Raw genomic sequence first — 115,343 nt, 5'->3', positions numbered from 1 at the left:
AGAACCACTCATCATCGCCTTCAATAAAGAAGTTAATACCTTCTTCTTGAGTTTGAACAGCAGGATGTGCAGGATCATCTTTACGAATACCTAAAGAAAGTCCTTTTTGTACAGTACTACAACCGCCATATTGTACGAAAAGGCGCAGTGTTTCACCCGATTGTAAGTTTAATTCGTTTTTATACCATTGTGCTGCTTCTTTTGTTACGGAAAGATTCATGTATAGTTCCTCCAAATTATGTTGCTTTTTCTTTAGTATAAAAAATAACGCAAAAAGACGCTATTAATATGCTTCACGTTTTCTTTTTGCGTTATGTGGGTTACGATCTTATTTTTGCTTTTTTGAAAAGTTTGCTTTCGGCTCAGTTTTATTTATAATTCGTCCAATATTTGCACGGTGTTTATAAATAACCATACCTGCTAATAAACACATCGCAATAATGAAGATTTTATCCCCGCTAACAATTGATGCGATAACAGCAACGACAGCTGTTACCATAGAAGAAAGTGATACGTATCTTGTTGTAAATAAAAGGCTGAAAAAGACAACAGCTAAAATTGCAAAAACAACTGGTGAGTAGCATAATAGCACGCCAGCAGATGTTGCAACTGCTTTACCACCACGGAATTTCGCGAAAATCGGATACACATGTCCAAGAACAGCTGCTAATCCGAACCATAGTGGATGAACGTCTAACCCGAAAATAATCGGTAGACTCGTTGCTAATGTACCTTTTAAAATGTCAGCAATTGTAACGATAAAACCTGCTTTTTTCCCTAGTGTGCGGAATGTATTTGTTCCGCCTAAATTACCGCTTCCGTGCTCACGAATGTCAATTCCATAACCAATCTTTCCAACGACTAGTGCAAATGGAATCGAGCCAAGTAAGTAGGCAACGATAAATAAAAGATATGTAGTAACCATAAGTTCAGTCTCCTTTATTCAAATGTGTTGATAAAGGGTAAAAAGAGTTTTTCCCGTATATTGTACCATACATTTGTAAAGAGCACATTTCTTTTTTGTAAATGAAAAAGTCATTATTTCGTGAAAAAAATTTCACAGGAATGTTACATTTCTCACAGAAACCATCAGACTATATGTAGTAACATTTTAATCAAAAGACAACAACATATTGGTGGAGGGTTATAAATGTTACAAAAAAATACAAGTGGAGAAGAATTAATGAGAGTGTTTGAGACAATTGTCCACGGCAATGAACAAGATTTAATGCAAGAAAATGCAAATGTAGATGGCCGCTCTCCGATGGGAGTAATGGGAACGTTCGCATCTGAGAGTGCGAAATATTACGCTGTTGAAAATTTATTGTCAGATCAAGTGAAAAAAGCGATAAATCAAAATATATTATATCCACATGACTTAGACTTTTATGCGACGGGAACGACGACTTGTTCGCAAATTCCGTTAGCGCAAATGCTTGCTAATGGTTTTCATACCGGACATGGGCATATGAGACAACCGCAAGACATTAAAAGTGCATTGGCCCTTTCATCTATTATTTTTCAAGCGAATCAAAATATGCAGCACGGTGGTCAATCGTTTGCACTCTTTGATATTGATTTAGCCCCGTATGTGAGAAAAACAGTAGAGAGACATAAGAAACGATTGCAGTCATATCCGCTTACGAAAGAACAAATAGAAGAATTTGCATGGAAAGAAACAGAAAATGATACGTATCAGGCGTGTGAAGCTTTCATTCATAATTCAAATAGTATGCACAGTAGGGGCGGGGGACAAGTCCCGTTTATTTCTATTAATTATGGAACAGACACAACAAAAGAGGGACGGTTATTAATTAGACAACTTTTAAAAGCGACACAAGCTGGCCTTGGTAAAGGGGAAACACCAATTTTTCCAATTCAAATTTTTAAAATGAAAAAAGGTGTGAACTTTGCAGAATGTGATCCGAACTACGATTTATTTGAATTAGCGTTAGAGACAACGGCGGAACGATTATTTCCTAACTTTTCATTTTTAGATGCCCCATTTAATGCAGTACATTATGATGGACGACCGGAAAGTGAAGTATGTTACATGGGATGTCGTACCCGTGTGATGTCTAACATACATGGAGAAGAAACAGCGATTGGAAGAGGGAACTTATCATTTACGTCTATTAACTTAGTGAAATTAGCGCTCATTAGTGGTTCAAAAGAAGCGTTTTTTGAAGCGTTAAATTATTACTTAGATTTAGGAATTCAGCAATTATTAGAGAGGTTTGAGTATCAATGTACGAAGCGGGCAAGAGATTTTCGATTTTTATATTCACAGGGCGTATGGCGCGGTGGAGAAAAGTTACAGCCTGAAGATTCTGTAGCATCTATTTTAAAGCAAGGGACATTAAGTCTTGGTTTTATCGGTCTTGCGGAGTGTTTAGTAGCTTTAACAGGAAAGCATCACGGAGAAGATGAAGAATCATGGGAACTCGGGTATGAAATCATTTCCTTTATGAGAGATAGAATGGATAAAGCGACAGAAGAATATGAACTTAATTTCTCAGTCATTGCAACTCCTGCAGAAGGGTTATCAGGGAAGTTTGTGAAAAAGGATAGGGAAGAATTTGGCGTGATTAGCGGTATAACGAACCATAATTATTATACGAATTCATTCCATATCCCAGTTTACTATAACATGCAAGCGATAAATAAAATTCGTTTAGAAGGCCCTTTCCATGCCTTATGTAACGGGGGACATATTACGTATATTGAACTAGACGGAGCAGCTATGCATAACAAACAAGCGTTAAAACAAATTGTACAAGCGATGGCAGATCATGGCGTTGGGTACGGTTCAATTAATCATCCTGTTGACCGTTGTAAGTGTTGCAGTTATCACGGAGTCATTGGAAATGAATGTCCAAGTTGCGGAAATGGAGACGAGGCTAATATAGAAAGAATTCGCCGTATAACAGGATATCTTGTAGGAGATATGTCAAAATGGAATAGTGCAAAACGTAGTGAAGAGATGGATCGGGTGAAGCATAAATGAAAGTAATGAACATCATTCATGATAGTGTAGTAGATGGAGAAGGGTTGCGGACAGTCGTGTTTTTTGCGGGCTGTCCGCATCGTTGTTTCGGTTGCCATAATCCGAAGTCGTGGAATATTTGTAATGGAACTGAAATGGCAGTAGAAGAAATTGTGAAAGAGATTGCAAGTAATCCATTAACTGATGTAACATTTTCAGGTGGAGATCCATTTTTCCAAGCTGCTGAAGTGAAAAAAGTAGCAAAAGCAGTGAAACATTTGAAAAAAAATCTATGGATGTATACAGGTTATACATTAGAAGAGATACAGAGTTCTCAAAATAATGATATGATAGAGTTGTTACATTATGGGGATGTTTTAGTCGATGGAAGATTTGAAATCGAGAAAAAAGATTTAACACTTCCATTTCGCGGAAGCTCCAATCAACGTATTATTCGATTGAAAGAGTAAAAAGGCGGGATAGATGATATGAATAAAACAGTATTACTTGTTGAAGATGAAAGAAGATTACGTGAAATCGTTAGTGATTATTTTCGCAATGAAGGCTTTGAAGTAATTGAAGCAGAAGACGGAAAAAAAGCGTTAGAATTATTTGCAGAGCATGAAATTGATTTAATTATGTTAGATATTATGTTACCAGAAATAGATGGATGGTCTGTTTGTAGACGAATTAGAAAAGAATCAGCGGTACCTATCATTATGTTAACAGCGCGTTCAGATGAGGATGATACATTACTAGGGTTCGAGTTAGGTGCAGATGAGTACGTAACGAAACCTTTCAGCCCGAAAGTGTTAGTAGCTCGAGCGAAGACGTTATTAAAACGTGCGGATGGCGTCGTAGGAGTAGCAGAAGAAAATGCTATGTCTCTAGCTGGAATAGAAGTGAATCGTCTATCTAGAACTGTTTTAGTCGATGGAGAAGAGATTATATTGACACATAAAGAGTTTGAACTTCTTGTTTATTTAATGGAGAACAAAGGAATTGTGTTGTCACGTCAGCATTTATTAGATCAGTTATGGGGATATGACTATTACGGTGATGACCGAACGGTTGATACTCATATTAAAAAACTACGAAATAAGCTAGGGGATAAAGCGAAGCATATCGGTACTGTTATTCGAGTTGGTTATAAATTTGAAGAATAATTGTAACGGATTGTGTACTTTAGCATAGGGAAATGTCGATTTTATATCCTCTTTGGCAGGTAGAATGTACAAAAAATACATTTTTTGTCTACAATGTTAGATAAGAGTATTTTTTTAATTGGATTTCACGATGAGTTCACAAGAAGGACACAAAACGTGACTATACTGAAAATACGAATTCACCAGAGAGGGGAAGTAAACATGGGATATTACGACGGACCAAATTTAAATGAAGAGCATAGTGAAACGAGAGAAGTGAGAAAATCAGGTAGTAAAAAAGGTTATTTTTTCACAGGTTTAGTCGGAGCTGTAGTTGGGGCTGTCACAATTAGTTTTGCGGCACCATATATGCCATGGGCTCAAAATAATGGAGCGGCTGTATCATCATTCAGTTCGGATTCAAAAGTTGAAGGTACTGTAGTTCCTGTTGTCAATAAAGCAAAAAATGAAACTGATTTACCTGGTATGATTGAAGGCGCGAAAGATGTTGTTGTAGGTGTTATTAATATGCAACAAAGTATTGATCCATTTGCAATGCAACCGACAGGCCAAGAACAGCAAGCTGGTTCAGGATCAGGTGTTATTTATAAAAAAGCAGGAAATAAAGCGTATATTGTAACAAACAACCATGTAGTAGATGGAGCGAATAAACTTGCTGTAAAATTAAGTGATGGCAAAAAAGTGGATGCAAAGCTTGTAGGGAAAGACCCTTGGTTAGATTTAGCTGTTGTAGAAATTGATGGATCTAACGTAAATAAAGTTGCCACTTTAGGTGATTCAAGTAAACTCCGTGCGGGTGAAAAAGCAATTGCAATCGGTAACCCATTAGGGTTTGATGGAAGTGTAACGGAAGGTATTATTAGTAGTAAAGAACGTGAAATTCCAGTAGATATTGATGGCGATAAGCGTGCAGATTGGAATGCTCAAGTTATTCAAACAGATGCAGCGATTAACCCAGGTAATAGTGGTGGTGCGTTATTTAACCAAAACGGTGAAATAATTGGAATTAATTCAAGTAAAATTGCACAACAAGAAGTTGAAGGAATTGGATTTGCTATTCCAATTAATATCGCAAAGCCAGTTATTGAATCACTTGAAAAAGACGGCGTAGTGAAACGTCCAGCTCTTGGAGTAGGTGTCGTTTCATTAGAAGATGTGCAAGCTTATGCAGTAAATCAATTAAAAGTGCCAAAAGAAGTAATAAATGGCGTTGTATTAGGTAAAATTTACCCAATATCACCTGCAGAAAAAGCTGGTTTAGAGCAATATGATATTGTAGTAGCATTAGATAATCAAAAAGTAGAAAACTCACTTCAATTCCGTAAATATTTATATGAAAAGAAAAAAGTAGGCGAGAAAGTAGAAGTTACATTCTATCGTAACGGTCAAAAAATGACGAAAACAGCTACTTTAGCAGATAACTCAGCTACAAAGAATCAATAATCGGAATAAAAGAAAGTCTCTTTCATGTTGAAAGAGACTTTCTTTATCGGCTATACTAAAGGAATAGGAGGGATTGATTATGATGATTGAAAACCCAACTCGTACGGAAATTGGTGAAGTATTAAAGAAAAGCAAAACGATTGCAGTTGTTGGATTATCGGATAAGCCAGAACGTACATCGTATATGGTGTCAAAAGCAATGCAAGATGCTGGGTATCGTATTATTCCAGTAAACCCAACAGTAGATGAAGTGCTTGGAGAAAAAGCAGTTGCTTCACTAAAGGATATTAAGGAACATGTTGACATTGTAAATGTATTTCGTCGCTCAGAGTTTTTAATGGATGTTGCAAAAGAGTTTGTTGAGATTGATGCAGATGTTTTTTGGGCACAATTAGGAGTACAAGATGAAGATACATATAAACTTTTAAAAGAAAAAGACTATACTGTTATTATGGATCGTTGTATAAAAGTAGAACATGCAATGACAAAATAGTATGGATTGTAAAGGTAGAAAGATTGCTTCAGCCCTCGTTATAGATAAGTAGGGCCGATGAACGAGGTGTTCATCATGAGATTTTTTAAAGGCTGTTTTTGGGGATTGTTACTTGTAATCCCGTTTTGGATCTTGATCATTTGGATCATAATAAAGGTTTGGAATGTGTAATCTTGGAATACATATCCATTTCTCGTTGACAAACGATTATTTTTCTGAAATAGTAGCCTAGAGGAATCCTTGTGAAAAAACAAGGATTTTTCTATTGAAAATGGTATATAAAAGAGATAAGATAACTTGCCAAAACTATAGTCGAGGCGTTATTCTATAATAGAAACATATGTTCTGATTTTTGATTAGGAAAGGGGCAAGGAGTTTGGCGAAGCATCAGTTCCAATATAATGAAGATGCGATTCAAGTGTTGGAAGGACTTGAAGCCGTTCGAAAACGCCCGGGTATGTATATCGGGAGCACGGACAGCCGTGGATTGCATCATTTAGTATACGAAATAGTAGATAACTCCGTTGACGAAGCGTTAGCGGGATTTGGCGACGAAATTTCTGTCGTAATACATAAAGATAATAGTATTAGCGTTATAGATAAAGGGCGAGGAATGCCTACGGGAATGCATAAACTTGGGAAACCTACACCTGAAGTTATTTTAACTGTACTTCATGCCGGTGGTAAGTTTGGCCAAGGTGGTTATAAAACAAGTGGTGGTTTACACGGTGTTGGGGCATCAGTTGTAAACGCGTTATCAGAATGGTTAGTCGTAACGATTAAGCGTGATGGAAATATTTATGAACAACGCTTTGAAAACGGCGGTGTTCCTGTAACGACGCTTGAGAAAATCGGAAAGACGAAAGAATCTGGTACGACAATGCATTTCAAACCAGATACAACGATTTTCAGCACGACAAATTATAACTATGAAACATTATGTGAAAGATTACGTGAATCTGCATTTTTATTAAAAGGGATGAAAATCTCAATAAAAGATGAGAGAAATGATTTAGAAGATGTGTTTCATTATGAAACAGGAATTGAAGCTTTCGTTTCATATTTAAACGAAGAAAAAGATTCAATCCACCCGGTTGTATATTTCACTGGTGAACAAAATGGAATTGAAGCAGAGCTAGCATTCCAATTTAACGATGGCTACTCAGAAAATATTTTGTCATTCGTAAATAATGTACGTACAAAAGACGGTGGAACACATGAAGCTGGATTTAAAACAGCAATGACTCGTGTGTTTAATGAGTATGCTCGTAAAGTTTCATTATTAAAAGAAAAAGATAAAAACTTAGAAGGTACAGACATTCGTGAAGGTGTAGCAGCTATCGTTTCTGTACGTGTACCAGAAGAAGTACTTCAGTTTGAAGGACAAACGAAGGGGAAACTAGGTACAAGTGAAGCTCGTTCTTCAATTGATGCTATTGTATCGGAGCATTTAGCTTACTTTTTAGAAGAAAATCCGGACGTAGCTACACTTCTTGTGAGAAAAGCAATTAAAGCAGCGCAAGCGCGTGAAGCCGCTCGTAAAGCGAGAGAGGAAGCACGTACTGGTAAAAAGAAAAAGAAATCAGAAGGTACATTAAGTGGGAAGTTAACACCTGCGCAATCACGTAACCCGCAGAAAAATGAACTATACCTAGTAGAGGGTGACTCTGCCGGTGGTTCTGCGAAACAAGGTCGAGACCGACGTTTCCAAGCGGTATTGCCATTACGTGGTAAAGTAATTAATACAGAAAAAGCAAAGCTTGCTGATATATTTAAAAATGAAGAGATTAATACAATCATTTATGCTATCGGTGGCGGCGTAGGAAATGAATTTGATGTGGAAGATATTAATTACGATAAAATTGTAATTATGACCGATGCCGATACAGACGGAGCGCATATCCAAGTATTGTTATTAACGTTCTTCTACAGATATATGAAACCTCTTATCGAAGCTGGTAAAGTGTTTATCGCACTTCCTCCTTTATACAAAGTAAGTAAAGGAAAAGGTAAGAGTGAAGTAATTGAATACGCTTGGTCAGATGAAGAATTAGACGGTGTAACGAAGAAGGTCGGAAAAGGCTATATGTTACAGCGTTATAAAGGACTTGGTGAAATGAATGCAGATCAATTATGGGAGACAACGATGAATCCTGAAACGCGTACATTAATTCGCGTGAAAATTGATGATGCAGCAAGAGCAGAGCGCCGCGTAACAACATTAATGGGCGATAAAGTAGAACCGCGCCGTAAATGGATTGAGCGTAATGTACAGTTTGGTATGCAAGAAGAAGGAAATATTTTAGAAAATGAAATGATTATGGAGACGGAGGTGGAATAACATGCAAGCAGAGAAGTTTCATGACCTCCCGCTTGAAGACGTGTTAGGTGACCGCTTTGCACGTTATAGTAAATATATTATTCAAGATCGCGCGCTTCCAGATGCGCGTGACGGCTTAAAACCAGTACAAAGACGTATTTTATATTCTATGTATGTAGAAGGAAACGTACATGATAAAGCGTTCCGTAAGTCAGCTAAAACAGTCGGTAACGTTATTGGTAACTATCATCCGCACGGTGATTCCTCTGTATATGAAGCAATGGTACGTTTAAGTCAAACTTGGAAAGTGCGTAATGTTTTAGTTGAGATGCACGGTAATAACGGTAGCGTTGATGGTGATCCAGCTGCGGCAATGCGTTACACAGAAGCCCGTTTATCACCAATTGCATCTGAGTTATTACGTGATCTTGATAAAGAAACAGTGGAATTTGTATCAAACTTCGATGATACGAGTGAAGAGCCTGTTGTATTACCAGCAATGTTCCCGAACTTATTAGTGAACGGATCTACAGGGATTTCAGCTGGTTATGCGACGGAAATTCCACCTCATCATCTAGGTGAAGTAATCGATGCAACGATGATGCGTATTGATAAACCAAATAGTACGGTAGATGATTTATTAACAGTTATTAAAGGACCGGATTTCCCGACTGGTGGTATTATTCAAGGGATTGATGGTATTAAAAAGGCGTATGAAACAGGTAAAGGTAAAATTATTATTCGCGGAAAAGCAGAAGTTGAAACGATTCGTGGTGGAAAACAACAAATTGTAATTACTGAAATTCCTTACGAAGTGAATAAAGCGAACCTTGTTAAGAAAATGGATGAACTACGTCTAGATAAAAAATTAGACGGTATTGCTGAAGTACGTGATGAGACTGACCGTACAGGGCTGCGTATCGTCGTCGAACTAAAAAAGGAAGCAAATTCTGAAGGTATTTTAAATTATTTATATAAAAATACAGATTTGCAAATTCCATATAACTTCAATATGGTAGCGATAAATAATCGTCGTCCTACACTTATGACATTACCAAAAATTTTGGATGCATATATTGGCCACCAAAAAGAAGTTGTAACAAAGCGTTCTCAGTATGAGTTGAGAAAAGCAGAAAATCGTCAACATATCGTTGAAGGTTTAATGAAAGCATTATCAATTTTAGATCAAGTAATTGAAACAATTAGAGCTTCTAAAGATAAGCGTAATGCGAAAGATAATTTGAGTGCAAAATTTGGCTTTACAGAAGCACAATCAGAAGCGATCGTTTCGTTGCAATTATATCGTTTAACAAATACAGATATTACGGCATTAGAAAAAGAAGCTGATGAATTGAATAAAAAAATTGCGGAGTTACAGGCAATTTTACAGAGTGAAAAAAGATTACTTCAAGTAATTAAAACGGATTTAAAGAGAGTTAAGAAAACATATAGTGATGATCGACGTGCGATTATTGAAGACCAAATCGAAGAAATTAAAATAGATGTGGAAGTAATGATCCCGCAAGAAGATGTCATCGTTACTGTAACGAAAGAAGGATATGTGAAACGTACTGGATGGCGCTCACATAATGCCTCAAATGGCAAAGACTTCGGTATGAAAGAGGGTGACATCTTACTTGAACGATTCGATACGAATACGACAGAGACAGTCCTCTTATTTACGAATAAAGGAAACTATATATATCTGCCAGTATACGAAATGCCAGATATTCGTTGGAAAGATTTAGGTCAGCACGTTGCTAATATCGTTTCACTCGATCGGGATGAAACCATTATTTGGGCAACTGTCGTACCGAATTTTGAGGAAGAAAAGCGATTTATCGTATTTGTAACAAAGAATGGTATGATTAAGAAGACGGAATTAAATCTATATAAAGTACAGCGCTATTCGAGGGCGTTTGTTGCTGTAAACTTGAAAAAAGATGATGAAGTAGTAGATATATTTGCGACAGATGGAACGAGTGATATCGTTCTTGCAACGCATGGTGCATATGCACTTATTTTCCATGAAGATGAAGTAAGTCCAGTCGGTGTAAGAGCTGCTGGTGTAAAAGCAATTAATTTAAAAGAAGATGACTATGTCGCTTCTGGTAAACCGTTAAATGGTGACAAAGATCAACTTATTCTCGTAACGCAGCGCGGTGCTGTGAAACGTCTAAAAGCATCAGAAATTGAGAAATCAACGAGGGCGAAGCGAGGACTTGTTATTTTCAAAGAGTTAAAACGTAATCCATATCGTATTGTCGGTATTGAAATCATTCGAGATGATGAACTAGTTTATATGAAGACAGAGAAACATATCGTAGAAGAAATTGATCCGAAAGCGTATCGAAATAAAGACCGGTATAGTAACGGTAGTTTAGTACTAGATGTTAATGATACTGGTGAAGTTATTGAAACGTGGACGAAAAAACGGCCGGAGTAAAGAAAAGCATCTTGTTATGAATAATAGCAAGGTGCTTTTTTCTAGGCAAATTATTATGTACATAATAATAATCTTGTTATAATAATTGAATGAAATCGTTCTCATAAAATGAAACTTTAATCAGTGGGAATTTTCTTTATCCACACTGATTATGAGTTGAACCAATCGGACTTTAATGGGCAGTTGATTTCTTACTTAATTTCTTTGCTTTCGCAGAATTTTGAGGTAGGAATCTTACTGCCCGTTAAAGCGGGACAGATGGAGGGGCAACATGAAAAAAATAGGTGTAGGGATTGTAGGATTTGGATTTTCTAGTACAATATTTCACATCCCATTATTACAAACGATAGAGGAATACGATATTCGTGCTGTATTATCTTCAAAAGAAGAGGTAGTAAAAGAAGCATTACCAAATGCTAACGTCGTTAGTACAATTGATGAATTGGTGAAGCGAGCTGATATTGACTTAGTGGTCATTACTTCACCGAATACAACTCATTTTCCATATGTAAAAGAAGCAATATTAAACGGTAAGCATGTTGTTGTAGAAAAACCATTTGTTGTTTCAATTGAAGAAGGAAAAGAGCTTATTTCATTAGCAGAGCAACATAATGTGGTATTAAGTGTATATCATAATCGTCGTTTTGATAATGATTTCTTAACGGTAAAGAAATTGTTAGAAGAAAATAGAATAGGAAATCTATACACATATGAAGCGCATTTTGATCGTTTCCGTCCACATGTACGCGACCGCTGGAGAGAAAAGAATTTACCAGGATCAGGAATATTATATGATTTAGGCTCGCATTTAATTGACCAAGCATTATCATTATTTGGGAAACCAGATGCGATAAGTGCAGATGTAATCAAACAACGACCAGGTGCAGAAATTGATGATTACTTCCATGTTATACTTCATTACGGTGTGAAACGTATCACTTTACATAGTAGTAGTTACGTAAAGCAAGCAGGTCCACACTTTACACTGCATGGAGATAAAGGTTCTATCGTGAAATACGGTATGGATTCACAGGAAGAACAATTAAAAAATGGAATGAAGCCAGGCGATAACGGTTATGGAGTAGACGTTGAAGAGAATTTTGCTATTCTAGAAACAGAAGAAGAGTTAGTACGTATTCCGACAGAAGTTGGCTGTTATGACATGTATTATAAAGGTGTAAGAGATAGCATTGTAAATGGCGAGAAACCACCTGTGACAGCAGAAGAAGGATTAGAAGTTATCAGGCTTATTCAATTAGCAATTGAAAGTAGTGAGACGGGTAGAGTTATCACTATAAAGTAAAAAAGACACGAATTTCGTGTCTTTTTTACTTTTCTGGGACGGACAGTCCATAAAAGAACATCGTAACGATATCTTGTATATGTTTTTCGCGATCTCCTTCAAGAAGCTGTGCTCCGAACTCATCACCTAATTTAGTAAACATTTGAATGTATAGCAACATCATTTCTTTAGTAAGATGAGGGTTGATTTCATTTTTTTGCTGTGCTTGTTCTAATATTTCTAAATACCAAGGCAGGATTTTTTCGTTTTGATAATTATAAATAAACTCTCGGAGCTCCTCATCTCTTTGCATCATTTGCAGTAACATATCGGGCTGAAATAAACCACCAGTGTTCATTTTTCGTACAATCATTTTTTGCATCATATCATGAAAAGGTAATTTTTCCTCTGCAAGTTTTTTATAATATTGAAATTCAGATGTTATAAATTCTTGTATAAGTTCTCTAAATAACGCGTCTTTACTTCCGAAATGATTATAAATGGTAACTTGAGAAACATTTGCTTCTTTTGCAATATGTTCTATTTTTACTTCATTAAATCCACGTTCTGAAAATAATAAGAAGGCTGCCTCTTTTATGGCACGTTTTTTCTTTTCTTTCACTTTTTCAAAGCCGTTCAATGCAATCACCTCAATTAAAATATACAAGAAAAAATAATGGAAAACAATATTTTTGAAATATGGACATATAAATATTTCAAAAAGTTGTTGCGAATATGAAAGATGAGGAGTACAATAATTTTGAAATATCACATATTAAATATTTCAAAAAATGAGGTGGAATTATGATTTCAGTTCAAAATGTCACAAAACAGTTTTCAACTGGAAAAGGTTTGTTTCATATTACATTTGATGTAAAAGAAGGGGAAGTATTTGGTTACTTAGGACCAAATGGTGCTGGGAAATCCACAACAATTCGTAATTTAATGGGATTTATAAAACCGACAGCTGGTAAAGCGACAATTTTTGGATTAGATTGCTGGGATGAAGCAGCGAAAATTCAAAGGGAAGTCGGTTATTTACCAGGCGAAATTTCTTTTATTGAAGGAATGAATGGATTAGAATTTTTAAAGTTAATGCAAGGAATGCGTGGCTTAAAGGATACGAAAAAACGAGATAAATTAATAGAACGTCTACAATTTGATGTGAAAACACCGATTCGAAAAATGTCTAAAGGAATGAAGCAAAAGGTAGGCATTGTTGCTGCTTTTATGCATGATCCAGAAGTGTTAATTTTAGATGAACCGACTTCAGGACTCGATCCACTTATGCAGCAAGTATTTATAGATTTAATATTGGAGGAAAAGCAAAGAGGGAAAACAATCCTTATGTCATCGCACATTTTTACTGAGATTGAGAGAACTTGCGACAGAGTGGCTATAATTAAAGATGGACGCCTTGTAACAGTTGAAAATATTCATGATTTACAAAGCATGAGACGACAGGTAATAGATGTAACCGTATCGTCGCAAGAAGAGATTGAATCTCTTACACAATGTAATTTACAATTTGAAGCGGTGAAAGGTAGAGAAGCATCGATTATCGTACAAGGAAACTATCAAACTGTTTTACAAATACTTTCAAACTATAATGTAACGGCACTTCAAACGAGAGCAATGGATTTAGAACATTTATTTATGCATTATTACGATAAGAAAGAAGGGGTAAAGCATGAATAAGCAATTGTTTTTAGCTAGTTTGAAAGAAACACAAAAAAGTATTTGGAGTTATGCTACGGGTGCAGCTCTTTATTTATGGTTGTTAATTTGGATATTCCCTTCCATGGTATCAGCGAAAGGGTTAAATGAATTAATAAGTGCTATGCCTGATAGCGTGAAAAAAATTGTTGGTATGGAAAGTCCGATTCAAAACGTAATGGATTTTTTAGCTGGCGAATATTATAGTCTATTGTTTATTATCATATTAACAATTTTTTGTGTAACAGTTGCAACGCATTTAATTGCTCGTCATGTAGATAAGGGAGCGATGGCATACTTGCTGGCAACGCCTGTATCTAGAGTACGAATTGCAATTACGCAAGCGGCTATTCTTATATTAGGACTACTGATTATTGTAGCGGTTACGTATGTAGCAGGTATAGTAGGTGCAGAATGGTTTTTAGAAGTTAATAACTTAAATAAAGAATTATTCCTGAAGATAAACGTAGTCGGAGGGCTCATATTTTTAGTCGTTAGTGCTTATTCATTTTTATTTTCTTGTATATGTAACGATGAAAGAAAGGCACTTAGTTATTCAGCAAGTTTAACAATTTTATTTTTCGTAGCGGATATGGTAGGTAAATTAAGTGATAAGTTAGAGTGGATGAGAAATATATCATTATTTATGCTATTTCGTCCGAAAGAGATTGCTGAGGGAGCGTATAATATATGGCCAGTGAGTATAGGTTTAACTGCTGGAGCACTTTGTATTTTCATCGTAGCGATTGTATTGTTTAAGAAGAGGGATTTACCGTTGTAAAGTAGAAAGTCCACTGATAGAGTGGGCTTTTTTTGATGAGGATGAAACGAATGGGGTGCAGCTATATATATGATGTAGAAACGTCATTATTGTTTTATGAGAAAATAATTGTTTTAAAGTTGTCGATCCAAATGGATATGTCCTCAGAGTTACGTATAAAAAAGGTAAACATAAAAAATGTTTACCTTTTTTATGGAAATATTCAAAAAAATGAACCTTTTTCTAGGCTCATCCGTCTAATACATGTAAAGTTAAATTTGAAGTGAGGATGAAACAGGAGGAGCAATTGTGAAAGTAATCCCTTTGTATAAAATGATTGTAAAAGAAGAAACCGATGTTTCTTTAGCGAAAAAAGGTGATCATGAAGCGTTTATGGCGCTTATACATACAGAAAAAGTGAAGATGTATCGTATTGCAAAGGCTATGTTACGTGATGAGACAAATATAGAGGATGCGATACAGGCAACAATTTTAAAAGCCTATGAAAATATAAAAAAATTAAAGAAAGAAGAGTTTTTTCAAACTTGGTTAATTCGAATTTTGATAAATGAGTGTAACAATATTATTAGATCATACAAAAAAATAATGATAATAGAAGAAAGTGATTACAATATGAGTGCTTATGATCAGTATGAAGATATAGATTTGTGTAATGCGATTCAATCGTTACATGAAGAGTTAAGAGCTGTTACGGTGCTTTATTATTATGAAGATATGAATCAAGAGAGTATAGCGAAGCTTTTAGAAATACCAAAAGGAACAGTAAAATCGAGATTGTCACGTGCGAGGGAACAACTGCAAAAACGATTAAAGATGGAATAGGGGGTGTATAGGATGGATAACGAAAAATTATTTGATGAGAAATTAAAAAAGAGAATAAACGAAGAGAATGTTATAGTACCGCCAGAGTTAAATGAAAAGATTAATCGTACACTACATAATCTCCCGGTAAAAAAGAAAGGTTACAGAGTTCATATGATGGCTATAAGTGCTGCGGTTCTAACACTTTCCATTGTGTCTATGTCGGAGTTTTCTGATCAAATTTTTGCTCAAAACGGCGGAGTATTTGAATATGTAAAGAAAAAGGCGTTTTCTGATTATGAAAATGAAGAAGAAATAAAATCGAACGTAAATTATCCAGATAAAGAAGAGATTCATGAAAAGATGCTGGATTCTATTGATCATTTTAAAAATATTTCAGGACAATTTGAGGAATATTCTAGCTCTTCAAGAATTGCTACAACATACAAATATGCGATTGATACGGAGCAACAAAGAGGTATCTCTTCGAAAGAAGATAAGCTAACGAAAAAACGAACAATTATATATAACGAGGGCAAGAAAAAAGAATTTGATGATGAGAAGTATACATACAAAGAGATGAAATGGAGCCCGAAAGAAAGAAACTATGAACTATTAAAATTAAATCCTACGGAAAGGTTATTGAGAAAATTAGGCGAGAAAAAAAGGTATGATGATGAATATGTTGGATTCGCGAAGTATAGTATTCAATCAGAATTTGCTGATTTGTTAATCCGATATAAAGATTGGAATTATAAAGAGACGAAGTATCTTGGACTTGATTGCTACAAAATAGAAGGGACAATAAATATAGAAATGCCTGTAAGTACATCTGAAGATTTAAGAGGGAAATTTGAAATGGTTGTAGAGAAAAATACAGGGATTATGCTAAAGTTCCTTAGTTTCCACGAAGGTATGATTCAATATTCGATTACGACTGAATGGATACAAATAAACAAAGGGTTGAAAGAGAATGTATTTCAAAAGGATAGCGCTAAGTATGAAAAATTGAAAAGTATATTAGATGAATAGAAAACGGAGGGAACGATATGGAGAATACCTCTTCTTCAAGAGAAAAGAAAAATAAAAGAAAATATAAGAAGACAATGATAATCAGTGTACTGTTAGTAGTATTACTATTTGGCGGAGTTGGATATGGTACTTATATATATATGAAAACTTCTAATCTCGTACAAAAATCTAGTTTGAATTTAGCACGTGGTGAAAAATCAAATTTGCGTGAAAACGCTGTAAAGCCGATTACAAATAATGTTTCACTTTTAATTATGGGCATTGATGAAAATCAAGAGCGACAAAAGGAGTATAATGGTGCATTTCATACAGATGCGCTACTGTTAGCTACTTTTAATAAAGATGATAAGACAGTGAAATTAACGAGTATACCACGTGATACATACACATATGTTCCAGTTGAAAAGAAAAAAGATAAAATAACGCATGCGTATGGAAGTGGTTTCGTTAAAAATGGTAAAGATGGAGGGCCACAAGCTTCAGTGGAAGCGGTAGAAAAATTGTTACAAGTGCCTGTTGATTATTTTGTGAAGTTTAATTTTAATGCATTTACTAAAATTGTTGATGGATTAGATGGGATTGAAGTAGATGTCCCAGTTGAAGTTAAGGAGCAAAATAGTAAAGATGAACCTGACGCGATTCATTTGAAAAAAGGACTACAAAAATTAACAGGGGAAGAAGCGCTTGCACTGGCAAGAACGCGTCATATTGATAGTGATGCAATGAGAGCACAGCGTCAACAGCTTGTTATTGAGGCGATTTTAAGTAAATTAAAAAGTGTAGGCTCAATTACGAAGCTAGAAAAAATAGTTGAGGCGGTTGACGGCGATTTTAAGACAAACTTAGTAATGGATGATATTTTATCTTTTTATAAATACGGCTTAAACGGTTCAGTTGAAAAAATACAATTAGCTGGTGATGATTTATATTTACCTAACGGTCCAAATGGGCAACGTGTATATTATTATAATCCTAATAAAAAAGATTTGCAGAGTTTGAGTAATACGCTTAGAACACATTTAGGATTAAGTGAAAAACAGATTGAGGAGAATTAAAGCAGACGTAATGTCTGCTTTTTATTGTGTATAATAGTATGTCATTTATTTTTAAATGTTATATACTATTTTCAAATTAAAGATAATAGTGTAACATAAAATTGTGGTTTAAGTTAAATAACAAGGGGGCTATCAAATAGTTTGGAAGAAATGAAAAACAGGGGAGTATTAAAAATGAGAATTGTAAAAAATTTAACATTCCAAGTTATTGTGGCAATTATTTGCGGTATTGCAGTAGGGGCAATTTGGCCTAGTGTTGGACAGCAGATGAAGCCAATTGGTGAAACGTTTATCAATATGATTAAAATGGTTATTGCACCGATAATCTTTTTAACGATTGTGCTTGGTATTGCAAGTATGGGAAGTATGAAAAAGGTAGGTCGTGTTGGCGGGAAGGCACTATTATATTTTGAAATTGTTACAACTGCGGCTTTAATTATTGGTATCATCGTAGCGAATGTTGTACGTCCCGGAGATGGATTAGATCCCTCAAAACTAAAGGGTGGAGATGTTTCGCAATATGTACAAAGCGGGCAAGAAATGAAGTGGATGGATTTCTTTTTACATATTGTACCGTCTAACATGTTTGAAGCATTTGCAAAAGGTGATATTTTACAAGTTCTGTTCTTCTCCATTTTATTCGGTGCAGGGTTAACGATGCTCGGGAAAAATGGACAACCGGTTATCGACTTTTTTGAAAGATTATCAAAAGTATTTTTTAATATTTTATCTATTGTTATGAAGTTAGCGCCGGTTGGAGCATTCGGCGGGATGGCGTTTACAATTGGGAAGTATGGTTTAAGCACGCTCATACCACTTGGTAAATTAATGATTTGTGTATATGCGACAATGGCATTATTTGTTTTTATTGTTTTAAATTTTATTTGTGAACTGTACAAATTTAGTTTGTGGAAATATTTAGCTCACATTAAAGAAGAATTACTCATTGTTCTTGGGACATCATCATCAGAATCAGTATTGCCGCGAATGATGACAAAGATGGAAGACTTCGGATGTTCGAAGCCAGTAGTAGGTTTAGTCATTCCAACAGGATACTCTTTTAATTTAGATGGAACGACGATTTATTTATCGATGGCTACTATATTTTTAGCTCAAGTCTTTCACGTCGACCTTTCACTAGGTCAACAATTAACGATAATAGCTATTTTATTAGTTACATCTAAAGGAGCAGCCGCAGTAACAGGTGGAGGCTTTATTGTACTAGCATCTACTTTATCTGCGATGAATGTTATTCCATTAGAAGGGTTAGCACTATTACTTGGTGTAGATCGTTTCATGTCAGAGGCACGTGCTATCGTCAATTTAATTGGTAACGGTATTGCGACTGTAGTTGTTGCAAAAAGTGAAAATGAATTTGATGAAGAGAAGTATACGAGAGTAATAGAGGAAATGAAAAAAGAGAAAATGGTCGGATAAAAAAGTCAGCAAAGCTGACTTTTTTATTTTTGTAGAAAAGAGGTTTGTTACGATATACATTATTTATTAACAATAATTTACAAGTGTTTTATGGTGGAGGGATATAAAGACTATTAAATCAATACATAGAATTCAATGAGATATAGTGTTTCGAAAGATTATGGAATTTTTATGAATATTACTGTAAGAAAATAATTTTTTTAAAATTTTCAATAATAACACTTTACAAAACTCGAAAAATTAGTAGAATAATAGTTAATAAGAATCTTCTGATAAATATATAAAGAAAAACGGAATTATCAGAAAATTCTTAAATGAGAGCGTTTAGAATTAGGGAGGGTACAGAAAGTGAAAAAGAAAAAAATGAAAAAACTAACAGCAGTTGTAGCACCAGTTTTAGCAATGAGTATGGCATTGACAGCATGTTCTACATCAGGCGGAGATAAGAAGACAAGCACAAATTCTAGCTCTGGCGGAGATAGCAAATCAGAAGAAAAATTAGCAGCGAAACAAGTGTTCAATAAAACAGAAAATCAGGAAATTCCAACAATGGATACGTCGAAGAGTACAGATACTTTGGGCTCTCAAATTTTAGGGAACACAATGGAAGGCTTATACCGTTTAGATAAAGAGAATAAACCAATCCCAGCTGCGGCAGAATCAAGCACGAAGAGTGAGGATGGTAAAAAATATACATTTAAATTACGTAAAGATGCAAAATGGTCAAATGGTGATCCTGTAACAGCGAAAGATTTCGTATTTGCATGGCAACGTTTGTTAGATCCAAAAACAGCTGCTGAGTATGCATTCATTGCATTCCCAATTAAAAATGCAGAAGCGGTTAATAAAGGGGAAAAACCTGTAACAGAACTAGGAGTTAAAGCAGTAGATGACCTTACTTTAGAAGTTGAATTAGAACAAGCAGTACCATACTTCTTAAACTTAGTAGCATTCCCATCATACTATCCATTAAATGAGAAATTCGTAAAAGAAAAAGGGGATAAATACGGTTTAGAATCTGATACAACTGTATATAACGGACCGTTCGTTCTTACTGATTGGAAGCATGAGCAAGGTTGGAAACTGAAGAAGAATGATCAATATTGGGATAAAAAGACTGTAAAATTAGATGAAATTAACTATAGTGTTGTAAAAGAGCCAGCAACTAATGTGAATTTATATGATAGTGGTCAAATTGATTTCTCCTTATTAACAGGTGAATTTGTTGACAAATATAGAAATAATAAAGAGGAATATGGGGTGTATAACGAACCAAGTACGTTCTTTATACGTTTAAACCAGAAACGTGGTGGACAAGATACACCATTAAAGAGCAAGAAATTACGTGAAGCAATTGCGCTATCAATTGATAAAAAGAATTTAACAAATGTTATTTTAAATGATGGGTCAAAACCTGCAGATTATTTAGTGCCGAAAGGCTTAGCAGCTGGACCTGATGGGAAAGACTTCCAAGAAACGTTTAAAAACGGTATTAAACCAGATGCGAAAAAAGCAGCTGCTGCATGGGAAGAAGCGAAAAAAGAACTTGGAAAAGATCAAGTTACAATTGAGTTTTTAAACTATGATACTGGTAATGCGAAAAAAGTTGGGGAATATGTAAAAGATCAAATTGAGAAAAACTTAAAAGGTGTAACAGTAAATATTAAACTGCAGCCGTTTAAACAAAAACTTAAATTAGAATCAGATCAAGATTATGATATTTCATATGGTGGATGGAGCCCAGATTATGCGGATCCAATGACATATTTAGATATGTTTGAAAGTAAGCACTCTCATAACCAAATGAGTTTCTCTGATCAGAAATATGATGAAATAATTAAAAAAGCTGGTGGGGAATTAATGAGTGATGCGAAGAAGCGCTGGGAGGAACTAGGAAAAGCAGAGAAATTACTTCTTGAAGAAGATGTAGCTCTTGTACCTTTATATCAAAGTGCTAGATCTTATGTTATGAAACCGCATGTAAAAGGTGTTGTTAAGCATAATATTAGCCCAGAATACAGCTATAAGTGGGCGTATGTTACTGAAAAATAATAGAGTTGAAAAAGTACTTCAAAGCAGTCTACATGCCTTGAAGTACTTTTTTTATTGTACAATTGAACGTGAAAATGAAAGAGTAGAGAAGAAATGAAATGTAGTAGATGGAGGATACGTGTAGTATGGTCATAGAAAATAGAATGTTACTATCGTGAAGTAAAATAAATTTTCTAAATATTTTAAAAAATAACTTTACAAAAATAGAAAAGTCAGTAGAATATTAATTAATAAGAATTTTCTGATAACTGGTTATTAGAAAATCTCTCAAAATTAGTTTCGTACATATAATTGGGGAGGGTACAAAAATGAAGAAAAAGATGAAAAAGTTCACGGCGGTTGTAGCGCCAGTTTTAGCGATGAGTATGGCGTTGGCAGCTTGTTCTGGATCTGGTGGGGAGAAGAAATCAACTACGACGTCTAGCGGTGGTGGGGAAGAGAAAAAATCTGAAATTAAATACGCAGCGAAACAAGTGTTAAATCGTACAGAGAATCAAGAGATTCCGACGATGGATGTTTCAAAATCTACTGATACATTAGGTTCTCAAATTTTAGGGAACACAATGGAAGGTTTATATCGATTAGATAAAGATAATAAACCAATCCCAGCTGCAGCAGAATCTAGTACGAAAAGCGAGGATGGCAAAAAATATACATTTAAACTACGTAAAGATGCAAAATGGTCAAACGGTGATCCTGTAACAGCGAAAGATTTCGTATATGCATGGCAACGCTTACTTGATAAAAATACAGCGGCAGAATATGCGTTTATCGCTTACTATATTAAAAACGCAGAGGCAATTAATAAGGGTGAAAAGCCACTAACAGATTTAGGGGCAAAAGCGGTAGATGATTATACGCTAGAAGTAGAATTAGAAAAACCAGTGCCATATTTCTTGAATTTAATGGCATTCCCATCGTACTATCCTTTAAATGAGAAGTTCGTAAAAGAAAAAGGGGATAAGTTCGGTTTAGAAGCAGATACAACGTTGTATAACGGACCGTTCGTTATGGCTTCATGGAAACATGAACAAGGATGGCAACTAAAGAAAAATGATAAGTACTGGGATAATAAAACTGTGAAATTAGAAGAAATTAACTATAGTGTAGTAAAAGAAGTTGCGACGAAAGTAAACTTATATGATACAGGATCAATTGATTTCACATTATTATCAGGAGAATTCGTTGATAAATATAAATCAAACAAAGAAGAGTACGGTGAGTATTCAGAAGCAAGTACATTCTTTTTACGTTTAAATCAAAAGCGTAACGGACAAGATACACCGTTAAAGAGCAAAAAACTACGTGAAGCAATCGCATTATCAATTGATAAAAAAGGTTTAGCAAACGTAATTTTAAATAACGGTTCAAAAGCAACAGATCAATTAGTACCAAAAGGACTTGCGACAGGACCAGACGGTAAAGATTACCAAGATACATTTAAAAATGGTCTGAAATATGATCCGAAAAAAGGTGCAGCAGCTTGGGAGGCAGCGAAAAAAGAACTTGGAAAAGATCAAGTGACAATTGAATTACTAAGCTATGATGATGGAACTGCGAAGAAAATTGCTGACTACTTTAAAGACCAAATTGAGAAAAACTTAAAAGGTGTAACGGTTAACACGAAAATTCAGCCGTTCAAACAAAAATTAAAATTAGAGTCAGCACAAGATTATGAAGTTTCGTTTGCAGGTTGGAGCCCAGATTATTCGGATCCAATGACATTTATTGATATGTTTGAATCGAAGAGCCCGTATAACCAAATGAGTTATTCGAATCCAAAATACGATGAAATGGTAGCAAAAGCAGGTAATGAATTACTGTCTGATCCGAAAAAACGTTGGGAAGCGTTAGGAAAAGCAGAGAAATTGTTCCTTGAAGAAGATGCAGGATTAGTACCTTTATACCAAACAGGTAGAGCATATGTGATGAAGCCGAATGTAAAAGGAATCGTGAAACATAACATTAGTCCAGAATATAGCTTTAAGTGGGCGTATGTAACGGAAGAGAAATAAGAAAAAAGAGCGTTTGAAAAATATATTATTTATTTTTTCAAACGCTCTTTTACTATTCAATTAAATTTAAGTAGATAGAGAAGAATAAGAAAAGTGGTACTTACATATAGTAGATGGGGGAGAATTCATATAGTAGTAATAGATTGTTATTGAAGTAAATAAATTAATTATTATGAATATTTTTAAAAATACTTTACAATTCAAGAAAAATTAGTAGAATAATGATTAGTAATAATTTTCTGATAATTTAAGTTGATAAAGAAATCTCTCAAAGTTAGTTTCGTACATATAAATTGGGGAGGGTACAAGAATGAAGAAAAAGATGAAAAAGTTTACGGCGGTTGTAGCACCAGTTTTAGCGATGAGTATGGCGTTAACAGCGTGTTCTGGATCTTCAGGTGGGGAGAAGAAAACGACAACGACATCTAATAATGGTGGAGAAGAGAAGAAAACTGATATTAAATATGCGGCAAAGCAAGTGCTAAATCGTACAGAAACGAATGAAATTCCGACGATGGATACTTCAAAAAATACAGATACACTTGGCTCGCAAATTTTAGGGAATACAATGGAAGGTTTATATCGCCTTGATAAAGATAATAAACCAATCCCAGCTGTAGCGGAATCTAGCACAAAAAGCGAGGATGGCAAAAAATATACATTTAAATTACGGAAAGATGCAAAATGGTCAAACGGTGATTCTGTAACAGCGAAAGATTTTGTATTTGCATGGCAACGTCTAGTAGACCCAAAAACAGCTGCTGAGTATGCATTTATTGCTTACTATCTTAAAAATGCAGAAGCGATTAATCAAGGAAAAGGAGAAGTTTCGACATTAGGTGTAAAAGCGGTAGATGATTATACGCTTGAAGTAGAACTAGAAAGACCTGTACCATATTTCTTGAACTTAATGGCATTTGCGTCATACTATCCATTAAATGAAAAGTTCGTAAAAGAAAAAGGAAATAAATTCGGTTTAGAGTCTGATACAACACTGTATAATGGTCCATTTGTACTTACTGATTGGAAACATGAGCAAGGCTGGAAATTAAAGAAAAATGATCAATATTGGGATAAAAAGACTGTAAAACTAGAGGAAATAAACTATAGTGTAGTAAAAGAACCAGCTACTAGAGTAAATTTATATGATACAGGTGCAATTGATTTCGCACTTTTATCAGGAGAATTCGTGGATAAGTATAGAAATAATAAAGAGGAATTTGGAGCATATTCGGAAACAAGTACGTTTTACTTACGCTTAAACCAAAAACGTGGTGGGCAAGATACACCGTTAAAGAGCAAAAAGCTACGTGAAGCAATCGCATTATCAATTGATAAGAAAGCTTTAGCAAATGTCATTTTAAATGATGGTTCAAAACCAGTGGATTACTTAGTACCAAAAGGTTTAGCAAGTGGACCAGACGGTAAAGATTTTGCAGAAACGTTCAAGAATGGTTTAAAACAAGACTCGAAAAAGGCAGCAGCAGCATGGGAAGAAGCGAAAAAAGAACTTGGAAAAGATCAAGTGACAATAGAGTTATTAAATTATGATACTGGTAATGCGAAAAAAGTTGGGGAGTATGTAAAAGATCAAGTTGAAAAGAATTTAAAAGGTGTGACAGTAAATATTAAACTGCAACCATTTAAGCAAAAACTAAAATTAGAATCAGACCAAGATTATGATTTTTCATATGGTGGCTGGAATCCAGATTATGCGGACCCAATGACATATCTTGATATGTTTGAAACAAAAAATTCGCAAAACCAGATGAGCTACTCAAATTCAAAATATGATGACGTTATTAATAAAAGTAAGACAGAATGGATGGCTGATGCAAAAAAACGTTGGACAGAGCTAGGGAAGGCAGAGAAATTGTTACTTGAGGAAGATGTAGCACTTGTACCTTTATATCAAAGTGCTAAATCATATGTTATGAAACCGAATGTAAAGGGAATTGTAAAACATAATATTAGTCCGGAATATAGCTTTAAATGGGCGTATATTGAAGAGAAATAAAAAAGAGAAGAGCATTTTCAAGTTGCGGTATAGCACTTGGAAATGCTTTTTTATGTGCACTAATTATAGATGGGTGAATATATGTATTATAGAAAAATTAAAGGAGAATTCTATGAAACGAAATACTTACATCGATTTCCTGGCTTATTATGGAATAGGGAGTGCTCATCCTGGTGGTTTTACGTTAACAAAACAATTGTTAGCGCAATTGCCTTTTAGATATGGAGCAAATGTCCTTGAACTTGGCTGCGGTACGGGGAAAACAGCGGCGTATATGACAAAAGAGTGTGGTTATAAAGTAACGGCGGTTGAAAAGAATGAAATTATGATTCAAAAGGCAAAAGATAGATGGTCGTTTGAAGGACTAGACATTCAATTAATTGAAGGAAATGTAGAGCAATTACCTTGTTTGCATGAATCATTTGAGTTCGTACTCGGAGAATCGATACTCGCTTTTACAGAAAAAGAAAAGGTTATTTCAGAGTGCTATCGTGTATTACAGAAAGACGGTAAGCTTGTTGTCATTGAAATGATTATTGATAGGCACATTGATAAGGGAGAGGAAGAAAAAATCTCTCAATTATACGGGATGAAAGAACTATTAACTGAGAGCGAGTGGGTACAATTATTTCAGAAAGCAAATTTTAAGCGGGTTACTATTGCTGGCGGTGGTACAATTGCGGAAACGATCTCTAGCTATATAGAAGAGCCGGAATGGAATGTATCACAATTTATTCCGAATGAGTTATATGAGGCATGGGTGCAGCATGAAAATGTAAGGCTTATGTACCAACATATTTTAGGTCATCGTATTTTTATATGTGAAAAATAAAGGAAAAGAGTTGGCTAAAGGTAGTCAACTCTTTACTATGTTAAATGAAAAATAATGCAGCTAATGTAATTCCGAAGATGAAACCAAATCCGAGTTCAACGCCCCAGCCACAACCGCCGCCTCCCCAGCCGCCGCAACTACCGCAACCACGACCGCCACATCCACAGCCGCTAAATCCACCACTACAACCAAATCCGCAACTATCACATCTGCTAAGGCCGCCGCAAAGATCACAACCACCGTTTGCATATGCGTCATAGTATCCAAAACCTGTATCAAAAGATGAGCGCTGTTGCACTGGTTCAATCCATACAGAGCTTTTTGTCACATCAATTATTTTGCCTAAATAAATGCGGCCATCACGATCTTCAATGCGAACGACTTTACCGAAATAACGTCGGCACGTATCGTAACATTTTTGTCTATGCATATTCATTCCTCCTTCCCCATTACAGTAATACGATATGTAAGGGGGACAAGTGCGGCTTGTACGAATGCCCTAACTATCATAATTGTTATAGGAAAGGGGAAATATAGGAAGAGGATATATAAGGAGGAAAAAGCATGAAATCGACAGATCAGTTTCAGACATACGAAGTACCATGGGAAGAATTTATAGAAGCGTTGCGAGAGGAAATGAAGAGGCAAGTAGGAGCAGACATTATCGATACAGTAGTTTGTAATTTAGAAGACGGTTTTGAAGTGTATACATATGTGCAAGGGGATTTAGATTTTGAATATAAGGAAGCGCTCGAAAGGAAATACGGGAGCGATGCAAAAACTCCTAACGTGTTAACAATTATGTTATTAGCTAGCATTTATAGTACAAGTGAAGAGAATATACGCTTACATGCGGATCATAAAGATAATCCAATTGTTGAAGTGTATGTGAAGCAATAAAACACGCTGTGAAGGCGTGTTTTTTAATTGTATGGTAAAATGTTAGAAAATTAAGAAAGATGGTGATGATTTGAAAATTAAACATCTTAATTTAACAGTTTCAGATGTAGCAGCTACTAGAGAGTTTTTAGAAAAATATTTTGGTTTAACTTGTAGCGGGGCAAGGGGAAATGGCTTTGCGGTTATGCGTGATAACGATGGGTTTATATTAACGTTAATGAAAGGGAAAGACGTACATTATCCAAAAACATTTCATGTAGGATTTCCACAAGAAAATAATGAACAAGTAGATAAGATAAATCAAAGATTGAAGGAAGATGGATTTTTGGTTGAGGCTCCTAAACGTGCACATGCGTATACGTTTTATGTGGAAGCACCTGGTGGATTTACAATTGAAGTGATGTGTTAATTCAAAATCAAACTTTTTGTTATTTGTTTTCAATATGAAAAGTAGGAAAAGTCTGTTTTAAGTGCAGAGCTTAAACAGGCTTTTTTACTTATAGTAGCAGATAGAAAATACTAGATGGGGTCATTTTCAGTTTGTATAACTATTTACATAATAAAGTTATGGTGTATCAGTTGTCCTAAAATACAAGTCATATATCTTGTATCCTCTCATAAATTTAAACATAGGAATTTGTCTACAAAGGTGGCGAAGCCTCATCATGAAAATTCGAATTTGTGCCACATTCATGTTGTTTCTATTTATATGGTTACATCCTTTTTGGACTTTTGCAAAAGGAGAGGAGGCAAAGGAAAGGGTCGTTTCACTTGTATATGATGATTCGGGCAGCATGAGAAATAACGATCGCTGGAAATATGCCAATTACGCTTTGCAAAGTTTAGTTGCGCTATTAGACGAAAAAGATAAATTTTCTTACGTTCCAATGAGCAAGCCGAATGATCCATTAAACATTTCGTTAACAAAGGATAAGAGACAAACAGAAATTGAGGGAATTGGAGCATGGAAAACGTATTTAAATACTCCGTTTAGCGCAGTAGAAACGGCGATGCAATCTATAAAAAAGGAAGCAGATATAGATGGAAAACGTGAATTTTGGCTTATTGTCTTAACTGACGGGGCATTTAATGATTTAGAGAAAGATAAGGCTGGCGGAAAAGAACAAATTTTGCAGAAGCTAGCGCAGTTTAAGAAGGATATGGATGCAAAAAAGATATCGTTACATCCAATTTTAATTACGATGGAAGAGGATTTAGGACAGCAAGAAAAGGCACAACTAAATACGTTTAAAGAAATATGGAAGAAAGAGATAAATGGAGTTACGATGCCGTCTAGTGGAGAGGATGGTATTGTAAAGAGCGTCAATCAAGTGGCAGCATTAGTTGCAAATCGTGATCCGTTCTCTTCAGTTGAATCGATTGTAAAAACGAAAGTAGTAGGAAAGAAAGTAGAGATTACAACACCATTTCCGTTAAAACGTATGACGCTTGTACGACAATCGCCTTCTTTGTCTAATTATCAGGTCACACAAATTTCTAAACCGTTACAATTACAATCTTCTTACTCCATACATGCACCAGGAGAAGCGAAATTATTCGGAAATATAGTTCATATCAGTACGGAAAATGAGGAAGTTATTAAACCAGGAACGTATACGATAGAAGTGGATCGAGATATTGAGAAAGAAGGATTACAGGTACTAGTTGAACCGGCGCTTAACTATACCGTTTCTACTTATGACAAAGATGATAGTAGTCAAAAAAATGTAGAAGAAATGTACGAAGGTGTTACTGCTGTTATTGAAGCTAAGCCTACGGAATTACCAATTCAATCTTCCTATTTTCAGGCAGAAGCAGAAATAGACGGAAAACAGTACCCGATGAAGTGGGACGATAAAAAACATGTATTTTACTACGAAATGAAGGTTGATAAAGGGCTAGTGCGTGGGAAAGTTCATATGAACATAAAGGGTTTTTACAGACAGACGAAAGAATTTAAAATCAAAGTAACGGAAAAACCAAAATTATCACTACAAACGATTACGAAAGATTATGAAGAAAAAGTAACAAATTTAGAGAATAGTAAACCGTTTATTATACAACCACAGTTAGATGGTAAGCCGATGACAGAAGAGGCTGTAAAGAAACTATTAAAATCTACTGGTGTCACATCTAAACAATCAATCAACTATGAAATAAAACAACATGGTAATCAAATTTATATTTATCCTCGCCCTCATTACTCCAACACATTCAATTTCACAGATACCGGCACCGTAGAAGCTACCATCGTAGTGCAAGATTCAAAATTACAAGAAGTAAAGAAAAAAATATCACTTCATATTCAAAATGCACCGTTTTATGAAAAATATGCGCTTATTTTTAAGTTTGTTATTCCTATCACTTTATTACTTTTAATAGTAGGGATAATCGTTTTAGGATGGATTGTCCGTCCAAGATTTCACCGGAAAGCATTATTGTATTACGAATGGGATCAAGAAGTAGCGAAAGATTGGTTATATCAATCTGAGCCAGAATTACTTAAAAATAAATGGTGGAAACATTATTTTGGTATTCCGTTTAGAGCGGAAAGGAAGACAGTACAATCCGTTACGTTTATAGCAAAGAAAGGATCGAAATCGATATTTGTAGCGAAAGAGTCACAAGTAGTAGGAATGATTATTGATGGAATGTTTATAACAGAGGATGAGGTTGGAGTGGAACATAAGACGCTGTATCCAAATGAACTTTTAGTAATTGATAGAGGATACGGTAAAGAAATTTATAGGTACGAGTGTGAATAGTAGATAGGGTGAAGAGGGAGGATTTTTACTTTCTCTCTCCTTTTTCAAACAAGCAAGAATAGGAAGGTGGTTCACATGACGTTACAAGTTCCAACGATATTAATTGGCTTAGGTGGAATCGGTAGTACTGTGACACATCAAATATATGAAAGACTGCCTGAGGAACGCCGAAAAAAGGTAGCAATGCACGTATTTGATACAGATGTGAATACATTGAGTAAATTTGATCATATTCGAAAGTTTAAAACACAAACGAGTTCGAGTAAAACACCAAGAGAGTATATTGCGGGAGATCCAACGATTCCAGAGTGGTTTCCAATGGACCCGACTATACTTGATAAACCGCTGACAGAAGGGGCAGGACAGTTACGTGTTATTTCCCGTTTAGCGTTACGTGCTGCGATGAAAGAAGATAAATTGACGTCCTTTTGGCAAGAAATTGAGAAGATTTTTCCGGTTACAAGCGATCAAACGGAATATGGAGTGCGTGTCATTATCGTAACATCACTAGCGGGCGGAACAGGTTCAGGGATGTTTCTACAAATTGCACTATATTTACGTGAAATGCTTCGGAAAAAACTGCAACATCACAACATTTTAATACGTGGTGCGTTTCTAATGCCGGACGTGTTAGTTAAGACGAGAACGGTTAGTGCGAAAGAGTTTGAAACGGTGCAAGCAAACGGCTATGCCTCGTTAAAAGAATTACATGCCATTACACTCGGCTCTACTGGAGAATTATCAAAGCGCGGTGGCGTCACGATTGAATTAGAGTATCGACCTGATCAAGTAGATGAAGATGGAAGAACGAATCATACGATTAAACAGCATCATTTACCGTACAATTATTGTTTTTTATACGATTACGAAAATTTACATGGACACCATCTGCATAATTTATCAGATTATATGGAGCAAATGGCAAATACGATTTATTTACAGTTATTTAGTCCGATGTCTGCCAATCATTTTGCACAGGAAGATAATCAAATTCAGCAATTAGCAGAATCAAGCGGGAAAGGGCGATATTGCGGGGCAGGAACGGCAAAGATTATTTATCCGTATGAGCATGTGTTAAAATATTGTGCTTTAAAATGGGCTGTGCAAGGTTTAGATGAATCTTGGCTTCATTTAGATCAACTGTTTCAAGAGAAGAAACAAAGATACGATCAAGATGTAAAACGTGGTATGCAACGTGAAAAGCCAGAGCGTGGGAAAAGTTATTTAGAAGACTTAGAACATCTTGCTACTCGCCCAGAACAGGCTCATATTTTCTATAGACAAATGTATAATGAAACGCGTGAAGGAGCAGAAGGCGGTAAGGTTGGAGTTGCGAAATCTAAACTGTTTTTAGAGGCTGTAGAAAGCTATGTACAGCGTACGGTGCAAAAAGATGAGGAATTAAATCGTCTACAGCATGAGTGTAAAATTTCAGCTGCGAAACTGAAAATGATGGAACAAATGAAAGGTGAAGTAGCAAGGGTGGATCATGCGGTTCGTTTATATGCGTATGCGATTCCGAGCCGTGTACATGAACATGTAACAACACTTTTATATGACATGATTGAATCAGACCGTTTTTCACCAAGTGGTTCTGAGGGACAGTCATATCAATTAAATACATGGTTTTTAAAGAAAACAGATCCTGTTCATCCAGTATCAGCTCGTTTTATGTTGTATGAAATTCGAAAGCAGTTAGTCGAGAAAATGAATCGACTACATGAAAATAATGAGCAAAAGCGCAATTTAATTCAAAACTACGATAAGAAATTTAATGTGAGTAATATTGATGGAACGGTAACAGCTGTGCGCCGAGTAGAAATTGCGCAGCAACAAGGCTGGTTTAGAAAAATGATTAATAATCAGCAGCGTTTATTTAAAAAAGAATTTGAAGATATTGTAACGCAGTACGTACACAAATTAAACGAGTATCGTAAAGAAATGCTATTAGAACTCGTTTATCAATCGCTATATCAAGCGGTTAATAAAATGATTCAATATTGGGAAAGATTTTTTGATAATTTACACGAAACACGTGAAAATTTATTGTTCGAAATTCAAAAACGAAGCAAGGAATTTGAAGGGAAAACAAACCCAACGAATGTATACGTATTAGCGGAAGAGAAGTTGCAAGAAAAGATATGGCAAGATATGCAGCAACATTTAAATTTAGGAGTATTACCGAAAGATATATCAGCAGAAATTTATATGAGTTTATACGGGGAATATTGCCGGGATGCAAAAACGGAAGAGATTCAATCGAAAAAGGTAGAAGACTTTTATCGTGAGCACATACTAAGTTACTGCTACGATGAATTACAAATACGCTATCGCGATAAATTAGAGCTGAACATCGTTGAAGCACTAAGAAAAGAAGCGGATTATAAGAAGCGTGATCGTGATGAATATGTCCGTGAAAAAATTGAAGACTTGTTCCATTTAGCAAGTCCATTCGTGCCGAAAGTTTCACATCATAGGGAATTACAATATTGGGGTATACATCCATCTTTAAAGAAAGAACTGCAAGAGGAATTAATTCAAGAAATGTTTAAAGAAAAGGATACAGTACATGAAGCTTTCTCGCCATTTGAAGTCATTTGCTATCGTGCACATTACGGTTTATCACTACAAGACTTTCCAAAGCTTTCGTCTGGACATATTGCAAATGGATTTATGAATGATAAAGGTGATTATTTTCAGTCGTACTATCGCCGTGTAAACAAGTTGAATAGTAAAAAATCTAGTTTAACGCCGCATTTAGATAAGTATTGGCACTTACCAGCATTTATGCCTGACTTGAATGCAACGCAAACGAAGTTAGATTACGATAAATGTAATCGCGCTCTTCTATACGCGTATATGTATCGCTGGATTAGTTTAGTTGCTGTTGATGGCCAGTTTGTATATCAATATAACGGCGTTGGACGTAGCTTCTTAATTCAATCGATGGGGAAAAATATTTCAAGCGAAAGTTATAAATTACACAGAGCATTGCTTCATAACCCATTTATTTATGAAAACATCTTGTCCAGATTTGAAGAAGAACAAGAAAAGGCGATGATACAAGGTGGACATTTATATACACATCCATTTGTATTAGGCGCTCAAGATATTAGATGGCTTCGTAAAGAGCATGTCCATAATATTTTAGATATGATTTTAATGTATGACCGTGAAGCGAAATATGACCCAACGTTAGAAGAAACTTCTGATGAATTATTAAGGCTATTCCTTGATGAAATTGAGTTATATTTCCAAAACTATTACGGTACAGGTGCCGATATGGTTGCAAAGAAAGAGAAAGAGGTGTTTATTAAACTATTGTGGGATCGGTCGTATGCGAAAGGATATGTAGATCCAAATAGTGCTCCTTATAAAAAGTGGCAAAATTTATTAAGCGTTCATGATGAAGAGGAAACACCAAAAACGAATGTATAATGAATGAATAGGGAATCCTTAAAAGTGGCAATACAACTTTAGAAAAGAGGGATTTCGATGCCATTTTTAGGAAGTGTATATCAAATATTTGGATTGTATCCAGAAATTTATTATGGAATGATTTCAGCTGAGCTACAAGAAGAGGCTCAGAAGGAACATCTTGAAAATAATAGTGCAGAAGCTGAAGTGGAAGAATAAAAAAAGTGCAGATGAAAATCTGCACTTTTTATTTGCTTTAAAATGATTCCATACCCTTAACTGAATTATTATTTGGAGATAACAATTCAGTTAAGGGTATGATGATGTTTCTTAAATTTCATATAATGAAAAATGTATAAAAATCAATATAAAAAAATGAATATAAATATAAAGATGAGAAGAAACAATGTTTTTAAGAAAATAATTATGTTTAAAAATAACATTTGATACATAATTAACCGTTATCATACAATTAATTATATTGTTGACAATATAATTAATTGTATGATAAATTCAATCAGCATTCTTAGTGGTGTGTTGCTGGATTACTTGTTTTAAAATTTACTACAGTTTAAAAAGATTGATTTTTCAATCTTTTATCTAATTATTAAGTGTATGGGGAGTGAATCATGTATATTTTTATTTTCTAAACGGAACAGTAATAAAGATTGTAAAAAGTAAGAGATAAACTTGAAAAAGAGGTTTCAATGAATGAGTCTTTTAATAAAGAAAACAATGGATGAAGAAAAGAAAAAAGTATTGAATCAAACTTTAGGTGCAATTGACTTAACTCTTTTAGGGATTGGAGCAATTATTGGTACAGGGATCTTCGTATTAACAGGTATTGTAGCAGCGAAACATGCTGGCCCAGCGATTGTATTATCGTTTATATTAGCGGCGATTGTATGCGCGTGTGTAGCTTTCTGTTATGCTGAATTTGCTTCTACAGTTCCAGTTTCGGGAAGTGTATATTCATATACATATATGACACTAGGTGAGATTTTTGCATTTATAGTCGGTTGGTGCGTTATGTTGGAGTACTTATTAGCGACTTCTGCGGTAGCTGCAGGATGGTCAGCGTATTTTCAGTCATTGTTAATAGGGTTTAATATTCACATTCCTACAATCTTTGCTTCGGCACCTGGTATGGGAAAGGGTGGAATTATTGATTTACCAGCAGTTTTTATTATTTTAGTTGTTACACTTTTATTAAGTCGTGGTGCAAAAGAAAGTGCACGAATAAATAATATAATGGTTGTTATTAAACTGGCTGTTATTGTAGGTTTTATTGCTGTAGGGACACAATACGTAAAACCAGAGAATTGGCAACCATTTCTACCTTTTGGTTTTCATGGTGTGGTAGGAGGCGCTGCTACTGTATTTTTTGCTTTTTTAGGATTTGATGCAGTTGCAACAGCTGCAGAGGAAGTGAAGCGTCCACAACGTAATGTGCCAATTGGGCTACTTGTTTCATTGTTCATTTGTACCATTCTATACGTAGGTGTTTCATTCGTATTAACTGGAATGGTTCCTTTTACGGAGTTGAATGTCGCTGATCCAGTTGCATATGCATTGCGTATTGTGGGAGAAGATAGAATTGCTGGATTGTTATCGGTGGGAGCGATAGCAGGGTTAACAACAGTTCTGTTAGTAGCTATGTTTGCATTTGTTCGTGTATCTTACTCGATGAGTCGAGATGGGTTATTACCAAAAAGACTTTCAAGTGTACATAAACGTTTACAAACTCCATTTTTTAATACGTGGGTTACAGGTATTATTGCAGCTTTATTAGCAGGATTAGTGGATTTGAATTTATTAGCTAATTTAGTGAACATGGGAACGATAACAGCATTTGTTTTTGTATCTATAGCTGTTATTGTATTAAGAAAGACACATCCTAATATGAAAAGGCCATTTCGTGCGCCGCTAGTACCTTTTTTACCAATCGTTTCAATAGTGAGTTGTATATATTTAGCTTTGAACCTCTCTCAGCTTACTATAATTAGTTTTGTAGCATGGGTAATAATAGGTGTAGTTATATATTTTGTATATGCTAAAAAACACAGTAATATTAGAAATGGAAATAGAGTATAGTCCATTGAAATAATAATTGTAATGTAAATAAAAACACGCTACTTATAAGAACAGGTAGCGTGTTTTTGCTATTTAATAATCCCGTTTTCTAAAATTTTAATAGTAGGAGTTACTTTTACATTAGCTTTTGAAAAGGCACTCGGCCAATCATCTTCAACTGTTTTCCATCTCTTATATTGAAAGGCTCTTGCATAATCACCAAATCCGAATGGATCGAGTTGTTGTTTTTGAATTTTTTGGATTAAATCGTTTAAGTCTTTGTTTAGTTGTTTTGTAATAAGTGAAGTTAATTTCTTTCTATCTTTATCTATATCCATGTTGAATCTAAGTTCAGATACGGAAACTTTAAAGTCCATTGCAATATTAAATTTGAAGTGGTTATCTTTATAGTCTGTATGGATATCACGATTGATGCTAAGAACATTTATTGTTACGAAATCGTCGCCATCGGTATCTTTTAGATGACTATTACTTTCAACTGAATGAGAAGGGATTTTCAGTGTAAGTGAAACGGGTATATTCGCTTTCTTTTGCAACATAAGAAGAAGGGCACTTTCATATCGATTTAAAGACATCTTGTAGATTCCGCGAGAAGTTAATAGTGCAGAGCCAGTAACAACCACATCTTTTTTGCCTTTTTTTATTTCTGAGATAGCAGGTGTTATACCTTTATTAAACGTTTGCCTATGAAATTCATGAAATGGTGTGAAAACTGTCCGATTGTATAATTTATTTGTATTAATTAAATCTGTTAAATACTCAGGAAGAGCAGGCTTATCTTTAAAGTTGTTATATATAACTGAAGAAATTGGACCATCAACTGCAACCATACGCATATTTCCTGTGTTTTTAGGGTCGCGATACCAAACATCAAGGTAAGGCATAGCTCCTTCTTGTTTTAAAAACTTCGTGCTAAATAAAATGAGTTGTAACTTTTCTGTAGATACTAAACCGCTACTTGAGCTATTAAACGTCGCTTTTGCTTCTCGAGGTGTATGTACTATTGCTTCATGAGTTTCGAACTTTTTTTCTACATCTTCATTAAAAATAGGGTTTACGTGGTACACCATTAATTTTCCTTTTGCTTTTGCATCAAAACCGTAAATTAATGAAATCGATTGTTTTTCTAAGTCGAGTCGATCTCCACATCCTGTTAAAAATGTTATGAGAAAGCAAAATATAATGAAAGGAATAAAGCGTCTCATTTAAATTTTTCTCCTTTTCCAATGCTGATAAAGTGTCATGTATAAGAGAAATACGACTGGGAATAGAAAAACGATAAAATAACTTGCAGTTCCCCAAAATTCTCGCAACGCACTTATTTGATAAGAGGAAGGGATATAAAAGAACAGAATGAAAGTACAACCGAATAATAAAAACCAAATAGGTAATGAACTCCCTTTTTTGTTAAGTAATTGATTGATTCCATCTGAAGCAGTAAAAATATAAGGAATGCAAGAATCAAAAATGATAAAGAGATAAAATGACAAAAAGATAATTTCAAATCGTTCCAGAAAAGAAAAGTGAAATGGTGTAACGAGAGAAAGGGTAGGCCATAAAAACTTAGTTATACCATCTGGGCTAAAATAAAGAAACGAACGTCACTTGCAGGTAAACGAATAAAGTAATCATATTTGCAATAACGATTCCTTTTTTTGCAGATGATTTATTACTGAGATAAGGATAAAGGACGAATGCAAACTCAAATCCGAGAAAGGCAATAATAGTTGATTTTACTGTGTTGAAAACAGGTATCCATCCCTCTTTAAGGAGAGGAAGAAGATAAATCCAATGCCCATCTTTAAGTGGGATAAATAATAGTAATGGCATCCAGAGTGTAAATAAGACAGTAAAAACAGCATAGCGGCTAATAATAAGAACACCTTTACATGCGAGCATAACCATTGGAATAGATAGTAACATCATAATTAAAAACAGTGGAGACCTAGGCAAAATCCAAATGTGAATAACGTATAAGAGGGAAAAAATTAAGGAAACAGCTGCAAGAACAGCATATAAAATCCAAAAAATCATTCCTACTCTTCCTAACCATTTCCCAAGATAACGAGTTAGCACATCAAGTAAATGATAACCGGGATGTTTTTCCATGATTTTTACAATACATAGACTGACTAAAGTAGTGATAGCGCATCCTATAATAATAGACATCCAGCCATCTGTATTCGCCCCTTGTGCTACTTCACGTGGCAGTGTAAGTACACCGAATCCTACTTGAACACCACTAATCGTTAAAATGTATTGAAATAAACTAATCTCCCTCTTTGCACGCTTTGTCACTCATCTTCCTCCTTTTCTTCTATATCCGGTTGTCGATTTTCTTGTTTTAAGTTAAGGGATAGTGGTCGTTTCTTCATCAGTTTCCATGGTAAACGTACAAGAATGTCTTTTAAATCCGACGCAAATGACGGAAAAAAAGGACTACCGTAAGGAACACCAAGTGATTCCATAGAAAGAATATGGATGATGATGACTGCCATCCCAACCATAATTCCAATGACTCCAAATAAAGAAGCGATTATCATCATTGGAAAGCGAAGAATCCGAACTCCTGCTGACATTTCCAGGTTGGGGATGATAAAAGAAGCGACTGCGGTAATAGATACGACGATAACCATAACATTACTTACGATTCCTGCTTGAACTGCAGCTTGTCCAATGACAATCCCTCCTACGACGCCAATTGTTTGTCCGACGGGACCAGGAAGTCGAACTGCAGCTTCGCGTAGCATTTCAAGTACTAATTCCATCAAAAGTGCTTCTAATATAGGTGGGAAAGGAATTTTTGCTCGAGATTCACCAATTGTTAACAATAATTTAAGTGGAATCACTTCATAATGGAAGGAAATCATAGCAATATAAAGAGCTGGAGCAAATATTGCAATAAATAATCCGGTGAAACGAAGTAATCGTATGAAAGATGGAATGATTGGTCTAAAGCTGTAATCATCTATTGTTTGAAAAAAGGATGAAAAGGTCATAGGTCCAATTAATACGCCTGGTGAGCGATCCACAACAATAGCGATTCGCCCGTTCAAAATGTGATGGGCCGTTGTGTCAGGGCGTTCGGTGATAGATAATTGCGGAAAGAGAGTATAGGAATTATCTTCAACAAACCCTTCTAATTCTCCGGTAGTAAGAATGGCATCCACTTTGATTGATTCGATGCGGCATGCCATCTCCTGTACGACATCTTCGTTTGCAACGTCTGCTAAGTATAGCAAAAAAACTTTTGAAGTAGCTCGTTTACCAACAGTGAATTCTTTCACTTTCAATTCGCGATTTGGAATATATCTACGAATAAGTGCAAGACTGTCACTCGCGACCTCATTAAATCCTTCGTGAGAGCTTTTTATGGAAGTTTCTGTTGTAGGTTCTTCAATACTTCTTTTTGGCGCCGCTTGTGTATCAAGTTCTAACGCTGTAAGCTGTTCGTTTATAAATAAAATGCTTTTACCATGTAAAAGGGACTGTTCAATGTCTGACCATTGCTGAACTTTTTTTACATTTCCGATTGTAACGGAAGATTCCCAAAAATTATCTTCATTCCACTCTTTAAATAGGAGTGGGCGAAGAATATCGATGTTAATAACGGTTTTGTCTACAAGTCCTTCCATATATATAAGGGCAGCTTCTTTTCCGTTTTTTAACGGAAAGGTTCGTGTAATTAATTCTGGAATACCACTAAACAGCTTGGACAAGTGCTTTAGATTAAGGGAAAGAGAAGAAGAGATAGATTTATTTAATAGGTGATCAGCTTGCTCTTGTGCAGAAAAAGATTTTTCACCACGTATCCATTTATTAAAAGACCCCATTTGTTCGCTTACTCCTTGCTATGTATTATATGGGTTATTATGGATGGTTCCATGCGGACATATGCGTAGTTTAAATTTTATATTGTATATTTTTAACTTTAACGCTATAATTATAGTGTTAAAGATGGAATCGTGATATGACCTGTTATGAATCTATCGTTTTATTTATGAATAAATGGATTGGTATTTTAGCAAGATGTGCTAATAAACTACTCCACCATGATAATAACGTGCCGAAATGTGGTGCGTATATTTTCGTGGTGGAGTTTTTTTATTCTCAAAAAGGGGGAAAGACCATGAATAACAACATGGTTCATATTACAATTGACGGAAAAAAGTATACAGCGGAGCCCGGTTCAACGATATTGGGTGTGATTAATGAGAACGGGATTGAACATCCGCAAATTTGTTACGTGCCAGAAGTAGATCCTATTCAAACATGTGACACTTGTATTGTAGAAGTTGACGGAAAGTTAATGCGCTCTTGTTCGGCAGTAGTGACAGAAGGTATGAATATTGAACGTAATTCTGCCCGTGCAAAAGAAGCACAAACAGAGGCGATGGATCGGTTATTAGAAAATCATTTACTATACTGTACAGTATGTGACAACAACAATGGGAACTGTAAACTGCATAATACAGCAGAATTAATGGAAATCGAACATCAAAAATATCCTTATGAACCGAAAGTAGATGTAAGTGAAGTTGATATGACGCATCCGTTTTATCGCTATGACCCTAATCAATGTATTGCATGTGGTCAATGCGTCGAGGTATGTCAAAACTTACAAGTAAATGAAACGTTATCAATAGACTGGGAAGCAGAACGCCCACGAGTTATTTGGGATGAAGGAGTAAATATTAATGATTCTTCATGTGTGAGCTGTGGTCAATGTGTAACCATTTGTCCTTGTAACGCTTTAATGGAAAAAACGATGCTCGGTGAAGCTGGATTTATGACGGGATTAAAACCAGATATTCTTGAACCGATGGTAGATTTAATTAAAGAAGTTGAGCCTGGATATAGCGGCATTTTTGCGGTATCAGAAGTGGAAGCCGCTATGCGTGATACTCGTACGAAGAAAACGAAAACAGTATGTACATTTTGCGGTGTAGGTTGTTCATTTGAAGTGTGGACGAAAGGGCGTAAAATCCTTAAAGTACAACCTTCTTCTGATGCGCCGGTTAACGCAATTTCTACTTGTGTAAAAGGAAAATTCGGTTGGGATTTCGTAAATTCTAAAGAACGAATTACGAAACCTTTAATTCGTAAAAATGGAACGTTTGTTGAATCTACATGGGAAGAAGCACTACATGTAGTTGCAAGTAAATTAGGATCGATTAAAGAAGAATACGGTAACGATGCTATCGGTTTTATTTCTTCATCAAAAATTACAAATGAAGACAATTATGTGATTCAAAAATTAGCTCGACAAGTATTTGAAACGAATAATATTGATAACTGCTCACGTTATTGTCAATCACCAGCGACAGACGGATTATTCCGTACAATTGGTATGGGCGGAGATGCTGGAACGATTAAAGATATCGCACAATCCGGTCTTGTTATTATTGTAGGCTGTAATCCGACAGAAGGTCATCCTGTTTTAGCTACACGTATTAAACGTGCGCATAAATTACACGGACAAAAATTAATTGTGGCTGATCTTCGTAAAACAGAAATGGCAGAGCGTTCAGACGTCTTTATTAGTCCAAAACAAGGAACAGATCAAGTATGGTTAATGGCTGTTACGAAATATATGATTGATCAAGGCTGGCACGATCAACGATTTATTGATGAGAATGTAAACTTCTTTGAAGATTTCAAAGAGAGTCTAATAGAATATACACTTGAATATGCAGAAGAAATGACTGGTATTTCAAAAGAAACACTTATTCAAATGGCTGAAATGATTCGTGATGCAGATGGTACATGTATCCTTTGGGGTATGGGAGTAACGCAAAATACAGGTGGATCTGATACTTCCGCTGCAATTTCAAACTTACTTCTTGCAACTGGTAATTATCGTCGTCCAGGTGCTGGTGCATATCCGCTTCGAGGTCATAATAACGTACAAGGTGCTTGTGATATGGGTACTTTACCAGGATGGCTTCCTGGATATCAGCACGTTACGAACGATATGGAACGTGCAAAATTTGAAATGGCTTACGGAGTGAACATTAATAGTGAACCAGGTCTTAATAATATTGAAATGTTGCACGCAATTGACGAAGGGAAAATGAAAGCTATGTATCTTGTCGGAGAGGATATGGCTCTTGTAGACTCTAACGCGAACCACGTACACGAAGTGTTATCAAGCCTTGATTTCTTCGTTGTGCAAGATGTTTTCCTTTCTAAAACTGCTCAATATGCAGATGTTGTATTACCAGCAGCGCCGTCTCTTGAGAAAGAAGGTACGTTCACAAATACAGAGCGTCGTGTTCAAAGACTGTATCAAGTGCTTCCTACTCTTGGAGATGCGAAGCCAGACTGGTGGATCGTGCAGGAAGTTGCGAATAAATTAGGTGCAAACTGGAATTATAGCGATCCAAGTGAAATCTTTGCTGAAATGGCAAGCTTATCACCACTATTCTCACAAGCTAACTATGAAGTACTGGAAGGATGGAATAGTTTCCATTGGGGAAGCTTTGATGGTACGAATACACCATTACTTTTCCAAGATGGATTTAACTTCCCGGATAAAAAAGCTCGTTTCGCGATCGCTGATTGGGTACGTCCAGCTGAATTCCCAGCGGAGTTCGATCTTCACATTAATAACGGTCGTATGCTTGAGCATTTCCATGAAGGGAATATGACAAATAAATCAACAGGTATTCAAACGAAAGTACCTGGCGTTTTCGTTGAAATTTCTCCAGCGCTTGCAAAAGAACGTGGAGTGAAAACCGGTTCATTAGTTCGTCTTATCTCTCCTTTTGGAGCGTTAAAATTACGTGCACTTGTAACAGACCGTGTAAAAGCGAATGAGTTATATTTACCGATGAACTCTACAGATAATGAAACAGCGATTAATTTCTTAACAGGTCCTGCAGTTGATACGCGTACGAACACACCTGCTTATAAACAGACGAAAGTGCGTATGGAAGTGCTAGAAGTTGATGGTGAAAATCCGATGCCGAAAGCGAACCCGCGTAATAAAAAACGTCACCCTCAAGCTGGCATTGAGGTACAGCGTAAGTGGGCACGTCCAGGGTATGTGCATTTAACGGATAAGTAGGAGGAGAAAAATATGGCTGCACCTATAAAAATGATTCAAAAACAAGAATTAACTGAGGAAGAAATAAAACAGCAAAAATTAGATGATTTAAAAGAGCTTCTAGCTAATAATGAAGAAGCTTTAAATCAAATGTTTAATATTGTCGGTGAATTAAATGACATCGGAATGCTAGAAGCTGCAAATTCTATGCTAAAGGCGAAAGAGCCAATCGCAAAGATTGTTCTTGGCCAAGTGACTCGTGAACCTGTTACAAATTTAATTAATAATATGATGGGTGCTGCGGGTGCTTTAATAGAACTTAATCCAGAACTTACAAAAAAGCTTATAGGTAGCTTATTAGTAGGGCTAGAAGAAGGTAATGAACATCTAGAGAGTAATAAAAAAGTAGGGGTATTCGATCTTATGAAAGTATTAAAAGACCCAGACATTAACCGTGCTATCGGGTTTGGGCTTCATTTCTTAAAAGGCATGGGTAAAGGGTTAAAAGACGAATAACCTTCATGAAGTGAATCTTTTCGCCCGAATATTTGTGCGAAATAGTTTGGGCGAAAAGATCATTTTGGTAAAATATATAATAAAGTAAAATGAGGCTTTTGGGAGGTATAATTGTATGTCAAAAAAAGTACATGAATTTAATGATATGATACGAAAACTTCGAAAGGAACTTTTCGGAAAAGGACCGGAACGAATTCATACTGTTTTTGCTGAAAATATGGCGATTGCGACCCTTTATGGAAACTTAACACCCACTGAAAAATTCATTTCAAGTACGATGGACGGTTCGGAAATGGTTCATATGGCTAGAACGAAAATGATTCAAGAAGTGTATGCTGCAAATTCTCGTGAACATTTGGAGGAACTTGTTGGAGCGAAATTAGTGAATTTGTTTTCAGATATGAAAGTAGAAGAAGATATTGCAGTTTCGGTATTTGTTTTCGATAAAAATATAACGTGAGAGAAGGATACTGATCGTGAAGCCGATACAGGTACAAAGAAAAATCTTTCGCTATGAACAAGGGATGTTTAAGCATATAGAGGACAGCATTGTAACAGAGTTTCCAGTCACGATTAAGATGAACGGACAGGAGTTTGTTACAATGGTTAGTACTCCAGAATATATAGAAGATATGGTAATAGGCTTCTTAGCATCTGAAGGAATCATTCGGAAATATGAAGATATTGATGACATATGGGTACAAGAGAAAGAAGGGTTTGTACATGTCACGGCGGCAAAATTGAATCCATATTACGAACAAATGCAAAATAAACGTTATATTACTTCATGTTGTGGCATGAGTAGACAAGGGTTTGTTTTTGCAAATGATGCATTAAGTGCGAAAAAAATGAATGGCGTACATGTACAGGTTGCTGCAGAAGACTGTTTTCGATTAATGAAAGAAATGCAGCAATCTGCAGAGACATTTCATCATACAGGTGGCGTTCATAATGCATCTTTGTGTGATGTGAATGGCGTTATTTTAAGCCGAATGGATATCGGTAGACATAATGCGTTAGATAAAATTTACGGTTATTGCTTAAAAAATAATATTTCTATAAGCGATAAGATCATTGTTTTTAGTGGTCGTATTTCTTCGGAAATATTATTGAAAGTTGCAAAGATTGGTTGTGAAATTATACTTTCAAAATCAGCTCCAACTGAGTTGGCTTTGCAGCTAGCAGAAGAATTAGGTATTACTACGATAGGATTTATTCGGAATCAATCCTTAAACGTATATACGCATCCAGAGCGTGTTTTAAATATAAAATAAGTAAAAGCGAGGCAATAAATATGAAATCTGCCACATTAGACAAACTACAACGTCCTTTAAAGGATATACGTATTTCTGTTACTGATCGCTGTAATTTTCGCTGCCGTTATTGTATGCCGGAAGAAATATTTGGTCCTGATTATTCGTTTTTGTCTAATGATAAAATTTTATCTTTTGATGAGATTGAAAGGATAACACGTATTTTTGTTTCTTTAGGTGTAAGAAAGTTACGAATTACGGGCGGAGAACCGTTACTGCGAAGAGGTCTTCCGCAGCTTATTGAGCGCCTTAATAAAGTGGATGGTGTGGAGGATATCGGTTTAACAACCAATGGATCGTTACTGAAAAAGTTTGCTCCTGATTTATATAAGGCGGGTTTATCACGTGTGACAGTTAGTTTAGATTCCTTAGAAGAAGAGCGGTTTTTCTATTTGAATGGTAAGAGAAGCAAAGTACAAAGGGTTCTGGAAGGAATACAGGCTGCAGCTGAAGTCGGTATGAAAATTAAAATAAACATGGTTGTTCAAAAGGGGAAAAATGAACAGGACATCTTGCAGATGGCGCAATACTTTAAGGGAAATAAACATATTCTTCGATTTATTGAGTATATGGACGTTGGAAATTATAACGGTTGGGAGTTAAAAGAGGTCGTATCTAAACAAGAAATAGTAGATGCCATTCATGAAGTTATGCCATTAGAACGGATAGAAGCGAATTATGCAGGTGAGGTTGCAACTCGCTATCGTTATATTGGAAGTGAAGAGGAAATAGGTATCATTTCATCAGTAACCGATTCCTTCTGTTCCTCATGTACGAGAGCACGTATTTCTGCAGAAGGGAAATTATATACTTGTTTGTTCGCTTCTAAAGGAAATGACTTGAGAGAATTACTTCGATCTAGTTACACAGACGAGGAAATAACAGATATCGTACGTGATATATGGAACAACCGAGAAGATCGTTATTCAGATGAACGTTTAAGTCATACAAGTAAGAAAAGAGCACCTAAAATTGAAATGTCACATATCGGTGGCTGATATATAAAAGTGACACTATGATGAAGTATATACAAAATGGAAAATGTGCAATGTTTGTAGATTTTCTATTTTATAGTAAAAGTGATGATTGATATCTCTGTAAAAGATGTGCAGAGAAATTAAGCAGCATTCAAAAACCTTTATTTTGAGGAGGTTTTTTGAAGCTGCTTTTTTATTTGGAGAAAATGGAGGAATTAGTAATGGCATTTCATAAACCGGAACAAATTGCTGAACTCGTAATTGAGGCCGGTGTTCAAAAAGTAAGTCAGACGTTGCCAGCAATGCTTATTCTCGGTTTTTTAGGAGGAGCGTTTATTTCGCTTGGTTTTTTACTTAACATTCGCGTTTTAGGTAATTTACCTGAACGCTGGGGGAGCTTAGTGAATGTTTTAGGAGGAGCGGTTTTTCCTGTTGGATTAATGCTCGTCGTATTAGCAGGAGGAGAATTAATTACTGGAAATATGATGTCACTGTCTATGGCGCTATATGCAAAGAAAATTACATTGGTAAGTGTATTAAATAATTGGGTTTGGATTACTTTCATGAATTTTGTGGGAGCTATTTTCGTAGCGTATTGTTTCGGTCATCTCGGCGGATTAACAGAGGGAGATTATTTAAATAAAACGGTAGCGATAGCAGAAGGGAAATTACATGAATCGTTTGGAAGAACTTTAATTTTAGCAATTGGTTGTAATTGGCTCGTTTGTTTGGCGCTTTGGCTCGCTTATGGGACGAGTGATTTTATCGGAAAAATAATCGGAATTTGGATCCCGATCATGGCATTTGTAGTCATTGGATTTCAGCAAGTGGTAGCAAATATGTTTGTCATCTCAGCAGTTATTTTTGCAGGTCATCTGACGTGGATGGACCTTGCTAGAAATTTTGTTCCTGTCTTTATAGGAAATGTAATTGGAGGAGCTGGATTTGTTGGATTTGCTTACTTTGCTTGTTTTCAAAAACAACATTCCAATATGAAATAGAGTTCGTGAGAGGAAGGATATGTAATGGGTGAGCGGTATTCACGACAACAGTTGTTCAAACCAATTGGGAGTAAAGGACAAGAAAAAATTCGTAATAAACATGTGTTAATTGTAGGAGCAGGCGCATTAGGAAGTGCGAGTGCCGAAAGTTTCGTACGTGCAGGTATTGGTAAGTTGACGATTATTGATCGTGATTACGTTGAATGGAGTAATTTACAAAGGCAACAATTGTACTCTGAACAAGATGCGAGAGAGAAAATACCGAAAGCAATTGCTGCTAAAAACCGGCTAGGACAAATTAATTCGGAAGTACAAATACATGCTTTCGTAATGGATGCAGCTGCAGAAAATATGGAAGAGCTATTAAAAAATGTAGATGTAATAATTGATGCAACAGATAATTTTGATATTCGATTTGTAATCAATGATTTATCACAAAAACATAATATTCCGTGGGTATATGGTTCTTGCGTTGGATCGTACGGTATGAGTTATACAATTATTCCGCAAGAGACATCGTGTTTACATTGTGTGCTGAAGAACGTTCCAGTTACAGGTGTGACGTGTGATACTGCTGGAATTATTAGTCCGACTGTTCAAATCGTTGCAGCCTATCAAGTGGCGGAAGCAATCAAAATTTTAGTAGATGATTTTTCAGCAATTAGAAAAACATTTTTCATGTTTGATATATGGAGTAATCAAAACCATTTTATAAAACTAGGAAAAATTAAAACAGACGATTGCCCTTCGTGCGGTTTGAATCGCACTTATCCTTATTTATCATACGAAAACCAAACGAAGGTAGCTGCTTTATGCGGAAGAAATACAGTTCAAATTAGGCCGGTAGAAAATAGGAAGTACGATTTTGACGATATAGAAAAAGTACTAAAAAAACTAGGGAGAGTAGAGCGGAATCCGTATTTACTATCTTGCCAACTAGATGATTACCGCGTCGTTATTTTTCGAGATGGTCGTGTTTTCATTCATGGTACAAATGATATGTCGAAAGCGAAACAATTATATTATCGCGTATTCGGTTAATAGAAAGGGTTGTCAACAATGGAAAGAAGAGTGCCAATTACGGTTGAAGAAGCTGTTCGTAAAGTAATGGAATTTGCTAATGAGGGATTAAAGGAGCTATTGCCAATTGAATTAGCCTACGGGCGTATATTAGCAGAGGATTTAGTAGCTGACCATGATGTACCTTCATTCAATCGTTCACCGTATGACGGATTTGCTATTAGGGCAGAAGATACGAATGTAGCAAGTTATGAAATGCCAATTGTATTTGAAGTAGTTGGTGAAATTGGTGCGGGGGCGCTATTCCATGAGAAAGTAGGTCCGTTTCAAGCAGTTCGAATTATGACGGGAGCGCAAATTCCGAATGGGTGTGATGCGGTTGTTATGTTAGAGCTGACTCGTCAATATGAGAAGGATGGCAACAATTATATGGAAGTGAAGCGATCGTTCAAAAAAGGCGACAATATTTCTTTTCAAGGTGAAGATGCTCGTAAAGGAACGGTTCTAGCAAAGAAAGGATCATACATTAATCCAGGTATTTCAGCTCTTCTTGCTACATTCGGTTATAGTGAAGTGCCAGTGGCGAGAAAGCCTGTAATCGGATTATTAGCGACCGGTAGTGAATTACTGGATGTAAATGACTCATTACAGCCAGGGAAAATCCGAAATAGTAATACGTATATGATATCGTCTCAAACTCGAAGAGCGGGCGGGAGAGTGAAATATTTTGGGAAGTTTAGCGATGATTTTCCTACATGTTTTACAGCTGTTAAAGAAGCGTTAAGCCAAGTAGATATGCTCATTACAACAGGTGGTGTATCAGTAGGAGATTACGATTATTTGCCAGCTATATATGAAAAATTAGGTGTATCTGTTCTTTTCAATAAAGTTGCAATGCGACCAGGGAGTGTTACGACTGTAGCGCAATTAAATGGCAAGTTATTATTTGGTTTATCAGGAAATCCATCTGCTTGTTACGTAGGATTTGAATTGTTTGTAAGACCTTGTATTCGGACGTATATGTTTAGTGAAAAAGTACATGCAAAAAGAGAAAAAGCGTTATTAGGAGAAGATTTTCTGAAACCAAATCCATTTACGAGATTTGTACGAGCAAAACTGACATATAAGGAAGGACAGTTAATCGCTTATCCGTCAGGGTTCGATAAATCTAGCTCGGTTTCTTCATTAGCAGAGACAAATATATTTATTGTACTTCCCGGTGGTACGAGAGGTTATAAAAAAGATATGTTCGTAGATGTTCTCTTGCTGGAAGATAATGAAGGTAGTGAATGGCCTGGAACATTTTATAAAGTGAGGGGTGTTTCTAATGGGACAAGTACTATTTGAAATTATAGATATACCGATTGTAGTTGAAGAAGTAACGAATAAAGTTGCAAGAAGAGAAGCAGGTGCAATTACAACATTTATTGGTACGGTAAGAGAATTAACAAAAGGAAAACGAACGCTACATTTAGAGTATGAAGCATATAAACCGATGGCAGTAAAACAACTTATGAGAATTGGTGAAGAAATAAATGAAAAGTGGCCGGACGCAAAAGTAGCAATCACGCACCGTGTAGGACGGCTAGAAATTATGGATATCGCGGTCGTTATTGCAGTTTCATCACCGCATCGGAAAGTAGCTTATGAAGCGAATGAATACGCGATTGAACGTATAAAGAGAATTGTCCCAATTTGGAAAAAAGAATTTTGGGAAGATGGGACGATGTGGATTGGAGATCAACTTGAAAATACGGCATATCCAGAAGGAAAACCGGAGAAGGAAGAATGAGAAAATGATTACAATTTTATTGTTCGCAAATTTGTGTGAGGAAGTCGGATCGGATCAATTAGTCATTTTAGAAAAACAAGAAATGACAGTAGTGCAATTAAAGGATTGGCTCAAAGTAAGCTATTGTTTACAATCGCTTGATAGAGTGATGGTGGCTGTTAATGAAGAGTTTGTAACAAATGAAGAGATGATAAAAGCTGGAGATATAGTCGCATTCATTCCGCCTGTTAGCGGAGGGTAATAAGCTTTTTCACGAGATGAAGCGCTAAGAAGATGTTGTATATAAATTCGAACACGAGAAGGGATGAGTTCTATGATTACTCAAGAACAAATAATGAACGCATTAAAACATGTAGAGGATCCAGAGTTACACAAAAGTATTGTAGAATTAAATATGGTTAGAGATATACAAATAAATGGAACAAAGGTTAAACTGGAAGTAGTGTTAACGATTCAAGGTTGTCCGTTAAAAGCAAAAATCCAACAAGACGTGGAAGAGTCTCTGCAGGCAATTGGTGCCTCTAAAGTAGATTTGACATTCGGTTCTATGACACAAGAAGAACGAGCTGCGCTAACAGAAAAGTTAAAGAAAAATAGTAGAACAGAAACTGGTATGCCGAGCATGCTTCGCCTTGATTCAGGGGTACGATTTATTACTGTAACGAGCGGAAAAGGTGGAGTTGGAAAATCAACAGTGACAATTAATCTTGCAACTGCTTTAGCTCGTATGGGCAAAAAAGTGGGGATATTAGATGCAGATATATATGGTTTTAGCATTCCAGCTATGATGGAAACAAATCAAAAGCCAACGATGATTGATCAAACGGCAATTCCAGTCGTTAGTCACGGTGTTAAAATTATGTCGATGGGATTTTTTACGGAAGGAAATAACCCGGTTATGTGGCGCGGGCCGATGTTAAATAAATGGATTCAAAATTTCCTAGCGAATACGCACTGGGGAGAATTAGATTATTTACTTCTTGATTTACCACCTGGTACAGGGGATGTTGCTATTGATGTTGCTGCAATGATCCCGCAGGCGCAAGAAATTATCGTTACAACACCACACAATGTAGCTTCATTCGTAGCATCTAGAGTAGGTGTTATGGCAAAACATACGAAACACGAAATTTTAGGTATTGTGGAAAATATGGCTTATTATGAAGAACAAGATGGATCGAAAAATTATCTCTTCGGAAAAGGTGGAGGCGAAATGCTTGCAGAACAATTGCAAACAGAAGTGATCGCGCAAATACCTTTTGCAAAACGAGAAGAAAACAACGGTTCATCTGTATATGATGAAGACTCTCTTGTAGGAGAAGTGTTTACATCGTTAGCGGAGGATATTATTTATAAAGGATAAAGGAGGGATTTTTTATGGCTTGTAATATCGATCATACTATGGAAGATGTAATGAATAAGCTGGAAAGTCAGAAGAGTTTTTTACCGGAAGGGATTTTTACAGGATTGAAGGGATTTTTGCAACGTAATCATTCGCAGCAAATATTAAACGATATCTTTCATCTTTTAAAAAAGTATGACTTAGTTAGTGAAGAAGAAAGAGAGACGAGAAATACTCAATTATTGCTGATTATAAAATAAATATTTTTTGCTTTGTTTTTTCAGGAGGGGTAAATGTAATGGATATGAGAAAGATGGTTGAAACAATAGAAGCAACACAAGTGACTGAAAAAGAATTATCGATTTCTCATTTACATCAAAAACTTGTGACGTTATATAGCAAAAAAAATGTTGTTTATTATACAAAGCTATTAAAATATATTTTATCATTATCCGTGCAACTGAAGCTGAATCTCGTATTGAAATACTTTGGCGTGCGACCGGTTGTTGCTACAGATGAGCGTATGCAATTTCAAGAGATATTTAAATGTTTAGCTAACAAAGGTGATAATGGCGAATGGTTTCTAAATTTCGTTTCTTTATATGTAGGGCTAATCGTAGTTCTTCATTTTGATGAAAAAGAGATTGAGAGAAGATTTTTCGATGATTTGGTAGTGGGTGAAGGGAATGAAATATAAGGTTCTGCTCATAACATCTTTCTGTTTAATTGGCTATATAAATATGAAGGTAACTAATTAATAAAAAGCGTTCTTCAGTTGTTTCCGTCGTTTTTTCATGTTACCATTAAGCGAATTTTTCATAGGGAGAGAAAGCGATGAAATGGATTTATTTTATTATTATTAATGTTATAGCTTTTAGCCTTATGGGGCTTGATAAACGAAAAGCGAAGAAAAAGCAGTGGAGAACGCCAGAAAGTACGTTGTTTTTATCAGCGGCAGCTGGAGGAGCAGTTGGTGCTTGGATCGGTATGTATATGTTTCACCATAAAACTCATAAAAAGAAATTTGTTTTCGGTATACCATTACTTGTCGTTATAACAGTATGTTTACTTTTTGCTGTATGAGAAATGTCGAAAGAATTGCAGATTGATTATTGGTAAAGTGAGCATGCGGGACCGTATAATGGAGAAAAACGAGAAGAGGAGAAAAAGGAAGATGGGGAGTCAATCAGCACAGCAAAAAAAAGGGATTATATATGCGGCTGGTGCTTATACGATGTGGGGAATCCTACCAATCTATTGGAAATGGGTTGAGGAAGTTCCTGCAGATGAAATATTAGCACACCGCATCGTTTGGGCGTTCGTTTTTATGTTACTAGTATTAGGTGTTACGAAAAGGTTTCGCCAGTTTATTGGGGAGTTCGTGAATCTTTTTAAACGACCTAAATTATTAATGTCATTAACAATAGCTTCGGTTTTGATTAGCGGAAACTGGTTTGTTTACATATGGGCCGTGAATCATAATCATGTCATTGAAGCAAGTCTTGGGTATTATATTAATCCGCTTATTAGTATTTTACTTGGTACAGTCGTTTTAAAGGAAAAGTTAAACTTTTGGCAATATGTTGCAGTTGGTTTAGCTGGAGTAGGAGTTATTATTTTAACGGTACGTTTCGGATCTATACCGTGGGTTTCTTTATCGCTCGCCTTTTCATTTGGATTATACGGATTAACGAAAAAATTGTTAAACTATGATGCGACAATTGGGCTTACGATGGAAACGATGTTAGTGACGCCGTTTGCAATTATTTATCTTATTATGACTGGAGCACATGGCTTCGGTTCATTTGGATCTATTTCCATGTTATCGACGTTACTATTAATAGGAGCGGGCATTGTTACTGCTTTACCACTTTTTTATTTTGCGAAAGGAGCGCAACTTATTCCACTTTATATGGTCGGATTTTTACAATATATTGCGCCAACGATTAGTTTAATTTTAGGTGTATTCGTATTTGGTGAACATTTCACCTCTACTCATATGATTGCATTTTTCTGTATATGGGTTGCATTATTTGTATTCTCGGTAGCGAAAACAAAGTTCTTAGTGCAGAAACAACCGAAATTTATAAAAAATAAATCAGCAAAAGTATCATAATGCGTAGTATTTTCTACGCATTTTTCTTTATACTGATACTATATAGGATTTCCATTATAGCTAGTAGGGAGCTGAGAACGTGGAAACAATTTTACATAATGATCCGCTTATGGCCGCTGTAATTTCATGGTTTTTAGCACAATTAACGAAAGTAGTCTTTAAATTGGTTAAAACGGGTGAATTTGATTTTGCAAAGTTTTTCGCTTCAGGTGGGATGCCAAGTTCTCATGCTTCAACTGTTACAGCACTCGCGACAGGTGTTGGCGTTGTGGAAGGCGTGGAAAGTTCCATGTTTGCGATTGCTGCTATTTTTGCCATTATTGTTATGTATGACGCCTCAGGAGTAAGGCTTGCGGTAAGTAAACAAGCAAAAATTTTGAATGAGTTTTTTCACGGTAGACAAACAGAGTATAAGAAATTAAATGAACTTGTTGGGCATACACCGTATGAAGTAGTAGTTGGTGCTTTAGTAGGGATAATTGTCGGAGTGGGATATTGTTTATGAGCAGAACATTTTATATGTTCTGCTTTTCTTTGTTTTCATACATATTCAGCTCCCTTTTTGAATATCGTTATACGGATTTCGAAAGGGTGGGTGAGTAAGTTGTTATTATATGAAAAAGTGCATGAAGAAATAGCGGGGCGAACAACGGCCCTTCAAACGATGCAACAGCGAGATGGAACGTGGCGGTTTTGTTTTGAAGGGGCACCATTAACAGATTGCCATATGATTTTTTTATTAAAATTATTAGGTAGAGATAAAGAGATAGAACCGTTTGTAAAAAGGTTAGCATCACTCCAAACAAATGAAGGAACATGGAAATTGTATGAAGATGAAGTTGGAGGGAATTTATCTGCTACAATTCAATCTTATGCGGCCCTGCTAGCATCGAAAAAATATACAAAAGAAGATGCGAATATGAGGCGGGCCGAAATGTTTATTAAGGAACGTGGAGGCGTAGCGCGTGCTCATTTTATGACGAAGTTTTTGTTAGCAATTCATGGAGAGTATGAATATCCTTCACTCTTTCATTTGCCAACACCAATCATGTTTCTCCAAAATGATTCCCCTCTCAGTATATTTGAATTGAGTAGCTCAGCACGTATCCATTTAATTCCGATGATGCTTTGTTTAAATAAAAGATTTCAAGTAGGGAAAAAGTTATTGCCAAATTTAAATCACATTGCCGGCGGGGGCGGAGAATGGTTTCGGGAGGATCGGTCTCCGTTGTTTCAAACATTATTAAGTGATGTAAAGCAAATTATATCGTATCCTCTTTCGTTACATCATAAAGGATATGAGGAAGTTGAACGTTTTATGAAAGAGCGTATTGATGAAAATGGAACGTTATATAGTTACGCAACTGCCTCGTTTTATATGATTTATGCTTTACTCGCATTAGGACATTCTCTTCAATCATCAATGATTCAAAAGGCCATAACGGGGATAACATCTTATATATGGAAGATGGAAAGAGGGAATCATTTGCAAAACTCGCCTTCAACTGTATGGGATACGGCTTTACTCAGCTATACGTTACAAGAGGCACACGTTCCGAAAGATAACAAGATGATTCAACAGACAATAACATATTTATTAAAAAAACAGCATACAAAAAAAGCTGATTGGAGCGTACATGCTCCCGCGCTGACTCCTGGTGGTTGGGGTTTTTCGGATGTGAGTACGACAATTCCAGATGTCGATGATACAACAGCTGTGCTAAGAGCGTTGGCAAGAAGTAGAGGAAACGAAAATATAGACAATGCATGGAAGAAAGGGGTCAATTGGATTAAAGGATTACAAAATAATGATGGTGGCTGGGGAGCGTTTGAAAAAGGCGTAACGAGCAAATTATTAGCAAATTTACCAATCGAAAACGCAAGCGACATGATTACAGATCCTTCTACACCAGATATTACAGGGAGAGTGTTAGAACTTTTCGGGACATATACGCAAAATGAATTACCTGAGAAACAAAAACAAAGTGCGATAAATTGGTTAATGAATGTACAAGAGAAAAATGGATCCTGGTATGGGAAATGGGGGATTTGTTATATATATGGTACGTGGGCTGTTATGACTGGTTTACGGTCACTCGGAATTTCATCTAGCAATCCATCATTGAAACGAGCAGCTTTATGGCTTGAACATATACAGCATGAAGATGGTGGGTGGGGAGAATCATGCCAAAGTAGTGTGGAGAAAAGATTCGTTACTTTACCATTTAGTACACCATCTCAAACAGCATGGGCGTTAGATGCTCTCATTTCTTACTATGATAAAGAAACACCAACTATTCGAAAAGGTATTTCATATTTGCTTGCCAATCCTTATGTGAATGGAAAATATCCTACTGGAACAGGTTTACCAGGTGGGTTTTATATTCATTATCATAGCTATGCTCAAATTTATCCGCTACTTACTTTGGCACATTATATAAAAAAATATCGAAAATAAACCGAGAGATGTCTCTCGGTTTATTTTGTTGGGTAGTAGGTCCCTGTTGAAAAGAATAAGGTTGTGCTTTCCTTATTTTTCTGTAGACTGGCGTTTTTGACGTGCATCAGCGGCATTTGCACGTGCGTTCGCTTCTAAGTCATTGTGGTCAGCGAGTTCACGAGAGAACTCAACATCAATGCCATCAGTAGCTTTGTTTTGTTTGAAATTTTTTTTATTCATTCGACACAATCTCCTTGCATTTTATCCCGCTTTAATGGGCAGTAAGACCCCCACCTCAAAATTCAGCGAAAGCAAAGAAGTTAGGTGGGGGATCAACTGCCCATAAAAGTCCGATTGGTTCAACTAATAATCAGTGGGGGATGGAGAAAACCCCCACTGATTAAAGTTTCACTTTATGCGACGTTGCAAAGTTAGTTTGACACAAATAGACTTTTTTATACAAAGAGGAATTGGAAAGTAAAAAGCCGAAATATACAGTATAAGTAATAGAAATGGGGGATAGGGATGGAGTTTTTAAATGGGAAAACAGCTGTTGTAACAGGAGCTGCACAGGGAATTGGAAAAGAGATTGCAAGGGTTTATGCAAAACTAGGGGCGAAAGTATTGATTAGTGATGTAAATGAAGAGAAGTTACAAAAAACGACACGTGAGTTTTCGGATGAAGGATATGAAGTGAGCTTATATCGATGTGATGTGGGTAATCAAAATGAAGCGAAGTCGTTAATTGAATATGCGGTTCAAAAATTCGGAACATTACATATTTTAGTGAATAACGCTGGGATTACAAGAGATGCAATGTTACATAAAATGGAGAAATCTGCTTGGGAACAAGTAATGCAAGTAAACTTAACTGGTGTTTTTTATTGTATGCAACCAGCTCTCCTTTACATGAGACAACAAGGGTATGGACGCATTATTAATATATCTTCAATTAGTAGAGAAGGAAACATAGGTCAAGCAAACTATGCAGCTACGAAGGCAGGCGTTGTAGGTTTAACGAAAACGGCAGCGAAAGAAGTTGGAAGTTTCGGTATTACGTGTAATGCGATTTGTCCAGGATTTATGGATACAGATATGACAAAAACGATACCAGATAAAGTGAAAGAAAAGATGGTCGGCGCAATTCCAGTTGGTAGAATCGGAACGCCAGAAGATATTGCGAACGCAGCTGCCTTTTTAGCATCAGAATACGCATCCTATATTACAGGAGAAGTATTGAATGTGAGCGGGGGACTGCAAGTTTAAAGGCATACATAATGAAAAGAACCTGACCGGATTGAACTGTACCCCGAATCATGGACACTTAAAAAAAGCCCCATGATTCGGGGTTTTTGTGTATTTTTATCAAAAAACCTCGTTATAATGGAACCAACGATAGAAATGAGGTACGGAGAATGAGTAAAATTATTTTTAATGAGATTCAAATGAAGCAGCTGGAAAAAAATAAAAATGTAGTAAAAGCGTCGGAACGTTCGATTAGCTATTGTCCAGATTTCAAAGTAAGAGCGGTAAAAGAAAATCAACAAGGAAAAGGTCCTAGCCAAATCTTTTTAGAGAATGGGTTTGACTTAGCTGTGATTGGTGAGGAGAAACCAAAACAATGCTTGAAACGTTGGCGAAGAACCTTTGAACAATTTGGTGAAGAAGGATTTTATACAGAACGCCGCGGGAAAGGAAGCACGGGACGTCCTTCGGAAAAATCTCTCTCTTCCGATGAAAAATTAAAGAAAGCGGAAGCGCGTATTGCGTTCTTAGAAGCGGAATTGACATTCCTAAAAAAGTTAGAAGAACTCGAAAGGCAGGCGTTACAGAAGAAGCGTTAACACCACGAGAAACATACACACTGATTGAACAAACCATACGTCGATTCCAATTGCCACGTATGGTGCGTTATCTTTGCACACTGGCTGGGGTAAGTCGGAGTGGATACTATGCGTGGCTTCATCAGACAGAGAAACATCTAGAAAAAGAACGCAATGATGAAACAGATTATGAATGGATCCAAGAAATTTTCAATCGAAAAAGGAAAACATGTGGTGGTCGTTCTATCAAAATGGTGTTGGAAAAGACAAAAGGAATTTGTATGAACCTCAAACCTATTTACCGTATTATGCGTAAATATAATCTTGTGACAAAGATTCGCCGAGCGAATCCTTATAAACACATCGCAAAGGCGACACAAGAACATAAAACATGTCCGAACCTTTTAAAACGCCAATTCAATCAAGAAGAGCCTGAAAAAAGTATGTTAACGGATATTACCTATTTATTTTATGGAAAAGGAAAGAAGGCTTATTTATCATGTGTAAAAGACAGCACAACACGAGAAATTTTAGCCTATCATGTCTCCTCTTCTTTACAAATGGATATCGTCTATCAAACATTAAATAACTTGAAAGAGAGATTAGGAGAAAGCATCCATTCTGAAGCGCTTCTACATTCAGACCAAGGTATTCATTACACACACCCTGAATTTCAGAAACGCGTAAGGGAAATGGGAATCAGACAATCTATGTCCCGTAGGGGCAATTGTTTAGACAATGCACCAATGGAATCCTTTTTTGGTCATATGAAAGATGAATTAGATTATAAAGATTGTCAAACCTTTGAATCCCTCGAGCTCAACATAAGGGAATATATGAAGGAGTATAATTATAATCGTTATCAGTGGACATTAAAAAAGATGGCTCCGATTGAATATCGGAACCACCTTTTAAGTGCTTGATTTTTCAGGGCTTTTTTATTAAACTGTCCATTTTATAGGGTACAGTTCAGATAGGTCAGGTTCTTTTTCCGTTAGTTTAAGTTGAGCCAAACGCTCTTCACTTCTGTATAGTTATTTAATGCGTAAGATCCCATTTCACGGCCAAGACCGGATTGTTTAAATCCTCCAAATGGAGATGCTGCATCAAAGACGTTATAACAGTTTACCCATACAGTACCAGCACGTACTTTACTTGCAACGTAGTGTGCTGTTTTAACATTTTCTGTCCACACACCAGCTGCTAAGCCGAATTGTGATTTATTTGCACGTTCGATTACCTCATCAATATCGTTAAAAGGTATTGCAGAAATAACTGGGCCGAAAATTTCTTCTTTTGCGATCGTCATTTCATCATTAACGTCAGCGAATACAGTAGGGGAAACGAAGTAGCCTTTATCGAATGGATTACTTCCTCCGCAAAGTACTTCAGCACCTTCTTCAATTCCTTTTTCAATGTAGCCCATTACACGTTTTTGTTGTTCTTCAGAAACGAGAGGACCAATTGTAGTTTCTGGACTTAAGCCAGCACCTTGATTTAATTTTTTAGAGTAAAGAACAAGGTCAGCCATGACATTATCATACATTTTCTTCGGAACAAATAAGCGTGATCCAGCAGAGCATACTTGTCCTTGGTTAAACATAACACCAGAAAGTGCACCAGGAATCGCGCGAGATAAATCAGCATCTGGCAAGATGATATTTGGTGATTTACCGCCTAACTCAAGTGTAACGCGTTTTAATGTTTCAGATGCTTGGCGCATAATTTGCTTACCGACTGGAGTAGAACCAGTAAATGCAATTTTATCAACGAGTGGATGATTAACAAGTGCTTGTCCAGCTGATTCACCGAATCCAGGAACAATATTAATAACACCTTTCGGGAATCCAGCTTCTTCAATTAATTCAGCTAAGTATAGAGCGGATAGTGGAGTTTGTTCTGCAGGTTTTAAAACGATTGTACATCCTGTAGCAAGCGCTGCTCCCATTTTCCACATTGCCATAAGAAGTGGGAAGTTCCAAGGGATGATTTGACCAACGACACCAACAGCTTCATGGCGTGTATAGTTAAAGAAATCACCAGAAACAGGGATTGTTTGACCAACGATTTTCGTTGCCCAGCCAGCATAATAGCGCATATGCTCAATTGCAAGTGGTATGTCTGCTGCCATTGTTTCACGGATTGGCTTTCCGTTATCTAACGTTTCGAGCTGTGCAAGCTCTTCTTTATGTTCTTCCATTAAATCAGCTAGTTTGTACATAAGACGGCTGCGCTCAGCAGTGCTCATACGTGACCAAGGACCTTCGTCAAAAGCCATGCGAGCTGCGACGACAGCTTTATGAATATCTTCGCGACCAGCTTCAGAAACGACGGCAAGTGTTTCGCCAGTTGCTGGGTTAGGTGTTTTAAACGTCTTTCCGGAAGCGCTTTCAATGAAGGATCCATTCACATATAATTTTTTTGTACCTTGAAGAAACTTTTCTACCTTTTCATGAAGATTTACAGCTAGTTGACTCATTGTATAACCCCCTTGAAAATATAATGTAAACGCAGTACGAGACGGCGTTTATTCCGAAATCAAGGATGTAGGAACTAGATGGAAAGTCTCTAATTTAAATCATAATTAACAAATACTGAAAATTCAAATTTCATTTGTGTTACAATTGTAAAAAATATGTAATGTAAGAGAATCTTCTATATGAATATAAAAAATCCTGCTTGTTTTTGCTTTCTAGTAGGAAAAACTAGAGGAACAATGGTACAATAATACATCGTGAGAGGAGGGAGAAAATGAAGAATTATCATGATGATCCACGCTTTCGAATTGCCCATAGAGAAGCGTTAATTGGTCTTGGACTTGCTATTATCAATTTTATAATATGGTACGGATTTGCTTATGGGCTTGGTAGTAAAAATCCAAGTGAATATACATATGTATTCGGTTTTCCAGCATGGTTTTTTTATAGCTGTATCGTTGGATTTATCGTTATGGTTATTTTACTTAGTTTAGTTGTTCGTTTTGTATTTCAAGATATTTCACTCGATGAGGAAGAAAAAAGTGAGGAATAATAGATGAATTGGTATGTAATCATTCCAATGATAATTTCGTTTATCGTTGTATTTTTGATTGGTGTATATGCTTCAAGACGCGTACAAGCGACAGCTCATAATAAATTTTTACAAGAATATTTTCTTGGTGGGCGTGAACTTGGAGGTTTATTATTAGCGATGACAATGATCGCTACGTATGGTAGTGCAAGTAGCTTTATTGGTGGTCCTGGTATTGCATACAATATGGGTCTTGGATGGGTACTACTATCTGCGATTCAAGTTGTAACAGGGTATATCGTATTAACGGTTATCGGTAAAAAGTTTGCAATTATCGCTAGGAAGATGGAAGCCATTACTCTTATCGATTATTTAAAGGGAAGATATAATAATAAAGCAGTTGTTATACTTTCTGCGTTATGTATTATTATCTTCTTATTTTCAGCAACAGTAGCTCAGTGGGTCGGCGGTGGCCGATTAATTGAGTCGTTAACGGGTCTTTCTTATACAACAGCACTATTTTTATTTACTTTTTCTGTACTTGTTTACGTATTAATTGGTGGATTCCGTGCAGTTGCTTTATCAGATACGTTATTAGGTATCATTATGTTAGTTGGGACGACAATTATTTTAATTGCTACTGTCATTGCCGGTGGTGGAATTGAAAAAATTATGCAGGAACTTGTTCAAATCAACCCGAATTTAATTACACCATTCGGAGCAGATGGCAGTTTAACGAAATCATATGTAACATCGTTTTGGATTTTAATTGGAATTGGTGTTGTCGGTTTACCACAAATTAGCGTGCGTGCTATGTCTTATAAAAATTCAAAAGCGATGCATCAAGCGCTTATAATTGGAACGATTGTTGTAGGTACAATTATGATTGGTATGCATTTAACGGGTGTGTTCGCAAGAGTTGTACTTCCAGGCATTACGGTACCAGATAAAGTAATGCCGCTACTCGCGATGGAAGTATTACCACCTTGGTTAGCTGGAGTTTTCTTAGCTGCACCAATGGCAGCAATTATGTCTACAGTAAACTCGCTACTATTACTTGTAAGTTCATCAATTATTAAAGACATATACGTAAATTACATAAATAAAGATGCCGCAGACAGTACGATTAGAAAAGGAAGTTTATGGATTACTGCTATCGTAGGACTGCTCGTTTATGCAGCAGCGATTAAACCGCCAGATTTTTTAATATGGTTAAATTTATTTTCTTTCGGTGGATTAGAAGCAGCATTCATTTGGCCAATTGTATTAGGGTTGTATTGGAGGAAAGGAAATGCAGCAGGGGCACTCGCTTCTATTTTAGTTGGAGTAGGCTCATATATGTGTATTCATCTTCTCTACCCAAATCCGTTCGGTATACATACAGTTGTCTTCCCGATTTGCTTAGCTTTTATCGCTTATATCATTGGAAGTATGAGTGCTATGAAAAAAACAGTATAGGTCATATGAAGAACGTAGTCCTTATAGGACTGCGTTTTTTCGTATGAATTTGTTCTTTTTTATTCTGTATATCAATGACTATTCATAAATTAATAACAATTGAGGGGGATGGAGTTGAGGTCGATGAAAAAAGTATTATTTTTAGGAGACCCGGGAATTGATGACTCTTTAGCAATTATGTATGGATTGTTGCATCCTGATATTGATATTGTCGGCGTAGTAACGGGATATGGAAATGTAACGCAAGAAAAGGCGACGAGTAATGCAGCATATTTATTACAGTTAGCAGGAAGGGAAGATATACCGATTATTAATGGTGCTAAGATTCCTTTATCTGGAGATATTACAACATACTATCCGGAAATTCACGGGGCAGAAGGTTTAGGACCAATTCGTCCTCCGAAAAATCTTTCTCCGAATATAAAGCCTTTTTGTGTGTTTTTTGATATTCTTGAAAAATATAAAGGAGAATTAATCATTGTTGACGCTGGCAGGTCAACGACACTCGCAACAGCGTTTATTTTGCAAAAGCCGATGATGAAGTATGTGAAAGAATATTATATAATGGGCGGTTCTTTCTTAATGCCTGGAAATGTTACACCAGTTGCAGAGGCGAATTTTCATGGTGATCCCATTGCTTCACAATTAGTGATGCAAAACGCCAAGAATGTGACATTAGTGCCACTTAACGTTACATCTGAAGCAATTATTACGCCAGAGATGGTGAATTACATTACGAAACATTCTAAAACGAATTTTAATAAATTAATTGAACCTATTTTTACGTATTATTATAAAGCTTATAGAAAGCTAAATCCGAAAATAAAAGGAAGTCCAGTGCATGACGTTGTCACAATGATGGTTGCGGCAAATCCGTCTATTTTAGACTATGTATACCGCCGTGTCGATATAGATACAGTAGGGATTGCAAAAGGTGAAAGTATTGCTGATTTTCGTCCTCAACCTGATGCAAAAGCTTTAAAGAATTGGGTTCGAATTGGTTGGTCATTGCATTATAAAAAATTTCTCGAAGACTTCGTCAAAATTATGACGTAGACATAATAAGAGGATACAAGTTAAAATAGTGGAGATGATTACTAAAATAATCATCTCCACTATTTTGTTTGTAAGAGATAAATAGAGAAGAGTTACACAATAGGAGAGGAATTTCACTTGAAAAAAACTATAGTATGCGCAGTAATTGTGGGTATTTTCGTTTTGCTAATATCGGGTAATTTTTTAGTGAAAAAAGTATGGAGTTCAAATAATGATGATGCGCAGTATATCGCATCCTTTATTGAAGAACATAAAGATGAAAAAAATAGCGCGCTTCTAGTAAAGAGAAATGATAAAGTCGTTTATTCTGTAAATCCCAACGTTGTATTGCCAGTTGCTAGTACGATGAAGTTAATCGTGGCGCTTGAATATACGAAACAAGTTACGGAAGGGAAAATTGATCCGTCTAGTTTCGTTTCCATAAATGATGTGAATCGTTATTACGTACCGAATACAGATGGCGGTGCACAAGATAGATGGCAAAGGTATTTGCAAAAGACAAACAAGATAACAGAAGGAGCAGTTTCTTTAGAAGAAGTAGCAAAAGGAATGGTTAAGTTTAGTTCGAATGCGAATGCTGAATATTTAATGGAAGTGTTAGGGTTAGATAATATTAATCGGAATTTACAAAGTTTATCCCTTCCAGCACATCAGCCGCTATTTCCGATTGTTTCATCTTTGTACATCCCTGGGTACTTGCATAAAGAATTACATGTTCCGAAATATAAAATAGAGAAAAAGTTAAAAGAAATGTCTCAAGAGCAATATCGTGAATATGCGATGATTATTCATGAACGCTTAAAAAAGAAGGGACCATTATTACAGAAGGAAATTCCTCTTTATTCAGAGGAACGTTACGATAAAATTTGGTCAGATCGATTACCAGCAGCTTCTGCAAATGATTATATGGTACTGCTTCAAAAGGCAAATCATAAAGGTGGCCTAACAGAAGCCGAAGAAAAAGTGTGGGCGAATATCGTTGAAACAGATATGAGCGCTAAGAAATATCGTAAAACATTTAGACATGCAGGGCAAAAAAATGGTTATACGCCATGGACAGTTACAAAAGCAGTTTATGCAATGGACAAACGCGGGAACTGTACAGAAATAGTGTTTTTAGCAAATAATTTAAATGAGGACGACAGTGCAGAAATACGTAAACATTTAGCAAACTTACATTTCCAAGTGTTGCAAAGTGATAAGTATGATGCGACTTTTATTAAATAAACTCGGTGCAGAGAGCACCGAGTTTTTTATATACAAGCACTTTTTTCCTATCTCTGGGTATGATGGTTAGTAATACTTAGGTGAGAGGGGAAAAGGTGATGAAACAAAGTAAAGAAGAGTTTATAAAGAGTGAAGGCGCTGATTTCCCTGGGAAAACATATGTGGATTGTGTATTACAACATGTATTTCATTTTCAGCGAAATTACTTATTAAAAGATATGTTTCAAGTGCATAAAGCACATATTACAATGCTGACTGAAGAAAATTTAATGAAAAAGGAAGAAGCTAAAGTTATATTATACGCACTAAAAAAGATAGAGGGAATTCCGAAAGATCAATTGCTATATACAAAACAGCATGAAGATCTCTTTTTTTTAGTCGAACATTTAATTTCTCAAGAAGCAAAATGCGATTATGTAAGTAATATGCATATTGGTAGAAGTAGAAATGATATGGGTGTAACGATGTATCGTATGAGTTTAAGGCGATATGTATTACGATTAATGGAGCATCATTTGTTACTGCAAGAAAGTATGTTACAACTTGCCGATGAGCATAAGGAAACGATTATGCCAGCTTATACACATACACAACCAGCACAGCCAACTACATTTGGTCATTATACGTTAGCGATTTATGATACGATGCAAAGAGATTTAGAAAGGATGAAAAAAACGTACAAACTTTTAAATCAATCTCCAATGGGGGCTGCGGCTCTTTCCACAACAAGTTTTCCAATTAAACGGGAGCGAGTTGCCTATTTACTTGGATTTACAAATGTAATTGAGAATTCATATGATGCTGTTGCGGGAGCGGATTATTTATTAGAAGTTAGCTCGTTACTTATGGTAATGATGACGAATACGAGTAGATGGATTCATGACTTCTTACTATTAGCGACGAAAGAATATGATGGTATTACTGTTGCAAAGCCATATGTACAAATTAGTAGCATTATGCCGCAAAAGCGAAATCCAGTTTCCATTGAACATGCCCGTGCGATTACGAGTAGTGCTTTAGGAGAAGCATTTACAGTATTTCAAATGATTCATAATACACCATTTGGTGATATTGTCGATACAGAAGATGATTTGCAGCCGTATTTATATAAAGGAATTGAAAAGACCATTCGTGTTTTTTGTATTATGAATGCAGTCATTCGAACGATGAAAGTAGAAAAAGAAACGTTAAAAAGCCGTTCTTATAAACATGCAATTACGATAACTGATTTCGCAGATGTTTTAACGAAAAACTATGACATTCCATTTCGACATGCGCATCAGGCAGCGAGTGTTATTGCGAATATGTCATTGGAGCAGAAAAAAGAGCTACATGAATTACATGTAAAAGATGTAAATATATACTTAAAAGAAAAATTAAAAATAAAATTATTAGAAAAAGAATGGGAAGAAATTGTATCACCAGAAGCTTTTATACAAAAAAGAAATGTATACGGTGGACCGAGTAAAAAAGAAATGGAGCGTATGATTAAAAATCGAAAAGAATCATTTCAAAAAGAAGAAGAGGTATTTGAAAAGGAAAAACAGAGAATTTTACAAGCGGAAAATGATTTGAATACGTTAGCCTCGAATATTATTGAATCGTAAAAGAGGGATTTAATGAATTAATCGCCAATACTTAATGAAACTATAAATAGAGAGAAGAGATTGTCGATGATTCAATTACATGTATATGAAGAGATTCTTACTTTTAAAGAAGAGGTTACACCATTTTTAGAAAAGAATGAGCAGGAAAATAATCTCATATTAGGTGTATTACAAATGATCCAACAACCGATATTTATGGGGATAGCAAAACAAGAGGAAGAAATTGCAGTTGTATTTCTTCAAACAGAAGAAAAGAAACAAATCATTGTTGCTACGTCTGAAATGTCGGAAGAGGACATCGTGGAACTTGCAAAAAAATTAACGGAAATATATCCAAATGTTCCTGGATTGATTGGTAATAAGAAAATGGTACAGAGATTAGCGGAAGAGATTGCAGTGTTAGAAAATAAGAAAACTACTGTTGCAATGGAGCAAGGTATATATGAATTAAAACAAGTGAAGAAAAAGTGGAACGGAGATGGAGTCTTTCGAGAAGTAAGTAGTGATGAGCTAACATTAATAGAACAGTGGATATATCAATTTTGCGAATATGTGAATTTGCCTACTACGAAAGAAGAAGCGATCCAAACCGCTCATACATTAATTACTAGCCGTCGTCTATTTGGTTTAGAAGTAGACGGGAAGCTTGTATCTGTAGCTGCAAAAACGAGACCGACTACAAACAATATAACAGTTAATTTCGTATATACGCCGAAAGAAGAACGGAAAAAAGGATACGCATCTAGTTGTGTCGGTGCACTTAGTCAACGTATGTTAGATGAAGGGTATAAGACGACTACGTTATATACTGATCTAGCGAATCCTACGTCTAATAAAATTTATCAAGAAATTGGTTATGAACAAATTGCGGAGTCTGTACTTATATTTTTAGAGAAATAAAATGAAAAGGCACGCTATTAGAGCGTGCCTTTTTGTTATTCATCAATTCGAATGACTTCACCTTGCGGGAAATTCTCAGTTTCTAGTAAGTTACGAATTGCTTTCGCAACGTATTCAGGTGACAATAGTTTTCCTTCTTCTTTTAGTGCGATGAAGCGGTCTAAATTTATGAAATCTTCTTTATTTGTTTCGCGAATTTGTGCTTGCATACTTGTGTCAACAACACCAGGTGCAAAAGAGACGATTTTTACTGGATATTCTTTTTCTGCTTCTTCGGTTGCTACACACTGTGTAAACATATTTACACCAGCTTTCGTTGTGCAATAAGCGCCCCATCCGAAATAAGGATTTTTCCCTGCACCAGATGAAATGTTTATAACACGTTTATCTACTTTCCAGTCTTTCGTATGTTTCATGAAAGTGGAGGTAAGAATCATCGGTGCAAGTAAATTAATTTGAACATTCGTAATGAGCAGTTCGCTTTCAGCTTTTTCTATTGGTTTCATCGGTGCGAGCGTACCAGCATTATTAATTAAATGAATAGATGATACAGTGTCTTCTTGAATAGATGAAATGATTTCGTTAAAGTTCGTTTCTAAATTATGTACATCTTGAAGATCTAAGGAGTGGAAAACACAATTGCTGTTATATTGCTGTGCAAGTTTCGTAAGCTCTTTATTTTCTCTTCTAGAAATAGAGATGATACTTGTGTTTTCTTCTAACAATTGCGCGGCGATTGCCTCACCTAAACCTTGTGAAGTTCCTGTTACGATAACATAGCGCATAGTGTAGTAAGCTCCTCTCGTATGTGCGGAATTTTGTTGGACAAAGTACATTGCATAGTTTGTCTACATTTTATAGTATAGAGCACTTTTTACTATAATTGAAATGAGATGATTGTGTGCCTTTTATAAATCGTTTTACAACAACAGTACCTGGTGCCGTCACTTTTACGGGGAATACGTTAGGGCTTAGCCCTACATCGCCTGCGCCAGGCAATATTTTTGGTACACTTGCTGTGTTTACGACAGTAAATACAGCGCTGCAAGTACCAGGATTCCCAGCAGGGACAACAGATGAATGGCAATTGAATTCTTCAAGTGCAATTTTAAACCTTCCAGCGGGAAGCAGTGTGTTATATGCAGAATTAGTTTGGGCTGGTACTTTCCGGACTGATACGGAAGATGTTTTACCATTTTTAAATGATAACATTACATTTACAACGCCAGCAGGGACGTTTTCTGTTACGCCAGATCCTGCAACCGCGCAGCAAGGCTCAGTAGGAAATCAATTTTATTATGCTCGCTCTGCTAATGTAACGAATCTGGTTAGTGCAGGTGGGGCAGGAACTTATACAACGGGGGCTGTGCCAGCTGCAAGAACTTCATCTGATCCAACTATTAGTCGTTCGGCTGGATGGACGCTTGAGGTTGTGTATCAAAATGCAAGTTTGCCACTTCGGAATTTGTCAGTTTATGCAGGTCAAGAAATTATCGATGCTTCATCACCACCAGTTGATGCTATTATTTCAGGATTTGCTACCCCAGCGACAGGAGCTGTAACAGGGCGAGTGCTCGTAACTACTCAAGAAGGTGATTCTAACATTGTTGGAGACCAACTTCGCTTTGGACCGAATGCGAATGCTACAGTTGCATTATCTGGCCCGAGAAACCCCGCAAATAATTTCTTTCAATCACAAATTTGTAACGACATTGGAGAGTTAGATACAACTGGAACGTTTGGAGATTTGAATCAACCTTTAGGGATAGCTTTAGCCGTCCGAAGACAAGGGTGGGATATTACAAATGTAAATGCCTCTGCATCATTAGTAAATAATCAAACGTCAGCAACAGTTCGATTCGTTACTAATGGAGATGGATATGCTGCAGCTGGTTTTGGGGTTCAAATTGATGCAACGGGGCCAATTATTAATCCTGTTAAATCGGTCAATAGAACAGTTGCAGGAGTTGGAGATATTCTTACCTACACAATTACAGTTCCTAATACAGGTACGGGAAGTGCAGAAAATGTTATATTACAAGACAGTATTCCGAACGGAACGACGTTTGTTACAGGTAGTGTAACGGTAGGTGGAGTAACACAGCCGAATGCGAACCCTGCTAATGGAATTAATTTAGGCACAATCCCAAATAACACGCAAAGAGTTGTTACATTTCAAGTGCGAATAACATCGTTCCCGAATCCAAATCCTATTCCGAATCGCGCAATGGTGTCATATCAATTCCGTCCTTTCGTCGGTAGTCCACTAATTACAAGTATGTCTTCTTCAAACACAGTACAAACGACAGTGAATCAAGCAACTATAAGTATGCAAAAATCTGTAGATTTACAGACAGCAACCCTTAATGATGTATTAACATACACGGTTAATGTGACGAATAATGGGAATGTCACTGCAAATAATGTTGTTTTTGTTGATAGTATACCTGCTGGAACAACATTTGTTCCAAATAGTGTTACGGTAAATGGGATAGCACGTCCAGGAGCAAATCCAGCAAGTAGTATTAATCTAGGGAGTATTAATGCTTCGCAAACGACTGTAGTGCGCTTTCAAGTTCGAGTAACATCTAATCCGCTTGTCAATCCAATTCCGAATCGTGCGAGTGCAACATTTAACTTTACTCCAGTACCTGGTCAACAACCAGTTGCAGGGCAAGCGACAAGTAATACTGTAGTTACTACTATTAATATAGGTGATATAAGAACGAGAAAAACAGTAGATAGAGCTTTTGCAACAGTGAATGACGTTCTGACGTACACTGTTACAATTGAAAATACAGGAAATGTACTTGCGACGAATGTTATTTTTCAAGATCCAATCCCAATTGGAACGACTTTTATAGCGAATAGTGTAACTGTAGATGGGGTTTCACAACCTGGAGCAAATCCTTCGAATGGGTTTGCGGTAGCAAATATTTCTCCAGGTGGAAGTAGGACAGTGCGTTTTCAAGTCCGAGTGACATCTACGCCATCAGGAGGTACGATTGCGAATCGCGGAAATGTATCTGCTAATTTCGTCGTTATTCCGAATCAACCACCAGTGACGATTAATAGACAAACGAATACAGTTGTGACACAAGTTAATACAGGTGGTTTAAATGTAATAAAAGAAGTGAATACGACACAAGCGGCATTAGAGGACACTTTAACATATACGATTGCCGTCCAAAATACAGGAAACGTTCCGTTAACAAACGTGTTTTTCCAAGATGCTATTTCTCCCGCTGTCTCATTTGTTGCAAATTCTGTAACAATTAATGGAGTACCACAAAGTGGATTGAATCCGAATACAGGATTTTCTCTTCCTAATATTCCTGCGGCTCAAACAGTTGTAGTCACATTTGACGTATTAATTGTACAGGATCCAGAAAACGAAGATATTTTAAATCAAGCAAATGTAACAGCAAGTTTTCAAGTGAATCCGAGTGAACCCCCCGTAACAATCAATGTTCCGAGTAACATTGTGAATACAACAGTACAATCAGGGAACTTTGAAGTTGTGAAATCAGTGAATACCGATGTTGCAACGGTAGGGGATGTTTTAGTATATACAATTGAAATTATAAATGCAGGTAGTGTACCAGCTACAAATGTATTTTTCCAAGATTCAATTCCACAAGGGACATTATTTATCGAAAATAGTGTAGTTGTTAATGGAGTTTTACAAGAAGGGGCATATCCAGAACTTGGATTCTCATTAAATAATTTGCCTACTGGCGCGAGTACAATTGTTACGTTTGAAGTATTAATTGATGAAATCCCTCAAGGAAATAATGTTGTAAATAATGCGAATGTAACTGGAGATTTTCTTGTAAATCCAACAGAGCCACCAATTACTGTAACGGTGCCAAGTAATACTGTTATGACTGTTGTAAATTCTTCAGGGTTAAATGTAAGGAAGAGTGTAAGCGCTACTGAAGCAGGTGTAGGAGATACGTTAACGTATACAGTTCGTATTCAAAATAGTGGAACAGTAGCAGCGACAAATGTATCATTTCTTGATCCAATTCCATTTGGAACAACGTTTGTAGCAAATAGTGTAACAATAAACGGAACACCTCAACCAGGTTTAAACCCTCCAACTGGATTTCCACTTGCCAATATTCCAGTTGGAGGGGTGGTAACAGTTACTTTTCAAGTGACAATCACGAGTGTACCACCAAATAGAGTTCTTCCGAATAATGCAAATGTAACTGCGGATTTCCAAGTAAGTCCTCTCCAGCCACCAATTACAATTGTAACGATTAGTAATATTGTTGTGACGCGAGTGAATGTAGGATCACTTAATGTAATGAAGAGTGTAAATACAACGCAAGCAGGTGTAGGAGATACGTTAACGTATACGATTCTTATTCAAAATACAGGAACTGTTCCTGCAACGAATATTATTTTTCAAGATCCAATTCCGTCTGGTACTGCGTTTGTAGCAAATAGTGTGACGATAAACGGAGTCGTACAGCCAGGCGCGGATCCTATGGCAGGATTCCCAGTACCGAATATTCCGGTCGGGCAAACGGCTACGATTACGTTTCAAGTTACAGTGACGAGTGTTCCGAGCGGTGGAAATATAAGAAACCAATCGAACGTTACTGCAAGTTTTCTTATAAATCCAGCAAACCCTCCAATAACGACTGTAACAAATAGTAATTTTGTAGTGACACAAGTAAACACAGCACAGCTAAGTATACAAAAATCTTCATCTGTACAACAAGCAGCACTTGGAGAAACTTACACGTATTCTGTTGTCATTCGAAATAACGGCACAGTAACAGCAACGAATGTTTCTTTCATTGATCCAATTGCGCCAGAAACAACATTTGTAGCAAATAGTGTAACGATAAATGGAACGCCTCAACCTGGATTTGATCCAAATGTTGGTTTCCTACTTCCAAATATTGCAGCTGGAACATCATTGACAGTAACGTTCCAAGTTACGGTAGTTGCACCGTCTACACGTGGAGCAGTATTAAATACAGCATCTGCTACGGCCACTTTCTTATTAAATCCTTTACAACCACCTGTAACAACAACGAACTCAAGTAATACAACGGTAGTTACAATACCGTTACCTCCTCCTGGTGAAGTAACAGCAACAAAAACAGTTGACGTTGCAACTGGAGCGGTTGGGGATGTATTAACGTATACTGTGCTCATTTCAAACGTAGGAATTATACCAGTTACAGATGTGTTCTTCCAAGATGTCATACCAGAAGGAACGACATTTGAAGAAGGTAGTGTAACGATAGGTGGGGTGCAGCAACTCGGTTTAAATCCAGAAATAGGATTTACAGTTACGCCATTATTAATTGCTGGTGGAAGTATTGAGGTAACGTTCCGAGTGATGATTACAGAAATTCCAGATAATGAAGTCATATTAAATGATGCAGATGTTACATTTACTTCACAACCAAATCCGCAGGAACCACCAATTACGGAAACGATATTAACGAATTTAGTCGTTACGACAATTAATATAGCTTCGATTTTCCCATTAAAACTAGTAGATAAAAAAGTAGCGACTGTAGGAGAAGTATTAACGTATGATGTATTAATCTTTAATTTCGGTACAGTGGCAGCGACGAATGTTGAATTTATAGATACAACTTCCGCCGGCGTAGCATTTGTACCGGGAAGTGTGAGCATAAATGGGGTACCGGCACCAGGATTAGATCCTTTCATCGGTTTTACAGTTCCAGATATACCTGTAGATGATTTTGTACTTGTCACATATCAGGAAGTGGTTACGAGCATACCTGAAGGTGGAACAGTTGTTAACTTTGTAGACGTTACAGCTACATTTGCTGTAAGTGAAACAGAACCACCGATTACGGAGACGACAACAAGTAATACGACATTAACAGAAATTAATGAACCTGGTTTAAATGTTTTAAAATCAGTAAGTCAGCCGGTTGTTGCATTAGGTGATACAATCACATATACAACAGTAGTTCAAAATACAGGTACAGTGGTAGCGACGAATGTTCAATATAGTGATGTATTACCGTCCTCGATCACATTTATACCAGATAGTGTAACGATAGATGGCGTGCTACAAACTGGATTCAATCCTAATAATGGATTCACGCTTCCAGATATAAGCCCAGGTGAAAGTGTAGAAGTTACATTCCAAGTAACAGTTATCAGTGTTCCAGCAAACGGAACAATTGCCAATACGGCAAATGTAACTGGAAGCTTTGTATTAGTACCAGGAGAACCACCAGTTATAGTAACAGGGCCGAGCAATACAACACTTACAACTGTAAATAGAGGACAATTTAATGTTATAAAACAAGTAAATAGGGCTGCTACTCTCATTGGAGATGTATTAACGTATACGATTCAAATAACGAATACAGGAACAGTAACAGCTAATGATGTTCAGTTTATTGATACCATTTCAGCAGGAGCGTCATTTGTACCAAATAGTGTAACGATAAATGGAGCCCTGCAACCAAACTTAAATCCGATTACTGGCTTTGGAGTTGGAGATATACCAGTTGGTGAAACGGTTATCGTGACGTTTCAAGCGACAGTTACAAACATCCCGTCATCAGGAACAATTACTAACGTTGCAAATATAACAGGAAGCTTTACTTTAGTACCAGGAGAGTCACCGGTTGTCGTAACAGAGCCGAGTAATACGACGATAACAAGAATAAATAGAGGGCGTTTCAGCGTTATAAAATCTGTAAATAAAGAAGCAACACGTTTAGGAGATACTTTAACGTATAGTGTACAAGTTACAAATACGGGAACAGTAACAGCGACAAATGTTCAGTTTATTGATGTTCCATCACCTAGTTTAGAATTCGTTCCTGGAAGTGTACAAATAAATGGGATTCCGCAAGTAGGTTTAAATCCATTTATAGGCTTTTCATTACCAGATCTTGCAGTAGGGGATAGCGTATTAATTACATTTGCAGTAAATGTAATCGCAGTTCCGCCTTCTAGTAGCATTATGAATACAGCGAGAGTAACGGGTGATTTCGAATTGATTCCAGGAGAACCTCCGTTTACAATTACGAATTCAAGTAATACGACAGTCACACCAGTAAATAGAGGCAGTTTAGATATGCAGAAAGAAGTAGACAATTCAATCGTTGGAGTAGGAGAAACGGTAACGTATACGGTTCGTATATTAAATACTGGTACTGCTGATGCTATGAATATTCAATTTATCGATGTGCTATCTCCAGAAGCTGATTTTGTACCAAATAGTGTAACTGTAAATGGAGTAGCTCGTCCGGGAGTAAATCCTCAGGTTGGATTTACGATTGTAGACATTCCAGTCGGTGAGACGGCGATTGTAACATATGAAGCTACGATTACAAGTTTTCCAGATGGTGGTACAGTAGTAAACGTTGCTGGGGCGTTAGCAGAGTATATTTTAGTACCAGGGGAGCCTCCAGTTACAGTGATGGATACAAGCAATACAGTTATAGTGACGGTAAATACTGCAATCTTATTTGTTGCAAAAGGAGCAAACTTTGAAGTAGCAATGGTAGGGGATGTTGTCACTTACGGAATTGCCGTTATAAATGATAGTACAGTTCCTGTGACCAACATTGTGTTAACAGATATCATTGATCCAAATACGTTATTTATAAATGGCACGGTAACGGTAAACGATGTACCTCTTCCATTTGCTACTCCGAATACCGGTATTCCATTAGGTGATTTTCAGCCAAATGATGCGGCAATTATTAATTTCCAAGTTGTAATAATAGGAGGGCAAATAAATAATTTAGTTACAAATACTGCTATAGCAAATGGGCTCGCAATTGTAAATCCGAATGAGCTGCCAGTAGTAGTGGAAGGTGATAGCAATACAGTTGTTATCCCGTTTATTCCTCAAAATGTCTCAACGACAGTCGTAAAAACGGCAGATTTACAGGCAGCAACGATTGGAGATATTATTACGTTTACGACAGTTATTACAAATACGGGTGATACTGTCATACAAAATATTCGTTTTCAAGATATGTTAGATAGTAGTGTTCGATTTGTCCTTGGAAGTGTAACGGTTGATAATACACCAGTACCAAATGTAAGCCCGGTATCAGGGTTTCTTATAGGGAATTTAAATCCAGGTGAAGCACGAACAGTTTCGTTCCAAGTAGTAGTTCAGAGTGCCCCAAGTGGTTCGGGGAATTATATTAATCAAGCGAGTATTCGTTTCGAACATCAAGTAGGCACAGTGTTACCACCTGTTACACAAATAGTAGAAAGTAATATAGTTGTCATTCCATTTGTTCCAATGATAGAACAAATTTGCGAAACGAATCTTAATTGTTTAGGGAAAATTCCTTTTCAATGTTCTCCGTGTGATCACTTGCAAATAAAGAAAAAATAAATGCAGAAAGAGCATCCTGTAAGAGAAGGATGCTCTTTCTGCATTAATCATGTAGATTCTTTTTCGGGCGAGGTGAAAAATTCGTCGATTTTGTTGGAGAGTAGTAATGGAATGGCTCCTTTTATAACAGAAATGTCCCAGTCCCACCATGCAAGACTCTCTAGTTTGTCAATCGTTTCTTGTGGGAAACGATATCGAACAAATTTTGCAGGATTACCAGCTACAATTGCATACGGGGGTACGTCCTTTGTAATAACGCTCCTGGCGCCGATAATGGCCCCATTACCAATTGTAACACCAGATAAAATGCAGGATTGATAACCAATCCATACATCATTGCCGACTACGATATCACCTTTAGAAGAAGGGTGACCAGTAATATGTGCTCCTTCACTGAAGAGGGCATTAAATGGATAAGTTGTTATCCAATCGGCACGATGTTCACCACCAAGTAGGAAAACAACTTCTTCTCCTAATGAACAAAACTTACCTATTTTTAATTTCGTTTCATCATTCCAAGAAAAAATAGTTGGACCTACTTTACTATAAGTATAATCACCGATATCATACTTACTATATTCTGGTTTTTGATTTAAATATAACATGATTCTTCAGCCTCCTTTCTCAATTAAGCGATACGTATGGAATATTATATGCAAGATGTAGCAAGGTGAGCTGTGTTAATAGGTGAATTGAACAAAAAGGAGTGGGCTGTATGAGATACGAAATGGGTTTATATAATAAACCGTTTCAGTCAATTCAATCAGGAAAAAAAGTATATGAAGTACGCTTATATGATAAAAAACGTCAACTAATAAACAAAGGCGATGAAATTGTATTTACGAACCTTACGACAGAGGAAACGATGACCGTAAAAGTAACGGAAATAAAACGATACGAAAGCTTTAAAGAAATGTACGAACAAATTGATAAAAAATTATTGGATTGTGAAAATGATAGTTTAGAGGAAATGTTAGAAAGTACATACAAAATATATACAAAAGAACAAGAAGAAAAGTGGGGAACAGTTGCGATTCGTATTGAGGTAATAAAATGATAAGAAATCGCGGCGCGGCTATCATTGTGCAGGAAGGGAAAATCGCACTTATAAAACGTATCCGAGAAGGGGAAACATATTATGTTTTTCCAGGAGGAGGAATTGAAGAAGGAGAAACACCCGAAGAAGCAACGAAGCGAGAGGCTTATGAAGAGTTAGGGGTACATATAGAAGTGGAGCATCTAATTGCAAAGGTGGAGTATAAGGGGACGGAGTATTATTTTAATGCCCATATTGTAGGTGGAGTTTTCGGAAGTGGTAAAGCTGAAGAATTTGAAATAAAAGATAGAGGGATGTATATTCCGTTATGGTTGCCGATACACGAGTTGGAAAAAGTGAATATAAAACCGTATGAAGTGGTCGGAAGCATATATAATCATTATAAAAAGTAAGGTCTGACAACATACAAAAAAAACCATTGACATAGCCTTCTGATTTAAGTATTGTATTCGAGTATGTTTTATAATCAGGAGGTTTATATGAGCAATCAAACAACTACACATCATGTGAAAATGACAACAGCAGATCCATCTGGAATTGGTCTATTTGGATTAGCGATGGTAACACTTGTAGCATCATCTCAAAAGTTAGGCTTAACGGATGGCGTTTCTCTTGTATTACCTTGGGCAATCTTTTTAGGAGGATTTGCACAAATCTTTGCGTGCATTCACGATGCAAAGCATAACAATACGTTCGGTACAACAGCATTCGGTGCGTATGGCCTATTTTGGTTAGGTGTGGGAATGACTTGGTTAATTCAACTTGGAGTATTTGGCGAAAAATTAGCACAAGCTGCAGATTCAAAACAGCTTGGGGTAGCCTTTATCGGATATTTGATTTTCACAATCTTTATGACAATTGGTGCAATGGAAACACATAAAGTATTATTTATGATTTTCGTTCTTATTGATTTCTTATTTATTGGTCTTTCATTAAGTACTTTAGGTGTTATGCCGCATGCAATGCATAATTTAGCAGCATATTCTGAACTTCTTATTTCATTATTATCTTTCTATGGTTCAGCAGCAGCAGTGTTAAATACACACTTCGGAAAAGTTGTTTTACCAGTCGGAAAGCCGTTCGGTATTTTTAAAAAGTAATAAAAAAGCACAGATGATTGTATAGTCATCTGTGCTTTTTTTTGGGATAAAAAGAAATAATAAAAAATATAATTGAAATTGATTCTCATTATTAATATAATGAGAATGAGAATCATTTATCGTGAGAGGGGGATGCCGAAGTGGCGAAAATTTTAATAGCTTATGCAAGTATGTCAGGAAATACAGAGAGTATTGCTGATTTAATTAAAGTTAGTTTAGATGCTTTTGATCATGAAGTAGTATTGCAAGAAATGGAAGGCATGGATGCTGAAGAATTATTAGCTTATGATGGAATCATTTTAGGGTCTTATACGTGGGGCGATGGTGAACTACCATTTGAAGCGGAAGATTTTCATGATGACTTAGAAAATATAGATTTATCAGGGAAAAAAGTAGCGGTATTCGGATCAGGAGATACGGCGTATGAACTGTTTTGTGAAGCGGTAACGATATTTGAAGAGAAACTTGTAGAACGCGGTGCAGAGCTTGTACAAGATGGATTGAAAATCGAATTAGCTCCAGAAGATGAAGAGGATGTTGAAAAATGCAGTAATTTTGCAATTGCATTTGCTGAGAAGTTCTAAGAATGGGAGTGTCAACGTGGAGACAATGTTAAGTGCGACCGCTATTACAAAGTTAAGAGATGGAAAGCTGATGTTAGCTACTACATATAATGGCTTATTTATTGAACAAGACGGAGAATGGAAACAAATTTTAAATGGTTTTCAAAAACGAATTAGGGATTTACATAGCGAAGGTAATGTAGTGTATGGTGTAGGTGACGAAGGAATTTTTATTCGTAGTATGAATGGTGGAGAGAACTGGACAGTTCAGCGTTTTCCAACAAAAGCAACGAGTTGGAATGTGTGTAGTAATGAAAAAGGAACTGTCATTGCTCATGGAGATAAAACGTTGTATCATTCTAATGATTTTGGTTCGACATGGGAAACCATTCATCCATTTCTTGAGTATGGTGGCGGGGCACCATCTATTCGATCGTTATTTTTATATAAACATTACCTATTTATCGGCACGAAAATACATGCTAAATATGGTGGCGTTTGGCTTTTTAATTTGGAGACACGTAAATTAAAGAGGATTAAAATCGTGATGAATCAGATGATTTCAGCGTTGACTTTACACAATTCTTATTTAGTAGCAGCAAGTGGATCGTGCAAGGGAATTAGCGGGAATATTTCTTTTTGTAAAATAGATGAAAGTATTGAGTGTGAAAAAACATATTGGCACACATGTCAAAGCGAGCAAAAAGCAAGTAGCTATTTAGACTTAAGTGTAGATCAACATGTGCTATATACAACGTCAACGCAAAATAAGGCGGGGGTTAGTAATGTCTGTCGTGTACTCCTAGAAGAAGGAATTGTTACAGTATGTGACTCAGTTAAAGGGCATGGCTGGCGCATCGTGAACGAAAAAGAAGGCTATGTTGTAGCTGGATCAGGTGAATCAAAAGCAATGCAATGGAAGAAAAAAGTTGTATAGCAAAAAAAACTTTGCTTTTATTATATTGATATGATATATTATATTTAAACCATTTTACTTTTAATAATATAGAGATTTAAATGAGCTGTAACTTCCGAGGAGGATAGCAATGTTAAATCTCCTCAGAGTTGCAGTTTTTTTAATGTCTGACTTATTTTTGTAAAGTGGTTGAAAATGAATATGTACATATAGGTACATTGTAGGAGGATTTTTTACATGCAAAACGGTAAAGTAAAATGGTTTAACTCAGAAAAAGGTTTCGGATTCATCGAAGTTGAAGGCGGAGAAGACGTATTCGTACATTTCTCAGCTATCCAAGGCGAAGGCTTCAAAACTTTAGAAGAAGGTCAAGAAGTTACTTTCGAAGTAGAACAAGGTAACCGTGGACCTCAAGCTACTAACGTTAACAAGAAGTAATTATGGAAAAAAGAAGGGCTTGCCCTTCTTTTTTTTTTGTATTTTTATTGAATAACCTCCTATGTACATAGCATAATGAGATTGAATTTTCGTTTTTAGATGAAGTATTATATGCATAAAGTGTATGAATAAATAAATACTGAAAATAAAGTGAAACTTTAATCAGTGGGGGGGCTTCATCCCCCACTGATTATTAGCCCTCACCAATCGGACTTTAATGGGCAGCCCGACCCCCACCTAAATTCTTTGCTTTCGCTGAATTTTGAGGTGGGGGTCTTACTGCCCATTAAAGCGGGATAAAGTATGTGTGTGAAAAGGAATGTAGAAAGAGGTAAATAAATTGGAAAACGCTACACATTTTATTGTGTTTGATATAGAGAGAAATTTCAGGCCGTATAAATCAGACGATCCGTCAGAGATAGTTGATATCGGGGCTGTAAAAATAGAAGCGAGTACAATGAAGGTAATTGGAGAATTTTCGGAGTTAGTAAAACCAGGTGCACGACTTACTCGCCATACGACAAAATTAACAGGAATTACAAAGAAAGATTTAATGGGTATAGAGAAATTTCCACAAATTATAGAGAAATTTATTCAGTTTATCGGAGAAGATTCTATATTTGTTTCATGGGGAAGAGAAGATTATCGCTTTCTATCTCATGATTGTACATTACACGGTGTAGAATGCCCATCTATGGAAAAAGAGAGCAAATTTGATTTGCAGAAATTTGTTTTCCAAGCGTATGAAGAATTATTTGAGCATACACCAAGTTTACAATTTGCAGTAGAACAGCTCGGTTTAACATGGGAAGGAAAGCAACACAGAGCTTTGGCAGACGCTGAGAATACAGCAAACATATTTCTGAAAGTATATAGCGAGAGAGATATTCATAAACGATACAAAAGACATGGTGAACTTGAACTAGTAGAGAACGGAAAACTAACAGAAAAAGCGAAAAAAAAGATGCGAAAATGGGTATTTAAAGAAATGAAAAAAAATACTGAGCGTCCTTTCGTTTGGAGTACATTTGAAAGTAGTGATACGTGGGAAAGTATTACGGAAAGATATTATATAAGTGAACCTACAGTAGAACTTCTGAAAAAGCATTTTCGTACGGCGGTTAGAAAAGCAGAAAGGCAGATTAGGTATTTGGCTGAGATGGAGAAAGTAGTAGAAAAAAGTTAATGACATAGTCTATTTTATTCATATGTACAACTAAACTTCAGGATTAAGTTGCTGAAGTTTAGTTGGAAAATTCACGGCTTGTCCCGTATTAGTAATGGAGTATTTTATTGTTTTTAGTATGAATATACATGGAAAAGAGTGTAGTTTAATGGAAGCAATCTTTAACATTTTAACCGTTTTAGCTTTTGGGATAATATTTACCGCACTATTAGCGTTTATTACACTTCCTTTCATAGCAAAGAAGAAGAATTGGAAAAGGCTTAATATATCTTTAAATCGTGGTGTATGAAAGATTAAAATAGAAGAGTAAGCTAAGAGTCTTATATATGGGAGGTGTAATAGTGATAGACTTGGATATTAAAGATGTCAACGTACAGATGGAATTAAACGGAGTCTTTTGGAATGAGGATGGGACTGCTGAAATGATGGTGACTACAAAAGCGGAGCATTCTTTTATTCTTCGTCTAGTAGTTGATTTAGAAAGTAAAACTATTAGAGCAACGAGTGTCGAAATAGTGAATGGATTCTGTCCTTTGTGCAAACAGAAAAAGGACGAATGTAGTAAACTGAATGACTTACAAAACAAAATGGATATTTTAGAAGAAGCTTACGATTGGGTGAGAGAGCATCCAGAATATCGTTTTCAATTATCTTTTTACGAGTACAATAAATTTGAGATAGTGAAGTGACATTTTCACTTGAACAACATACATAGTGACTAAAAGGGCTCGGTCAACTAGAAATATTGAAGCAGATACTTTTAATGGAAATGAGCTTGTACAACAAGGAAGCGATATACTTAATACTGCAACAAATGTCCTCTTGAATCAAAAATAAGCATATTTTGTTATAAAGCAGAAAAACCGATTCTTAGTAGAATCGGTTTTTTATATAACTTTCAACTTTGTCCAAAATAAAAGAGCGCTCGTTAACAGCGCTCAGTAAAAATAGTTATATGGAAGGATTTATTCAATCCCGTTCGGATTATAAGAATACTGCTGCTTATTCTCAATCCGCTCAATCACGTTTTGCAATTCATCTGGCTTCAGGAACTCAATAGGAGAGAAGCCTTTTTCAAACGTAAGTGTGTCAGCCTCAATCATTAATACGTATCGGTCATTTACCTTTGCGATATGTATTTGATCCCCGAAATCAGCAAGTAGGGCCTTTACAGAGATATGGTCTGCTTTTAGCTTTAATTCCACTTCAGGAGCATGCTCGACGATTTGTGCGGTAGCTTCCATTACTTCTTCGGTTGAAAATTGTTCCATAATTTCACGTTTCGGACTGGCAGCCCATACTTCCATCGCTTGGTCGAATTGTTCGCGTTCTTCCGTACCTTCTTCAAATACATCTTCAATTTGGTCATATACCATGTCCATTACTTGTGTTTTCATAATTTCAGGCATAGAGCGTTCGTACTCGACGAATTTTAAGAAGTCTTCAAAGTAGCGGGCATGTGATGCTTGGTGAATTTTTAGTTCGCCTACTTCGACCATACCTTCTTCAGGCATGTACGGATATTGGATAGATTTCATGTTTTTTGTTGTGATGGCCATTTCAACGTTACGAATCAGTGTGGATTCATCTGAAATGGAAGCAACTTTCGGTTCAAAGTCACATTTCATAACGAAAACGAATGGATCATCAAAATATTTACGTAGTTTTGCTTGCGCAATTAAAAATACACCACCGCGTACAGCGCTTGTGTCAAGATATGTATAAACGAGTGGTTCACTCATATCTTTGAAGTTTTCCTTAGTTTCCGCGAAGCGAATGCGATTAAATAGGTTGTAATGAGGGTTTGAATCAAGTTCGTGCCCTTCTTCTACAATGAAGCGACCGATTTTTGTCGGAGCTTGTTCTGTTTTCGCATGACGTTCTACTTTTCGCTTTGAAATTTTTAATAATTCACCATTCAAAAATTTTTTTAAGGAGCTATCTTCATACTCTTCAGCGTCTAATGTTTGAAAATGTTTGTAGCGTTTATCAACAGCTTCACCTTTTCCTTCTACTTGTACAACATAAAAGGAAAGATAATTTATTTCGAAATCCATATTTATCACCTTGTTTCATTTCATTCACTCTTATCAGTATAGAGATGGAAAAAACTTTCGTCAATTTATATAAGGAAGGGAGAGCCCCTTCCTTATATATTTTTTATCCCGCATTAACGGGCAGTAATACTCCCACCTCAAATTTCGCAAATGCGAGGAAGTTAGGTGGGAGATAACTGCCCATAAAAGCCCAATTGGTTCAACTAATAATTCGTGGGGGTGGACAAAACCCCCACTAATTAAAGTTTCACTTTATCTTCAAAATTAAAATCCGTCTTCTAATGCTGCAAATGGAATGTTTAGTCTGTTTTCTACTGTACGTAAACGTTGATTTAAGCGATTTAATCTACGTGTATGACGCTCAACCGTGTTTTCTAATTGACGTACTCTTTGCTCAAGCTCATTTACTCGTCTTTCTAATTGACGGTTTCCAGCACCAGGAAAAGAGATTGGAAGTTGGAATTGTCGAGTTTGATCATATGGATTAACTTGTTCTGCTGGATCTATATATTGTTGGTATTGTGCTTGTAAATCATATTGAGGCTGATAACCATTTTGGTTATATGGATCGTATGGATTGTAGGGGTACATAAAAACATCCTCCATTTCTTTAAAATAGGTTAATTCACCATAATGTATGTGTAAAAGCGGAGTGTGGCACGGCAAATACCTATTTATGTTCAAAAGATGTTTCTTTATAAATAAGAATATGTAGTTTTACATTTGTATTTCGTTCGTTAGATGGTATATACTGGATAATAGGGTGGGGTTACATAAAAGTTACAATTCTATCAAACTCAAACTTTTATGTAAATATGTATAGACATTTGGAAAAGAAAAGAGTAATTTATATAGAGTAAAAAATAACTTGTAACATTTTATAAATATATTGTAAAATGATTGTAACAAAACATACATAAAAATGAAATAATACATATAAGTAATATTGGGAAAAAGGGGAGAGTATATTGTTCCGTAAAGTAAAGGGTATATTAGTTGGGGTGTTATGTGTAGCTGTAGTGAGTGGCTGTGGTACAAAAGTTAGTGATGTTGCGTTAGTAAGTGATATTGGTGGCCACACGGTAGAGGCTAAAGCAGAAGTACAGGATTCTATTAGTTTAGTAGATGGTCGTACAGGTACGGAAGTGAAAAAGCTAGATTTATCGAGTCTAGGTTATTTTGAAGATGAAGCGGAATTTAAAAAATCAGTTGAGAAGGTTGCTAGGGAAGTTGGGAAAAATGTTGACAAAAAGATGGTCCCTTCACGTTTAGGACCTGACGGAAGTTGGCAAGAAGGAAAGCCTTCTTTTGAATTAATGGAAAAAGAGTTAGTAAATAAATTATTAAACGTAGGTATGTGGGATTCTTCATATCAGTTACCTATTGTTGAGAAAAAACCTACCGCTACATTAAGTGATGCGCAAGGAAGTGGCACGGTAATTGGTAGATATGAAACGAATTTAGGTGGCTCAACAGGTGGACGTATTGAGAATATTCGTTTGTCAGCAGCTAGCATAAATGGAGTTGTATTAGCAAAAGGGGACAGTTTCTCTTTCAATGCATTAATTGGTGATACAACACCAGATAAAGGATATCAATTAGGAAAAGAAATTGTAGATGGTAAGTTAGTAGATGGATATGGCGGTGGTGTTTGTCAAACATCATCAACTTTATACAATGCAGCAGATCAAGCTGGTTTGAAAATGGTAGAGAGAACGACACATTCTAAAACAGTAGGTTACGTTCCACAAGGAAGAGATGCTACAATTGCATATCCATACTTAGACTTAGTATTTGAAAACACGAATGATGCACCTGTGAAACTTTATATGGGCATTCAGGGCGGAAAGTTAGTTGCTGAAGTACATAAAATGAGATAAGAATTATAAAGTCACCTTTTCTAAAAGCTAGAAGAGGTGACTTTTTTATTACGAAAATAAAAATGTGTATAAATTCTGACTTTTCATATTTACATAGGGTGATTTTAGTTGTATCCTTCATAGTAACGGTTATATGAAATAGAAAAATATTGGGATAAGGAGATGGAATTATTCATGGTACAAATTCATCCGAAAACACGTATTGGTCATGTTGAATTTAAAGTGATAGATTTAGAGCGTCAAATTGCTTTTTATGAAAATGTAGTAGGTCTAGAAGTAATTAAACAAGATGCGAATAAAGCGTATTTATCAGGAAAAGGTGGAAAGAACACGTTACTTGTTCTTGAAAAGTTAGAGGACGGGGTACTGCAAGAACCACGTACGACTGGTATATATCATGTAGCCTTTTTAGTTCCGACTCGTGAGGCCTTTGCTTCGGCTTTATTTGGTGTGATTCGTAATAAGAACGTAATTGATAGTCCGACTGAGCAAGAAGGACGTTATACATATTCAAATGAAATTTTACCAATTTCAAGGTTTAATAGTGCAAGCGATCATACATATAGCGAAGCGTTTTATTTACAAGATTTAGAGGGAAATGGTATTGAAATTTATGCAGACCGTCCGCGTGATCAATGGGGAGAAGGATCAGGAGGAAGTACGCCGTTAGATTTAAAAGAACTGGCAACACTCGTTGATTATGAGGCTGATGGATTACCTGCTAATACTGTCGTTGGGCACGTACATTTACGAATAGCTGATGTAGAGAAATCACACGAGTTTTATGTAGAGACAGTAGGATTTGAAGTACAACAACGCGAAGATGACTGCTTATTCATTTCTGCAGGAGGATATCATCATCATATCGGTGCAAATACGTGGAATGGTATACATAATCCGCATCCACCAGCACATGCAACTGGACTTAAAGTATATACAATTGTATTACCGCATAAAGAAGCGTTAGAGAAAGTGAAAGAAAGATTAATAGAAAAACAACATGAAATAAATGAGATTTTAAATGGATTTACTGTAGTAGATCCTAGTGGTATTACAGTACAGTTTGAAATAGAAACAGCATAAAAGAAGTCGGAAGGTGTATAATTACCTTCCGACTTCTTTTGGAGGACTTCTTCATAGCTCAATCCAAAACCTTCTTACTACATTCCCATCTTCCTCAGTGAAATCATCATCACGAAACCCACCGTTATGTAAAATTGTTTTTTCGGAAGCTGTATTCACTTCGTCACAAACGACAAGTACTTTCTCGATGTTTAATTCCTTTGTTTTTTCTAGCGATAATTCTAATAACTTCGTAGCATAACCTTTTCTTCTTTCGGAAGGGCGAATGCCATAACCGATATGACCGCCAGCGTTAAATAAATGCTCGGTTAAACTATGACGTATATTAACAGCTCCTACAATTCTATTATTATCTGTAACGAGCCAATACGTAGAGTCAGGTACCCAAGATTCAGGAAGATTTATTCCGTTATGGGCATCGTGAAGTTCTTGAATCATTGCAGTAAAATTAGAAGGATCTTTTGAGATAACCCATGGAATCATCCTTTCACCGCTATCTTTCCATTCCTTATAAAAATCTAAGTATTCTTCTTGTAAATCTGTAGTAGGTGTAAGTAAAGAGACGTTCATTGTTTGTAAGCTCCTTTATTTATGTAGTATGTATAAAAAATTATGATACAAAATGAAAGCGTTTTCTAAATTTTCTCAACCTCATTTCATATAATCCACCATTGTTTTTTAAGAAAACTAGTGAAAGTTTAAAATTAGAGGTAATTTATTTTATGTTAATATTTAAAATATTAACATAAAACGGCCTAGGTATTAAGTGTATTTTAGTAAAATCCCTTCATATCGATAAATGGATGTGTGTGATAATTTTTGTTTTATCTATCTATAATGAATGAAAGGGGGAAGGGCTCGTGAGTATAAATATTGATTTAATTATACGAATCGGTGTTGCGGGTTTGTTAGGAGCAATAATCGGTATTGAAAGGGAAATTCGATCAAAAGAGGCGGGGTTAAAAACACATTTCCTAGTAGCGGTAGGGAGTGCATTAATAATGGTCGTTTCGAAATATGCTTTTTCAGATATTATGAACGAAGAACATATGGCTCTTGATCCGAGCCGTATTGCAGCGCAAGTTGTTAGTGGAGTAGGGTTTTTAGGTGCAGGTACAATTATTATTCAAAAGCAGGCGGTGAAAGGATTAACGACAGCGGCTGGTTTATGGGCTACAGCAGGAATTGGATTAGCAATTGGGGCTGGCATGTATGTAGTAGGAATTGGAGCGACGATTCTCGTTTTAATTGGTTTAGAGATTGTAAGCCGTATTTTTAAGGTGCAATTTTTATTTCCTCAAAACATAACGGTGCAAATACATATAAATAAACATGAAGCGGTACAACAAATAGTAGAAACGCTACAAGTGAAAGGCATTCCAATACTTTCATATGAAGTGGAAGCTTTACAGCAAGGTACAGAAATAGTTTATAAGGTAGGGATGCAGCTGAAAAATATATCGTCAGAAGAAAAGAATGCGTTTATTCAGCATATGCAAACATTACCAGAAGTTACGTTTATAAAGTTAAAATCATAGCATTAAAAACGAGGATAGATGTAGCAGGAAACTCGCTATTATCTATCTTTTTTTGATATAAAATGCACATAAAGTCAAGTGTTAATTTTGCAAGGCATGGATACGTGTGTGAACGTTCCCTTATTTTTTTCTCAATACAGAATAAAAAGTAAGAATAGTAAAATAATGGTGCGGGAAACTAAAAAATGTAAGGTAGGGGAGAGCATGAAAGGCTATTCAAAAAAAGTGTTAGTAGGGGTAAGTTTTGCTAGTTTCATATTAGGGAGTTTTCAAGGGAGCGCATGGGCAGAAGGTACAAAGGGAGAGCAAGTTTCTTATTGGAACGTTCTCAAAATGGAGCCAGTTGGTGTACAACTACCAGTGCAAGAATTAGCTCATTCATCAAAAGTGCTTGAAAATAAGTCTTTTGAGAAAAGGTTGCAATTTGCTGATTTGTCTCAAAGACCGCCTGAAGTGAAAAAAGAAAGTAAGCAATTAGCTACAGTGAAAACTTATACAATTGCTGAATTAAATCAACTAAGCAATCAGCAGTTAGTAGATTTACTTGTAACAATTGATTGGGAGCAAATTACGGGGCTATTTCAGTTTAATAAGGATAGTCTTGCATTCTATCAAAATGATAGTAGAATGCAGGCAATTATTGATAAATTGAAGCAGCAAGGACAAGCTTATACGAAAGATGATTCAAAAGGGATTGAGACTTTAGTAGAGGTATTACGCTCAGGATTTTATTTAGGATTTTATAATTCAGAATTAAGTAAACTAAATGATAGAAGCTATCATGATAAATGCTTACCTGCATTAAAAACGATTGCGAATAACCCGAATTTCAAACTCGGTACGTTAGAACAAAATAGAGTTGTATCATCATACGGAAAATTAATAGGAAATGCTTCAAGTGATGTGGAAACGATAACAGCAGCTGCAAAGATCTTTAAACAATATAACGATAATTTCTCTACGTGGGTAGACAATCTATCAGCTGGAAATGCAATTTACGATATTATGCAAGGTGTTGATTACGACATTCAATCGTATTTGTACGATACGAGAAAAACACCGAAAGATACAGTATGGTACCAAAAGATTGATAGCTATATTAATGAATTAAGTCGTTTTGCCTTAATTGGAACGGTGACAGAGAAGAATGGATGGTTAATTAACAATGGTATTTATTATACAGGTAGACTTGGTACATTCCATAGTACAGGGACGAAAGGATTGCAAGTTGTAACGGACGCAATGAAAATGTATCCGTATTTAGGAGAGCAATATTTTGTAGCTGCTGAGCAAATTGCGACGAATTATGGCGGGAAAGATGCAAATGGAAATGTTGTGAATTTAGATCAAATACGAGAAGATGGAAAGAAAAAATATTTGCCGAAAACGTATACGTTTGATGATGGGGCAATTGTTTTAAAAGCTGGAGATAAGGTGACAGAAGAAAAAGTAAAACGTCTATATTGGGCGGCAAAAGAAGTGAAGGCACAATTCCATCGTACGGTTAAAAGTGATCAGCCTTTAGAAAAAGAAAATCCTGACGATGTATTAACAATGGTTATTTATAATAGTCCAGCTGAATATCAATTTAACCGTCAATTGTACGGGTATGAAACGAATAACGGCGGTCTTTATATAGAAGGAACAGGTACGTTCTTTACTTATGAACGTACGCCAGAAGAAAGTATTTATAGTTTAGAAGAATTGTTCCGACATGAGTTCACACATTACTTGCAAGGTAGATATGAAGTACCGGGACTTTGGGGACAAGGGAAGATTTATGAGAATGAGAGATTATCTTGGTTTGAAGAAGGAAACGCGGAGTTTTTTGCAGGTGCAACGAGAACCGATAATGTTGTACCGAGAAAGAGCATTATAGGAGGAATATCTTCAAAACCAGCAGAGCGTTATACGGCAGAGAGAACGTTAAACGCAAAGTATGGAACGTGGGATTTCTATAATTACTCCTTCGCTTTACAATCGTACATGTACACTAAAAGATATGATATGTTTGACAAAATTCATGATCTTATTAGGAAAAATGATGTAACAGCATATGATGCATACCGCTCTGCATTAAGTAAAGATGCGAATTTAAATAAAGAGTATCAAGATTATATGCAAATGTTAGTCGATAACCGTGAGAAATATAATGTTCCATTAGTATCGGATGATTATTTAGCAACGCACGCACCAAAACCAGTTTCAGATATTGCTGCAGAAATTACAGCAGAAGCAAAATTAAGTAATGTATCAGTTAAGAAAAATAAATCACAGTTCTTTCATACATTTACGTTGCAAGGAACGTATACAGGTACTACTGCAAAAGGGGAATATGAAGACTGGAAAACAATTACACAAAATGTGAATGATACGTTAAAACGTTTAAGTGGGAAAGAATGGACAGGATATAAAACAGTAACAGCGTACTTTGTGAATTATCGTGTGAATGTATCAGGACAATTTGAATATGATGTTGTATTCCATGGAATTAATACGGAAGATGGTACTGTGAATAAAGCGCCAGTTGCGGTTATAAATGGACCATATAGCGGAAATGTAAATGAAGCAATTTCGTTTAAAAGCGATGGATCAAAAGATGAAGATGGGAAAATTGTTTCTTATAAATGGGAGTTTGGTGACGGTATTGTAAGTAATGAACAAAATCCGACTCACGTGTATACAAAAGAAGGAACATATACAGCGAAATTAACAGTAACAGATGATAAAGGATTAACGAACACTGTTACAACGAATGTAACGGTTCAAAAGAAAGAGGATAACGGTGTAGAAAAAGAGCCAAATAATTCATTCCAAACAGCAAATAAACTGCAATTAAATCAAGTTTTACGCGCAAGTTTAGGAAATGGTGATACGAGTGATTTCTTTGAAATTAATATAGAAACGGCGAAAAACCTTCAAATTAATGTAACGAAGGAAAATAATATCGGAGTAAACTGGGTTCTTTATTCTGAAGCGGATTTAAATAATTATGTTACGTATGCCCAGCAAGAAGGGAATAAGTTAGTAGGAAGTTACTACACGTATCCAGGAAAATATTATTTACATGTGTATCAGTATGGCGGGGGAACAGGGAATTATACGGTAGAAGTAAAGTAGAAAAAAGGCAATTGTTTTTTTATAACTGGAAATCAATATTAGCTTATATTTAGTAATGCAGGTAATGATATCAGTTATAAAGATAAATACTGGAGTATCGTTATGAATCTCAAAAAAAATTATACTTTAAATGAAAAAATAACTGTAAGTAATGTATCTAATGATAGTAAGAAATCAAGTATCACGAGAGTTTATCTTGAAGTTAAGTAGACCTAATTAATAGATGAGATACAATAGTTGATGAATTATGATTTCATAGAGAAGTGAGCAAAGTAATAAGGACTAGAGTTTATCGGTAAAAACGGATATACTCTGGTCCTTGTTACTTTTAATTTATTTAAGAAATGAAGATAATTAATGAATCAAGTAGTGGCATTTTTGAAATTTATTTAATAAGTTAAGTAGAAAGAATTTATCATTCGAATAATTCCGTCATATCAGCATGGGATACTAATAGAAAAGCGTGTCCCCTTACCTAATTCACTCTCTATCTCTATATCACCATTTAACTCTTTAATAACACTATAAGCAATCATGGTACCAAGCCCAGTCCCTTTTTCTGTTGTTGAATAGAATGGCAAAGCAATCCGCTTTATTTGCTGAGAAGACATTCCAATCCCTGAATCAATAATATCGATTATAATATTCCCTTTTATTTTCTGTATATTTATTTGTAATACGCCACCATTTATCATGGCCTCAATTCCGTTTTGTATGATGTTGTTTAGACAGAGTCTGAATTTTTCGGGGTCTCCATTTATATAAAAGGAATCTGTATTATTTTGTTTTATTTCAACTTTGTATGATAGAGCTAGTGGTGAAATAGTGTCTTTCACTTGATTTAAAATATGATTAATATCTATTTTCTCTTTTAGGATGTTCTGTGGTTTTGTTAAAGATAAATAGTTATTAATAGTAGATTGTATTTGCTGCATTTCAATTAACATGATTTCTAAGTACTGATCCTGAGGTAGCTTAGAGGCATGTTTTTCATTTAACAATTGAGTGAATCCATGTACTGTAGTTAGTGGATTGTGGATTTCGTGTGCAATGGACGCCGCTAGTTCGCTAGCTATATAAAATTTTTCAGCCCGTTGCAGCTTTTCTTTCATTTTATATTTCTCAATCATTCCCTCTATTAAATATACTGATAATAATACTGTGAAAATATTAATGATTATATAATTTAATAAAAATTCTATGAGAGTAGAGTCTATTTTACTACCTGTATGTATTTGAGTTACAATACCGCAGATAGAAAGTGAAGTTGTACATACTAAAATAAGAAGCAAGCTCAATAATATCTTCTTTTCTTTAACATATAGAGGTAATAAGTAATGGAAGAGCATTGTTATAACAGAAATAATAGTAAAGATAATAAATGAGGGAAGAACGCCATTTCCGCCTAAGTAAAATCGATAAGAAAGATATAAAATTCCTATAAAAATAATATTTTTTGTATTTCCATAGAGAAAAACTAAAATGATAGGAATAAAACGTAAATCATAAATAAATCCAGCATGTAACTGAAAAGGAAAAGTCATGCAAAAAATAATAGCAATGGAGGCAAGGATAGAAATCAATATATTATTACATGTTTTTTTTTCTTTAAATTCTAGCCAAAATACGTGGTAGCTAAGGATACAAATTATTATTATAAAGGTATTTAATAAAAGAGTAGATATTCCCATAGGTTTGCATCTCCGATAGTTTGTATATTGGATTATGTATGAGTTAAACTTAGATGTTTAGTTATTAATAGAATTTCTATCTAAAAAAGGAAGAGCGCTTGAAAAAGTACTATAATATTACTTTTATCCCGCAGTAACTGCCCGTAAAAGCCCGATTGGTGAGGGCTGATTAAAGTTTCACTTTATTAGAAGTGATAAGGAAGTTAGGAAAAATAATAGATAAAAAATCTACTTAGATATTTATACATATGACACTAGGAATTGACTTTTGTATAAGTAAAGCTGGGATTGAGTTACTAATAAAATAATAGGATTTTAAGTATGTATATTCATTGGAAAAATATATTTTGTGGATTCTATTTGTAGCCTTCGTTATATTAACATGGAATATACCAAATTATAAAGTGGAAATTTCGAAATTTTTCATTAGTATATTTTATTTAAAATGGAAACGCTATTTATTTGAGTGTGTTGGTACTTAATTGTATGAATTCTCGTTAAACAAATTTTGAAATTTACATGTTTTTTATGACTCATAATACTGTAGCTTTATCAATGTGAGTGTTTCAGTAACTATTAAGGTATAAAGTTAAAATATATAGGTTTAAAGATATGAATTATTACATAAAAACGTACTTGAAAAAGAATGTATGATGGTAATAGATTACAAACATCAAGGGGGAGCTTAAAATGAAGTTAAATAAACTAGTGCTTAGTTGTGGAGTAATTTCAGCATTAACACTTGGTGTGTTAGGAAATAATACTTATGCTGAAGAAATACACAAAACGAATGATACCATTCATATAGTTGAACATGTTCCTGCAGACTTATTATTAACTCAAACAATGGATTATAGTGGAGAGGCTGTAACTTCTTTTGTATATAATGGGAGTGAAAATTTAAGCTTCTTTATGAAAAATAATGGTCAAAATACAATGGGATATAGTGTGAAAGGTCCAAATATGGAGCTAATTGTTGGTGGTTATATAAAACCTGGAGAACAACAAATTAATGTTACAAATGTACAGAATGCTTTATCTCCATTACCGAGCGGAACATATAAAATTTACGTTTCAAATGATGATGGTTCTAAGGGGCAATTCCAAGTGTCAGTAAGATCTAAGAATTAAATTTAAAACGCTTTGTTTTAAGTTGATTTAATCTTTCCTTATTGGAAAGAAACTAAATTGAATTAAGAATTACCGATCAAAATGAAAACGAGCACCTTATCTAATTTGAGAGGATGCTCGTTTTTTGCTATTAAACAAAAAACAATTACTTCCAACCGCTTATCAATACATTTTGATATCTCCATCGCTAATCTACTAGTTTGTGTCAACGAGAAAATGTCTGCTATAAAATAACTTTTTTAAAACAAAATATAGTTTGGCTAAAAATTAGAGGACATCAATTCATTGGAACAGTAAAAACTGTTCATAGAATTGGTGTCTTTTTTGATTAAGAACGAGAATACATTTTCTCAACAGGATAAATGGTAAATATATATAAGTACTACTTATAAGGATAATTGGAAAATAGAAATTAATAATAAAGGGGAATGCGAAATGACAATATTAATATCTAATAGAGATCTAGCTAACATCCGAGAGGAAGATGTAGATGTATTAAAAGTAATGGCACATCCCGTTCGATTGAAAATTGTAAATGAATTAATGCACCAGAAACTGTGTAATGTTACACAGTTGACAGAAATATTAGGACTCCCGCAATCTACTGTTTCACAGCATCTATCAAAATTAAGGGGAACCGTGCTCCGTGCAGAAAGACGAGGGTTAGAGATGCATTATTATATCGATAATGTTAAGGCTCGCCAGATTGTAGGAATTCTAGGTTTGTAGCTAAAAAGAGCACTTTTCAAAAGTGCTCTTTTTAAGATGGGCATTAGGACTTGAAGGAGGCGCCAATGCTAATTTAGAAGGAATGTGCTTTGAATCAATCTTAGCTTAAAATAAGAGATAATTGTTTACATTGTTTAATAATTACTTAATATATTATTAAGTTTGTTACCTTACAAAACTGTAAGGTTATTTCAATTGACACTCGTATATATAAGTAACTATACTAGTTACACAATGTTGGTGAATATATTTAATAGTTTCAATCTATAAGTGTATGTCTGGAGATTCTTTTCGGAATAATAGTTCGATTTAAATTTATTCATTTGTAATATAGTGTTAGTGCCAACTTGATCTATTTTTGTATTCAAAGGAATATCATTTAAAGATTAACTATAAATGATATATTTACTAACTTGTAATAAATTTTTAGAGGTGCTAAATTTTGAAGAACAAATTAATTGCTACAGGAATTCTCGCTGGAAGTCTACTATCTTATTCTTCTAGTATTTTTGCAGATACTCACAAATTCCCAGATGTTCCTGCATGGGCTGACAAATCCGTTACTTATTTAGTTGATAAGCAAGTATTGAGTGGTTATCCAGATGGAACTTTTGGTTCAAATGACACATTAGATAGAGCTTCTGCAGCAACCATTATGACAAAGGCTCTTGGTATACACATTGATTTAAATGCAAAGCCATCTTTTAAAGATTCACAAAACCACTGGGGAACTCCTTATATTGCCGCAGCTGAAAAGGCAGGAATAATTAAAGGTGAAGGAAATGGAATTTTCAATCCTTCTGGAAAAGTTACTCGTGCTGCTATGGCTACTATGCTAGTGAATGCATATAAGCTACAAAATGAAAGTAATAACAATGGGCAAAGTAAATTTGAAGATTTAAAGGGACATTGGGGTGAAAAGTTCGCAAATACCTTAATTAATTTAAAAATTTCAGTTGGTACAGATAATGGTTGGCAACCAAATAGATTCATAACACGCGCTGAAGCTGCACAACTAACCGCAAAAACAGATATGCTTCAATATAGTCAAAGTAATCCTTTAGAAAATAAAGCAATAATTATTGATCCCGGACATGGCGGCGAAGATCCTGGAAAAAACACAAAGGGATTACCTGAAAGTAAGATTGTACTAGACACTTCTTTACGTCTACAACAATTGCTTGAAAAACATACTCCCTTTACAGTTTTACTAACTCGTGAATCTGATACTAGACCTGGATATGATCAAAAAAGTTCTTTACAGGAACGCGTTAAGTTTGCTAAGCGAAATCAGGGTGATATCTTTATAAGCATACATGCAAATGCTTTTAACGGTAATGCAAAAGGGACAGAAACATATTACTATAAATCTTCTAAATCTGAAAAAACAAATCCTCATGTGGAAGAAAGTCGTGTTTTAGCTGAAAAAATTCAAACACGATTAGTAGACGCACTTCAAACACGCGATAGAGGTGTTAAACATGGAGATCTTCATGTTATAAGAGAAAATGACATGCCAGCTGTGTTAACGGAACTTGCTTTTATAGATAATGGTATCGATTACAGTAAGTTATCTACAGAAAACGGAAGGCAGATTGCAGCAGAAGCCATTTATGAGGGGATTTTAGATTATTATGAATGGAAAGGGAATAATGTATCTGAATATAGATTGCAATAAGTAAATGAAAATATAGTAATTCTCTAAATAAAGAATTCTATAATTTTTTTACACTTTTTTAAACAATAATTTTAAATTTGTATTTAAAATTATTGTTTAAATTATTATTCTGTGTTTTAATGATATTGATAATAGTTATCAATAAGTGAGAGGTGAAAATTAGCAAAATAAGTGTTGATAGTTATTGTCATAAAGATTAATAAATTTCTACATTGTAACGTTATGAATCTATCTCTAGTATGGAGAGATAAAAATAATACGTTTATATCTTTTAAATGTTTAAGAAGGAGTGGCTGTCTGTATGAAAAAAACAAATGGAATAGCTAAAAATGTTGCGGTAGCGTCCATTATTATGTCTGGATCACTTGGTTTACAAGCAACATCTGTATTTGCAGATTCTAAAGGAACTGTAGAAAATCTTCAAAATGGTGGAAAAGTCTATAATAGTTTTAAAACTACTTATGACATGAAGCAGAATATTAAAAATTCAATAAAGGTTTCTTTTATTGAGGATCCTTACGCAGATAAAAAAATTGCAATTGTTACTACTGATGGTAGTAATATAGATGCTAAATATACAATTAATAGCGGATACTATAACGCAGGTTTAAAATGGCCATCGGCTTATCATACTGAAGCAGAAATAACAAGTGGTGATAGCGCTCAATTCCATAAAGCTGCCCCAGTTAATACAATGACTTCAGCAAAGGTTACTTCTGAAGTAGGGTATACACTTGGCGGAAGTGTTAAAGTTGGGGTAAATGATAAAGGCCCAAATGCTGATGCAAGTATTACAGGTAGCTTTGCTTGGAAAGAAAGTGTATCTTATGATCAAGTAGACTATAAAACGGTATTAGAGACTCACACAGATAAAAAATTAAATTGGAAAGTAGGATTCCAATCGTTTAATTACCCGGAGTGGGGAATTTATAATCGTGATTCATTTAATACTTTCTACGGTAATCAACTATTTATGAAATCACGTAGTTATAATGAAGGAACGAATAATTTTGTTTCAAAAGATACAGTACCAGCTTTAACAGGATATGGTTTTTCTCCTAATGTAGTAGCAGTTATTACTGCAGATAAAACAGAATCTACATCTGATTTAAAAATAACAAATCGTAGAATATCAGATCAGTACAATATCGAATGGGTAAGTTCGAAATGGTGGGGAACAAATAATAAAGATACATATAATGAGTTCTTTACAAACAACTATAAGTTAGACTGGAAAAACCATCAAGTTACTCTTGATAACCAAAAAGCCCTTGAAGAACAAATGAGTAGTATCAACAATGTGAATAACCAACTTAACAAAGGCAAAGGGAAATTATCTTTTTCAATGAATGGAAATCAGCTCAAAGCGACATCTAGCAATGCTGGTTATGGTATTAGTTACGAGGATAAAAATTGGGGTATCTTTGTGAATGGTGAAAAGATCTATACGTTTAATGAAAAAACAACTGTAGGTAATATTTCGAATGACATTAACAAATTAAACATTAAAGGACCTTATATTGAGATTAAACAAATCTAATTAGTAAATGAATTGCAAATGATAGATAATTATTTCATCAAGATATGAGTATAAAGGTTTATGTTAAATCTGTATAACGTAATGAAAGGGCCAGAGTTTATCTGTAAAGATAGATAAACTCTGGCCCTTATTATTTTTTTTCTTATACGCAATTAGAAAAGAGCGTGAGGTAAAGCTATTCATACCACGCAGGGAGATATTGTTTTAAGTAGGGTGTTTATTTTTATTTCATTTTTAAATGAATTCTTTGTATGATGACATAGGGTAGGCGATGTTCAGGAGATGTTTCTTTTTGAGGAGTATGTTGTGTGGAGAATAGTTTAAAGTAATCAAGTTTTCATCGGTTGTTAAGTTATTACTTTAAATATATAATTAAACTTCATTAATAAGATACTCTATTCAAAGTCCTTAGTGGATTTTTGAAGTGAAATATATATTATTTGAGGTGTGTGAAATGGGGAAATCTCGAGAGCAGACGATGGAAAATATTTTGAAGGCTGCTAAGAAAAAATTTGGAGAGCGTGGTTATGAAGGTACGAGCATACAAGAAATTGCAAAAGAAGCGAAAGTGAATGTTGCTATGGCTTCTTACTATTTTAATGGGAAAGAAAACCTATATTATGAGGTGTTTAAGAAATATGGTCTTGCTAATGAGTTACCTAATTTTCTTGAGAAGAATCAATTTAATCCTATTAATGCTCTAAGAGAATATTTAACAGTCTTTATTACACATATAAAAGAAAATCCTGAAATTGGAACATTGGCATATGAGGAGATTATTAAGGAAAGTGCAAGATTAGAAAAGATTAAACCGTATTTTGTAGGTAGTTTTGAACAATTAAAAGAAATATTGCAGGAGGGGGAGAAACAAGGAGTATTTCATTTCTTCTCTATAAATCATACGATACATTGGATCACTTCTATGGTTTTATTTCCAAAGTTTAAAAAGTTCATTGATTCTTTAGGACCAAATGAATCGAATGATACAAATTATGAATGGATGCCAGAAGATTTGGTGAGCAGAATTATTTCTGCTTTAACAGATAAGCCTAATATGTAAATTACTCATTGTTTATGAATCCTAATTTTTCTATTAAAAAGCCTAATTTCTCAATGGATTGTAGAGAAATTAGGCTTTTTTGGATACTTCATTCAAATGCTTTATAGACTAATGGCTTGATTTATTAATGATTCGAGTGGAGTTACATAGATATAGTTTTCGTTGCAACGGTTTGTTGAAATGCCTTATCATGCTCAACAATAATCATTGTGGGATTAAATTGTTGAATTAGATCTTCAATTTGCATACGTGAATAAATATCTATAAAGTTTAATGGTTCATCCCATATATACATATGGACTTTTTCACATAAACTTTTAGCGATAAGCAGTTTTTTCTTTTGTCCACCAGAATAATGAAATATATCTTTTTCAAATTGAATTCGGTCAAAATCCATCTTTCGTAGGATGGATTTAAATAATGTCTCATCAATCTTGTGCTCTTCAATAAAATTTGATAGCGATCCTTTCAAATGAGAAGTATCTTGTTGAACATAGGAAATGGTGAGTCCTGTACCTAATGTAACTAAACCTGTATGCTGTATCGGATACCCTAGAATTAGTTTTAGGATACTGCTTTTCCCGCTCCCATTCTTGCCATCAAGCACAATTCGGTCACCTTGTTCAACTACGAAGTTAATTGGCTCATTCACGACTTGGTCATCGTACGTAACAGACACGTCAGCCAAAGTAACTAATTCATTTGACTTGAACTTTAATGCTTCTAATTTTAATGACTCAGTTTTCTCCACATTTTTTAGTAATTTTGACTTTTCTTCAATAGCTTTTTGTTGCCTTGATTCTAGGTTTTTTGCCCTTTTCATCATCTTGGCTGCTTTATGTCCTACAAATCCCTTATCCAACTTAGAACCTGAATTCCTTGTTCCATTTTTTGAAGCTTCTACATCATGAGACCAACTTGCTGAACGCTTGGAAGACTGTTTTAATCTTCCTATGTCTTTTTGTAGACGATCATTTGTAGCCTCTTCATGCTCTTGCTGTCTATCGAAATTTAATTTCCAAGAAGAATAGTTCCCGCTTTGAACTTCGATATTTGCTCTATTTATAGATAAGATATGGTCAACGCATCCATCTAAAAAGATTCTGTCATGTGAAATTAAAATAAACCCTTTCTTCTTCCTTAGATAATCAGAGACTATTTTTCGTGCATCCGTGTCTAGGTGGTTTGTTGGTTCGTCAATTAATAGGAATTGGCCCTCATTTAAAAACAGTGCAGCAAGCAACACCTTTGTTTGTTCTCCATTTGATAAAGTTTTAAACGGTCTGTACATGACCTCGGCATCAACATTTAAATAGGATATTTCACGTAGAAATTCCCAATCTTCTGCTTGGGGACAAATTTCTTCAAGGATTTCATGAGTGAATTTGTTCTTATCTGCAACAGGATAGGGGAAGTAATTGAATTCTACAGAAGCAAGGATTTTTCCACTATACTCGTAATTTCCTAATAATAAATTAAAGAATGTCGTTTTACCTCGTCCGTTTCTACCGATAAATCCTAGTTTCCAATCCGTATCTATTTGAAAGTTTACACCTTCAAAAATATTATCAAAGCTACCTGGGTATGAAAAAGTTAAGTCTTGAACTTTTATCATTGACATAATAATTCCTCCTTTATATATCGAAACGTTTCATATAAAGTCGGAACATCCATCCACTTTTTAATTCCTCTATATAAGTTTGATGGATATTAACGACTTATATAGAGCATTACATGTGTCACAATAGTATCTGAATTAGTCATTTTTTTCGCTCCTTTATTTGTTAGGTAAATTTAGCGATTAATAAATTTTAACTTACATAAAAGGGAATAAAAAAATCCCCCAATTTTTAATCGGAAGGAGTAGTCTGTCGCTTATACTTAAGTAAGCACTTATTAATCATTTGAATCATGACAAATAAAGTATGAAATGAATTATAAAAATGGATAGACTAACCCTATATTTTGTAGTTTGAAGTTATAAAATTCAACTTAAAATATAAATTAGTTAATCATTATTCATCCATCATTCCTTTCATCATTCTATTTTTAGAGTAACATTCTTTTTTTGGAGATGCAATATTAGAATCTCTTTTACTTAATCCTAGATCATTTATAATTTTTTGAGTAAGGAAATAAAGTTGAAATGAAATTTAATGTGTATAAGCAAGTGATAAGTAAATTAAATAAATAAAGGCCCTGTAAAAAATACAGGACCGGATACAGGGTTAAGGGAACGCATAGTTTCTTATTAACATATTAGCATAAACTTTTCATGTAGCTACATAAGAGTTTTGACAACTTTAAGAACAAAATAGAGTGTTTTTAAGAATAAATACAGTACTAAAAATCAGAATTGTGATTTGAATTTGTGTGGCTATAATGTTAAAAAACAAATGAGTATTTTAATTATAATAACTTTTAGGAATGTATATGTAAGAAATATTTTTTGATTAGATTAAAAGTGAACTCTGACAATTTATTATATGTTATACCCGAATAGCTTTAAATTTTCTCCAGAGTCTGAAATTATCTCTTCGAACTGAAATCCTATTTTTTCTAAAAGCTTTCCTGAATTGATGTTATCAATAGTAGTAATTGCTACAATTCGTTTTAGTCCTAGTTTTTGTACTCCGTATTCGATTACAGCAGAAGCTGATTCAAAGCCATACCCATTTGAACGGAATTTCTCTAAAAAGGCAAAGCCAATATCGACATCTTCTAATGAATCTCTTTTAATAAGTCCGCACATCCCGAGTGGAGTGAGATCTTCTTTTCGTTCAACTAAGTAAAGGCCAAATCCCATTTTGTTATACATATCAACAGGGCCGTTTAAGATGTATTTTTTTGCATCTTCTAAGTTTTTAATCCTTTTATCACCAATAAACTGAATCCATGCAGGATCGTTTACTAATTCAAGAATAAATGGAGCGTCTTTTATATGAAACCAGCGAAGAACGAGTCGTTCAGTTTCAAGAATTATCAATCCAATGCACCACCTTTAACATTTATAATAATTAGTATGGATTGCGTAATACGAAATCGCAACATATTTTAAAAGAATCTTGCTTGTTCACATAAAGTTCGTTTGTTTTGTATAAAGGGATATTTTATAATTAGAATTGATTGTAAAGAGTGAGATGCTTATACAATGACTCCTAGGTAACTAGGAGTTTTTACTATATAACTATCATTATTACTAAATATGACACACTACACATTCTACTCAAGGAGGTACATAATGAAAAAATTATATAATGCATCGTTTACGTATTTGATTATCGGTTTATTATCAGGAATTTTCGCTAGGGAGTATGGAAAGTATAAGGGGATTGTAGGATCTACTTTGTTAAATCTTTTGCATACACATACACTTGTACTCGGCTTTTTCTTCTTTTTAATTGCTTTAGGATTAGCAAAAGTATTCGCGTTTCATGAAGCGAAAAGTTTTAATAAGTGGTTTGTTGTACATAATATCGCATTAACTTTAATGTTAGGTTCGCTAGCAGCGAGAGGGCTTCTTCAGCTAAATGGAGCGGACTTTAAAGGGTTAACTTATATTGTAGGGTTTTCCCATTCGTTAATGGCAGTTACTTTAGTTTGGTTTATGTTGTTAATAAAGAAGTCATTTAAAATATAGTTTTATCCCGCTATTCGCCGGGCAGTAAGACCCCCACCTCAAAATTCAACGAAAGCAAAGAAGTTAGGTAGGGGATCAACTGCCCGTAAAAGCCCGATTGGTTCAACTAATAATCAGTGGGGGATGAATACCCCCCTACTGATTAAAGTTTCACTTTATAGAAAAGAACTTGCAGCAATTGTTGCAAGTTCTTTTTGTTTATTCGACAGTATGAAACGAATTTCATATGTATAAAACTTGAATTATGTAATTTTTCGGATTATTATGTATAAAATAGTTAACATATTTTGTAATTCGAATTTATAGAAAGTAGGAGAGTGTATGATGGAAATAACGGTAGAGCGTTTAGTAAATAAATTAAAGGGTGTACTTCCTGAAGATCGAGTAGTTGTAAATACGACAGTAAGAGAGTTACATAGTAAAGATGAATCTTATCATACTAGTAGTTTACCTGATGTAGTAGTTTTTCCGAAAACGACTGAAGAGGTTAGTAAATTAATGAAAGTAGCGAGTGAGCATAAAAAACCTGTCGTTCCTTTTGGGGTAGGTTCTAGTTTAGAAGGTCACGTTATTCCATATGAAAAAGGAATTACAATGGACTTTTCGCTTATGAATAAAATACTCGAAATAAGAGAGAAAGATTTTCTTGTGAGAGTACAGCCGGGAGTGACTCGCTCTCAGCTTAATAAAGAATTGAAAAAGTATGGATTGTTTTTTAGTGTAGATCCAGGAGCAGATGCAACGTTAGGTGGAATGGCTGCTACAAATGCGAGCGGAACGACAGCGGTTAAGTATGGGGTAATGCGTGATCAAGTTCGTGATTTAGAAGTCGTTCTTGCTGATGGGGAAGTAATACATACTGGAAATTTAGCGGCGAAGTCATCATCAGGTTACCATTTAAATGGTGTTTTCGTAGGATCAGAAGGTACGCTTGGATGCTTTACAGAGTTAACATTAAAAGTATACGGCATACCAGAACATGTTATGGCTGCAAGAGCGTCGTTTCCAACTATAAATGATGCAGTAGAAGCTGTAATTAATATACTACAAGCGGGTATTCCAATTGCGAGAATTGAACTTGTAGATGAATTATCTATGAAACAAGTAAATCATTATAATGAAACAAGTTACAGAGAAGAGCCTACACTGTTTTTAGAGTTTCATGGAAATGAAGCAGGGTTAAAGCAAGATATTGAATTTACGAAGGAAATTGTTTTTGATCATAAATGTAAAGAAGTTGCTTTTGAAACGGAAACTGCGGCGAGAAATAAATTATGGGATGCACGGCATAATCTAGCATATTCTTACGTTCATAGCTACCCTGGTAAAAAGCTTATGAGTACAGACGTATGTGTACCAATTTCAGAATTAGCTGGCGCAATCCAACATGCGAAAGAGACGTTAGATAAGATTGGTCTTGTCGGCGGTATTCTTGGCCATGTAGGAGACGGAAATTTCCATGTGCTCTTAATGGTTGATCCAAACGATAAAGAAGAAGTGAAAAAGGCGGACGAAATAAATGAAAGTATCGTTTTATATGCTCTTAAACGAGGTGGAACGTGTACGGGAGAACATGGCGTTGGAATCGGAAAACGGAAGTATCAAGAAGAAGAACATGGGGCGGCATTACTCGTAATGGAAAAAATAAAGAAAGCTCTTGACCCGCAAAATATTTTGAATCCGAATAAAGTTTTTCAGTTAAAGGATAGGGGATGATGGGGTGAAAGTACTAGAAGCGATAAGTAATATAGCTGGAAAGTATTTTGCATTTTGGGTTATTTGTATTGCAGCTATTGCATATTTCATTCCTGGACCATTTCTTGGGTTAACTAGTTACATCACAATTTTACTTGGAGTTGTAATGTTTGGGATGGGATTAACATTAAAGGCTGTTGATTTTAAGATCATTGCTACAAAACCATTGCCAGTTATTATCGGTGTATGTGCTCAGTTTATTATTATGCCACTTGTCGCATACGTACTAGCCTACGTTATGAATCTGCCAGCTGAATTAGCGGCAGGATTAGTGTTGCTCGGTTCAGTACCGGGTGGCACTGCATCAAATGTTATGGTTTATTTAGCAAAAGGGAACTTAGCGTTGTCTATTGCAATGACTTCATTATCAACGTTACTAGCACCGATTGCTACACCTCTTATTTTATTATTACTCGCGGGACAATGGATGCCAGTGAATGCTATGTCTATGTTTCTTTCTATCGTACAAGTTATTATCATACCTATTATTTTAGGATTAGTAGTGAAGAAGTTTTTCCCTAAAACTGATACGAAAGGAATGACTGTTATCCCTTTCATATCAGTTGTAGCAATTATCATTATTGTTTCTGCAGTTGTTTCAGCGAATGTAAGTAGTATTACTTCTTCAGGCCTGCTTATCTTTATTGCAGTTATGCTCCATAATGCATTTGGCTTTTTACTCGGATATATAACAGCGTTCGTACTTAGACTAGACGAAGGGACAAGAAGAGCTATTTCAATAGAAGTAGGAATGCAAAATTCAGGATTAGGTGTTGCGCTGGCAACAGCACATTTTGGACCAGCAGCTGCACTTCCAAGTGTATTAGCGGCAGTGTGGCATAACATTGCAGGGCCGATTTTAGCAACTATCTGGTCGGAAAATGCAAAGAATACTTTCAGTGATGAAAATGTATCTATAAATATAGAAAAATAGAGATGGTAAAGAATGCAAAAACGTATTGTACATTTTGAAGGACTAGTTGTTTTCTTAGCCACGAGTTATGCGTATTCAATATATGAATTTAGTTGGATTATATTTTGGATATTCCTTTTAACGCCGGATTTATCCATGTTCGCGTATGGGATAAATAATCATGTAGGTGCTAAAATTTATAATATTTTTCACACATATATTATATCGATAGTAATAGCTATCATAGGTGTCTATTTTAAGGTAGATACAGTTATTATGATAGGATTAATATGGACAGCGCATATTGGAATGGATCGAATGTTTGGATATGGATTGAAATATGAGACGGATTTTAAGGATACTCATATTCAGAGGTTATAGTTGCTTTTGAGGAGAGGAATACATTGAAACAGAGAATTACTATCGAAGAATATAACATCAAATGGGAAAATGAATTTTATAGACTACAATCGCTCATTAACAATGTAATAAATGAACTAGTTTTGTCCATTGAGCATGTTGGGAGTACATCTGTTAAAGGACTTGCAGTAAAACCAGTATTAAATATTGATATAGTAATAGAAGAGTACGAAATTTTTCCTGAAGTAGTAAAAAGGCTTGAAACGATAGGATACTATCATCAGGCAGAATGGAGTTACAAAGGGAGAGAGGCGTTTGGCAGAAAGGATGCTTTCGTTCCGTGGAGTGAAGAAAGTACAGTTTGGATGGAACATCATTTATATGTGTGTGATAAAAATAGCGAAGAGTTAAGAAGACATATAGCGTTTCGGGATTACCTTCGTGAACATGAAGACGTTGTTGTTGAATATGGTCGTTTAAAGGAAGGGTTAGCAAGAGAATCAAAAAATCGATCCAGTTATAGTGAAGGTAAGACGGCATTTATTACAAATATATTGGGTAAAATAAACTAAGGTCGCATTGAGTATATGCGACCTATTCTTTTTTAATTGAAAGCTGCCACTATAAAATAATGGCAAACTGTCCCTGTTGATTGATGCGATTACTAAATATAATAGGAAATAAAATAGAAAAGAGCGGAAAAGAGGGAGTTTATGTATATACCAAAATATTTCGCAATACAAGATGAAGAGATGAAGTACGAAATAATGGAACAAAATAGCTTTGCAACATTATTTTCTCACCATAACGGGGAACCATATGCAACGCATTTACCGTTGTTATTAAATAGGGAAACACTCACGTTACATGGTCACTTCGCACGGCCGAATGAACAGTGGAAAGGTATTGAGAGTCAACAAGTGCTTGCTATATTCCAAGGGCCGCACAGTTACATATCGCCGTCATGGTATGAAACAAACAATGCAGTGCCAACATGGAATTACGTTGCAGTGCATGTATATGGAGAATTAGAAATTGTTGAGGATGAACAGGAATTAATAGACTCTCTTCAAGAATTAGTACATAAATATGAAGATTCAAAGAGCACGTACTCATTAAACGATGTAGATCCGAATTATATGGCAGGATTAAGTAAAGGAATAGTTGGTTTTAAAATTAAGATTAATAAAATAGAAGGAAAAGCGAAGTTAAGTCAAAATCATTCTGTAGAGAGACGGAATTTAGTTGTGGAGGAACTTAAGAAAGTTGGTAGTGAGGGGAGTAGGGGGATTGCGGAGTTGATGAGAAAATAAAGTCTACATGAAAGGAAAATATTCTAAATAAGCGTATTTAAAAAGACCTTCTTAATTGAAGGTCTTTCATTTTTTAAAGTGTTTTTTCAGCTGTTGTTGAGTTGTAGTCTTTACTTGCGTCAACAGATTGAACAAGGTCAGGTCTTTGTGGTGCAGGAAGATCAGCATGACCCGCTTGGTATGTAAATGAACTATGAATACCAGTAGCTAGAATACCGAAAACAGATAGTCCTAAAAAGACAGAGCTAATTTTTTTAATCATTTCAATGCCCCTTTCTCAAAAGTTTTTTCTTTTGCTTGTAACGCTTTATGAAAATATTCACTTGCCTTAATGTGGTTATTTTCACTATAAAATTTAACAGCTAATTTTTCTGAGTATTCTTGAGTGTAGTTATATAATAATTCTTTGTCGAAAAACGTAATTCCTTTAAGAATAATTGTTTCTAATTCTTCAGAAGCAACATTATTATTTAGTTCGTTTAGAATTTTAAAATGATATATATATTCTTCATTATTTAATTCAGTACAAATTTTTAACCCTTTTTGGATTAATCCTTCAGCAATACTAGTTTCATCTAGTTTAGAGTGTTCTCTTGCTTGCAAGAAGAGAGCTTTGAAATGTGTAGGTTTCTTTTCAGTTACTTCTGATAGGTGACGGATTGCGAGTGTGGAGAGGTTTTGACTCGCATATAACCAACCCAAATTATTACGTACACTTAAAATTAATTCTTTTTCATTAGATTTTTGTAAAAGGTGTATTGCTGAATTATATTGTTCTTCCGCTTGTTCATATTGTTTTAAATATACAAATGAGGCACCTAATGTATTTTTACATAATCCAACTTTAACTTCGTAGCCAGTTTGTTTATCGAAAATCTCTTTAGCCTTAGTTGCATATTCAATGGATTCAATTGGTTGATAAAAGTGATAATGGAAAATCGCCATTCGATAATAAAATTCAGCATGCTCTAGATTATCAGTGTTATTTACTAGTAATAACTTAGCTTGTTCATAATGTTCGCTAGCTAAGTTATAGTCTGTGGTTAAAGTTGCATAAATGCCTTTAAAGAAGTGATAGTAGTAAGCCAGTGGATGGTTGGATGAGATTAAGTAAGAATCTATTTTATCAAAACAATCTTTTGAAATACTTAAACTATCTACTAAAACTTTATATCGAAAGTCTAGTAAGGAATGATATAATGCTAAGTTTTCATCTTCTTCAAAGTTTAGTTCCTTTTCCTCAATTTCATGCTTTAAGTTTGTCGCCTGGGACACATCTTGTTTAAGCATAGCTAAATACCAATCATTAAATAATTTCGTAATTTGTTCATTACCTTGTAGTTGAACGTTCATGAAATCCCCTCGCTTTTTGAATATTCTTATAAAATATATTATCAAAAATAACAATATTTAGAAATGTAATTTTTATTTCTCAATATTTGTTTAATAAGCTCATGAGTAAGTCTATTGGAATAGTTAGGTTTTTGTTTTGGAGTAAAGAAAAGGAATCGGGGGAAGTGCATTTTAAAGTTCTAGTTGAGAGGGGAGAATATAAAAAAGTGTGTTCACATAATTTGTATGAACACACTTTTTTTATATTAGACAATCAAGTCCCACAAAAAGTACGATAAGGACGATTCGTCGGTGCAGGTGGAATGCAGTATTCTTCTTGTTCTGTCGCATACGCATAAGGATTTGATAGAGCTTCAAGAAGTTTCTCCATTACGCTATAGTCGTCATTTGTCACAGCAGCTTCCAGTGCTTCTTCTACGCGATGGTTTCTTGGGATGATGGATGGGTTATTATTTTTCATCATTTCGTAGGCGTTTTCTTTCGATTCTTCTTGTTTTTCTAATCGAGATTGCCACAGTTTGTACCATTCTTTAAATTCAGGGCTATCGAATAGAGGCGTATTTTCTAACGTATTAAGAGTTAATGAACGGAATGTATTTGTATAATCTGCTTTATATTTCTCCATCATTTTTAAAAGTTGCTCAATAAGTGAATGATCTTGTTCTTCGTTGCTAAATAGTCCTAATTTCTTTTTCATTCCAAGGAACCACTGGTTTTCATACTGTACGCTAAATTTTGAAATTTCATCTTGAGCAATCTTTAATGCTTCTTCTTCATCTTCGTGTAGAATTGGTATTAATGATTCAGCTAGTCGCGCGAGGTCCCATGCGGCCATATATGGCTGATTTCCATATGCGTAGCGACCTTGTGTATCAATGGAGCTAAATACGGTTCCTTGGTCGTAATTATCCATAAATGCACAAGGGCCGTAATCAATCGTTTCTCCGCTAATTGTTATATTGTCAGTGTTCATTACACCGTGGATAAATCCAACAAGTTGCCATTTAGCGATGAGGCTTGCTTGTTTCTTTATGACTTCTTGTAGCAATGCAGTATATCGATTTTCATGAGCTTCAATTTCTGGATAATGCCTTTTTATTGTATAGTCAGCTAGTGATTGAAGATCCTTGATAGAACCGCGAGCTGCAGCATATTGAAATGTGCCGACGCGTATATGGCTGCTTGCTACTCTAGTTAAAATAGCTCCAGGTAACTTTGTTTCACGATAGGTTGGTTCCCCAGTTGTGACAACTGCTAAGCTGCGGGTAGTTGGAATATCAAGTGCATACATTGCTTCGCTAATAATATATTCACGTAGCATCGGACCGAGTGCAGCACGACCATCACCACGGCGTGAATACGGAGTAGGGCCAGAACCTTTTAGCTGAATGTCAAAACGTTTACCTGAAGGAGTAATTTGTTCACCAATTAAAAGAGCACGACCGTCGCCTAACATATTAAAATGTCCGAATTGATGTCCAGCATACGCTTGCGCTAATGGATGAGCTCCTTCTGGGAGTGCATTACCGGCGAAAATAGCGATTTCGGCTTCTTTCTTCAATTCTTCAGGATTAAAGCCAAGAGATATCGCAAGTGAATGGTTTAGCTTAACTAACTCCGGTGAACTTACGGGAGTAGGGGGGATTTCTGTATAAAATGATTGTGGTAAAGTCGTATAACTATGATCTAAATTCCAACCAGCTTCATTATTTGTAGTCATTTTATCTCCTCCTTGTTTATTTTTTTATTATGTATTTGTACGTATGTATTCTTTGTAAAATTAGCTAAAAGTATAATATGATATTTCCCCTTGCAATCTATTGTAAGGACTTCACTGCACTATGTCTATTTAACAGTAAATATAAAGACTCCATTTTAAGAAAATGGAGTCTTTGTTATTATTTTATTTTTACAATTATTTTTCCTTTTGCTCTGCCAGCCTCTGAATATTCCATTGCTTTTTGCCCATCTTCAAAAGGGAAAACTCGATCGATTACCGGTTTGATTTTTCCGGCTTCAATATAATTTGCGATAGTACGTAATTGATCCCCGCTTGGCTTCATAAATAAAAATGAATATTGAGCATTATGCTTTTTTTTAAGTGCTGTAATTTTTTTACTTGCTAATGAAAATAAGAATGTTTTAAAAAGTCCGGAACCAAATTCTTTACCGAAACGAGCATTTGGCATTCCTGAAACGGAAACAATGTTGCCGCCGCTTTTTATAATATCGAATGATTTTTCAAGTGTTGTACCACCGATTGTATCAAATACTGCATGATAATCTTTTAGTATTTCTTCAAATTTTTCTGTTTTGTAATTAATAATTTGATCTGCGCCAAGAGACTTTACTAAATCGGAACCAGCTTCACTAGTAGTTGTTGTAACGGTAGCGCCCATTATTTTTGCTAACTGAATTGCGAAAGTACCAACACCACCAGACCCAGCGTGAATTAATATTTTTTGTCCTTTTTGTAAATGCATAATATCATGTAGTGCTTGATAGGATGTTAAGCCAACGAGTGGAATCGACGCCGCTTCCTCAAAACTTAAATTTTTTGGTTTTAAAGCTATATCATCCTCATGAATGGCTATATATTCCGCGAAAGTACCGATCTTATTTTTTCTTGGACGTGCATATATTTCATCGCCGACTTTAAAACGAGTCACTTTTGATCCAACCTTTACGATAACACCGGAAAAATCATTCCCAAGAATTAGGGGCATTTCATATTTAAGTAACATCTTTACTTTTCCATCACGTATTTTAAAGTCAATTGGGTTAATACTAGCTGCATGAATTTCTGCCAGCACTTCATGTTCATTTATTTCAGGAGTAGGTACTTCTGTCATACGCATTGGAACTTTCCCGTATTTATCAATTATCATTGCTTTCATTTCTTATACCTCCACATTTCAATAAAAGTTGTGTAATAGCTTTTCGATATCTAATACAAGATTTTTTAATAAACTTAATTTTGTACGTATATCAATATAATAAAAGTTTTTTGTACCTTCTTTTCGCATTAAAATAATACCAGCTTCTCGTAAAACCCGAAGGTGATGCGATACCGCTGGTCGAGAAAGGTGTGTTTGTTTCGTGATTTCTCCTACACGTAATCCGGTTTGGCATTCCGTTTCCATGAGAACTAACAAAATAGCTTGACGTGTTTCATCGCCAATTGCCAATAATACTTTTTGAGAATCAATAAAATCTTTTTTTATAACATTTAATTGTTCTTGTTTATTCATTTCAATCACTTTACCTCCAAAAAATTAGTCGAAAGGTTTAAGATGATGAACCATTACATCGATACGGTAATGCTACATGATTGTTGAATGAGCTGCAATATTGGGAAAGAAAATCGAGACGAATGAAATTTTATGAGTTGAAAATGGTAGGGGATAGAAAAGGCTTTAATGATATGTTATTTACAGATGAGAAAGGAAAAGGATTTTTAAAAAAAATAAGCGGTCGTACCCTGAATAACTTATAGGGTTACGACCGCTTATCATGTTTTTATTATGTTGGTGTCTACTAAAGTGAATTGTTTCGTTTTACTCTTTCATACATGCATAATTTAAACAGATTATAGATGTATGAAAAAGTAAAAGTAATTTGGGGCGTAATCTATCTATATGATAATTTAAAATGAATTATAAGTCTATATCTTTGTTGTTTTTTTGATTATATTTATGTCACTGAGCTCAGAACAATGATGTGGAGGGTAAATATATGAAATTGAATTACGTACCAGTTTTAATTATTGGAGGAGGATTATCAGGGTTAGCATCTGCGCTATTCCTTGCAAAACATAACGTTGATTATTCACTGGTTGAAAGGCACCCGTCTACTGCAATTCATCCAAAAGCAGGTGGAATCACTTTTCGTACGATGGAGTTATTTCGAGAATTGGGCTTAGAACAAAAAATTAGATCGGCGGGTAAAGCATTAGAAAATTGCCGAGGAAGAATAGCAGTTCATACAATAGCTGAGGCGAATAAGGAAGAATTAGCAAAAATGCGGGCGACTCAGTATGGAAACGATGAGAAGTTACTTCAAAAAATAGAAGAGATTAGTCCATCAAAACAAACGGCTTGTTATCAAATTATTTTAGAAGAGATGATGTTACAAGAAGCGAGAACATTAGGCGGAGAATTATCTTTTTATCATGAATTAGTTTCTTATGAACAAAATGAGCAAGGAGTAATCGCAACGATTCGGAATCGCGAAACGGAAGAAGAAAGTATTATTTATTGTGATTATGTAATTGCAGCGGATGGAGCGAAAAGTAAAATACGTAAGCAGCTAGGGATAAGTACTGAGGGACGAGGTACAATCGGTGGCTATTATATGAATGTTTATTTTGAAGCGGATTTAAGTGAGTTTATGCAAGGAGATGCATTTGGTTTTACTATGGTACTTCATCCGGAAGTTCTTGGTGCGCTTATTCCAGTTGATAACGAAAGAAGATGGATTTACCATGTATCCTACGATCCATTAAAAGGAGAGCGACCAGAGAATTTCACTATAGAACGTTGTAAACAAATCATTCAAACAGCAATTGGAAGCACAAATGTTGAGCCGGAAATAGTAAGTGTTTTACCGTGGGAAGCGACTGAAAGTACTGCTGCAAAATTTCAAGATAATCGCATTTTTTTAGTTGGCGATTCTGCACATATTATGCCGCCAACTGGAGGGTTTGGTTCAAATACAGGAATACAAGATGCGCACAATCTAGCTTGGAAATTAGCGGCTGTTATAAAAGGAAAAGCAAACCCGAAATTGTTAGAAACATATCATGAAGAGAGATATCCTGTTGCAAAATTAACGACAGATTATGCGAGTGGTTTACTGTTTCGTGCTGCGAATAGGGAGGGAGGCAGTTTAAATATTATGGATGGTTTAGCTGTAACTGTTGGGTATCAGTATTGTTCAAAAGCAATAATAGATGACTCAGACAATCCGCATAGAATGGGTATCATAGATTTGAACGGAAGACCTGGAACGCGAGCACCTCATTTTTTTGGAATGTATGAAGGGGAGAAAGTTTCTATATTAGACTTATTCGGTAACAATTTTGTATTACTTACTGAAGTAGAAAATAGTTCTTGGGCTGAAGCTGTATTTGATGTTTCATCTAAATTAGGAATAAATATAAAAGTTTACAGCGTTGGTTTAAGGGGAGACTTTATTACTCAAGAAAATGTTTTTTGTGAATTATATGGGATAGAGAATGAAGGAGTTGTACTAATTAGACCAGATGGCTTTATTGGATGGCGTTCGGAAAAAGCAGTGGTAAATCCAGATGTAATGCTGGAGGAGGTAATGAGTAATTTATTATGTGGTTTTTAAGTAACTAAGGAAGTATTGTCTTATATAGGACGATACTTCTATTTTTTTGGCTTACAAAATAAAATTGTTTAGTGAGGAGACATTATTATTATAAAAACATATGTAAATTAATTCCCTTTCTCTTTGTTGTTATTAGAATTTTTTTAGTTTTTAGTTATAAGTGTTGGCAATTACTAGATTGAATCATTTTTTTATTGTATTATATTTCCTAGAGATTATATATTACGCTAGGGAGTGGGACTATTTGACTATTGAACCTCTTATTTTATCAAATAAAGAAGTATATGTATTAACGGGTATATTTGACCATGAAACAATGATTGGAATTGAGAACCCCTTTGAAAATTGGTCAGATGAGGAAATAGACAAAGAATTAGATGTAATGTACGAGAATTGAACAAACGAAGAGCTACTCATAATAAAAGAAGATGAAACATTATGTGACAAACAACTTTTAGAATATTTTCGTATTTGTTTAACTACAGGATTTGTTATTGAAGTACAGATAAGTAAAAACAGCACTTTAGAAAAAAACATTTTCTATTTTAGTGAGAAAAAGGTTATACAAAATGTAATAACAGATGATAACGGTGAAAAACAATGTACATTTAAAGAATGCGGGACACCAGAGGTAGCTTGGCAATTTATATATCAAGCATTACAGCCTAAAAATACTTTCTCTCGTCCAAATTATACATTTAAAATCCCTTCTTCTGCATATAAGGAAACTATTTTAAATCAATCAAACAAGCAATTAGTAGATTACTTGAAACTTTACTTAGATGATGAAGCTTCCTTAGAGTTAGCAAACATTATACATAATCGTGAAGAATTAAATACTGTTCAAGTTCATTATTATATAAAGGACTCATGGTCTACAGACTGTATTCAGTTTTTATATAGTCAAAACCAATATTGGCTAATCCAAAAAGTTTTAGATAATAAGCAAACACAAACGAATTTTATTTGCCTTGATACCTTTACAATTACTGAAGAGATAAAGAAAATGGTACTTTATCTTAAATCATTAGGGGGTAAAACAAGGTGAGCGGTGAAATTAAGGTTACTCCTGAGCATTTAAGGAAACTAGCTTCTAATATAGAACAAACAGCTCATGAGCTATCTGAAACACATCAACGTATCAATCAGCAGTTATTTGATCTTCCTTTCCAAGTATCCGGAAGAGATGCTGTGTTAAATCAATCCCAATACGCAGGCTCAGTGTTAGCTACTATAACGACAGTTTTAAAAGAACATAGTGATGCATTAAGAAAAGCTGCTGATCGTTTTGAGAAGGCTGATCAACAAGAAGTTTCATTTGGGGAAGAAGCAATTGATGTTAATTGGTTTGCACCGTTGGGTGGCGATATTGGTGATTGGAAAGAGAACCCTACGGGATCATTATTTACTTTACTTGGTACTGTAACTGAAGGTGCAGCTGCCTACAAGTTGGCAGCTTTACATAATAAAGGTTTGCGTGTAACACCCTTCACAAATAAAAAAGGAAAAGAAATGGTAAGATTTCAAAATCGGACCGTACTAAAGGATAAAAATGGACTTAATGTGATAAGGCGTACAAAATTACCTTTAGCCGAAGTAAAGCAAATAGACGATGTAAAAAGATATGTTTTATCACCAAAAGAAATTCTTAAAGATTCATTGAAATTAAAAACAAATGTTTTAGGCTATGCAGCTGTAGGATGGGATGTAATTAATGATACAAAGGAAAATATTGAAAATAAAGCGTCAAAAACTAAGATAGCTGGTGATATTATTGGTGATGCAGCAATTGGGATTGGTTCTACTGCTGCTAGTGCATTAACTGGTGCTGCAATAGGTACAGTAATTGGGGGACCAATTGGAACTGTAGTTGGGGCCGGAATTGGCTTTGGTGTTTCTATCGGGATAAGTTGGTTAACAGATGGAATCAAATTTAACAAAGGTGATTGGAATCATGATGGCAAACAGGATTCGGTAAAAGATAGAGTTAAATCAGGAATTGGAAATGTATTAGATAAAATTTTTTAATTTTTATGAGGTGTATAATGGACAAATATAATGGCAACAGCATAGATGATTGTATGCGGATATTAATACCATTTGATATAAGAAATATTGTAGGGGCCTTTGTGTGGGTTATCATGAATTTTATGCTACTCATCATTTTATTCATATTTCCACCGTACAATATATACTCTTACGCAGCTTTTCCATTTTATGTGATATGTAATCTATGGGGAATTTGGGTTTCTATTCATAAGCCTCGGCAGCCTCAATTGCAACATTTACTATATTCTGGATTTGTTGCGTTAAGTATTTCATTTTGTAGTTTTATAGCTGTGCAAAAGTTAGCTTACGAATTCGTAGAAATAGAATCTCCTTTATTTTTTATTCTATCGCTTATTGCATATAGTTTAATTGTTTATAAATCTGAATTATTCTGGATTAAATATTTTACAGCCCGCTTAAGGGGGATCACTGATCAAGATGTGAAAATCCCTAAAATTGTATATTTTTCGGGTTTAGGTTATATGATTGGTCAAGTTAGTATTGGAATTTTGAGCCAAAAAGCTATGGCGATTGTGCTAATCGTTATTTTTTCATTTATTTCAGTTGTTTTCCTAGCGCTAAGTACACATTTGTATTTTTACTTTGATTTCAAAAAACAAGGTATTACTTCGCGACATTTAAAAGAATTATATTTTCAAAAGAAGCCTAAACTGTCAAGGAAGGAAAGGAGACAATCCACGGCTGCTTCGGGACATGTAAATATACCTCATTCTCAAAAGAAAACTAAACTTACAAGAAAGGAGAAAAGACAATGAATTCACAACTTCTCCCTATAGGATCTATTGTAATTTTAAAAGAAGGTACAAAGAAACTTATGGTTTTTGGGCGAAAACAACAAGTAGCAACGGATGAGGTAAGAAAATTCGATTATATGGGATGTCCTTATCCAGAAGGCTATATGAATCCAGATTTCACTTATTTATTTAATCATGATGATATTCAAGAAGTTGTTTCAACTGGATATGAAGATCAGGAAGAGCGTACTTTCCAAGAAAATGTATTATCTAAAATACAATAAGAAATAATGTAAAAAAACTGTTTAAACAAGCAGTTTTTTTTTACATTATTTCTTATTAGTGATGCAGCAAATGGAACCCTTATTGGAGTGGAATAAGCTTGGATGTTTTTATAGAAATTAATATAGAAACTGATGGAATCAAATTTAACAAAGGTGATTGGAATCATGATGGTAAACAGGATTCGATAAAAGATAAAGTTAAAACTGGAATCGGAGCAGCTTTAGATAAAATTTTTTAGTTTTTGGGAGATTAATATGGAAAAATACCACGGAAAAAGCATAGAACAAATTATTCGGAAATTGATGCCTGACAGTGTAAGATCGAGTGTCGTTATGGTGTGGGTAGTGATTAATTTTATGATTTTAACCCCATTTTTATTTCCTCCAACCTTTACTATATACTTATATATAATTTTACCTTTTCTTTTGATTGCTAATATATGGGGAGTATGGGTATTTTTTTATAAACCAAATGAGCCAAGGTTGGTACACATTTTATATAATGGATTTATGGGGATAACTTTTTCTTTTGGAAGCTTTATAGTGATTCAAAAGATTGCATATACTTTTATTAAAATTGAAACACCTCTGTTTTTTATTGTTACTTTTGTGCTTTACATTTTTACAATTTATAAATTGATTTCTATTGGAATGAAAAGTTTTTTAAGGCGATTAAACAATGAAGAAAATGACAATATAAAAATTTCTCCAATTGTTTATTTATCAGGAT

102 protein-coding genes and 2 pseudogenes (2 of these 104 only partly in view) are annotated in these 115,343 nt (G+C 35.3%); 82 read left to right on the top strand and 22 right to left on the bottom strand.

The window, feature by feature from the left end; all coding sequences use genetic code 11:
• Together AAG068_RS17700 and plsY are read right to left on the bottom strand one after the other, a co-directional pair.
• Positions 1 to 220, bottom strand: partial view of a HesB/YadR/YfhF family protein gene (locus AAG068_RS17700; protein WP_001054449.1) — the 5' portion only. It extends 71 nt beyond the left edge of the window; only the first 220 of its 291 coding nucleotides appear in the window; it begins with the start codon at positions 218 to 220; its stop codon lies beyond the left edge, outside the window.
• Between the two features lie 108 nt (positions 221 to 328).
• The gene (gene plsY / locus AAG068_RS17695; protein WP_000258967.1) at positions 329 to 925 is read right to left on the bottom strand and encodes a glycerol-3-phosphate 1-O-acyltransferase PlsY; all 597 of its coding nucleotides are present in this window, start codon (positions 923 to 925) and stop codon (positions 329 to 331) included.
• A 225-nt stretch (positions 926 to 1,150) separates the two neighbouring features.
• Between plsY and AAG068_RS17690 the strand changes: the two genes are divergently transcribed.
• The 8 genes from AAG068_RS17690 to AAG068_RS17655 all read left to right on the top strand — a co-directional run bounded on the left by AAG068_RS17690 (position 1,151) and on the right by AAG068_RS17655 (position 12,157).
• Positions 1,151 to 3,007 carry an anaerobic ribonucleoside triphosphate reductase gene (locus AAG068_RS17690; protein WP_342715244.1) on the top strand — a complete coding sequence of 619 codons (1,857 nt, stop codon included), beginning with the start codon at positions 1,151 to 1,153 and terminating at the stop codon, positions 3,005 to 3,007.
• Positions 3,004 to 3,456, top strand: a complete 453-nt coding sequence (nrdG, locus tag AAG068_RS17685; protein ID WP_342715243.1) for an anaerobic ribonucleoside-triphosphate reductase activating protein — start codon at positions 3,004 to 3,006, stop codon at positions 3,454 to 3,456. Before AAG068_RS17690 ends, nrdG begins: the two co-directional genes overlap by 4 nt.
• Before the next feature lie 18 nt (positions 3,457 to 3,474).
• On the top strand, positions 3,475 to 4,152 hold the full coding sequence (locus AAG068_RS17680) for a response regulator transcription factor (RefSeq protein WP_001044683.1): 678 nt from the start codon (positions 3,475 to 3,477) through the stop codon (positions 4,150 to 4,152).
• Positions 4,153 to 4,353: 201 nt separating this feature from the next.
• Positions 4,354 to 5,595, top strand: a complete 1,242-nt coding sequence (locus AAG068_RS17675; protein WP_342715237.1) for a S1C family serine protease — start codon at positions 4,354 to 4,356, stop codon at positions 5,593 to 5,595.
• Positions 5,596 to 5,674: 79 nt separating this feature from the next.
• On the top strand, positions 5,675 to 6,088 hold the full coding sequence (locus tag AAG068_RS17670) for a CoA-binding protein (RefSeq protein WP_098671290.1): 414 nt from the start codon (positions 5,675 to 5,677) through the stop codon (positions 6,086 to 6,088).
• A 376-nt stretch (positions 6,089 to 6,464) separates the two neighbouring features.
• A complete protein-coding gene (gene parE, locus AAG068_RS17665; protein WP_048527581.1) occupies positions 6,465 to 8,429 on the top strand; it encodes a DNA topoisomerase IV subunit B in 1,965 nt (654 codons plus the stop codon).
• Between the two features lies 1 nt (position 8,430).
• Entirely contained in the window at positions 8,431 to 10,854 is a 2,424-nt protein-coding gene (parC, locus tag AAG068_RS17660; RefSeq protein ID WP_342715236.1) for a DNA topoisomerase IV subunit A, read from the top strand.
• 271 nt (positions 10,855 to 11,125) lie between these two features.
• A complete protein-coding gene (locus AAG068_RS17655) occupies positions 11,126 to 12,157 on the top strand; it encodes an oxidoreductase (RefSeq protein ID WP_342715235.1) in 1,032 nt (343 codons plus the stop codon).
• Between the two features lie 25 nt (positions 12,158 to 12,182).
• On the opposite strand, the gene AAG068_RS17650 is transcribed toward AAG068_RS17655, so the two are convergent.
• Entirely contained in the window at positions 12,183 to 12,803 is a 621-nt protein-coding gene (locus AAG068_RS17650; protein WP_342715234.1) for a TetR/AcrR family transcriptional regulator, read from the bottom strand.
• Positions 12,804 to 12,940: 137 nt separating this feature from the next.
• Here AAG068_RS17650 and AAG068_RS17645 point away from each other — a divergent pair, with 137 nt between their 5' ends.
• From AAG068_RS17645 to AAG068_RS17600, 10 genes are all read left to right on the top strand, one after another.
• A complete protein-coding gene (locus AAG068_RS17645; protein ID WP_342715233.1) occupies positions 12,941 to 13,834 on the top strand; it encodes an ABC transporter ATP-binding protein in 894 nt (297 codons plus the stop codon).
• Complete coding sequence (locus AAG068_RS17640) at positions 13,827 to 14,633, top strand: ABC transporter permease subunit (protein ID WP_342715232.1); 807 nt, start codon at positions 13,827 to 13,829, stop codon at positions 14,631 to 14,633. Before AAG068_RS17645 ends, AAG068_RS17640 begins: the two co-directional genes overlap by 8 nt.
• 288 nt (positions 14,634 to 14,921) lie before the next feature.
• On the top strand, positions 14,922 to 15,455 hold the full coding sequence (locus AAG068_RS17635) for an RNA polymerase sigma factor (RefSeq protein ID WP_342715231.1): 534 nt from the start codon (positions 14,922 to 14,924) through the stop codon (positions 15,453 to 15,455).
• A 12-nt stretch (positions 15,456 to 15,467) separates the two neighbouring features.
• Positions 15,468 to 16,466, top strand: a complete 999-nt coding sequence (locus AAG068_RS17630; protein WP_342715230.1) for an anti-sigma factor — start codon at positions 15,468 to 15,470, stop codon at positions 16,464 to 16,466.
• A gap of 17 nt (positions 16,467 to 16,483) precedes the next feature.
• A complete protein-coding gene (locus tag AAG068_RS17625) occupies positions 16,484 to 17,521 on the top strand; it encodes an LCP family protein (RefSeq protein ID WP_342715229.1) in 1,038 nt (345 codons plus the stop codon).
• A 174-nt stretch (positions 17,522 to 17,695) separates the two neighbouring features.
• A complete protein-coding gene (locus tag AAG068_RS17620) occupies positions 17,696 to 18,958 on the top strand; it encodes a dicarboxylate/amino acid:cation symporter (protein ID WP_342715228.1) in 1,263 nt (420 codons plus the stop codon).
• A 348-nt stretch (positions 18,959 to 19,306) separates the two neighbouring features.
• Positions 19,307 to 21,010, top strand: coding sequence for a peptide ABC transporter substrate-binding protein (locus tag AAG068_RS17615; protein WP_342715227.1), 1,704 nt, complete (start codon positions 19,307 to 19,309; stop codon positions 21,008 to 21,010).
• Positions 21,011 to 21,318: 308 nt separating this feature from the next.
• Complete coding sequence (locus tag AAG068_RS17610; RefSeq protein ID WP_342715226.1) at positions 21,319 to 23,025, top strand: peptide ABC transporter substrate-binding protein; 1,707 nt, start codon at positions 21,319 to 21,321, stop codon at positions 23,023 to 23,025.
• 310 nt (positions 23,026 to 23,335) lie between these two features.
• A complete protein-coding gene (locus AAG068_RS17605) occupies positions 23,336 to 25,042 on the top strand; it encodes a peptide ABC transporter substrate-binding protein (protein WP_342715224.1) in 1,707 nt (568 codons plus the stop codon).
• 112 nt (positions 25,043 to 25,154) lie between these two features.
• Positions 25,155 to 25,874 (top strand): class I SAM-dependent methyltransferase, encoded by a 720-nt coding sequence (locus tag AAG068_RS17600; protein WP_342715223.1) that lies wholly within the window; start codon positions 25,155 to 25,157, stop codon positions 25,872 to 25,874.
• 40 nt (positions 25,875 to 25,914) lie between these two features.
• Here AAG068_RS17600 and AAG068_RS17595 read toward each other — a convergent pair whose 3' ends face one another.
• The gene (locus AAG068_RS17595; protein ID WP_342715222.1) at positions 25,915 to 26,304 is read right to left on the bottom strand and encodes a hypothetical protein; all 390 of its coding nucleotides are present in this window, start codon (positions 26,302 to 26,304) and stop codon (positions 25,915 to 25,917) included.
• Between the two features lie 134 nt (positions 26,305 to 26,438).
• On the opposite strand from AAG068_RS17595, the gene AAG068_RS17590 reads away from it, so the two are divergent.
• From AAG068_RS17590 to AAG068_RS17565, 6 genes are all read left to right on the top strand, one after another.
• On the top strand, positions 26,439 to 26,774 hold the full coding sequence (locus AAG068_RS17590; RefSeq protein WP_342715221.1) for a hypothetical protein: 336 nt from the start codon (positions 26,439 to 26,441) through the stop codon (positions 26,772 to 26,774).
• A gap of 70 nt (positions 26,775 to 26,844) precedes the next feature.
• On the top strand, positions 26,845 to 27,183 hold the full coding sequence (locus tag AAG068_RS17585; RefSeq protein WP_166703957.1) for a VOC family protein: 339 nt from the start codon (positions 26,845 to 26,847) through the stop codon (positions 27,181 to 27,183).
• Between the two features lie 256 nt (positions 27,184 to 27,439).
• Entirely contained in the window at positions 27,440 to 29,539 is a 2,100-nt protein-coding gene (locus AAG068_RS17580) for a vWA domain-containing protein (protein ID WP_342715219.1), read from the top strand.
• A gap of 75 nt (positions 29,540 to 29,614) precedes the next feature.
• Positions 29,615 to 32,977, top strand: a complete 3,363-nt coding sequence (locus AAG068_RS17575) for a tubulin-like doman-containing protein (RefSeq protein WP_342715218.1) — start codon at positions 29,615 to 29,617, stop codon at positions 32,975 to 32,977.
• A gap of 57 nt (positions 32,978 to 33,034) precedes the next feature.
• Positions 33,035 to 33,175: a hypothetical protein gene (locus AAG068_RS17570; RefSeq protein ID WP_048527613.1), complete on the top strand. Its 141-nt coding sequence runs from the start codon at positions 33,035 to 33,037 to the stop codon at positions 33,173 to 33,175.
• Positions 33,176 to 33,667: 492 nt separating this feature from the next.
• Positions 33,668 to 35,050 carry an amino acid permease gene (locus AAG068_RS17565; RefSeq protein WP_342715217.1) on the top strand — a complete coding sequence of 461 codons (1,383 nt, stop codon included), beginning with the start codon at positions 33,668 to 33,670 and terminating at the stop codon, positions 35,048 to 35,050.
• A gap of 68 nt (positions 35,051 to 35,118) precedes the next feature.
• Here AAG068_RS17565 and AAG068_RS17560 read toward each other — a convergent pair whose 3' ends face one another.
• From AAG068_RS17560 to AAG068_RS17550, 3 genes and pseudogenes are all read right to left on the bottom strand, one after another.
• Positions 35,119 to 36,255, bottom strand: a complete 1,137-nt coding sequence (locus tag AAG068_RS17560; protein ID WP_342715216.1) for a Ger(x)C family spore germination protein — start codon at positions 36,253 to 36,255, stop codon at positions 35,119 to 35,121.
• Positions 36,256 to 37,348, bottom strand: a pseudogene (locus AAG068_RS17555) (endospore germination permease). It lies immediately after the preceding gene.
• Positions 37,345 to 38,883 carry a spore germination protein gene (locus tag AAG068_RS17550; protein WP_342715215.1) on the bottom strand — a complete coding sequence of 513 codons (1,539 nt, stop codon included), beginning with the start codon at positions 38,881 to 38,883 and terminating at the stop codon, positions 37,345 to 37,347. The pseudogene AAG068_RS17555 and the gene AAG068_RS17550 overlap by 4 nt, the downstream one beginning before the upstream one ends.
• A gap of 296 nt (positions 38,884 to 39,179) precedes the next feature.
• Between AAG068_RS17550 and fdhF the strand changes: the two genes are divergently transcribed.
• The 17 genes from fdhF (at position 39,180) to AAG068_RS17465 (ending at position 54,633) form a co-directional block, all read left to right on the top strand.
• On the top strand, positions 39,180 to 42,119 hold the full coding sequence (gene fdhF, locus AAG068_RS17545) for a formate dehydrogenase subunit alpha (RefSeq protein ID WP_342715214.1): 2,940 nt from the start codon (positions 39,180 to 39,182) through the stop codon (positions 42,117 to 42,119).
• Positions 42,120 to 42,131: 12 nt separating this feature from the next.
• A complete protein-coding gene (locus AAG068_RS17540; protein WP_342715213.1) occupies positions 42,132 to 42,614 on the top strand; it encodes a DUF1641 domain-containing protein in 483 nt (160 codons plus the stop codon).
• A 115-nt stretch (positions 42,615 to 42,729) separates the two neighbouring features.
• On the top strand, positions 42,730 to 43,074 hold the full coding sequence (locus tag AAG068_RS17535) for a DUF2294 domain-containing protein (RefSeq protein ID WP_306182286.1): 345 nt from the start codon (positions 42,730 to 42,732) through the stop codon (positions 43,072 to 43,074).
• Positions 43,075 to 43,090: 16 nt separating this feature from the next.
• Entirely contained in the window at positions 43,091 to 43,888 is a 798-nt protein-coding gene (gene fdhD, locus AAG068_RS17530; RefSeq protein WP_342715212.1) for a formate dehydrogenase accessory sulfurtransferase FdhD, read from the top strand.
• A 20-nt stretch (positions 43,889 to 43,908) separates the two neighbouring features.
• Positions 43,909 to 44,925, top strand: a complete 1,017-nt coding sequence (moaA, locus tag AAG068_RS17525) for a GTP 3',8-cyclase MoaA (RefSeq protein WP_342715211.1) — start codon at positions 43,909 to 43,911, stop codon at positions 44,923 to 44,925.
• A 200-nt stretch (positions 44,926 to 45,125) separates the two neighbouring features.
• Positions 45,126 to 45,905, top strand: a complete 780-nt coding sequence (locus tag AAG068_RS17520; RefSeq protein WP_342715209.1) for a formate/nitrite transporter family protein — start codon at positions 45,126 to 45,128, stop codon at positions 45,903 to 45,905.
• 24 nt (positions 45,906 to 45,929) lie between these two features.
• On the top strand, positions 45,930 to 46,946 hold the full coding sequence (locus AAG068_RS17515; protein ID WP_342715208.1) for a molybdopterin-synthase adenylyltransferase MoeB: 1,017 nt from the start codon (positions 45,930 to 45,932) through the stop codon (positions 46,944 to 46,946).
• Positions 46,947 to 46,964: 18 nt separating this feature from the next.
• Positions 46,965 to 48,272, top strand: a complete 1,308-nt coding sequence (gene moeA, locus AAG068_RS17510; RefSeq protein ID WP_342715207.1) for a molybdopterin molybdotransferase MoeA — start codon at positions 46,965 to 46,967, stop codon at positions 48,270 to 48,272.
• Entirely contained in the window at positions 48,253 to 48,717 is a 465-nt protein-coding gene (moaE, locus tag AAG068_RS17505; protein WP_342715206.1) for a molybdopterin synthase catalytic subunit MoaE, read from the top strand. Before moeA ends, moaE begins: the two co-directional genes overlap by 20 nt.
• A gap of 4 nt (positions 48,718 to 48,721) precedes the next feature.
• Positions 48,722 to 48,958, top strand: coding sequence for a molybdopterin converting factor subunit 1 (moaD, locus tag AAG068_RS17500; protein ID WP_342715205.1), 237 nt, complete (start codon positions 48,722 to 48,724; stop codon positions 48,956 to 48,958).
• A 72-nt stretch (positions 48,959 to 49,030) separates the two neighbouring features.
• Positions 49,031 to 50,080 (top strand): P-loop NTPase, encoded by a 1,050-nt coding sequence (locus AAG068_RS17495; protein WP_342715204.1) that lies wholly within the window; start codon positions 49,031 to 49,033, stop codon positions 50,078 to 50,080.
• 14 nt (positions 50,081 to 50,094) lie between these two features.
• Entirely contained in the window at positions 50,095 to 50,319 is a 225-nt protein-coding gene (locus AAG068_RS17490) for a hypothetical protein (RefSeq protein WP_342715203.1), read from the top strand.
• Between the two features lie 38 nt (positions 50,320 to 50,357).
• The gene (locus tag AAG068_RS17485) at positions 50,358 to 50,756 is read left to right on the top strand and encodes a hypothetical protein (protein ID WP_342715202.1); all 399 of its coding nucleotides are present in this window, start codon (positions 50,358 to 50,360) and stop codon (positions 50,754 to 50,756) included.
• 137 nt (positions 50,757 to 50,893) lie between these two features.
• The gene (locus tag AAG068_RS17480; RefSeq protein ID WP_016086864.1) at positions 50,894 to 51,142 is read left to right on the top strand and encodes a DUF1294 domain-containing protein; all 249 of its coding nucleotides are present in this window, start codon (positions 50,894 to 50,896) and stop codon (positions 51,140 to 51,142) included.
• Positions 51,143 to 51,233: 91 nt separating this feature from the next.
• Positions 51,234 to 52,175, top strand: coding sequence for an EamA family transporter RarD (rarD, locus tag AAG068_RS17475; RefSeq protein WP_342715201.1), 942 nt, complete (start codon positions 51,234 to 51,236; stop codon positions 52,173 to 52,175).
• Positions 52,176 to 52,254: 79 nt separating this feature from the next.
• A complete protein-coding gene (locus AAG068_RS17470) occupies positions 52,255 to 52,680 on the top strand; it encodes a divergent PAP2 family protein (protein ID WP_048527641.1) in 426 nt (141 codons plus the stop codon).
• 99 nt (positions 52,681 to 52,779) lie between these two features.
• Positions 52,780 to 54,633: a terpene cyclase/mutase family protein gene (locus AAG068_RS17465; RefSeq protein ID WP_342715200.1), complete on the top strand. Its 1,854-nt coding sequence runs from the start codon at positions 52,780 to 52,782 to the stop codon at positions 54,631 to 54,633.
• Between the two features lie 72 nt (positions 54,634 to 54,705).
• Here the strand turns inward: AAG068_RS17465 and AAG068_RS17460 are convergent, their stop codons facing one another.
• Positions 54,706 to 54,855 carry a YfhD family protein gene (locus tag AAG068_RS17460; protein ID WP_001035808.1) on the bottom strand — a complete coding sequence of 50 codons (150 nt, stop codon included), beginning with the start codon at positions 54,853 to 54,855 and terminating at the stop codon, positions 54,706 to 54,708.
• Between the two features lie 285 nt (positions 54,856 to 55,140).
• Between AAG068_RS17460 and fabG the strand changes: the two genes are divergently transcribed.
• Complete coding sequence (gene fabG / locus AAG068_RS17455) at positions 55,141 to 55,881, top strand: 3-oxoacyl-ACP reductase FabG (protein ID WP_342715198.1); 741 nt, start codon at positions 55,141 to 55,143, stop codon at positions 55,879 to 55,881.
• Positions 55,882 to 56,030: 149 nt separating this feature from the next.
• A protein-coding gene (locus AAG068_RS17450) for an IS3 family transposase (protein ID WP_342715196.1) occupies positions 56,031 to 57,361 on the top strand; the annotation gives its coding sequence in 2 pieces (ribosomal slippage) (positions 56,031 to 56,418 and positions 56,418 to 57,361; 1,332 coding nt in all).
• A 71-nt stretch (positions 57,362 to 57,432) separates the two neighbouring features.
• Here AAG068_RS17450 and dhaS read toward each other — a convergent pair.
• The gene (gene dhaS, locus AAG068_RS17445; protein ID WP_342715195.1) at positions 57,433 to 58,917 is read right to left on the bottom strand and encodes an aldehyde dehydrogenase DhaS; all 1,485 of its coding nucleotides are present in this window, start codon (positions 58,915 to 58,917) and stop codon (positions 57,433 to 57,435) included.
• Between the two features lie 272 nt (positions 58,918 to 59,189).
• On the opposite strand from dhaS, the gene AAG068_RS17440 reads away from it, so the two are divergent.
• From AAG068_RS17440 to AAG068_RS17415, 6 genes are all read left to right on the top strand, one after another.
• Positions 59,190 to 59,468: a YhdT family protein gene (locus tag AAG068_RS17440; RefSeq protein ID WP_000800722.1), complete on the top strand. Its 279-nt coding sequence runs from the start codon at positions 59,190 to 59,192 to the stop codon at positions 59,466 to 59,468.
• A gap of 3 nt (positions 59,469 to 59,471) precedes the next feature.
• Positions 59,472 to 60,905 (top strand): sodium/pantothenate symporter, encoded by a 1,434-nt coding sequence (gene panF / locus AAG068_RS17435; protein WP_342715194.1) that lies wholly within the window; start codon positions 59,472 to 59,474, stop codon positions 60,903 to 60,905.
• 114 nt (positions 60,906 to 61,019) lie between these two features.
• On the top strand, positions 61,020 to 61,961 hold the full coding sequence (locus AAG068_RS17430; RefSeq protein ID WP_342715193.1) for a nucleoside hydrolase: 942 nt from the start codon (positions 61,020 to 61,022) through the stop codon (positions 61,959 to 61,961).
• Between the two features lie 117 nt (positions 61,962 to 62,078).
• Positions 62,079 to 63,188: a serine hydrolase gene (locus AAG068_RS17425; RefSeq protein ID WP_342715192.1), complete on the top strand. Its 1,110-nt coding sequence runs from the start codon at positions 62,079 to 62,081 to the stop codon at positions 63,186 to 63,188.
• A 98-nt stretch (positions 63,189 to 63,286) separates the two neighbouring features.
• A complete protein-coding gene (gene argH / locus AAG068_RS17420) occupies positions 63,287 to 64,795 on the top strand; it encodes an argininosuccinate lyase (protein ID WP_342715191.1) in 1,509 nt (502 codons plus the stop codon).
• Between the two features lie 66 nt (positions 64,796 to 64,861).
• Positions 64,862 to 65,695 (top strand): GNAT family N-acetyltransferase, encoded by an 834-nt coding sequence (locus tag AAG068_RS17415; RefSeq protein WP_342715190.1) that lies wholly within the window; start codon positions 64,862 to 64,864, stop codon positions 65,693 to 65,695.
• Between the two features lie 35 nt (positions 65,696 to 65,730).
• Here AAG068_RS17415 and AAG068_RS17410 read toward each other — a convergent pair whose 3' ends face one another.
• Positions 65,731 to 66,480 carry a (S)-benzoin forming benzil reductase gene (locus AAG068_RS17410; protein WP_144614151.1) on the bottom strand — a complete coding sequence of 250 codons (750 nt, stop codon included), beginning with the start codon at positions 66,478 to 66,480 and terminating at the stop codon, positions 65,731 to 65,733.
• Positions 66,481 to 66,596: 116 nt separating this feature from the next.
• Here AAG068_RS17410 and AAG068_RS17405 point away from each other — a divergent pair, with 116 nt between their 5' ends.
• A complete protein-coding gene (locus AAG068_RS17405; protein WP_342715189.1) occupies positions 66,597 to 74,069 on the top strand; it encodes a DUF7507 domain-containing protein in 7,473 nt (2,490 codons plus the stop codon).
• Positions 74,070 to 74,116: 47 nt separating this feature from the next.
• Here the strand turns inward: AAG068_RS17405 and AAG068_RS17400 are convergent, their stop codons facing one another.
• A complete protein-coding gene (locus AAG068_RS17400; RefSeq protein ID WP_342715188.1) occupies positions 74,117 to 74,674 on the bottom strand; it encodes a CatB-related O-acetyltransferase in 558 nt (185 codons plus the stop codon).
• A 110-nt stretch (positions 74,675 to 74,784) separates the two neighbouring features.
• Here AAG068_RS17400 and AAG068_RS17395 point away from each other — a divergent pair, with 110 nt between their 5' ends.
• From AAG068_RS17395 to AAG068_RS17355, 9 genes are all read left to right on the top strand, one after another.
• Positions 74,785 to 75,126, top strand: a complete 342-nt coding sequence (locus AAG068_RS17395) for an ASCH domain-containing protein (RefSeq protein ID WP_342715187.1) — start codon at positions 74,785 to 74,787, stop codon at positions 75,124 to 75,126.
• On the top strand, positions 75,123 to 75,518 hold the full coding sequence (locus AAG068_RS17390; protein ID WP_342715186.1) for an NUDIX hydrolase: 396 nt from the start codon (positions 75,123 to 75,125) through the stop codon (positions 75,516 to 75,518). Before AAG068_RS17395 ends, AAG068_RS17390 begins: the two co-directional genes overlap by 4 nt.
• An 87-nt stretch (positions 75,519 to 75,605) precedes the next feature.
• Positions 75,606 to 76,226, top strand: a complete 621-nt coding sequence (locus AAG068_RS17385; RefSeq protein ID WP_000070938.1) for an acetate uptake transporter — start codon at positions 75,606 to 75,608, stop codon at positions 76,224 to 76,226.
• 140 nt (positions 76,227 to 76,366) lie between these two features.
• A complete protein-coding gene (locus tag AAG068_RS17380; protein WP_098669852.1) occupies positions 76,367 to 76,810 on the top strand; it encodes a flavodoxin in 444 nt (147 codons plus the stop codon).
• A gap of 16 nt (positions 76,811 to 76,826) precedes the next feature.
• Positions 76,827 to 77,726 (top strand): WD40/YVTN/BNR-like repeat-containing protein, encoded by a 900-nt coding sequence (locus tag AAG068_RS17375; RefSeq protein WP_342715185.1) that lies wholly within the window; start codon positions 76,827 to 76,829, stop codon positions 77,724 to 77,726.
• 216 nt (positions 77,727 to 77,942) lie between these two features.
• On the top strand, positions 77,943 to 78,143 hold the full coding sequence (cspB, locus tag AAG068_RS17370; RefSeq protein ID WP_001179150.1) for a cold shock-like protein CspB: 201 nt from the start codon (positions 77,943 to 77,945) through the stop codon (positions 78,141 to 78,143).
• A 340-nt stretch (positions 78,144 to 78,483) separates the two neighbouring features.
• On the top strand, positions 78,484 to 79,329 hold the full coding sequence (locus tag AAG068_RS17365) for an exonuclease (RefSeq protein WP_342715166.1): 846 nt from the start codon (positions 78,484 to 78,486) through the stop codon (positions 79,327 to 79,329).
• Positions 79,330 to 79,447: 118 nt separating this feature from the next.
• The gene (locus AAG068_RS17360; protein WP_342719827.1) at positions 79,448 to 79,618 is read left to right on the top strand and encodes a hypothetical protein; all 171 of its coding nucleotides are present in this window, start codon (positions 79,448 to 79,450) and stop codon (positions 79,616 to 79,618) included.
• Positions 79,619 to 79,670: 52 nt separating this feature from the next.
• Positions 79,671 to 80,018 carry a hypothetical protein gene (locus AAG068_RS17355; protein ID WP_342715165.1) on the top strand — a complete coding sequence of 116 codons (348 nt, stop codon included), beginning with the start codon at positions 79,671 to 79,673 and terminating at the stop codon, positions 80,016 to 80,018.
• A 276-nt stretch (positions 80,019 to 80,294) separates the two neighbouring features.
• Here the strand turns inward: AAG068_RS17355 and AAG068_RS17350 are convergent, their stop codons facing one another.
• Both AAG068_RS17350 and AAG068_RS17345 read right to left on the bottom strand, forming a co-directional pair.
• The gene (locus AAG068_RS17350; protein ID WP_342715164.1) at positions 80,295 to 81,386 is read right to left on the bottom strand and encodes a DUF3900 domain-containing protein; all 1,092 of its coding nucleotides are present in this window, start codon (positions 81,384 to 81,386) and stop codon (positions 80,295 to 80,297) included.
• A 264-nt stretch (positions 81,387 to 81,650) separates the two neighbouring features.
• Complete coding sequence (locus AAG068_RS17345; protein WP_342715163.1) at positions 81,651 to 81,992, bottom strand: hypothetical protein; 342 nt, start codon at positions 81,990 to 81,992, stop codon at positions 81,651 to 81,653.
• Between the two features lie 362 nt (positions 81,993 to 82,354).
• On the opposite strand from AAG068_RS17345, the gene AAG068_RS17340 reads away from it, so the two are divergent.
• Positions 82,355 to 83,266, top strand: coding sequence for a VanW family protein (locus AAG068_RS17340; RefSeq protein ID WP_342715162.1), 912 nt, complete (start codon positions 82,355 to 82,357; stop codon positions 83,264 to 83,266).
• A 174-nt stretch (positions 83,267 to 83,440) separates the two neighbouring features.
• Entirely contained in the window at positions 83,441 to 84,349 is a 909-nt protein-coding gene (locus AAG068_RS17335; protein WP_342715161.1) for a VOC family protein, read from the top strand.
• 51 nt (positions 84,350 to 84,400) lie between these two features.
• On the opposite strand, the gene AAG068_RS17330 is transcribed toward AAG068_RS17335, so the two are convergent.
• The gene (locus tag AAG068_RS17330) at positions 84,401 to 84,919 is read right to left on the bottom strand and encodes a GNAT family N-acetyltransferase (protein WP_342715160.1); all 519 of its coding nucleotides are present in this window, start codon (positions 84,917 to 84,919) and stop codon (positions 84,401 to 84,403) included.
• Between the two features lie 290 nt (positions 84,920 to 85,209).
• Between AAG068_RS17330 and AAG068_RS17325 the strand changes: the two genes are divergently transcribed.
• Complete coding sequence (locus AAG068_RS17325; RefSeq protein ID WP_342715159.1) at positions 85,210 to 85,887, top strand: MgtC/SapB family protein; 678 nt, start codon at positions 85,210 to 85,212, stop codon at positions 85,885 to 85,887.
• 204 nt (positions 85,888 to 86,091) lie between these two features.
• Positions 86,092 to 89,007 (top strand): collagenase ColA, encoded by a 2,916-nt coding sequence (gene colA, locus AAG068_RS17320; RefSeq protein ID WP_342715158.1) that lies wholly within the window; start codon positions 86,092 to 86,094, stop codon positions 89,005 to 89,007.
• Between the two features lie 437 nt (positions 89,008 to 89,444).
• On the opposite strand, the gene AAG068_RS17315 is transcribed toward colA, so the two are convergent.
• Positions 89,445 to 90,698, bottom strand: coding sequence for a HAMP domain-containing sensor histidine kinase (locus AAG068_RS17315; RefSeq protein ID WP_342715157.1), 1,254 nt, complete (start codon positions 90,696 to 90,698; stop codon positions 89,445 to 89,447).
• Positions 90,699 to 91,388: 690 nt separating this feature from the next.
• Between AAG068_RS17315 and AAG068_RS17310 the strand changes: the two genes are divergently transcribed.
• The 5 genes from AAG068_RS17310 (at position 91,389) to hlyIIR (ending at position 96,836) form a co-directional block, all read left to right on the top strand.
• Complete coding sequence (locus AAG068_RS17310; RefSeq protein ID WP_342715156.1) at positions 91,389 to 91,829, top strand: hypothetical protein; 441 nt, start codon at positions 91,389 to 91,391, stop codon at positions 91,827 to 91,829.
• Between the two features lie 435 nt (positions 91,830 to 92,264).
• Positions 92,265 to 92,558 carry an ArsR/SmtB family transcription factor gene (locus AAG068_RS17305; RefSeq protein WP_342715155.1) on the top strand — a complete coding sequence of 98 codons (294 nt, stop codon included), beginning with the start codon at positions 92,265 to 92,267 and terminating at the stop codon, positions 92,556 to 92,558.
• A 442-nt stretch (positions 92,559 to 93,000) separates the two neighbouring features.
• Positions 93,001 to 94,236: an N-acetylmuramoyl-L-alanine amidase gene (locus tag AAG068_RS17300; protein ID WP_342715154.1), complete on the top strand. Its 1,236-nt coding sequence runs from the start codon at positions 93,001 to 93,003 to the stop codon at positions 94,234 to 94,236.
• 301 nt (positions 94,237 to 94,537) lie between these two features.
• Entirely contained in the window at positions 94,538 to 95,776 is a 1,239-nt protein-coding gene (gene hlyII, locus AAG068_RS17295) for a hemolysin II HlyII (RefSeq protein WP_342719781.1), read from the top strand.
• A 454-nt stretch (positions 95,777 to 96,230) separates the two neighbouring features.
• Complete coding sequence (gene hlyIIR, locus AAG068_RS17290; RefSeq protein ID WP_342715153.1) at positions 96,231 to 96,836, top strand: hemolysin II regulator HlyIIR; 606 nt, start codon at positions 96,231 to 96,233, stop codon at positions 96,834 to 96,836.
• Positions 96,837 to 96,978: 142 nt separating this feature from the next.
• Here the strand turns inward: hlyIIR and AAG068_RS17285 are convergent, their stop codons facing one another.
• Both AAG068_RS17285 and AAG068_RS17280 read right to left on the bottom strand, forming a co-directional pair.
• The gene (locus AAG068_RS17285) at positions 96,979 to 98,457 is read right to left on the bottom strand and encodes an Lsa family ABC-F type ribosomal protection protein (protein WP_342715152.1); all 1,479 of its coding nucleotides are present in this window, start codon (positions 98,455 to 98,457) and stop codon (positions 96,979 to 96,981) included.
• Positions 98,458 to 99,318: 861 nt separating this feature from the next.
• Positions 99,319 to 99,822 carry a GNAT family N-acetyltransferase gene (locus AAG068_RS17280; RefSeq protein ID WP_342715151.1) on the bottom strand — a complete coding sequence of 168 codons (504 nt, stop codon included), beginning with the start codon at positions 99,820 to 99,822 and terminating at the stop codon, positions 99,319 to 99,321.
• Between the two features lie 255 nt (positions 99,823 to 100,077).
• Between AAG068_RS17280 and AAG068_RS17275 the strand changes: the two genes are divergently transcribed.
• From AAG068_RS17275 to AAG068_RS17250, 6 genes are all read left to right on the top strand, one after another.
• Positions 100,078 to 100,476 carry a DUF2871 family protein gene (locus AAG068_RS17275; protein ID WP_342715150.1) on the top strand — a complete coding sequence of 133 codons (399 nt, stop codon included), beginning with the start codon at positions 100,078 to 100,080 and terminating at the stop codon, positions 100,474 to 100,476.
• 324 nt (positions 100,477 to 100,800) lie between these two features.
• Complete coding sequence (locus tag AAG068_RS17270) at positions 100,801 to 102,192, top strand: FAD-binding oxidoreductase (RefSeq protein WP_342715149.1); 1,392 nt, start codon at positions 100,801 to 100,803, stop codon at positions 102,190 to 102,192.
• 4 nt (positions 102,193 to 102,196) lie between these two features.
• The gene (locus AAG068_RS17265) at positions 102,197 to 103,165 is read left to right on the top strand and encodes a bile acid:sodium symporter family protein (RefSeq protein ID WP_342715148.1); all 969 of its coding nucleotides are present in this window, start codon (positions 102,197 to 102,199) and stop codon (positions 103,163 to 103,165) included.
• Positions 103,166 to 103,177: 12 nt separating this feature from the next.
• Positions 103,178 to 103,525, top strand: coding sequence for a DUF4260 domain-containing protein (locus AAG068_RS17260; RefSeq protein WP_342715147.1), 348 nt, complete (start codon positions 103,178 to 103,180; stop codon positions 103,523 to 103,525).
• Positions 103,526 to 103,548: 23 nt separating this feature from the next.
• Positions 103,549 to 104,076, top strand: coding sequence for a GrpB family protein (locus AAG068_RS17255; RefSeq protein ID WP_342715146.1), 528 nt, complete (start codon positions 103,549 to 103,551; stop codon positions 104,074 to 104,076).
• Positions 104,077 to 104,217: 141 nt separating this feature from the next.
• On the top strand, positions 104,218 to 104,817 hold the full coding sequence (locus AAG068_RS17250) for an FMN-binding negative transcriptional regulator (protein WP_342715145.1): 600 nt from the start codon (positions 104,218 to 104,220) through the stop codon (positions 104,815 to 104,817).
• Between the two features lie 73 nt (positions 104,818 to 104,890).
• On the opposite strand, the gene AAG068_RS17245 is transcribed toward AAG068_RS17250, so the two are convergent.
• From AAG068_RS17245 to AAG068_RS17225, 5 genes are all read right to left on the bottom strand, one after another.
• On the bottom strand, positions 104,891 to 105,079 hold the full coding sequence (locus tag AAG068_RS17245) for a Phr family secreted Rap phosphatase inhibitor (RefSeq protein WP_342715144.1): 189 nt from the start codon (positions 105,077 to 105,079) through the stop codon (positions 104,891 to 104,893).
• Positions 105,076 to 106,170 (bottom strand): RapH N-terminal domain-containing protein, encoded by a 1,095-nt coding sequence (locus tag AAG068_RS17240; protein WP_062922501.1) that lies wholly within the window; start codon positions 106,168 to 106,170, stop codon positions 105,076 to 105,078. The genes AAG068_RS17245 and AAG068_RS17240 overlap by 4 nt, the downstream gene beginning before the upstream one ends.
• A 253-nt stretch (positions 106,171 to 106,423) precedes the next feature.
• A complete protein-coding gene (locus AAG068_RS17235; RefSeq protein WP_342715143.1) occupies positions 106,424 to 107,890 on the bottom strand; it encodes a protein adenylyltransferase SelO in 1,467 nt (488 codons plus the stop codon).
• A 178-nt stretch (positions 107,891 to 108,068) separates the two neighbouring features.
• Entirely contained in the window at positions 108,069 to 109,067 is a 999-nt protein-coding gene (locus tag AAG068_RS17230) for an NADP-dependent oxidoreductase (RefSeq protein ID WP_342715142.1), read from the bottom strand.
• Positions 109,068 to 109,085: 18 nt separating this feature from the next.
• Positions 109,086 to 109,430, bottom strand: coding sequence for an ArsR/SmtB family transcription factor (locus AAG068_RS17225; RefSeq protein WP_342715141.1), 345 nt, complete (start codon positions 109,428 to 109,430; stop codon positions 109,086 to 109,088).
• 113 nt (positions 109,431 to 109,543) lie between these two features.
• Between AAG068_RS17225 and AAG068_RS17220 the strand changes: the two genes are divergently transcribed.
• From AAG068_RS17220 to AAG068_RS17185, 8 genes and pseudogenes are all read left to right on the top strand, one after another.
• Positions 109,544 to 109,666, top strand: a complete 123-nt coding sequence (locus AAG068_RS17220) for a hypothetical protein (protein ID WP_342715140.1) — start codon at positions 109,544 to 109,546, stop codon at positions 109,664 to 109,666.
• Positions 109,667 to 109,905: 239 nt separating this feature from the next.
• Complete coding sequence (locus tag AAG068_RS17215) at positions 109,906 to 111,525, top strand: FAD-dependent oxidoreductase (protein WP_342715139.1); 1,620 nt, start codon at positions 109,906 to 109,908, stop codon at positions 111,523 to 111,525.
• Positions 111,526 to 111,769: 244 nt separating this feature from the next.
• Positions 111,770 to 112,573: pseudogene (locus tag AAG068_RS17210) on the top strand (hypothetical protein).
• Entirely contained in the window at positions 112,570 to 113,553 is a 984-nt protein-coding gene (locus AAG068_RS17205) for a WXG100 family type VII secretion target (RefSeq protein WP_342715138.1), read from the top strand. Before AAG068_RS17210 ends, AAG068_RS17205 begins: the two are co-directional and overlap by 4 nt.
• Positions 113,554 to 113,570: 17 nt before the next feature.
• Entirely contained in the window at positions 113,571 to 114,350 is a 780-nt protein-coding gene (locus tag AAG068_RS17200; protein ID WP_342715137.1) for a hypothetical protein, read from the top strand.
• Positions 114,347 to 114,613, top strand: a complete 267-nt coding sequence (locus tag AAG068_RS17195; protein ID WP_342715136.1) for a DUF4176 domain-containing protein — start codon at positions 114,347 to 114,349, stop codon at positions 114,611 to 114,613. The genes AAG068_RS17200 and AAG068_RS17195 overlap by 4 nt, the downstream gene beginning before the upstream one ends.
• Positions 114,614 to 114,711: 98 nt before the next feature.
• On the top strand, positions 114,712 to 114,852 hold the full coding sequence (locus AAG068_RS17190) for a hypothetical protein (protein ID WP_154696872.1): 141 nt from the start codon (positions 114,712 to 114,714) through the stop codon (positions 114,850 to 114,852).
• Between the two features lie 16 nt (positions 114,853 to 114,868).
• Positions 114,869 to 115,343 carry the 5' portion of a hypothetical protein gene (locus AAG068_RS17185; RefSeq protein ID WP_342715134.1) on the top strand. Its footprint extends 179 nt past the window's final position, so only the first 475 of its 654 coding nucleotides appear in the window; its start codon is at positions 114,869 to 114,871; its stop codon lies off the right edge, out of view.

Origin of the sequence: Bacillus paramycoides (assembly GCF_038971285.1) — a bacterium.
Lineage (GTDB): Bacteria > Bacillota > Bacilli > Bacillales > Bacillaceae_G > Bacillus_A.
The sequence above is the reverse complement of the archived record's forward strand: the minus strand, read 5'-3'. Positions and strand labels throughout refer to the sequence as shown.

Bases quoted from the DNA above. Each gene is read 5' to 3' on its own strand.
- plsY (WP_000258967.1), bottom strand. From the start codon at position 925: ATGGTTACTACATATCTTTTATTTATCGTTGCCTACTTACTTGGCTCG.
- AAG068_RS17690 (WP_342715244.1), top strand. From the start codon at position 1,151: ATGTTACAAAAAAATACAAGTGGAGAAGAATTAATGAGAGTGTTTGAG.
- nrdG (WP_342715243.1), top strand. From the start codon at position 3,004: ATGAAAGTAATGAACATCATTCATGATAGTGTAGTAGATGGAGAAGGG.
- AAG068_RS17680 (WP_001044683.1), top strand. From the start codon at position 3,475: ATGAATAAAACAGTATTACTTGTTGAAGATGAAAGAAGATTACGTGAA.
- AAG068_RS17675 (WP_342715237.1), top strand. From the start codon at position 4,354: ATGGGATATTACGACGGACCAAATTTAAATGAAGAGCATAGTGAAACG.
- AAG068_RS17670 (WP_098671290.1), top strand. From the start codon at position 5,675: ATGATGATTGAAAACCCAACTCGTACGGAAATTGGTGAAGTATTAAAG.
- parC (WP_342715236.1), top strand. From the start codon at position 8,431: ATGCAAGCAGAGAAGTTTCATGACCTCCCGCTTGAAGACGTGTTAGGT.
- AAG068_RS17655 (WP_342715235.1), top strand. From the start codon at position 11,126: ATGAAAAAAATAGGTGTAGGGATTGTAGGATTTGGATTTTCTAGTACA.
- AAG068_RS17645 (WP_342715233.1), top strand. From the start codon at position 12,941: ATGATTTCAGTTCAAAATGTCACAAAACAGTTTTCAACTGGAAAAGGT.
- AAG068_RS17640 (WP_342715232.1), top strand. From the start codon at position 13,827: ATGAATAAGCAATTGTTTTTAGCTAGTTTGAAAGAAACACAAAAAAGT.
- AAG068_RS17630 (WP_342715230.1), top strand. From the start codon at position 15,468: ATGGATAACGAAAAATTATTTGATGAGAAATTAAAAAAGAGAATAAAC.
- AAG068_RS17625 (WP_342715229.1), top strand. From the start codon at position 16,484: ATGGAGAATACCTCTTCTTCAAGAGAAAAGAAAAATAAAAGAAAATAT.
- AAG068_RS17620 (WP_342715228.1), top strand. From the start codon at position 17,696: ATGAGAATTGTAAAAAATTTAACATTCCAAGTTATTGTGGCAATTATT.
- AAG068_RS17610 (WP_342715226.1), top strand. From the start codon at position 21,319: ATGAAGAAAAAGATGAAAAAGTTCACGGCGGTTGTAGCGCCAGTTTTA.
- AAG068_RS17605 (WP_342715224.1), top strand. From the start codon at position 23,336: ATGAAGAAAAAGATGAAAAAGTTTACGGCGGTTGTAGCACCAGTTTTA.
- AAG068_RS17600 (WP_342715223.1), top strand. From the start codon at position 25,155: ATGAAACGAAATACTTACATCGATTTCCTGGCTTATTATGGAATAGGG.
- AAG068_RS17595 (WP_342715222.1), bottom strand. From the start codon at position 26,304: ATGCATAGACAAAAATGTTACGATACGTGCCGACGTTATTTCGGTAAA.
- AAG068_RS17590 (WP_342715221.1), top strand. From the start codon at position 26,439: ATGAAATCGACAGATCAGTTTCAGACATACGAAGTACCATGGGAAGAA.
- AAG068_RS17580 (WP_342715219.1), top strand. From the start codon at position 27,440: ATGAAAATTCGAATTTGTGCCACATTCATGTTGTTTCTATTTATATGG.
- AAG068_RS17575 (WP_342715218.1), top strand. From the start codon at position 29,615: ATGACGTTACAAGTTCCAACGATATTAATTGGCTTAGGTGGAATCGGT.
- AAG068_RS17570 (WP_048527613.1), top strand. From the start codon at position 33,035: ATGCCATTTTTAGGAAGTGTATATCAAATATTTGGATTGTATCCAGAA.
- AAG068_RS17565 (WP_342715217.1), top strand. From the start codon at position 33,668: ATGAGTCTTTTAATAAAGAAAACAATGGATGAAGAAAAGAAAAAAGTA.
- AAG068_RS17560 (WP_342715216.1), bottom strand. From the start codon at position 36,255: ATGAGACGCTTTATTCCTTTCATTATATTTTGCTTTCTCATAACATTT.
- AAG068_RS17550 (WP_342715215.1), bottom strand. From the start codon at position 38,883: ATGGGGTCTTTTAATAAATGGATACGTGGTGAAAAATCTTTTTCTGCA.
- fdhF (WP_342715214.1), top strand. From the start codon at position 39,180: ATGAATAACAACATGGTTCATATTACAATTGACGGAAAAAAGTATACA.
- AAG068_RS17540 (WP_342715213.1), top strand. From the start codon at position 42,132: ATGGCTGCACCTATAAAAATGATTCAAAAACAAGAATTAACTGAGGAA.
- AAG068_RS17535 (WP_306182286.1), top strand. From the start codon at position 42,730: ATGTCAAAAAAAGTACATGAATTTAATGATATGATACGAAAACTTCGA.
- moaA (WP_342715211.1), top strand. From the start codon at position 43,909: ATGAAATCTGCCACATTAGACAAACTACAACGTCCTTTAAAGGATATA.
- AAG068_RS17520 (WP_342715209.1), top strand. From the start codon at position 45,126: ATGGCATTTCATAAACCGGAACAAATTGCTGAACTCGTAATTGAGGCC.
- AAG068_RS17515 (WP_342715208.1), top strand. From the start codon at position 45,930: ATGGGTGAGCGGTATTCACGACAACAGTTGTTCAAACCAATTGGGAGT.
- moeA (WP_342715207.1), top strand. From the start codon at position 46,965: ATGGAAAGAAGAGTGCCAATTACGGTTGAAGAAGCTGTTCGTAAAGTA.
- moaE (WP_342715206.1), top strand. From the start codon at position 48,253: ATGGGACAAGTACTATTTGAAATTATAGATATACCGATTGTAGTTGAA.
- moaD (WP_342715205.1), top strand. From the start codon at position 48,722: ATGATTACAATTTTATTGTTCGCAAATTTGTGTGAGGAAGTCGGATCG.
- AAG068_RS17495 (WP_342715204.1), top strand. From the start codon at position 49,031: ATGATTACTCAAGAACAAATAATGAACGCATTAAAACATGTAGAGGAT.
- AAG068_RS17490 (WP_342715203.1), top strand. From the start codon at position 50,095: ATGGCTTGTAATATCGATCATACTATGGAAGATGTAATGAATAAGCTG.
- AAG068_RS17485 (WP_342715202.1), top strand. From the start codon at position 50,358: ATGGATATGAGAAAGATGGTTGAAACAATAGAAGCAACACAAGTGACT.
- AAG068_RS17480 (WP_016086864.1), top strand. From the start codon at position 50,894: ATGAAATGGATTTATTTTATTATTATTAATGTTATAGCTTTTAGCCTT.
- rarD (WP_342715201.1), top strand. From the start codon at position 51,234: ATGGGGAGTCAATCAGCACAGCAAAAAAAAGGGATTATATATGCGGCT.
- AAG068_RS17460 (WP_001035808.1), bottom strand. From the start codon at position 54,855: ATGAATAAAAAAAATTTCAAACAAAACAAAGCTACTGATGGCATTGAT.
- fabG (WP_342715198.1), top strand. From the start codon at position 55,141: ATGGAGTTTTTAAATGGGAAAACAGCTGTTGTAACAGGAGCTGCACAG.
- dhaS (WP_342715195.1), bottom strand. From the start codon at position 58,917: ATGAGTCAACTAGCTGTAAATCTTCATGAAAAGGTAGAAAAGTTTCTT.
- AAG068_RS17440 (WP_000800722.1), top strand. From the start codon at position 59,190: ATGAAGAATTATCATGATGATCCACGCTTTCGAATTGCCCATAGAGAA.
- panF (WP_342715194.1), top strand. From the start codon at position 59,472: ATGAATTGGTATGTAATCATTCCAATGATAATTTCGTTTATCGTTGTA.
- argH (WP_342715191.1), top strand. From the start codon at position 63,287: ATGAAACAAAGTAAAGAAGAGTTTATAAAGAGTGAAGGCGCTGATTTC.
- AAG068_RS17415 (WP_342715190.1), top strand. From the start codon at position 64,862: ATGATTCAATTACATGTATATGAAGAGATTCTTACTTTTAAAGAAGAG.
- AAG068_RS17410 (WP_144614151.1), bottom strand. From the start codon at position 66,480: ATGCGCTATGTTATCGTAACAGGAACTTCACAAGGTTTAGGTGAGGCA.
- AAG068_RS17400 (WP_342715188.1), bottom strand. From the start codon at position 74,674: ATGTTATATTTAAATCAAAAACCAGAATATAGTAAGTATGATATCGGT.
- AAG068_RS17395 (WP_342715187.1), top strand. From the start codon at position 74,785: ATGAGATACGAAATGGGTTTATATAATAAACCGTTTCAGTCAATTCAA.
- AAG068_RS17390 (WP_342715186.1), top strand. From the start codon at position 75,123: ATGATAAGAAATCGCGGCGCGGCTATCATTGTGCAGGAAGGGAAAATC.
- AAG068_RS17385 (WP_000070938.1), top strand. From the start codon at position 75,606: ATGAGCAATCAAACAACTACACATCATGTGAAAATGACAACAGCAGAT.
- cspB (WP_001179150.1), top strand. From the start codon at position 77,943: ATGCAAAACGGTAAAGTAAAATGGTTTAACTCAGAAAAAGGTTTCGGA.
- AAG068_RS17360 (WP_342719827.1), top strand. From the start codon at position 79,448: ATGAATATACATGGAAAAGAGTGTAGTTTAATGGAAGCAATCTTTAAC.
- AAG068_RS17350 (WP_342715164.1), bottom strand. From the start codon at position 81,386: ATGGATTTCGAAATAAATTATCTTTCCTTTTATGTTGTACAAGTAGAA.
- AAG068_RS17345 (WP_342715163.1), bottom strand. From the start codon at position 81,992: ATGGAGGATGTTTTTATGTACCCCTACAATCCATACGATCCATATAAC.
- AAG068_RS17335 (WP_342715161.1), top strand. From the start codon at position 83,441: ATGGTACAAATTCATCCGAAAACACGTATTGGTCATGTTGAATTTAAA.
- AAG068_RS17330 (WP_342715160.1), bottom strand. From the start codon at position 84,919: ATGAACGTCTCTTTACTTACACCTACTACAGATTTACAAGAAGAATAC.
- colA (WP_342715158.1), top strand. From the start codon at position 86,092: ATGAAAGGCTATTCAAAAAAAGTGTTAGTAGGGGTAAGTTTTGCTAGT.
- AAG068_RS17315 (WP_342715157.1), bottom strand. From the start codon at position 90,698: ATGGGAATATCTACTCTTTTATTAAATACCTTTATAATAATAATTTGT.
- AAG068_RS17310 (WP_342715156.1), top strand. From the start codon at position 91,389: ATGAAGTTAAATAAACTAGTGCTTAGTTGTGGAGTAATTTCAGCATTA.
- AAG068_RS17305 (WP_342715155.1), top strand. From the start codon at position 92,265: ATGACAATATTAATATCTAATAGAGATCTAGCTAACATCCGAGAGGAA.
- hlyII (WP_342719781.1), top strand. From the start codon at position 94,538: ATGAAAAAAACAAATGGAATAGCTAAAAATGTTGCGGTAGCGTCCATT.
- hlyIIR (WP_342715153.1), top strand. From the start codon at position 96,231: ATGGGGAAATCTCGAGAGCAGACGATGGAAAATATTTTGAAGGCTGCT.
- AAG068_RS17285 (WP_342715152.1), bottom strand. From the start codon at position 98,457: ATGTCAATGATAAAAGTTCAAGACTTAACTTTTTCATACCCAGGTAGC.
- AAG068_RS17275 (WP_342715150.1), top strand. From the start codon at position 100,078: ATGAAAAAATTATATAATGCATCGTTTACGTATTTGATTATCGGTTTA.
- AAG068_RS17270 (WP_342715149.1), top strand. From the start codon at position 100,801: ATGGAAATAACGGTAGAGCGTTTAGTAAATAAATTAAAGGGTGTACTT.
- AAG068_RS17260 (WP_342715147.1), top strand. From the start codon at position 103,178: ATGCAAAAACGTATTGTACATTTTGAAGGACTAGTTGTTTTCTTAGCC.
- AAG068_RS17250 (WP_342715145.1), top strand. From the start codon at position 104,218: ATGTATATACCAAAATATTTCGCAATACAAGATGAAGAGATGAAGTAC.
- AAG068_RS17245 (WP_342715144.1), bottom strand. From the start codon at position 105,079: ATGATTAAAAAAATTAGCTCTGTCTTTTTAGGACTATCTGTTTTCGGT.
- AAG068_RS17240 (WP_062922501.1), bottom strand. From the start codon at position 106,170: ATGAACGTTCAACTACAAGGTAATGAACAAATTACGAAATTATTTAAT.
- AAG068_RS17235 (WP_342715143.1), bottom strand. From the start codon at position 107,890: ATGACTACAAATAATGAAGCTGGTTGGAATTTAGATCATAGTTATACG.
- AAG068_RS17230 (WP_342715142.1), bottom strand. From the start codon at position 109,067: ATGAAAGCAATGATAATTGATAAATACGGGAAAGTTCCAATGCGTATG.
- AAG068_RS17220 (WP_342715140.1), top strand. From the start codon at position 109,544: ATGAAATTTTATGAGTTGAAAATGGTAGGGGATAGAAAAGGCTTTAAT.
- AAG068_RS17215 (WP_342715139.1), top strand. From the start codon at position 109,906: ATGAAATTGAATTACGTACCAGTTTTAATTATTGGAGGAGGATTATCA.
- AAG068_RS17200 (WP_342715137.1), top strand. From the start codon at position 113,571: ATGGACAAATATAATGGCAACAGCATAGATGATTGTATGCGGATATTA.
- AAG068_RS17195 (WP_342715136.1), top strand. From the start codon at position 114,347: ATGAATTCACAACTTCTCCCTATAGGATCTATTGTAATTTTAAAAGAA.